The organism is Streptomyces sp. NPDC051018, from assembly GCF_044456085.1.
In the GTDB taxonomy this organism is placed as follows: Bacteria; Actinomycetota; Actinomycetes; order Streptomycetales; family Streptomycetaceae; genus Streptomyces.
In genome coordinates this window covers 1-114318 of the sequence record NZ_JBITFN010000002.1, presented here as the reverse complement: position 1 = coordinate 114318, position 114318 = coordinate 1, and the positions used below count along the sequence as shown (strand labels likewise).

Sequence of the window (114318 nt, the reverse complement as noted above, 5' to 3'; positions counted from 1 at the left end):
TGGCGGCGGTGACGGCGACGACGTCGGGCCGCTCGGCGCCGATGTCGGCGATCTCCTCCCCGAAGACGGCCGTCCATGAGGGGCCGCCCGCCGGGATCAGGGGTGCACAGGTCAGCGGGTCCATCACCCCGACGGTGTGGAAGCGGTCGGCCTCGTCCTCAAGGGCGGGCTGATAGCCGCGGCCCTTCTCGGTGAGGCAGTGGACCACGACCGGGCCGTGGAACCGCTTGGCCCGGCGCAGCGCGGATTCGACGGCGGCGGTGTCATGGCCGTCGATCGGGCCGACGTACTTGAGGCCGAGGTCCTCGAACATGCCCTGGGGCGCGAAGGCGTCCTTGAAGCCCTTCTTGGCGCCGTGGAGGGTTTCGTACAGCGGCTTTCCGACGACCGGGGTACGGCCCAGGACCTCCTTGCCCCAGGCGAGGAACTGCTCGTAGCCGTCGGTGGTACGGAGGGTGGCGAGGTGGTTGGCGAGACCGCCGATGGTCGGGGCGTAGGAGCGCTCGTTGTCGTTGACGACGATCACCAGCGGGCGGTCCTTGGCGGCGGCGATGTTGTTCAGCGCCTCCCAGGCCATACCGCCGGTGAGCGCGCCGTCGCCGATGACCGCGACGACGTGGTCGTCCTTCCTCAGGACCTCGTTCGCCTTGGCGATCCCGTCGGCCCAGCCGAGGACGGTCGAGGCGTGGGAGTTCTCGATGATGTCGTGCTCGGACTCCTCACGGGACGGGTAGCCGGAGAGCCCGCCCTTGCCCCGCAGTTTGGAGAAGTCCTGGCGGCCGGTGAGCAGCTTGTGCACATAGCTCTGGTGGCCCGTGTCCCACAGGATCTTGTCCCTCGGGGACTCGAAGACCCGGTGGAGGGCGATGGTCAGCTCGACCACGCCCAGATTGGGGCCCAGATGCCCACCTGTTCTGGCCACCGCGTGGATCAGGAACTCTCTGATCTCCCCGGCGAGTTCACCGAGTTCGGGGCCGGTCAGCGCCTTGAGGTCGCGCGGGCCCCGGATGGTCTCCAGAATCGTCACGTTCGGTCCCCCTTCGCTTGCCCTGCGGTTCAGCTCACGGTGACGGCGGGCTGTCCCGGCGTCACCCCGTCCTTCTCCATCTGTTCGGCGATGCCCGCGACCTCGCCGGAGAGGGTCCCCGGCTCCGGCACCGTACTGATCACCCCTTCACCGGGATCCGTCGCCCACGCCCGCCGGCCCGACCCCGATGCGCCGCGATGTGCGGCGCATCGGGGTCGGCCGGGGCCGGGCTCCGGGGATCCCCGGGGAGCTCCGTCGCCCGGGCCCGCCGGCCGGCATCACATCACCCGCGGTTTCCCGTGACGGTCTCCCGTGCCGCCCTGATGGACTCCTTGAGGGAGCCCATGGTGGCGAGGACGGCAGTGGGCTCGTAGCCGCAGTGCGCCATGCAGTTGGCGCAGCGCGGATCCTTGCCCCGGCCGTACTTGTCCCAGTCCGTCTCCTCGATGAGCTGGCGGTAGGTCGGGACGTAACCGTCGCTCATCAGATAGCAGGGGCGCTGCCAGCCGAAGAGCGAGTAGTTGGGGATCGCCCAGGCCGTGCAGGGGAAGTCCGCCTTGCCCTCCAGGAAGTCCAGGAAGAGCGGCGAGTGGTTGAGCCGCCAGCGCCGCCGGTTGCCGCCCGCGAAGGACTTCTTGAACAGCTCGCGGGTCTGCTCCACACCGAGGAAGTGCTCCTGGTCGGGCGCCTTCTCATAGGCGTACGCGGGCGAGATCATCATCTCGTCCACCTTCAGGTCGTCATTGAGGTAGTTCAGTACCTCGATGACGGTCTGCGGGGTGTCCGTGTTGAAGAAGGTCGAGTTGGTGGTGACCCGGAAGCCGCGGCGCTGGGCCTCCTTGATCGCCGCGACGGCCTCGTCGAACACCCCCTCCTTGGCGACCGATTCGTCGTGCCGCTCCCTGAGGCCGTCGATGTGGACGGCGAAGGCGAAGTACGGAGACGGGGTGAATTTCTCGATCTTCTTTCGGAGCAGCATGGCATTGGTGCAGAGGAAGACGTACTTCTTCCTGGCCACCAACTGGCGCACGATCTCATCGATCTGAGGGTGCATCAGCGGCTCTCCGCCGGCGATGGAGACCATCGGCGCGCCGGACTCCAGTACGGCGCCCACCGCCTGCGCCACCGGCATACGCTGCTTCAGCACCCCGGCCGGGTGCTGGATCTTGCCACAGCCCTCGCACTTGAGATTGCAGGCGAAGAGCGGTTCCAGCTCGACGATGAGCGGGAACTTCTCACGCTTGCGGAGCTTCTGTTCAAAGAGGTAGGTCCCGACCCGGATGGTCTGACGGAGCGGCATGGCCATCTAGCTCACCTCCTGGGGAGCAGCAAAGAACGGTGCCATTCATGAAAAGCGGGTAGTACGGCACGAAGAACACGGAAGGCCGATATTCCACCGCGCACTGTGCCGATACGGACGAGTTCATGCTCAGGAGCGTCCACGACCACTCGGACGGCCGCAACCGGGCGGGGCCCGGTCTCCAGCGCGGCGCGGAGCGTGGCGGCCGACTCCATGTCGACCGCGACGGCTCCGGTGGCCCGCAGCCGCGCCCGCTCGGGGCCGCGGACCACATGGTCCGAGCCGATGAGCGGGCCGGTGTGCACCGTACGGCCGGGCACGGCCCGGGCGACGGCTTCGATCAGCGCCCGGGTACCCGGGCAGACCGTGGCGGAGCCGTCCACCCGGGTCTCGCCCGCGACCACCAGATCCCCGGGGTGCATTCCGGGGGCGAGTCCGGCGCAGAAACCCGACGCGACGACCGCCGCGTCCCGCAGCGGGCTTGTGCCCAGGGCACCTCGCACGGCTCGTTCCGCGTTCCGCGGGCCCATGCCGGTGCGGAGCACGGTCACCGGACCCCGCGCGCCGCTGTGGTCACCGCCGCGCAGGGCGAGTCTCTCGATGCCGAGCGCACAGGCGATCAGCAGCGGCGCACGGGGGCCCGGCGGCCCCGGGGATGCCTCCATCAGCCCCCCTTGCCGCGGCGGGCGACGGTGGGTTCTCCGTACACATAGCGGCCGAGCGCGGTGAGGGGGAAGACCTGCCGGTAGAGGTGGTAGTTGATGGAGAAGTCCCAGGGGAAGCCCGTGCCGGTGAACTGCGGCTCGTCCCAGGACCCGTCGGCGCACTGGGTCTCGGCCAGCCAGGCGACACCCCGCTCCACCGACTTGCTCTCCCGCTCCCCCGCCGCGAGCAGCGCGAGAAGTGCCCAGGCGGTCTGGGAGGCGGTGGAGGCGCCCTGGCCGATCCACTCGTCCTGGCTGTACGAGCGCAGGTCCTCGCCCCAGCCCCCGTCCGGGTTCTGTACGGTCTCCAGCCAGCGGACCGCACGGCGGATCGCGGGGTGGGAGGCGGGCACACCGGCGGCGGTGAGCGCCGGGAGCACCGAACCCGTTCCGTACAGATAGTTCACGCCCCAGCGGCCGAACCAGGCGCCGTTGGGCTCCTGTTCGGCGAGGAGCCACTCGATACCGCGCCGGGCGGACGGGTGGTGGGCCCGTCCCTCGTGGGCGAGCATCTCCACCACATGGGCGGTGACGTCCGCCGAGGGCGGGTCGACGACCTTGCCGAAGTCGCAGAACGGCAGCCGGTTGGGGAACGGGCTGGTGTTGTCGGCGTCGAACGCTCCCCAGGCGCCGTTGCGGGACTGCATGCCGAGCGTCCAGCGCCCGCCGCGCGCCACGGCGGCGTCCACCCGGGCCGGGTCGGGATGGCGCACCCTGCGCAGTGCGAGGATCACCTCGGCGGTGTCGTCGATGTCGGGGTAGTTGTCGTTGTGGAACTCGAACGCCCAGCCGCCGGGTGCGAGACCGGGCCTGCGTACGGCCCAGTCGCCCGGCCGGACGATCTCCTCGCCGAGCATCCAGTCCGCGGCCCTGACCAGCGCCGGGTGATCCGCGGGGACGCCCGCGTCGGCAAGCGCGACCGTGGCGAGGCAGGTGTCCCAGACGGGCGACTGACAGGCCTCGATCATCCGGACGGGGGCGCCGCCGGGACCGTCCTCGCTCCAGATGGCGAAGCGGTCCAGCGACTCCAGCCCGGCCCGCATGACCGGGTGGCCGAGGTCGTAGCCCAGCAGATGCAGGGCGATGATCGAGTAGACGGCGGGCGGCTGGATGCCTCCCCAGCAGCCGTCGCTCTCCTGGCGCTCGACGATCCACCGGGCGGCGGCGTTCATCGCGACCTTGCGCACCCGCCGGGGCGCGACGCGGTGGTAGAGGCGCAGCGCTTTGTCCGCCCGCTGGAAGAAGCCGTCCCAGCTCATCGCGGGAGCCATCGCCCTCGGCGGGTTGGGCACCCGGGGGTCGGTGTGCAGTTCGTCGAGGGCGAAGGGCGCGGGCCGTACCGGCCGCTTCGCGGAGACCACGGTGAGCGGCACGATGGTCTGGCGGGCCCAGCAGCCGAAGTCGTAGATGTTGAGCGGGAACCACCTGGGCAGGAAGATCAGCTCGGGCGGCACCTCGGGGAGGTCCTCCCACTTCCACCAGCCGAACAGCGCGAGCCAGATCCGGGTGAAGACCCGGCTCGCCGCCATGCCGCCCTGCTCCCGGATCCACGCGGAGGCACGGGCCATATGGGGCTCGTCGGGGCGGTCGCCGGCCAGTCGGAGCGCGACATACGCCTCGATGGTGGTGGAGATCTCGCCGGGGCCGCCGTAGAAGGTGGCCCAGGTGCCGTCGTCACGCTGCCGCCCACGGATGAAGCGGGCCGCCGCGTCGGTGGTGCGGGTGTCGCGGATACCGAGGAACTCACGGAGCAGCAGGTCCTCGGCGTCCATGGTCACATTGGTTTCCAGGTCGCCCTTCCACCAGCCCTGGGCGTCTTGTTTGCCGAGCAGATACTCGACGGATCGTTCGGCGGCCCGCCGTGCGATCTCGGGCGGATCGCTCGCGGAACTGCTTCTGACGGGGGTTGGGATCGATGTGGTCTCACTGGCCGAGGCGGCGCGGGCCCGGACGGGCCCGCTGCTTCCGTCGGTCGTCGCTGTCATGGCTTCCCCTTCGGTGCAGTAAGGCGTGCTCTGCTGTGCTGGGGTCTCCGTCGGCTGGTGAAACGGTTATCCGGTCACCGGCCGGCGACTGCGATGGGTATGTCGGTGGACGCGATAGCGATCATCTCTCTCGTGGGGATCGGTTGGCGGGGGTGGGACGTCATCGCTTCCGTACGACGACGAAGTCGGCGAGCGCGACCAGTTGCGCCCGGACCAGGGCCGGCATGTCGATGCCGTTCAGGGCCTCGATGGCGACGGTGTGCTGGCGGCGGGCCTCCTGGGAGGTCCACTCGCGCCCGCCCGCCCGCTCGATGAGGGCCGCCCTGGTGGCGAACTCCTCCTCGGAGAAGCTGTCGAAGTCGTTGCTCTTGGCATCGGCCGCGAGCAGCTCCCCGAGACGCTCTGAGGCCGGTCCCCCCGCGGCGAGCGCGGCGACGACCGGAAGGGACTTCTTGCGCTGGCGCAGATCGCTCCAGGTCTGCTTGCCGGTGGCGACCGGGTCGCCCCAGATGCCGAGCAGATCGTCCACGGCCTGGAAGGCGAGGCCGAGGTGGTAGCCGTACTTCTCCAGCGTGTCGGCCGTGCGGTCGTCCGCCCCGCCGAGGACGGCGCCGATGGAGACGGCGCAGGCGAGCAGCGCGCCCGTCTTGTTGCCCTCCATCTCCAGGCACTCCTCGACGGTGACCCGCTCACGGTGCTCGTAGGAGATGTCCTGGGCCTGGCCGTCGATCAGCTTGCGGGTGGCGGTGGTCAGCCGGCGGGTGGCGCGGCCCGCCTCGACGGTGCCGAGCTCCAGCAGGACCTCGTTGGCCAGCGCGAACAGCGCGTCACCGACGAGGATGGCCTGGGCGGGCCCGTGCACCTTCCATACGGTGTCGCGGTGGCGGCGCTGCTCGTCGCCGTCCATCAGGTCGTCGTGCAGCAGCGAGAAGTTGTGCACCAGCTCCACGGCGACGGCGCCGGGGACACCCGCCTCGGGCGCGGCTCCGGCGGCCTCGGCGGACAGCAGCGCGAGCGCGGGCCGTACGGCCTTTCCGCCGTCGCCCGCGGCCGGCCGGCCCTCGGCGTCGATCCAGCCGAAGTGGTAGGCGGCGACGGTGTCCATGGGAGGGGCGAGGCGGTCGACGGCGGCACGCAGCACCGGTGCCGACATGGCCCGCGCGCGCTCCAGCAGCGCGGTGACGTCCACGCTCCCCGCGTTGTCGTCCGGCGGGCTCGCCGAAGGCACAGTCGGCACGGTCTCTCCCCTGGTTTCGGTTGCTCCGGTTACTCCGGTACGTGGGCTCACGCCGCCTCCTTGAGAGGGTGTTCATGGGGACGGCCGAGGGCTTGGAGCGCGGCGGCCGCGGCGGTGAACCCGCTGCGTACCGCACCCTCCATGGTCGCGGGCCAGCCGGTGGCGGTCCACGCGCCCGCAAGGTACAGGCCCGGCGCGCGGGTGCGGGCCCCGGGGCGGAGCCTGCCGACGCCGGGAGCGGGCGCGAAGGTGGCCGTCCGCTCCCTGGTGACGAAGAAGTCGCGCACCCGCGCCTGCCGGGCGGGTGGCAACAGCCGTTCCAGCTCGGGCAGATACCGCTTGCGCAGCTCGGCCACCGGCGCGTCGATCTCCTGCTGGGCGGCGGACTGGGAGACGGCCAGATACTGGCCCTCGCCGAGCCCGGACGCCTCGGTGCGGTCGAAGACCCACTGGACGGGAGTGCCGAGCGCGGCGAAGAACGGCCGGCGCAGCACCTTGCGGTCGTAGAGGACATGGACGTTGAGGATCGGCGCGGTGCCGATCTCCAGGAGCCGGTCGGGCGCGTCCAGCGCTCCGTCGGGCAGCAGGGCACGGGTCTCGCGCTGTGCGGTGGCGAGGACGACGGTGTCCGCCTCCAGCGGCGCGCCGCCGGTCTCGACGCGCCAGCGCCCGTGGTCCGCGCGGACGATCCCGCGGACCCGCGTGGAGATCTCGGTGCGGACCCCCGCGGCGTCCAGGGCCTTGCGGGCGAGGGTGTCGTGGAGTTCGCCGAGCGGGACCCGGGCCCAGCCGATGTCGGCGGCCCCGGGCTCGGAGAGCAGCCCGGTCTTGAAGACCATGGCGGCCAGGGCCATGGAGACGTCGGGCGCGCCGGCGTTCAGGGTCGCCACGCCGACGAGGTCCCACAGGGCCTCGATGGTGCGCGGCGACTGCCCCTGACGGCGGAGCCAGGTCGCGAAGTCGATGCCGTCGAGCGCGGGGTCGGCGGGGTCGAGCCTGCCGAGCGCCAGGGCGGCCCGGGAGACGGACGCCCGCTCGGCGAGCGAGAGATGCGGATAGCCGGCGAGGGAGGCCGCGAGGTGGAGCGGTACGGGCAGCGCGGTGCGGCGGAGCCGTCCGAGCCGGGGCCGGCCGGGGCGCCCGATGTCGAGCACGGGCACGTCCAACCGTTCCTGCACGGGGGCGAGAGCGGCACCGCCGACCCGCTCCAGGAACCAGCGGTAGGCGGTGCAGCAGCGCAGATAGACGTGCTGTCCGTTGTCGACGGTGAGGTCGCCGCGCTGGAAGGAGAAGGCGAGGCCGCCCAGTCGCGGGCGGCCTTCGACGAGGGTGACGCCGACCCCCGCGTCGGCGAGCTGGAGCGCGGTGGTGACTCCGGCGAGGCCGCCGCCGACCACCACCGCGTGCCGGGACCGCATGTCGTCGTCCGTCATGCGACCTCCCCTCGGGCCGTCGGGTTCTGGGACGCCGTGTCGGTGGATACGGTTGCGTCCCGGTCAATTGTGTACGGATACGGCATCGGGTGACACCTGGAGATCCGGGTCATCAGCCACGCCCCCGGGGGGACTGCCGGGTGATGTGCCGGGCGTCGAGGCCGGAGAGGCCGCGCACGGCGACGTACGCCTTCTCCCGGCCGGGCAGCGAGACCCGGCCGCGCAGCACCGCCTCGGGGTCGCGTTCGATGCGGTCGAGGAGCCGGCGGTAGATCCCGGCCATGGCCGCGACACAGGCACCGCTGCGGCGGTCGAGCATGGGCAGCAGCCGGTAGCCCTCGGCGAAGAGCGCGCGGGCGCGGCGCACTTCGAAGTGGACGAGCCCGGTGAAGTCGGAGCCCGACGGCGGGGTCGCGGAGTGGAAGCCCGCGGAGCAGCCGAACTTGGCGAGGTCGTCGGCGGGCAGATAGGTCCGCCCGTTGGCGGCGTCCTCGCGAACGTCCCTGAGGATGTTGGTGAGTTGCAGGGCGAGTCCGAGGGTGTCGGCGTACTCGGCGGCGCGCTCGGTGCCGCGCGCGCCGTCCTGGGTGCCGAACACGCCGAGCGAGAGCCGCCCGATCGCACCCGCGACACACCGGCAGTACACCTTGAGGTCGTCCCAGGTCTCGTATGTCTCGCCGTGTACGTCCATCAGGACGCCGTCGATGAGTTCGTCGAGTCCCTCGATCGGGATCGGGAAGCGCCGGGACGCGTCCGCCAGGGCGACGGCCACGGGATCGGTGTCGTCCTCGGCGACGGCGTTCCCGCGTACGCGCTCCAGCAGTTCGCGGGTGGCCTCCAGCCTCTCGCGCTTGGCGTCCGCCGCCAGCGGGCCGTCGCCGATGTCGTCGACGCGCCGCGAGAACGCGTACAGCGCCGACATGGCGTGCCGTTTGTCGGTCGGCAGCAGTCTGATGCCGTAGGCGAAGTTACGTGCCTGCCGGCCGGTGACGGCCTCGCAGTAGCTGTAAGCGGCCTGCACCGGGGCCGATACGGTGGGGGGTCCCTCCATCGTCCGGCTCACCCCTCTCTACGCGCTCTTCGCAAGACGGCCGCCACTTCACGCAGCAGCGTCGCCTTGGCGGGTTTGGGCGGTCCGGGCAGTACGTCGTGTCCGGCGGCGGTGATCGCGGCGAGGGCGGCGTACCCGCCACCCGTGAAACCGGCGAGCAGCAGCCGCAGCCTGCCGTGGACGCTGCCCACGAGAGGCAGCCCCTCGTCCAGCAGCCGGCGGGCCCGGTCGGCCTCGAAGGCGATCAGGGCACGCACCGAGGCACCCCCGGAGGGTGCCCGGAGATCGTCCTCGGTGACATGGAACCGCCGCATGTCCTCGGCGGGCAGATAGATCCGGTCGCGGGTGAGATCCTCGGTCACGTCCTGGAGGTGCTCGATGATCTGCAGGGCGGTGCACACGGCGTCGGAGCGGCGCAGCCGCTCGGGGGTGGCGGTCCCCGTGACCTGGAGCACCAGCTGCCCCACGGGGTTGGCGGACAGTTCGCAGTAGGCCGCAAGTTCCCCGTAGGTCTCGTACCGCCGCACCAGCTGGTCCTGGCGGTTCGCCCCGATCAGGGCGGTGAACGGCCCGGGGGTGAGCGAACGCCGGCGCACGACCGGGACGAGGGCGCGCAGCAGCGGATGGCGCGGCGGCTCCTGCGCGGGGCCGAAGACGCGCCCCAGATCGGTTTCGAAGGCGTCGAGCAGGGCGAGGCGGTCGTCCGCGTCGGCGGGGTCGGCACCGAGCCACCGGGCGTCCGCGCCGCCGGGCGCGAGATCCCCGTCGCCGATGTCGTCGACGAGCCGGGCGTAGCCGTACAGGGCCATGAGGTCGTCGCGCCATGCCCGGGGCAGGAAGAACGGGGCCACGGGGAAGTTCTCGTGCGCGGCCTTGTCGAGGGTGACGCGCGCGGGGTCCGCCGGGGAGGCCGTGCGCTGTTGTCGGGTGCCGGTCATACGGGGCTGCCTGGTGCGGGGACGGCGAAAGCCTCGCGGAGCTGGAGATTTTCGATCATTGCCGTCACATCTCCCGTTCTACACTGCCGATCCAATCCATCCTATTTCGGACACGCCGCCGGTATTCCCGACTGATCGGTGACCGCCCCGCGGACAGGGTGCCGAGGGGGTATCGCCCCAGTTGCCGTGATTCAGCATCCGTACAGCTTACGTTGTACAACGCCCACTGATACGCAGGGGTGTTCCGGTCATTACAAGAACATCGCATCAGAGGTCAACCTTCCCTCGGGGCCTCGGACTTGACGGGACGCCGACGCTCCGGACGAGCGTGCCGGTAGCGGCCCGGGGGCGTCGCCGTCGACTGGCAAGACGCAGGAAGACCCCCGTCCGGATGTCACGGCGGGGGTCTTGATCGGGGCCGGACCCGCTCGGGCCGTGTCGTCCCCCTGCGGTCACGGGGTGCCGGTCCCGTTCTACTTGCGGGTCTCCGCCTCGTACGCCTTCAGGACGTCGGCCGTGGGGCCGTCCATCATCAGGACGCCCTTCTCCAGCCACAGGACACGGTCGCAGGTGTCCCGGATCGAGCCGAGGCTGTGACTGACCAGGAAGACCGTGCCCGCGTGCTTGCGCAGCTCGCGGATCCGCTGCTCGGAACGGATCTGGAACTTGCGGTCCCCCGTCGCCAGCGCCTCGTCGATCATCAGCACGTCGTGATCCTTGGCCGCCGCGATGGCGAATCTCAGACGCGCGCCCATGCCCGAGGAGTAGGTCCGCATGGGCAGGGTGATGAAGTCGCCCTTCTCGTTGATGCCGGAGAAGTCGACGATCCCCTGGTAGCGGTCGCGGATCTCCTCGCGTGACATGCCCATCGCGAGGCCGCCGAGGACCACATTGCGCTCACCGGTCAGATCGCCCATCAGCGCGGCGTTCACACCGAGCAGCGAGGGCTGGCCGTCCGTGTAGACCTTGCCCTTCTCCGTGGGCAGCAGCCCCGCTATGGCCCGCAGCAGGGTCGACTTGCCGGAGCCGTTGGTCCCGATCAGGCCGATCGCCTCGCCGCGGTGGGCGGTGAAGCTGACACCCCGCACCGCGTGCACGGTACGGACACCGCGCTGCTCGCCCCCCTTGCGCCGCTTGACGATCCGGCTGAGGGCCGCGGTGGCGCTGCCCTTGCCGCCGGCCGCGCCGCGGACCCGGTAGACGATGTGGACATCGTCGGCGATGACGGTGGGAACCCGTCCGGGGTCGGTGTCCTCAGCCACGGCCGTAGCGCTCCTCGGCCTTCCAGAAGTACACGAAGCCGAAGACGCCGAACAGAATCGCCCAGCCCAGCGCGAAGGCCCAGATGTGCGGGGGCAGGTTCTCGGAGCCGTACCCGTCGATCAGGGCGAAGCGGACGAGGTCCATATAGACCGCGGCCGGGTTCCACTGGAGGATGTCGGCGATCCAGCCGGGCTTGTCCTTGAGCATCACCGGGATGGAGAACATCACACCGGACGCGTACATCCACGTCCGCATGATGAACGGCATCAGCTGGGCGAGGTCCGGGGTCTTGCTGCCGAGGCGGGCCATGATCAGCGCGAGACCGGTGTTGAACCCGAACTGGAGGACGAGCGCGGGCACGATCAGCAGCCACGACAGCTGCGGATAGCTGCCGAAGCCGATGGCGATCAGCACCAGGACGATCATGGAGAACAGCAGCTGCTGGAGCTGCTGGAGCGCCAGCGAGATGGGCAGGGACGCCCGGGGGAAGTGCAGCGCGCGCACCAGACCGAGATTGCCCGAGATCGACCGGACCCCGGCCATCACCGAGCTCTGGGTGAAGGTGAAGACGAAGACGCCGGTCACGAGGAAGGGGATGAAGACCTCCTTGCTCATGCCCCTTCCGGAGTTCAGGATCAGCCCGAAGATGAAGTAGTACACGGCCGCGTTGAGCAGGGGCGTGACCACCTGCCACAGCTGGCCGAGCTTCGCCTGGCTGTACTGGGCCGTCAGCTTGGCCTGCGAGAACGCGAGGATGAAGTGGCGCCGGCCCCACAGTTGCCTGACGTACTGCACCAGCCCCGGGCGGGCACCGCTGACCGCCAGACCGTACTTGGCGGCGAGCTGCGCCGGGGACAGTGAGTCGTCGGCGGACGGCCGTGCGGTCGTCGTGACCGCACCGTCTTGGGTTGTGTCACTCACAAGTGGAAACTTTCGTCTTCGAGATGCGCGGCAGAGGGGGCGCGGCCGCGGGCGCCGCCGGATTCCCGGTCGCGCCCGAAGCTCTCAGGGCCCAAGCTTGTCAGATCACGGGAGGACGGCCCAGTCGGGTGAGCCGCCACACGGTACGCCACTTCATGGGCCGGCGCGGACCACAGGGTTTGCGCCAGCCCTCGGTGAATCCGCCCAGCCATGCCCTCAGGGCCGGGGCCGACGGCCGCCGGGCGAGGGTCAGCAGCACCCAGACGCCGAGATACAGCGGGACCAGGGGCGCGGGCAGATTCCGCCGGGCCAGCCAGACCCGGTTGCGGGCCACCATCCGGTGGTAGACCGCGTGCCGGGAGGGAGGCGTCCTCGGGTGGAACAGCACCATGTCGGAGCGGTAGTCGATCATCCACCCCGCGTCCAGCGCCCGCCAGGCGAGATCGGTCTCCTCATGGGCGTAGAAGAACTCGCCGGGCAGCGCTCCGACCTCGGCGAGCAGCCGGGTGCGGACGGCGTTGGCGCCCCCGAGGAAGGTCGTGACCCGTGAGGAGCGCATCGGGTCGGAGGCCCGCAGCCTCGGCACATGGCGGCGCTGGGTGAGCCCGGTCTCGGGGTCGGCGATCCGGAAGCTGATGATCCCGAGCCGGGGATCGGCGGTGAGGGCCTCGCGCACCAGTTCGGCCGTGTCGGAGTTGGGCAGCAGCCCGTCGTCGTCGAGGAACAGCAGCGCGTCGACCTCGGAGCCGCCGGGGCCGAACGCCTCGATGCCGACATTGCGCCCGCCGGGAATGCCGAGGTTCTCCGGCAGCTCCACGGTGCGCACGTCCGGGAAGTCCCCGACTCCGGTGACGGGCGCGCCGTTGCCGACCACGACGACCTCGATCGGATCGCCCTTCTGCCGGGCGACCGACTCCAGCAGCGCGCGCAGATCGCCGGGGCGGTCGCCCATCGTCAGGACGACCGCGCCGAGCTTGAGACCGGCCGTCATCTGAGCCTGCTGGAGGCGAGGATGGACACGAGGTGCAGCAGCGTCTGGACGACGGCGATACCGGCGAGGATCGCGATCCCGAGGCGGGTGAAGAACAGATCGCCCCGGACCGTGTCGAGGACGGCCGCCACCAGGATGAACAGACTGGCCTCGATACCGCCGACGAGCCGGTGGAACTTGAGGGCGGCGGCGGCGCGGCGGGCGAGCGCCAGACCGGAGGACCGGGGCACGGACGCCTCGTCCTTGACAGCGGGCAGCCCGCTGCGCTGGCGTGCCACATCGACCAGATCGGTCTCGGCCTTGATCAGGATCGCGCCGAGCGCGGCGACCGTGCCGAGGAACGCCCACAGCCACTCGGCCCGTCCGCCGCCGAAGACATCGGCCCCGCGGACGCCGAAGCCGACCAGCAGGGCCGCCTCGCACAGATAGTGGCCGATCCGGTCGAGATAGACACCGGTGATCGACGTCTGCTTGCGCCAGCGGGCGACCTCGCCGTCCACACAGTCGAGCAGCAGATAGATCTGGAACAGCACCACGGTGACGATCGCTCCGGTCAGCCCGGGGATCAGCAGGGTGGCGCCGCCGATCACACCCACCACGACCATGAGATAGGTCAGCTGGTTGGGCGTGATCCTGGTGTTCACCAGATACGGATCGATGTGCAGCGAGATCTCCCGCATGTACAGACGTCCGGCCCAGTGCTCGCCGCTTCTCCGGTCCTTCACTCCCTCCGGGTGAACGACCGGGCGGAGTTCAGCTACGGATGGTCTTGGCATAGTCGGCGTACGCGTCCCTGATCTGATCGGTGGTGAGGTCAAGGTGCTCGAGGATGGTGAAGCGGCCCGGTCTGGTCTGCGGCGCGTACTGGACCGCCCGGACGAACTCATCGGCGCCGAACCCGATTTCCTCGGGCAGCACCGGGAGTCCGTGCCTGCGCAGTACCTCGGCGAAGAGACCCGACTGCTCATGCGCTCCGCGCAGATACATGGCGAAGGCCGCGCCGAGGCCGACCTGTTCGCCGTGGCTCGCGGCGCGCTGCGGATACAGCAGGTCGAAGGCGTGGCTGATCTCGTGACAGGCCCCGGACGAGGGCCGGGTGTCCCCGCTGATCGACATGGCGATACCGGTGAGGACGAGGGCCTCGGCGAGAACCGTGAGGAACTCGTCGTCGCCGATGCCCGCCGGGTGGCGCAGTACGGACTCGCCCGCCGTACGGGCCATGGCGGCGGCCAGTCCGTCGACCGGTTCGCCGTTGACGCCGTGGGAGAGTTCCCAGTCCGCGATCGCGGAGAGATTGGAGATCGTGTCGCCGATGCCGGAGCGGATGAAGCGGGGCGGGGCGTCCCTGATCACGTCGAGATCGATGACCATGGCGATCGGGGTGGGCAGGCCGTAGGAGCCGCGGCCGTTGTCGTTGTCGAGCGTCGCCACCGGCGAACAGATGCCGTCGTGCGCGAGGTTGGTGGCCACGGAGACCATCGGCAGGCCCACCCGGGCCGCCGCGTACTTCGCCACATCGAGGATCTTGCCGCCGCCGAGGCCCACGACGGCGTCGTAGCGCTTGCCCTTGATGGAGTCGGCCAGCTCCACGGCGGCGTCGATGGTGCCGCCGTTGACCTCGTACCAGTCGGCGCCGGGCAGGGCCGGGTCGAGCCGGTCGCGCAGCGCGCGGCCGGAGCCGCCGCTGATGGCGACGGCGAGCTTGCCGGAGGTGGAGATGCGCTGGTCGGCGAGGATGGCCGCCAGATCGTTCAGCGCTCCCGGCCTGATGTCGACGACGACGGGCGACGGAATGAGCCGGGTCAGTACTGGCACGCGATCTCACGGCCCTTCGCGAGGTCGTCGTGGTTGTCGATCTCCACCCACTTCACATCCCCGATGGGGGCCACGTCGATGGTGAAGCCGCGGTTCACCAGTTCCTGGTAGCCGTCCTCGTAGTAGAGGTCGGGGTCGCGCTCGAACGTGGTCCTGAGCGCGTCGGCGAGGTCGGCGGCGGCCTCGGGCTCGATCAGGGTGACGCCGATGTACTCACCGGTCGCGGTCGCCGGGTCCATCAGCTTGGTGATCCGGCGCACTCCCCCGCCGTCCTCGGCGACGACCTTCATCTCCTCGTCGGCGAGGCGCTTGACCGTGTCGAGGGCGAGGATGATCTTCCGTCCGCCGCCGCGGGCGTCCAGCAGGGTGCGCTCAACGGAGACGGGGTGGACGGTGTCGCCGTTGGCGAGGATGACGCCCTCGCGCAGGACGTCACGGGCGCACCACAGGGAGTAGGCGTTGTTCCACTCCTCGGCCTTGTCGTTCTCGACGAGGGTGAGTCTGACGCCGTACGCGGACTCCAGCGCCGCCTGCCGTTCGCGGACGGCCTCCTTGCGGTAGCCGACGACGATCGCGGCCTCGGTGAGACCGATCTCGGCGAAGTTGGCGAGGGTGAGGTCGAGAACCGTCTTGGCGGAACCGTCCTGCTCGGGGCCGACGGGCACGAGGGCCTTCGGAAGCGTGTCGGTGTAGGGGCGAAGACGCCGTCCGGCACCGGCTGCCAGTACGAGGCCGATCATGCGGGTTCTCCTTCGTCATGTACGGCGGGTGCTGCGGAGGACACCCAGAAGCGGATGCTCTCCACCAGCACCACGAGTGCGACGGCGAGGGCGAGTGCCGTCAGCGCGATGGTGAAGTCCTCGGCGGTGACCAGGGCGGCCAGCAGCGCGACGGCCAGGATCCGGCCCTCGTGCCCGCCGATGGCACGCACCAGGGCGCGCGGCGGCGCGCCCGTGCCGCCGCGAATGCGGTACACCGTGTCGTAGTGATGGTAGGCGACGGCCGCCACCAGGCCGAAGGCCGCGGGCAGGGCCCCCGCCGTATCAGCGCGGACGGCGAACGCCAGGACGGCACCGTACTCGGCGGCCCGGAACACCGGGGGGACCAGCCAGTCGAGCGGGCCCCCCAGCGGGCGGGCGACGGCCAGACCGGAGGTGATCACATAGAGGACGGCCGCGGCGACGGGCGCGTACGAGCCGTGCTCGGCGAGCGCGGCGGTGGTGACCAGGGCCGCGCCCCCGAGGAGGGCGATCACCGGCGGGGCCATCGCGGGCAGGGCACGCACCAGCCGCCGTCCCGCGCGGGCGACGGCCTCGGCGAGGGGGCCGGAGTCGGCGAGATCCGCCAGCGCGCGGGTGGCGCGCTCGGTCCTGCTCGCCTTGCGCGTCAGGGAGCGCAGCAGCCGGCCGGCGGTGGTGTAGCAGGCGGCGAACGAGCAGCCGGCCAGCAGGGCGTAGAAGACGATCCGGGGGGTGGTGACGGCGGTCAGCACGGCGATCATGGCCCACCGCTCGCCGATCGGGAGCACGATCATCCGGCGGACCCACACGGTCCAGCCGACGCTGTCGAGCCGGTCGGAGAGGGCGGCGGTGGGGCTGGTGTTGGACACCGCGTCGTGGTTGGCCTCGTTGAAGGAGAAGTCCACGACATGACGGCAGGTCTGGAGGACCATCGCCGCGAGGGCGAGCGCCCACACATCGTCCCCGCCGCGGGCGGCGCCGAGGGCGAGCCCCGCGTAGTAGGCGTACTCCTTGGCGCGGTCGAACGTGGCGTCGAGCCAGGCGCCCATCGTGGAGTACTGGAGGGAGTAGCGGGCGAGCTGGCCGTCGGTGCAGTCCAGCACGAAGGAGAGGAGGAGCAGCGCTCCGGCGGCGATGAATCCGCCGCGGGTGCCGGTGGCGGCGGCCGCCGCCGCGATCAGCGCGGTGACCAGGGACGCGGTGGTGACCTGGTTGGGGGTGAGCCCCCGGCGCGCGCACCAGCGGGCGAGATAGCGCGAGTAGGGGCTGATGCAGAACGTGGTGAAGAAGCCGTCCCGGGCCTTGACCGCGGAGCGCAGCCGTACGGCCTCGTCGTCCACGGCGGCGACGGCCTGGCGGGCCTCGTTGCGCCCCTGGGGGTCCTCGGGCACGGTGGCGACGAGGGATCCCAGCTCGGGGCGGTGTACGGCGGTGCCGTCGGCGACGAGCGCCTCGGCGAGCCGGTCCGGGAGGGGCGCCTGAAGGGTGCCGGAGCGCGGGGAGGTCTCCAGGGCGCCGTCGCCCCCGGCGCGGGACACGGGGGCGGAGAGCGGGTTTTCGGCCAGAGAGCCCGTGAGGGCGCGCGTGAGTGCTCCGCGTGCCCCGGGCTGCGCCGTCAGCGCGCCGGGGATCGCGGCGGCCGGGAAGCGCGGGTCCGTGAGGCCCAGACGCAGCGAGTGGACATGCCCGACGAAACGGGTGTCGACCACGGCGACGCGATCGGTGGCCGGGACGGAGGCGAGCAGCGCGGCGGTCTCCTCCGTACCCGGAGAAACCCGTACGTCGAAGCCCAGCGACCGCAGATCGCCCTCGAGCGACGAACCGGGCACGGGCGGACCGGTGAGGATGGCGGTCGACAGACGAACTCACTCCTTGGAACCGAGGGTGCGGATGCGCGGCGGCTCGGCCCGGTGCACGGGCGGCGGCTCGTCGGCAGAGGCTATCGGATGTGTTCAGGCGGTCGCTCACCGGCAGTTCACGGCCCGCTCGACACGGCGGGACGCCCGGGAGGCCCCCGCCCGGAGATCATCATCGTCGATCGGACGCCCGGCCCACAAACCGCGCCCGGAGCCGGGAGCCGGGCCGCCACCGGGGGCACCCGGACCCGTACACGGAGGTCGCCGGGTACAGGACGGATAAAAGAGATATAGGGGAACGGCGTAGGGCGGGGACCACGGCGGGGCGGACCCGGGACGACGGGCGGGCCGGGGACGACGGGCGGGGCGGACCCGGGACCGTGGCGGGCCGGCCTGCGGGAGAACCCGCGGTGATGCGCTCGCGAGCCGGCCGGACGCGGCGGCCCGGGCTCCGGACAGCTGTGGCCGGGAAGGTTCGCCCGTGACCCCCGGCACTCGGTGCGGTCCGGCACAAGGCGGAGACCCGCAGTCCGCACTCGCCGTACCCGCGCGGTCCGGCAACCCGGCGAGGGGACGCCTCCCGGGCCCCGCCGGACCCGGCGGAACCGCGCGGGGTGCCGGCGAGCCCTGAACGCTTCCGGCCACAGCGCCAAGGGCTGTCCCGTGGTCGTCGCGCGCGCCCGGAGATCACGGGACAGCCCTTAGGCTGGCGGCCATGACTTGGCTGATCACAGGTGGAGCGGGATACATCGGCGCGCACGTGGCGCGGGCCATGACGGAGGCGGGGGAGCGGGTCGTCGTCCTCGACGACCTGTCGTCGGGGGTTGTCGAGAGGCTGCCCGGGGAAGTTCCGCTTGTACGGGGGGCGGTCCTGGACCGCGATGTGGTGGATCACACCATCGCCGAGCACGGCATCACAGGTGTTGTTCATCTCGCGGCGAAGAAGCAGGTCGGGCAGTCGGTCGAGCAGCCGCTGCACTACTACAGGGAGAATGTGCACGGGCTGACCGTGCTGCTGGAATCGGTGGTGAAGGCCGGGGTGCCCCGGTTCCTCTTCTCCTCGTCGGCGGCGGTCTACGGGGTTCCCGACCTCCCCGTGATCCCGGAGTCGGCCCCCTGTGTGCCGATCAACCCGTACGGCGAGACCAAGCTCGCCGGGGAGTGGCTGGTACGGGCGACGGGCCGGGCCCACTCCCTGTCGACGGCCTGTCTGCGCTACTTCAATGTGGCGGGTGCGGCCCGTCCCGATCTGGCGGACACCGGGGTGTTCAACATCATCCCGATGTTCTTCGACCGGATCACCCGGGACGAGTCCCCGCGGATCTTCGGCGACGACTATCCGACGCCGGACGGTACGTGCGTCCGCGACTACATCCATGTCGCGGATCTCGCCGACGCGCATCTCACGGTGGCCCGCCGGCTGGCCGAGCGGGACGGCGCGGGCGATCTCACGCTGAACATCGGCAGGGGGGTCGGGGTCTCGGTGCGCGAGCTGGCCGATCTGGTGGGTGAGGTCACCGGGTACGGCGGGGAGCCGGTGGTCGAGCCGCGCCGGCCCGGCGACGCGGCGCAGGCCGTCGCCTCGGTCGATCTGATCGGCGAGGAGCTGGGCTGGACGGCGTCGCGCGGAGTGCGGGAGATGGTCGAGTCCGCGTGGGAGGGCTGGTGCCTGCGGCACCCGGAGGCACCAGGACGCTGAGGGCGCGGGCCCGTCACACGAACAGCCCCGAAGGCCGTGCCGGACACCGTCCGGTACGGCCTTCCGTATCGGCCTTCTTAGCCCGCCCGGGCGGCCCTCAACCGTCTGACCTGCGGATCATTTCCGCAGGTCAGACGATATGACAACGGTGTTCAGTGCCGTGTTGCCACATACCCCCCACCCGTAGTTCACTGAGGTCTCGGGAGATCGATTCCGACCACCGGGAGGCAGTCGCCATGGGGGCTGGGCACGACCACGGGCACGCGCACGGGCATTCCCACGGCGGACCGCCGCCGACGGGCACGGCCGCCGCGGCGTACAAGGGGCGGCTGCGCGTCGCGCTGTCGATCACCCTGGGCGTGATGGTCCTGGAGATCGTCGGTGGCATCGTCACCGGTTCGCTCGCCCTGGTCGCCGACGCGGCCCATATGGCGACGGACGGCATCGGCCTCGCGATGGCGCTGCTCGCCATCCACTTCGCCAACCGGCCGCCGAGCACCAATCGCACCTTCGGGCTGGCCCGGGCCGAGATACTCGCCGCGCTCGCCAACTGTCTCCTGCTGCTCGGTGTCGGCGGCTATGTGCTCTTCGAGGCGGTGGAGCGGTTCATCACACCCACCGAGACCAGGGGCGGGCTGACGATCGTCTTCGCCCTGGTCGGCCTGGTCGCCAATGTGATCTCCCTGTCGCTGCTGATGCGCGGCCAGAAGGAGAGCCTGAATGTGCGCGGCGCCTATCTGGAGGTGCTGAACGACGCGCTCGGCTCGGTCGCCGTCCTGATCTCCGCCATCATCATCCTCACCACCGGCTGGCAGGCCGCCGACCCGATCGCGTCCCTGGTGATCGGGCTGATGATCGTCCCCCGGACCGTGAAGCTGCTGCGGGAGACCCTGAACGTCCTGCTGGAGGCGGCCCCCAAGGGTGTGGACATGGACGAGGTACGGGCGCACCTCGTCGCCCTGCCGGGGGTGGAGGAGGTCCATGATCTGCACGCCTGGACAATCACGTCCGGTATGCCGGTGCTCTCCGCGCACATCGTGGTGACCCAGGACGTACTGGACTCCGTCGGCCACGAGAAGATGCTGCACGACCTCCAGGGGTGCCTCGGCGACCACTTCGACGTCGAGCACTGCACCTTCCAGCTGGAACCGGCGGGCCACGCGGAGCACGAGGCGAGACTCTGCCACTGAAGCCGTCCCGGGGTCCCGGGAACGGGCTCCCGGAGACGGGACGGGCCACCGTCACGAAGCAGCCGGGTCACCGGTTCGGCCCCCTCCGGCGAGGGTTCCCCGCGAGGATCGCGGGGCACGATCCGGTAGCCGGGGGCCTTCGGGCGACTGCGGCGGATGACCCTCCCGCCCCCGCGCCGGGGCCTCGGCCCCGGACATGCCCGGGCTGCCGAAGTGCGGACAAGCCGCTTTTGTACGGCAGACTTGAGCAGGCCCCACAGGGCCGAGCACCGATGCGAAGGATGGTTATGCCGACCTCACCAGCAACCGCCCCGAACACCGCTTCGAACGGCGCACCACCAGCGATTCTGCTCGAACTGGTCGACGAAGACGGCAACACCATCGGCACCGCGGAGAAGCTCTCCGCCCACCAGGCGCCGGGCCGGCTGCACCGGGCGTTCTCAGTGTTCCTCTTCGACGAGCGGGGACGGCTGCTGATCCAGCGCCGGGCGCTCGGGAAGTACCACTCCCCCGGTGTCTGGTCGAACACCTGCTGCGGGCACCCGTACCCCGGTGAGTCCCCCTTCGCGGCGGCCGCCCGCCGTACGCACGAGGAGCTGCGGATCTCGCCCTCGCTGCTCGCCGAGGCGGGCACGGTCCGCTACAACCACCCGGACCCGGACTCGGGCCTGGTGGAGCAGGAGTACAACCATCTGTTCGTCGGCATGGTGGGGGGCGCCCCGCGGCCGGACCCGGAGGAGGTCGGCGAGACGGCATTCGTCACCCCGGGCGAGCTGGCCGAGCGCCACGCCTCCGCGCCCTTCTCGGCGTGGTTCATGACGGTGCTGGACGCGGCGCGGCCGGCGGTCAGGGAGCTGACGGGTCCGGCCGGCGGCTGGTGACCGGCTGCGGCGGCGGCATCGGGCCCGGCAGGGTGACGGTGTCGCCGCCGTGACCGGGGGTGTGCCCCGGCGGTGCCAGCGGCATCTCGGCCCAGACGACCTTGCCGCCGCTCGCGGTGTGCTCGACATCGCACATCCCGCCGGCCTCCCGCGTGATCTCCCGGACGAGCAGCAGGCCCCGGCCGCCGGTCTGCCGCCAGTCGGTCTCCAGCGCCTTCGGCCGGTAGGGGTGGTTGTCCTCGACGGACACCCGGACCCGCCCGGCCGCGATCGCGACCTCGACGGCGACCTCGGGCGAGAGCAGGGCCGCGTGCTTCACCGCGTTGGTGACCAGCTCGGAGACGATCAGCAGCAGCCCCTGCAGAACCTCGTCTCTCCTTGGCACCCCCTGGCGGCACAGCAGGTCCCGTACGGCGTGCCGGGCTCTGGGGACGGAGGCGTCGACCGAGGGGGCGGTGAACCGCCACACCCCTTCGTACGCAGACGGCCGGGCCGGGATGCTCCCGCGGCTCTCCATGGTCCGTACCCACCCTCGGATCGACTGCCACTGACCTTCGGGTGACAAGTGTCGGCAGCGAGCGGGCGAGGACCCCGATCCTGAACAGAAGTCAGCGTCAATCGACCCCTTTTGACCGCGTTCGCGCGACCCGGGCGGCCGGACGACTGTCCCTGATCCCTTCCGGGATCCGTTCCTGGCGCCGTCCGGAGCCCCGGACCGTCCCCGTGTGCGTCCGTCCCGGCCGCCGCACCCCCGTCCTGATCACCGCACCGGCGCCCGGTCCACGGCGGCCCTGATCACATCACCCGCGCCCCGGTCACCGGGTCCGGCCGGGGTCACCGGGTCCGTACGGCTCGTCCGGGCCCGTGTACGTCTCCGGTTCGGCGACCATTTTCACGATCCGTCGTCCGCCGACGCCGATGGCGAGCAGCCCGAGGCCGTCGAAGAGCAGCATCAGCGAGAAGAACAGGCCGAGGACATAGCGGCTGCTCTCCGGCCAGTTGCCGAGGACCAGGATGCCCAGCACCACCCCGAGCACTCCCTGGAGCAGGGTCCAGCCGAACTGCGGGCCCTTCACCACCAGGGACCCCACCAGCCGGAACAGTCCTCCGGTCAGGAAGAGCAGGGCGGCGAAGAGCGTCAGCGCCTCGGCCGAGCCCTGCGGGTGGCGGATGACGACCACACCCGCGGCGATGTTCAGCGCGGCGACCACCACGGCCAGCCAGAAGTACTCGCTGCCGCGCGACTCGATCGCGTGCACCAGGCCGACCACTCCGCCGATCAGGAGCAGCCAGCCGAAGAGCAGCATCGAGGTGAGGGTCGCGACGCCGGTGTAGATCAGACCCACGATTCCCGCGACGACAAGGATCGAGCCCAGCACCGCCAGCAGGCCGAAGCTGCGTTTGAGACCCTTCCCGGGCTCCTCGGTCGTACCGGCCATGGCCGCCACCTCCTCGTACCCCTACTCGATCGTAGGTCGCACCGCTGCGGATAGCATCCGGCGCATGGACTCAGCCCGTCATGAGCCCCGGCCGGAGCCGGAGCCGCAGGTGACGCACACCGTCGCGGACGGCGTCGCCACCGTCGTCATCAGCAACCCCGCCAAACGCAACGCCATGACGGCCGGGATGTGGCGGGCGGTCCCCCGGCTGCTGGAGCGGCTCGCCGGGGATCCGGAAGTCCGCGCGCTGGTGCTGACCGGAGCCGGGCCCACCTTCTGCGCCGGGGCCGACATCTCCTCGCTGCGGGAGCCGTCGGCCGGGCCGGACGATTCCCCGCAGGCCCTCGCCGTACGGGCCGAGGAGGCTCTCGCGGCCTTCCCCAAGCCGACACTCGCGGCCGTACGGGGCCACTGCGTCGGCGGTGGCTGGCAGCTCGCCGGTGCCTGCGATCTGCGGTTCACGGAGACGGACGCGCTGTTCGGGGTGACCCCGGCCAAGCTGGGAATCGTCTATCCGGCCTCCTCCACCAGACGGCTGGTCTCGCTGGTGGGCCCGTCGGCCGCCAAGTATCTGCTGTTCTCCGGCGAGTTGATCGAGGCGGACCGGGCGCTGCGCACCGGTCTGGTCGACGAGGCGCTGCCCGCGGGTGAACTCGGCAAGCGGGTCGCGGAGTTCACCCGGATCCTCGGCTCGCGCTCGCAGCTCACCCAGGCGGCGGCGAAGGAGTTCGCGGCGGGCCGCACCGACCGGGACGCGTACTGGAGCGAGCGGGCGGCGGAGCAGGCGCGGCCGGGCGGCGACACCGCGGAGGGTGTGGCGGCGTTCCTGGAACGGCGCACGGCGCGGTTCACCTGGAGTGTCTGACGGATCCGGGGGCGCTGGCGCCCGTGCGGGCTACGGGCCCGGTGCCACGGGGGCGCCGCCCAGGGCCCCGGCGGGCGCCGGGTGCGTACCGGCCCCGGCCAAATCTGCTGCATACACCAACCAGTCAGTAGCCTGACCGGCATGACCACGGAGATCTCCCTAGCGCGCCGGGGCCGCCGCTGCCATCACGTTCTCAATCCGCTGCACTCGACGGTCTACTTCTCCTCCGAACTGGCCGACGAGACCGCCGCCCTCGGCATCCACGGCTGGGAGGCCGCGTACTTCGCGACCAGGGCGGCGCCGATGGGTGCGGTCGGGCCCGGCCGGGTCGCGTCGGCGTTCTACCACTTCAACCGGGAGCTGATCGCCTCGCATCTGCCCGCCGTATGGTCCCTCGCCTCCCCGGAGACCGTCCTCGACGCGCGGCTGCGGGCCGCCGACCGCACACTGCGGCGGCTGCTCGGCCCGGAGCTGATCGCCTCCGGCGAACTCGCGGAGGCGGCCCGGCTCGCGCTGCGGGCGGCGGAGGGCTGCACCGGGCGGGCCCGCCCGCTGTGCGCCGCGTACGCGGACCTCCCCGTCCCCGACGAGCCGCACCTCGCGTACTGGCATGCCGCGGGCCTGCTGCGGGAGCACCGGGGCGACGGCCATCTCGCGGCGCTCCTCGCGCTCGACCTCGACCCGCTGGAGGCGCTCGTCAGCCACACCGCGACCGGCCACGGCATGGCACGGCGCTGGGTCCTCGCCACCCGCGGCTGGCAGCCCACCGACTGGGAGGCGGCGCAGGAGCGGCTGCGGAAGCGGGGGTTCCTTGACGACGGGGGCGCACTGACGAGCGAGGGCGTCCGGCTCCGGTCGGAGCTGGAGGACCTCACGGACCGGATCGACCGGGGGCCGTACGAGGCCCTGGGCGCGGAGGGGGTGGACAGGCTCACGCGGTTGGGGAAGGTGATGCTGGCGCCGGCCGTGGCCGCGGGCGCGTTTCCCCCCGAGGTGATGGGCGGGTCGTAAGGTCCCCCGGGGGCGGGGGCGGGGGCGAGGCGGGTTCGGGTTGGCGCGGGGTCGGGGCGAGGCGGGTGGGGGACGGTGCGGGATCGCTCGGTGACCTCTCACGTCCGGGGTTCGCGGTTGGTCCCGGGGCCGAGGTGCGCCGGACGTGCCTCTGCCCGGCGCGCGTTCCCGCACCCGGGCCGCGCCCTCCCGTCAGTCGAGGTAGAGAGCCAGCCCGCACAGGCCGTGGCGCGCTCGGGCCGCCCGGTGCCAGACACGCAGGGGGCCGTCGATGACGGATTCCTCGTCCGGGCGGTAGTCCAGCCAGTCCTGCGCGTCCACGGCGGCGCGTTCCCCCCGGCCGAAGGTCAGCGCGCGTTCCACATGGGGCAGGGATTCGCGGACCTCGCGCGAGGTGAGCAGGAAATTGCCGCACCAGCCCGGCAGCTGGACCGCGCGTTCGGGGCCGATGGCGTGGAAGAGCGAGCCGACCGGGAACGTCCTGCGCCGGCTGGAGAAGAACATCACCGAGGGATCGGGCTGGCGCTTCCACACATCGCCCTCCGCCTGGAAGCCGTCGGCGCCGCCGTCGCACAGACCGGTGATGCGTTCACCGATCGCGGTGAGCAACTGGAAGGAGCGCAGCGCCTCGGCCTCCCGGCTGTCGCGGTCGGCCCCGAAGGCGGTGTACCAGGTCCGGTAGTCGGGCAACGGCCCCCTCCGCCACAGGTCCCAGCGCCGCCGGGCGACCGGATCGGTGCGCTCCGCCTCGATGACGGGCAGCAGACGCGGCGCCAACTCCGCGATGACGGTGTCCTCGTGGACGCTGATCGCCCAAGCGGCCGTGAATCCCATGGAGGGACGTTACGCGACATCGTCCAGGTTCAGCTCCACCGGGGGTGATCGATCACTGGCGGACCGAAACGCCGTGTGCCCGGCCCTTCGTCGCCCCTCCCGTGGAACCGCCCCCACCGGGCATGACCGGCCCGCACGACCGGCCCCGGCCGTACGCACGTCCAGACGGCCGGATCCGGCGTCCGTCGCAGGCGGTGCCCGGTTTGGCAGAATGCAGGCGCAAGCACAGCCAGTACGAGAAGGCGAGTCGGAAAACCGTGACGATGTCCATCGAAGGCAGGATCGCCGAGGAGCTCGGCGTACGGGAGCGGCAGGTCAAGGCGGCTGTGGAGCTGCTGGATGGCGGGTCGACCGTGCCGTTCATCGCGCGGTATCGCAAAGAGGCGACCGAGATGCTCGACGACGCCCAGCTGCGCACGCTGGAGGAGCGGCTGAGGTATCTGCGGGAGCTGGAGGAGCGGCGTACCGCGATCCTGGAATCCGTACGGGAACAGGGGAAGCTGGACGACGCGCTGGAGGCGCAGATCCGGGGCGCCGAGACCAAGGCACGTCTGGAGGACATCTATCTGCCCTTCAAGCCCAAGCGGCGGACGAAGGCACAGATCGCGCGCGAGGCAGGGCTCGAACCGCTGGCCGAGGGGCTGCTCGCCGACCCCTCCCGGGAGCCGCTGGCCGCGGCCGCGGCCTTCGCCGACGCGGACAAGGGGGTGGCGGACGCCGCCGCCGCGCTGGAGGGCGCCCGGGCCATTCTCACCGAGCGGTTCTCCGAGGACGCGGATCTGATCGGTGAGCTGCGGGAGCGGATGTGGACACGCGGCCGGCTCGCCTCGAAGGTGCGGGAGGGCAAGGACAACGCGTCGGAGGGGCCGGGCGCGAAGTTCGCGGACTACTTCGACTTCGCCGAGCCGTTCACCGGGCTCCCCTCGCACCGGGTGCTCGCCCTGCTCCGCGGGGAGAAGGAGGAGGTGCTCGACCTCACCCTGGAGCCGGAGGAGCCGGGGGACGAGCCCGGCCCCTCCTCGTACGAGAACATGGTCGCCCGGCGCTTCGGGGTGGCCGATCGCGGCCGGCCCGCCGACAAGTGGCTCGCGGACACGGTCCGCTGGGCGTGGCGGACCAGGATCCTCGTCCACCTCGGGATCGATCTGCGGCTGCGGCTGCGTACGGCCGCCGAGGACGAGGCCGTACGGGTCTTCGCGGCGAACCTGCGGGATCTGCTGCTGGCCGCGCCCGCGGGGACACGCGCCACGCTGGGGCTGGACCCCGGGTTCCGTACGGGGGTGAAGGTGGCCGTCGTCGACGCGACCGGCAAGGTCGTCGCCACGGACACGATCCATCCGCATGTGCCGGCGAACAGGTGGGACGAGTCGCTGGCCCGCCTCGCCCGGCTCGCGAAGGAGCACTCCGTCGATCTCGTCGCGATCGGCAACGGCACGGCCTCCCGGGAGACCGACAAGCTCGCCGGTGAGCTGATCACCAGGCACCCGGAGCTGAAGCTCACCAAGGTCATGGTCTCGGAGGCGGGCGCGTCCGTGTACTCCGCGTCCGCGTTCGCCTCGCAGGAGCTGCCGGGACTCGATGTGTCCCTGCGCGGTGCCGTCTCCATCGCGCGCAGGCTCCAGGACCCGCTGGCCGAGCTGGTGAAGATCGACCCCAAGTCGATCGGCGTCGGCCAGTACCAGCACGACCTGTCCGAGGTGAAGCTGTCCCGCTCGCTGGACGCGGTCGTCGAGGACTGTGTGAACGGCGTCGGCGTCGATGTGAACACCGCCTCCACTCCGCTGCTCTCGCGGGTCTCCGGCATCGGCGCGGGCCTCGCCGAGAACATCGTGGCCCACCGGGACGCCAACGGCCCCTTCCGCTCCCGCAGGGCGCTCAAGGATGTGGCGCGGCTCGGCCCCAAGGCGTACGAGCAGTGCGCGGGCTTTCTGCGGATCCGGGACGGCGACGATCCGCTGGACGCGTCCAGTGTGCATCCGGAGGCGTATCCGGTGGTCCGGCGGATGGTCGCCTCCGCGGGCGGCGAGGTCGCCTCGCTGATCGGCAACACCGGTGCGCTGCGGTCGCTGCGGCCGGACGCCTTCGTCGACGAGACGTTCGGGCTGCCGACGGTGACGGACATTCTGCGGGAACTGGAGAAGCCGGGGCGGGACCCGAGGCCCGCGTTCAGGACGGCCACGTTCAAGGAGGGCGTCGAGAAGATCGGCGACCTGGCCTCCGGGATGGTCCTCGAAGGGGTCGTCACCAATGTCGCGGCGTTCGGGGCCTTTGTGGACATCGGCGTCCACCAGGACGGGCTGGTCCATGTGTCCGCCATGTCGAGGACGTTCGTGAAGGATCCGCGCGATGTGGTGAAGCCTGGCGATGTCGTGAAGGTCAAGGTCCTGGACATCGACGTCCCGCGCAAGCGGATCTCCCTGACGCTGCGTCTGGACGACGAGGCCGCGCCCAGGTCCCAGGGCGGCGGCGTGCGGCGCGAACGCGGTGAGCGCCCGGAGCGCGGTGAGCGCGGCGGGCAGGGCCGGCGTGGTGAGCAGGGCGGTCGCGGTGAGCGCGGCGGACGTCCGCAGCAGCGGCGCGGGCAGGGCGGCGGCGGTGGGCGCGGAGGCGACCGCCAGGGGCCGCCGCCCGCGAACAGCGCGATGGCGGACGCGTTGAGGAGGGCGGGACTGGCGGGGCCGCGGGATCGCGGCTGAGCCCTGGGCCCGTGCGGGACGGGCTCCGCGGTCGCCCGGCCGCGGGGTCCGTCCCGGAGGGCGTCGTGCTCCGGCGCGGTTGGGGGCGACGCGCCACCAAGGTGTCCGCGCACCGGGACCACGTCCGTCCTCAAACGCCGGACGGGCTGGGAAGGCCGCACCCAGGCCCGTCCTCAAACGCCGGGCGGGCTGGATCTGCCGGAACCGGCAGGAGACACCGACAACAAGAACCAGCCCCGCCGGCGATTGAGGCGCAGGGGATCGGGGGCAGCGCCCCCGATAAGCAACCCGCACCCCGGAACCAGGGCCGTCCTCAAACGCCGGACGGGCTGGGAAGGCCGCACCCAGGGCCGTCCTCGAACGTTGGGCGGGCTGGAAACCCAAGTCTCCGCGGGCCCGCCCGGGAGCACGTCGGGTCGTCAGTGTTGCTGGAGGGTGCCCGCGGTGAGGTGGAGGCGGCGGGTCGTGTGGACCGCTTCGAGCATGCGGCGATCGTGCGTGACGAGGAGCAGGGTGCCCTTGTAGCCGGCGAGTGCCGACTCCAGTTGTTCGATCGCGGCCAGATCGAGATGGTTGGTCGGCTCGTCCAGTACGAGGAGGTTGACGCCCCGGCCCTGGAGCAGCGCGAGCGCCGCGCGGGTGCGTTCGCCCGGGGAGAGGGTGGTCGCCGGGCGCAGCACATGGTCCGCCTTGAGGCCGAACTTGGCCAGCAGGGTGCGTACGTCCGCCGGTTCCGTGTCGGGGACGGCCGCGCAGAACGCGTCCAGCAGGCTCTCCGTACCGTGGAACAGGCCGCGTGCCTGGTCGACCTCGCCGACCACCACGCCGGACCCGAGTGACGCGTGGCCCGCGTCGAGCGGGAGGCGGCCGAGGAGGGCGGCGAGCAGGGTGGATTTACCGGAACCGTTGGCGCCGGTGATGGCGACCCGGTCGGCCCAGTCGATCCGGAGCGAGGCCGGTCCGAGGCGGAAGTCACCGCGCCGGACCTCGGCTTCGCGGAGTGTCGCCACGACCGAGCCGGAACGCGGGGCGGCGGCGATCTCCATCCGCAGCTCCCACTCCTTGCGCGGCTCCTCGACGGCGTCGAGGCGCTCGATCATGCGCTGGGTCTGGCGGGCCTTGGCGGCCTGCTTCTCGCTGGCCTCGCTGCGGAACTTGCGGCCGAGCTTGTCGTTGTCGCCCGCCTTGCGCCGGGCGTTTCTGACGCCCTTGTCCATCCAGGCCCGCTGCATCTGCGCCCGGCCCTCCAGGGCCGCCTTCTTGTCGGCGTACTCGTCGAACTCCTCGCGGGCGTGCCGGCGGGCGGTCTCCCGCTCCTCCAGATAGGCGGTGTAGCCGCCGCCGTAGAGGGTGACCTGCCGCTGGGCGAGATCGAGTTCCAGGATCCTGGTGACCGTACGGGTCAGGAACTCCCTGTCGTGGCTGACCACGACGGTGCCCGCGCGCAGCCCGTGGACGAAGGTCTCCAGGCGCTCCAGACCGTCCAGGTCGAGATCGTTGGTGGGCTCGTCGAGCAGGAAGACGTCGTAGCGCGAGAGCAGGAGGGAGGCGAGGCCCGCGCGGGCGGCCTGGCCGCCGGAGAGCGCGGTCATGGGGAGGTCGAGGCCGATGGTCAGACCGAGGGTGCGGGCGGTCTCCTCCGCGCGTTCGTCGAGATCGGCGCCGCCGAGGGCGAGCCAGCGCTCCAGGCTGGTGGCGTACGCGTCGTCGGCGCCCGGGGCCCCGTCGACCAGCGCCTGGGTCGAGGAGTCCATGGCCGTCTGGGCGGCGGCGACACCGGTACGGCGGGCGAGGAACTCCCGTACGGTCTCACCGGGCCGCCGCTCCGGCTCCTGCGGGAGGTGGCCGACGGTGGCGGCGGGCGGCGAGAGCCTCAGCTCGCCCTCCTCGGGCCGGTCGAGTCCGGCGAGCATCCTCAGCAGGGTCGACTTGCCGGCCCCGTTGACTCCGACGAGGCCGATCACATCGCCGGGAGCGACGACGAGATCGAGGCCGGAGAAGAGCGAGCGGTCGCCGTGCCCGGCGGCGAGGTCCTTGGCCACAAGAGTCGCAGTCATCAGACGGCCGATTCTAACGGGACGCGATCGCGGGGCCGGGCGCGGTCCGGCCGGCCGGACGGCGGGGGACGGCGGGGTGCCTCAGCCGGGCACGGCGGCTTCCCGGACGGCGGTGACCAGCCGTTCCAGCTCGGCGCGGTAGGCGCGTCCATGAAAACGGAAGGGTCCGACTCCGGGGTAGCCGTACTCCGTGAGGTCCGCGCTCCCGGACGTCTGCCAGGCAAGATCGCGCCAGACGATGTCGTCACCGTCGCGTTCGACGACGGCGGTCACCGCGCCGCAGTCCAGGGAGACGCACTCGGAGCAGGCGTAGAGCACACACCGGCCGGCGGGCAGCGGTGTCGGTTCCTCCAGCAGCAGGGTGCGCACCGCCGCCGTGAGGATCACCGGGGGTACGTCGGAGGCCAGAGGGGACACCGCGTCCACGCCGCTGAGCCGGAACAGCAGGGGCTGTCCGTCGACGATGAAGTCCAGGAGGTCCAGCCGGGGCCGGCGGGCGGTCCCGTTTGCTCCCCCGGGCCTCGGCGCCGGAGCCAGCCCGAAGCTCGTGTACTCGACAGACATATGCCGAGTATCCCCGCCCGTACAAGGCCGGACGCACCCCGCCGGACGGGCGGCCGTCCCCGTACGGACGTCCGGGTGATCGGGCTCGTGGCCCGGGTCATCGGGCCGGGAGGTGCCGTGGAACCGTGGGAGAGCGGGCCACGGCCGCGCCGGGGCGCACGGCCGGACCACTCCGGCGGTTGCCGCCGCGCTCCCCTCTGCGGAGCGGAAGAAGCTGGTCGGGGCGGTCTCCGGAGTGCCCCCGGGGTGTACGGGGACCTCACCGGGCGGTCTGGAGGGAACGGAACTCCGGGCGGTCCCGGGGTGCCGGCGGGCCGCCGGGCGCTTCGCCGGGGCACTGGGCGGCCGGGACCGGCGGACCGGGCACCCCGGGGCAGGGCGGACCGCCGTCCGGACACATGGAGGGGGTGTGGACACGGGTCCCCCTGATTGACGGACCTGGTCGTCGGGAGCAGCGGCGACCGTGTCGGTGAAGGCCGGGGCGGAGACCGCGAGCGCCGCGCGGTGCCCTCCCGTGCCGCCGCCGGAAGGCGTGGACGGACACCCGGACGCCGGCCGAAGTCCCTCACCACCGTCGGACGGCCACCGGAAACCACCGGATCCGGCCACCGGCAGCCGCACCCCGCCCGGCCGGAACCCGTGTCTCACCGGCTCTCCCCCGTGCCCGGGCCGATCCGGATCTCGAAGTCGCCGTCGTACTTCTCGTGGCCCGCGATGACGGCCGACTCCACGACCTCCGCGCCCAGTTCACCCCGGACGATCAGCGGGTCGTGGCGCAGGTCGCGCAGCAGGGCGACGCACATACCGAGCATGACGACGACGAACGGCGCCGCCACCAGGATCGTCAGATTCTGCAGCCCGGCGAGCGCGTCGCCCTCGCCGTTGCCGACGAGGAGCATGATCGCGGCGACCGCACCGGTCACCGCGCCCCAGAAGACGACGACCAGACGGCTCGGGTGGAAGGCGCCGTGCTGGGAGAGAGTGCCCATGACCACGGAGGCGGCGTCGGCGCCGGAGACGAAGAAGATGCCGACGAGGATCATCACGAGCACGCTCGTCACCGAGGCGATCGGATACTGCTGGAGAACGGCGAAGAGCTGTCCCTCCGGGGTCACCTCCTGGCTGAGCCGCTCGTGTTCCTGGAGCTTCATGGCCGTACCGCCGAAGACGGAGAACCAGACGAGGCTGACGGCGGACGGCACCAGGATGACCCCGCCGACGAACTGACGGATCGTCCGGCCACGGCTGATCCTGGCGATGAACATCCCGACGAACGGTGTCCAGGAGATCCACCAGGCCCAGTAGAAGACGGTCCAGCTGCCGAGCCATTCGGCGACGCCCCGGCCGCCCGTGGCCTCGGTGCGCCCGGCGAGCTGGGGCAGGTTCTGGAAGTACGCGGCGATCGAGGTGGGCAGCAGATCGAGGATGATGACGGTGGGACCGGCCACGAGGACAAAGAAGGCCAGCAGCAGCGCCAGGACCATATTGATGTTGGACAGCCACTGGATGCCCTTCTCGACCCCGGAGGCGGCCGAGAGGACGAAGGCCGCGGTGAGGACCGCGATGATGGTCACGAGCAGTCCGGTGCCGACGGTGTCCAGCCAGCCGAGTTCGGTGAATCCGCTGCCGATCTGGAGCGCGCCGAGGCCGAGGGAGGCGGCCGAGCCGAAGAGGGTGGCGAAGATCGCCAGGATGCCGATGAACCGGCCGGAGCCGCCCTGGCACCGCCGTCTGCCGATCAGGGGTTCGAAGACGGCGCTGATGGTCCCCCGGCGCCCGCGGCGGAAGGTGCTGTACGCGATGGCGAGCCCGACGACGGCGTAGATGCCCCAGGGGTGGAGCGTCCAGTGGAAGAGGGTGGTGGCCATCGCGGTTTCCATGGCCTCCGCCGAGGTGGCGGGACGGGTGCCGGGCGGGGGTGAGACATAGTGCGCGAGGGGTTCGCTCACCCCGTAGAACATCAGGCCGATGCCCATTCCGGCGCTGAACATCATGGCGACCCAGGAGACCGTACGGAACTCGGGCGTCCCGCCCTCGTCGCCGAGCGGGATCCTGCCGTAGCGGCTGACGGCGAGCCAGAGGGCGAAGACCACGAAGCCGGAGGCGGCGAGGACGAAGGCCCAGCCGCCGTTGTGGATCAGCCCGTGCAGCAGGGAGCTGGAGATGCTTTCGAGCGCGTCGGTGGCGAGGGCGCCCCAGATGACGAAGCAGACGGTGAGCACGGCGGTGACGCCGAAGACGACGCGGTCCGTCGTGGGATGCCCGTGCTCCGGGTCCGGACCGGGGAGGTCGGCCGTCTCGGGCCGCCCTCCCCGGTCGTCCGGCTGCTGTCCGTGCGACACGAGTGGCACCTCTCGGGGGTGGCGCGGGTTCGCTGGTGACTTTTGCTCCCGCTATCCCCTACCACAGGTGGCCCGCGCCACCGGGTTCAACAGGCGGTGACGGGCTCCGCCGGGGTCAGGTGATAACTCGCCCGCGCGTCCAGCAGTAGAGGGATCAGTTCCCGTTGTGACTGGCGCAGCGGAACGAACGCACCGTCACCCGCCCGTTTCCACCGCACCCCGTGCAGCGCCAGTTCATCGTTCACGTCCGTGAATTGCGCCGGGCTGAGGCGGTAGCCGCAGGGTGGGTCGGCGAGGGTCTGCCCCTCCGTCGCGGGATCGTTGTCCGCGCCCCCGAGATAGACCGGGCCGCGGTCCTGGAACCCGGCGAGCCGTGCCGCGTCCGTCGCCGCGCCGATCCGGGCGCGCCGCTCGTCCGCGAAGGAGAGCAGCCCGTCCAGCGCGGCGAGCTGGCTGTCCGCCCTGCGCCGGTTGTTCAGGGCCTCGTCGGCCTTCTCCTCGGCCGTCAGGGCGTCCACCCGGCTCTCGATGAGGAGCCCCACGGCGTTCTTGACACCCGAGGCGTTGCGCAGGATGCGCTCCTGGCCGTCGCCCGCGACCTGCCGGATCGGCCCGCCGGTGACGGGGTCGGTCCAGATGCCGTACGTACCGGTGCTGTAGCCCTCGTCGCCCGCGGCCGGCCGGACGTACCGTTCCGAGAGCGTCCGGGACTCACGGTGGACCCGGTGATCGGTGTTGAGATTGCGCGGCCACAGATCGAACAGGTCCTTGTCGTAGTACGGCGGTGTGGCGCTGTACTCGTGCAGGTCGTAGACGATGTCGGGGCGTTCGTCCCGGATGACGGCGGCCATCGCCCGGCCCTCGGCGGTCCGCAGGGCGATGTGGTCGCGGTTGATGTCCACCCCGTCGGCGTTGCCGCGGGTGTCGGCGGCCCGTCCGTCGGGGTTGGCGGTGGGGACGACGAGGATCCGCGTACGGGACAGCAGCCGGCGCGTCCGCTGATCCTCGGTGTATCCGAGATCGCGGATCGTGGACAGACAGGCTTCCCTGCCGGAAGGCTCGTCGCCGTGCTGGGAGCAGATCAGCAGCACGGTGGTGTCGGCGTGCCGGCTGCCGACGCTGACGAGTTGGAGCGGCCGGCCCTGTCCGGTCGTGCCGATCCGGCCGACCGAGACCCGGTCGCTGCCCCGGTCGACGGCGGCGAGGAAGGACTGCTCCTCCGCCTGGCCGGTCCAGCGCGCCCCGCCGTCGCGTTCGAAGGCGGTACGCGGAACACCGTGGGTGGCCTCGGCGGGGACGGTGATCAGCGGTACGGCGAGCGCGGCCGCCGCGGCGCTGACCGCGAGTGTGCGAAGACGTGTCCTCATCGGCTGTCGCCTCCCGGGACGGGTCGGATCTCCCGGGGCTCGGCGACCCCGTCGAGGGGGCGGGACGCGTCGCGGCCGGGCGGTACGGGGGCGCCCGCGGTGGCGCGTACGAAGGCGGGGGCGCCGCCGACGACGGGCAGCCTCGCGGAGGTACGGGCGAGGTCGAGCCGGAGCGTCGGGGTGCTCGCGGGCGGGTCGATGAGGTACCGGTCGGTGCCCGCGACGATCAGGGCGAGCCGGTGTCCGGCCGGGACGACATGGTCGCTCGCGTGCAGATCGAGGGTGATGGTGTGCGGCTTGCCGGGGGTCAGCGGGCGGCCGGTGGCGGCGGAGGCGTGGTTGCCGAGGTCGGCCCAGCCCCGGCTGAAGATCGTGTAGTCGACGGCCTTCGTCCGTGCCCGTGTCTCCTTGAAGCAGGAGCTGTCGCCTGCGGTGCCGGGCCCCCAGCAGGTCCGTTCGGGCAGGGTGGTGATCCCTTCGCCGGAGGCCGCGTAGTCGCGGATGGTGTCCGGGCCGAGATCGACGAGGACGGCCGACAGATGGGCGCTGGTGGTGGTCGGGGTCGCGGTGATCCTGACCGTGGAGGAACCGGAGAGCCGCAGATCGCGGTTGAGGGGCGCGGTGAGGAACCCGGCCTTCTCGGGGGTCGTCCGGTCGATCGCCGCGGCCCAGTCGGTCTCGTCCCGCTCGCGGTCGTCGGTGAAGGTCTCGGCCGTACCGGGGCGCGCGGGGGTCAGTGAGAGGGTGCCGACTCCGGGCGCGGTGCCCTGGCCCGGCCGCAGAACGGTGGCGTCCGTGGAACGCGGCGGCCACACACGGTCGGTGGACCAGCGGTCGGGGGCGCGCTCGATATCGGCCATGGGCTCGCGTTCGATGCCGTTGTCGTATCCGAGCAGATAGTGGTCGAACCACCGGTGCAGGGTCTTCACCCACTCGGCGCGCCGGAAGTCGAAGGGGTCCACATGGCCCGCCTGGGAGAGCCACACCTTGCGCTCCACGCCCTCGGCGGCCAGCGCGTCCCACCACTGGCCGAAGTGCTTGCTGCGGACGTTGAGGTCCTGCATCCCGTGGACGGCGAAGACACTGGCCCTGACCTTGCCGGCGTCGGGCACATGGTCGCGCTCGCTCCACAGCGCGGTGAGATCGCCGGTGCGCGGGGCGCCGTCGATCAGCCGCTGCTGGACGGCCTGGCAGCGGGCGCGGGCTCCGGGGCTCTCGACGTAGTCGGAGAGCCACTCGGGCCCGGAGTCGTAGAGGGGCGCGCCCTTGGCGAAGTAGTAGTCGTACCAGGAGGAGATCGCGCCGATCGGGACGATGGTCTCCAGTCCCTCGACTCCGGTGGCGGCCACGCCGTTGGCGATGGTCCCGTCGTAGCTCTTGCCGATCATTCCGGTGCGGCCGTCCGTCCAGTGCGCCCGGGCGCGTTCGGTGCCGGTGCGGGTGGTGTAGCCGCGGCCGCGGCCGTTCAGCCAGTCGACGACGGCCTTCGCGGACTGGACGTCCGAGCGGCCCCCGACGTCGACGCAGCCGTCGGAGCGGTTGGTCCCGGCGAGGTCGACGGCGACGAAGCCGTAGCCGCGCGGTACGAAGTAGTTGTCGTAGTACAGCGGGAACTGGACGGGGTCGCCGTTCGCGTCGTACGTCTTGCGCTGGCTCTCGTTGCCGCGTCCGCAGCAGGCGTAGTAGGGACTCGCGTCCATGATCACCGGGATCTTGCGGCCCGACCTGTCGGGCTCCCGGGGGCGGATGATGTCGACGGCGACACGGTCGGTCCTCCCGTCGCCGTCGCCGTCGAGCCGGGTGTCCACCCACACGGATTCCCGGATCGCGTTCTGGTACGAGTGGACGGGTCTGCTCTCCCGCGCAGGGGCGTTGTGGGCGCCCGCCGGGGACAGGGGCATGGTCATCAGGGCGGCCGCTGCCGCCACCACGAGCGATCTGTACGTCAAGCGGGTTACCCGCGCACCTATCGGCATGGGCGGGAAGGTACTCCCGTCAACTCCCTTGCAACAGAGGGCGATCGAGGCACCAGTGGGGCGCGTGGGGTCCGGGAAGCCATGGCGGGCGCGGGTCCCGGCCCGGTACGCCCCGGCCGGGCGCGGTGGTGCGCGGGGGCGGTCGGCGGGCCGCCGCGCCGCAGATGGGCGGGGGTTCGGCGGGCGGGACCGTCCCCGCCGTCCGGGCCAGGAGGGCCCTCGCGGGGGTGCGCCCCGGGCCGCGCGGCACACCGGCGGCGGGGGAGGCGGGAATCACGTCCCGCCGGGCGCCCGGCCGACGGCCACGATCACCCCGGGGGGCCGGGCGCCACGGCTGTCGGATGCGTGGCCGACGGCCTTCCGGGGGGGGCGGGCGGCACCTCCGTACGCGCCAGGGTCCCGGTGGGTCAGCCGTCGGCCCGGCGGACTTCCTGCTGGACGGGGAGGGGCTCACCGACGATCCGTTCGGCGATCTCACGGGCCCAGTGATCGACGTCCGAGCGCAGCTCCGCCTCGGCCACGACGCGTTCGGCCTCGATGGCCGCGGCGCCCTCGGCCAGAATCCGCTCGCGCTCGCGGATGCCCTCGGCGCGGGCCGCGAGGATCAGCTCCATGCCCTCCTCGTGGGCCCGCTGGCGGGCGCGGGCCGCGTCATGACGGGCTTCGGCGAGGATCGCCTCCCGCTGGGCGCGGACCTGCTCGGCTTCGGTACGGACCTCCTCGGCCTGTTCCGTCACCCCCCAGGTCAGCCTCTCGCGCTCCGCGAGGACGCGGGCCGCGCGGGGCATCAGCCGGCCGGCGAGCACCAGATAGACGATCCCGAAGGACACCGTTCCGACCACGAGGCCCCATCCGGTCGGATTGAGCGGTCCGACGTCGAAGGGGATGATTCCGTCGTTCATGGCATAGACCTGCCTGTCTCTATGTCCTGAAACTTCTGATGTCTTCGGTCCGTGGGCGGGAAGTATCCATCCGCGTCGGTGCAGTTGCGGGGATGGTACCGCCGGGGGATGAGATGGGGCACCAGGCGTCTACCGGTTGGTAACCGCGGCGCCCCGAGGGATAGGGGGGCCGCTCCGCCGCCGTCCGGCACGGGCTCCCGCACCCGGGCGAGCCACAGGTCCCGCGCGTCGGGGCCGTAACCCCCCGGGCGTTCCGGCGGAGCGCCCGGGGTGGGGCGCACGGGCGGGGCCCGTGAGGTCCGGGCCGGGTGGGAGTGCCGTGCGGTCCGGGCGGGATGGGCCGACGGGTGGTCAGGGAGCTGAGCGCGACCGCGACGGAGCTGGACACGGGTGCGCCCCGCCCCGCACGGGCCCCTCGGCGTCTCCCGCCCGGCGGGCGCTTCCCGCGTACGGGGCCGGGCCCCCGCCGAGTAACGGCGGGGGCAGGAGGAGGTGGTCAGCCGTCCGGCGGACCGTACCGTCGCGGGTCCCACGGTTTCGCCCGGGGCGGCGGGATGGCAGGGAGCCGGTCCGCCGAGGCCACGCGGGCGGATCGGCCCGCCCCACCGCCGGAGGACAGCGCGGCCGGAGCGACGGTTTCACCTTCCCGGCCGTACCGCCGCGTCCGGACGGCGCACCACCCGTACGGCGGCGGCCGATCGGCCGACCGGGCTCGCGGTCGGGGGTGTCACGGTCCCGCGCACGAGGCACCGGGGCCGGGCCGGCGGACAAGGCCGATCTGCGCCGTATCGCGGGCGAGGCGGGCGAGGAGGCGGGCAGCCGGTGAACCGCGAACGCGATGGCGCCCGGTGTGCGCTGCGGTGCGTACGTACCCGGGACGCACGGTGGGTGCGGACGGGAGCGGTCGTACGACATGAGCCCGGCCGATGGCCATGGCCCCGGCCCCGGACCCCCGTGACCGCGGCCGGGCCGGGCACACCCGGGGGTGTCGCGGCCGGCGCCTCGGCGCACTCGGGGAGCCGGTTCTGACGGCGTGTGAGGACCCCGTGCACCAGGAAGCGGCAGCGCCTTTCGGGTGTATCGGGGCGCCCTTGTGTGAGTGACAGGGGCATGCCACATTGAGCACCGGACCGGACCCGTCCGGTCCACACTGCTTCTCGCAATCCCCCACCTTCCCCCACGGGTCGTCTGCGAAGGAGAAGCCCCCATGAGTCGCACGCTCCGCGCGCGCATCTTCCTGTCCGTCCTGCTCACCCTGCCCGCCGTCGGGCTCGGCTCCGGCACCGCCGGTGCCGCCGAGCCGGACCCGTCCCCCAGCGGCGGCGCCGGTGTCATGGCGTCCCCCGGCCAGTACGCGCTCGACTCCCGGCTGGAGCGGACGCTCGGCGATCACGGCGCCGGGTCCTATCTCGACTCCGCGACCGGTGAGCTGGTCGTCGCCGTCACCGATGCGGCGGCGGCGGAAACGGTACGCGCCTCCGGCGCCCGCGCCGAACTCGTCGGGCGCAGCACCGCGCAGCTCCAAGCCGTGATGGACGTCCTGGAGGCCCGGGCGAAGATCCCCGGCACCTCGTGGGGCATCGACCCGGCGGCGAACCAGGTAGCCGTGGAGGCCGACGAGTCCGTCTCCACGCCCTCCATGGCCCGGCTCCGCGCGGTCGCCGCGAGCCTCGGCGAGGCCGTCCGGCTGCGGCGCGTGCCCGGGACCTTCACCAAGGAGGTGGCGGGCGGCGACGCCGTCCACGGCGGCGGATTCCGCTGCTCGGCGGCCTTCAACGTCTCCCGGGGCGCGGAACTCTTCTTTCTGACGGCCGGCCACTGCACCGAGTCGGCGGTCAGCTGGTCGGCGGTCGCGGGAGGCCCGGAGATCGGTACGCGCGAGGGCTCCAGCTTCCCCACGGACGACTACGGGCTCGTGCGGTACACGGGCACACCCGAGGCGCCCGGCACGGTCAATCTCCACGACGGCGGTGCCCAGGACATCACCTCCGCCGCGGACGCGATCGTAGGACAGGCGCTGCGGAAGAGCGGCTCGACGACCCGGGTGACCAGCGGCACGGTCACCGCCGTCGATGTGACCGTCAACTACAGCGACGGACCGGTGTACGGCATGGTCCGTACGACCGCGTGCTCCTCGGGCGGCGACAGCGGCGGGGCGCACTTCTCCGGCTCGACGGCGCTGGGTATCCACTCGGGCAGCTCCGGCTGCTCCGGGACGAACGGCTCGGCGATCCACCAGCCCGTCCGGGAGGTGCTGGGGGTGTACGGAGTGGAGGTGTACTGACCCGGGCGCACGGACCGGCCGCCGGATCCCGGGCGGGTGCTGAAAGGGGCCCGCCGGGACGGAATCCCTCGGCTGCGGGCCGCCCGCCGACAGGCCCCCTCCGCGACAGGCCCCGCCCGCGAGGACGACAGCCCCTCCGCCTCTTTCTCAGCAGTGGTGAGACAGCAATACTGTTGCACCGCGATCAGGAGAGCGAGGCGCAGGGATGGGGACCGGGACCGAGGAGCCGCGGCTGACGGTGGACGAGCTGGCGGCGCGGGCCGGGGTGACCGTACGGACGATCAGGTTCTACGGCACGCGGGGGCTGCTGCCCCCGCCGGTGATCGGACCGCGCCGGGTCGGGCACTACGGCCCGGACCATCTCTCCCGGCTCGCGCTGATCGAGGAGTTGCAGCACCAGGGCATGACGCTGTCCGCGATCGAGCGCTATCTGGAGCAGCTGCCGGACGATCTGAGCGCCCACGATCTCGCGATACACCGGGCCCTGGTCGCCTCCTGGGCACCGGACTCCGCCGAGACGGCGACCCGGGCGGAGCTGGAGCGGCGGGTGGGGCGCTCGCTGGACGAGGACGACATCGACCGGCTCGGCGCGATGGGCGCGGTACGGCGGGCCGGGGCCCCGGACACGTACTGGATCGACCCGGGGCTGCTGCGGCTCGGGGCGCAACTGCTGGACGTTCCGATCACCTGCGACACGATCCTCGCCGCCCGGACCGTACTGATGGAGCACACCCGCTCGGCGGCCCACGAACTCACCCGGCTGTTCCGGGACGAGGTGTGGGGCCCGTACCGGGAACGGGAGTCCGACCCCCGGCGGATCGAGGCGATGAGGTCCCTGTCCGCCCATATGCAGCCGCTGGTGGTGCAGGCGCTGGTCACCGCGTTCCAGCGGTCGCTGAAGGAGGAGCTGCGGGCCGCGTTCGGCACCGAGGACGCCAAGTACGCCGAGAACACTCAGAACACTCGGGACGCCGAGGACGCCGAGGACGCCGAGGACGGCGGTGGTACCGGACACGACCCGCACGGGGCGCCCTGATCGGAGCGCCCTGATCAGATCGTTCCGATCAGGACGCGGTAATCAGGACGCGGTGATCAGGACGCGGTGTCCGCGTCGGTGAAGGTCTCGCCGCGCCCGGCCTTCGCCACCAGCAGCGCGGGCGGCTCGAACCGCTGCCCGTAACGGGCGGCCAGCTCGCGCGCCCGGGCCGTGAACCCGGGCAGACCGCCCTCGTAACCGTTGATGTACTGGAGGACTCCCCCGGTCCAGGCGGGGAAACCGATGCCCATGAGCGAGCCGACGTTGGCGTCGGCGACCGACGTCAGCACGTTCTCCTCCAGACAGCGCACGGCGTCGAGCGCCTCGGAGAACAGCATCCGCTCCTTCATGTCCTCGAAGGGGACCCCGGCGTCCGGGCGGGTGAAGTGCTCGCGCAGGCCCGGCCACAGTCCGGTCCGCCCGCCCCGGTCGTCGTAGTCGTAGAAGCCCGCTCCACCGCCGCGGCCGGTGCGCCCGAACTCGTCGACCATCCGGTCGACGACCGCGTCCGCAGGATGCCCGGCCCAGGTGCCGCCGGACTCCTCGGTCGCGCGCCTGCTCTCCTCGCGGATTCTGCGCGGGAGGGTGAGGGTCAGCTCGTCCATCAGGGAGAGCACCTTGGCCGGGTATCCGGCCTGGGCCGCCGCCTGTTCGACCGACGCGGGGTCGACCCCCTCGCCGACCATCGCCACGCCCTCGTTGATGAACTGCCCGATGACACGCGAGGTGAAGAAGCCCCGGGAGTCGTTGACCAGGATCGGCGTCTTGCCGATCTGCCGGACCAGGTCGAACGCCCGGGCCAGCGCCGCCTCGCCGGTGTGCTCACCCTTGATGATCTCGACGAGCGGCATCCTGTCGACGGGAGAGAAGAAGTGCAGACCGATGAAGTCCCCGGGGCGTGCCACACCCCCGGCGAGGGCGGTGATCGGCAGGGTCGAGGTGTTGGTGCAGAGCAGCGCGTCCGGTTCGACGAGATCCTGGATCTCCTCGAAGACCTTGTGCTTGAGCCCGGGGTCCTCGAAGACGGCCTCGATGACGGCGTCACAGCCGGCGACGTCGGCGGGGTCCGCGGTCGCGGTGATCCGGGCGAGCAGGGCGTCACGCTCGGCCCGGGTCGTACGGCCCCGGTCCAGCGCCTTGGCGAGCAGGGCCTCGGAGTACGAGCTGCCCCGTGCGGCGGCTTCCTCGGACACGTCCTTGAGGACGACCTCGATCCCGGCGCGGGCGCAGGAGTACGCGATGCCGGCGCCCATCATTCCCGCGCCGAGGACGGCGACCCTGCGGACGGGACGGGGCTCGACGCCCCGGGGGCGGGCGGCCCCGGAGTTGACCGTCCGGAGGTCGAAGAAGAACGCCTGCATCATGTTCTTGGCGATCTGTCCGGTGACCAGCTCGGTGAAGTACCGCGCCTCGATGGTCTCCGCGGTCCCGAAGTCGACCTGGGAGCCCTCGACGGCCGCCGCGAGGATATTGCGCGGGGCGGGGCAGGGCGCCCCGGCGGTCTGCTTCCTCAGATTCGCGGGGAAGGCGGGGAGACCGGCGGCGAACCGCGGGTCCGCGGGGGTGCCCCCCGGGATCCGGTAGCCCTTGACGTCCCAGGGCTGGTGGGACTCGGGGCGGGAGTCGATGAAGGCGCGTGCCCTGGCGAGCATCTCCTCGGGTGTGACGGCCACTTCGTGGACCAGCCCGTTCTCCAGGGCCCGGCGCGGGGAATAGCGGTTGCCCTGGAGGAGGACCTTCAGCAGCGCGTCGGAGATGCCGAGGAGGCGTACGGTACGGGTGACTCCGCCGCCCGCGGGCAGCAGGCCGAGGGTGACCTCGGGCAGCCCGATCCGGGAGCCGGGGGCGTCGAGGGCAATGCGGTGGTGGCAGGCGAGCGCGATCTCGTAACCCCCGCCGAGCGCCGACCCGTTGAGGGCCGCGACGACCGGCCTGCCGAGGGTCTCGATCCTGCGGAGGGCGTGCTTGACGGCCATGGAGGCGTCGTACGCCCGCTGGGCCTCCTCCGGGCCGATCCGCATCATCTCCCTGAGATCGCCGCCCGCGAAGAAGGTCTTCTTGGCGGAGGTGACGATGAAGCCCCGGACAGAGTCCTTCTCGGCCTCGGCACGATCGGCGACGGCGGTGAGGGCGTCGCGGAACGCCTGGTTCATGGTGTTGGCGGACCGGTCCGGATCGTCGAGTACGAGGGTGACGACACCGGTCTCGTCCCGCTCCCAGCGGATGGCGGTTCCGTTCCCGCGCGTGTCCTGCGTGTCCCGCGTGTCCCGCGTATTCTGCGTGCTCGGCGTCGGCGTATCCGGCGTGCTCTGGGTGCTCTGGGTGCTCTGGGTCATGGTGGTCGGGTTCTCCGGGGTGGTGGTGGGGGCGGAGGCGGGCCGGGTCATACGCGTTCGATCACCGTCGCGATCCCCATCCCGCCGCCGACGCAGAGCGTGGCCAGGCCGTACCGCTTGTCCCGGCGTTCCAGTTCGTCGACGAGGGTGCCGAGGATCATCGCCCCGGTGGCGCCCAGAGGGTGTCCCATGGCGATCGCCCCGCCGTTGACGTTGATCCTCTCCAGCGGGAGGTCCATCTCCCGCGCGAACCGCAGGACCACACCCGCGAACGCCTCGTTGATCTCGACGAGGTCGATGTCGTCGATCGTCAGTCCGGCCCGGCCGAGCGCCTTGCGGGTGGCGGGCGCGGGCCCGGTCAGCATGATGGTCGGCTCGGAGCCGGAGACCGCCGCCGCGACGATCCGGGCGCGCGGCACGAGCCCGTACCGCTCGCCGACCGCCTTCGAGCCGACGGCCACAAGCGCCGCGCCGTCGACGATTCCGGAGGAGTTGCCCGCGTGGTGGACATGGTCGATCTTCTCGACCCAGTGGTACTTCTGGAGCGCCACGGCGTCGAAACCGCCGACGTCGCCGATGCCCGCGAAGGACGGTTTGAGCGCGGCGAGGCCGTCCGCGGTGGTGCCGGGGCGCATGTGCTCGTCGTGGTCGAGGACGAGAAGGCCGCCGCGGTCGCGGACCGGAACGACGGAGCGGGCGAAACGGCCGTCCTTCCAGGCCGCGGCCGCGCGTTCCTGGGAGAGGGCCGCGTACTCGTCGACATCGCGGCGGGAGAAGCCCTCGATGGTGGCGATGAGGTCGGCGCCGATGCCCTGGGGGACGAAACCGACGGAGAAGTTCGTCATCGGGTCGGCGAACCAGGCGCCGCCGTCCGAGGCCATCGGCACCCGGGACATCGACTCGACACCGCCGGCGAGTACCAGGTCCTCCCATCCCGACCGGACCTTCATCGCGGCCATGTTGACGGCTTCGAGCCCCGAGGCGCAGAAGCGGTTCTCCTGCACTCCGGCGACGGTGTCGGGCAGTCCGGCGGCGATCGCCGCGATACGGGCGATGTCGGAGCCCTGGTCGCCGACCGGACCCACGACACCGAGCACGATGTCGTCGACTGCGGCCGGGTCGAGGCCGGGGAAGCGGGCGCGGATCTCATGGATCAGCCCGACCACCAGATCGATCGGCTTGGTGCCGTGCAGGGCGCCGTTGGCCTTGCCGCGCCCGCGCGGGGTGCGGATCGCCTCGTACACATACGCTTCGGTGCTCAAGACAAGAGCCTCTCGGGGTGACGAAGGTGCGGGGGGTGTTGGGTCGGTGGGCCGCCGCCCGGCTCAGGGGCCGCTCCGGGGCCGGCGGGCCGGGTCGCCCTCCCCGGTGGCGCCCGGTCCGGACCCGCCGGCCGCGGCGGACCGACGCTCCGGGCCGGGCTCGGAGGACGGGCCCGTGGCGGAAGGCCGCTCCGGATCGGCCGCCACGTCCGGCGGTGCGAGTGCGGGTACCTCCCAGTCGCGCGCCACCCGGGCCGTGTCGGCGCCCGGCAGAGCCGGTCCCCTCGTCACGGCCGCGGGCGTGGCGGAGAACCGGGGCGCGGGAGCGGGCTGGGTGATCCCGCCGTGGCCGACGAAGGTGGAGCGTGCCGCGAGGTGCGGATGGGCCGGGGCCTCGCCCAGGGAGAGTACGGGGGCCACACACGCGTCCGAGCCCTCGAACACGGCCGTCCACTCGGCGCGTGTCCGGGTCCTGAAACGGGCGGCGACGGCGTCCCGGAGTTCGTCCCAGCGGTCGAAGTCCTTGCGTGCGGGCGCCTCGTCCCCGAGGCCCAGCAGCCGGACGAACTCGTCGTAGAACTGCTGTTCCAGCGCGCCGACCGCCATGTACCGCCCGTCAGCGGTCTCGTAGCAGCCGTAGAAGGGACAGCCGCCGTCGAGAAGGTTGGTCCCGCGCTGGTCCCGCCAGCCCCCGGCGGCCATCATTCCGTGGATCATCGTGGTGAGATGGGCGGCGCCGTCGACGATGGCCGCGTCCACGACCTGGCCCTTCCCGCCGTCGGTGCGCGCGTGTTGGAGGGCCGCGAGGACGCCGACGACCAGATAGAGCGACCCGCCCGCGTAGTCCCCCACCAGATTGGCGGGGACCGTGGGGGGCTCCCCCGGTCCCCCGATCATGCCGAGGGCGCCGGTGACGGCGATGTACGCGATGTCGTGCCCGGCGCGCTCGGCGAGCGGACCGTCCTGGCCCCAGCCGGTCATCCGCCCGTACACCAGCCGCGGATTGCGGGCGAGGCAGTCGTCCGGCCCCACCCCGAGCCGTTCGGCGACACCCGGCCGATAGCCCTCGATCAGGATGTCGGCCCGCTCCACGAGGTCGAGGACCCGGGCGGATCCCCCGTCGGCCTTGAGGTCGATCAGCACCGAGTGTTTGCCACGGTTCGTCAGGTCGTACGCGGGGTCGATCGCGAGCCCCGAACCTCCGGGCCTGTCGACGCGTACGACGTCCGCGCCGAGGTCGGCCAGCAGCATGGCGGCGAACGGCCCGGGCCCGATGCCCGCCAGTTCGACCACGCGCACGCCGCTGAGCGGGCCGTTCCCCGCCCCGGCAGTCGTCCTCGCAGTCGTCCTCGCGGTCGCCTTCGCCGTCGAGTTCGCCGTCATCGAGCCCCCAGCCGTGATGTGACACAAGTGATGTAACACCAATGATGGTAAGAACACGTTTCACCGCTTACAAGCGGTTTCCCCCGAGCGGGCCCGCGGATTCACCGGAAGACCGGAGTCCACCCCGGAGGCCTTCGCCCGTGCGCGGGGACGGCCTCAGCCACCACGACAGCTCGGGCGCACCGCCGGAGGAGCCATTGAACAGGCAGGACGGGACCGCTCGCACCGAGCGCCCGTACGACATCGTGCTCTACGGGGCGACCGGATTCGTCGGGGAACTGACGGCCCGGTACCTCGCCGCGCACGCGCCCGGCGACTGCCGCTGGGCGCTCGCGGGCCGTAGCCGCGCCCGGCTGGAGCGGCTGCGCGAACGGCTCGCCGCCGACCATCCGCGCCGGGCGGATCTGCCGCTGATCGAAGCGGGCGCGGACGACCACGGCTCGCTGCGGCAACTGGCGGAGTCCACCCGGGTGGTGGCCACCGCCGTCGGCCCCTGTCTCTGGTACGGCGAGCCGCTGGTCGCCGCGTGCGCGGGGCCGGGACCGACTACATCGATCTGTCCGGCGAGCCCGAGTTCGTGGACCGGATGCTCGTACGCCATGACACCCGGGCCCGTGAGACCGGCGCGCGGCTGGTCCACGCCTGCGGCTTCGAGTCCGTACCGCACGACCTGGGCGCGTACTTCACGGTCCAGTAGCTGCCCCGGGACGTGCCGCTGCGCGTGGACGGTTTCGTCCGGTCCGACGCGGTCTTCTCCGGCGGCACGTTCGCCTCGGTGCTCACCACGCTGGGCCGGGGCCGGCAGTTGCTGCGGGCCGCCCACGAGCGGCGGCTGCACGAGCCCCGTCCGGCGGGGCGGCGGGCGAGGGCGCCGATCGGCGGGCCCCGGTTCAGCAGGGAGACGGACGCCTGGGCGCTGCCCCTGCCGCTGATCGACGGGAAGATCGTCGCCCGGTCGGCGCGGGCCCTGCCCCGCTACGGCCCCGACTTCCGCTACCGGCACTATGTGTCGGTCCGCACGTTGCCGCTGGCCGTGGGCTCGGTGGCGGCGGCGGGCGCGCTGGCCGGGCCGGCCCAGCTGCCGCCCGCACGGCGCCTGCTCTCGGACCGGGTCCGGCCGGGTGAGGGCCCCGACGAGGAACGCCGGGCGAGAAGCTGGTTCTCGGTGCGGTTCGTGGGCGAGGGCGGCGGCCGGACGGTGTTCTCCGAGGTGTCGGGCGGCGACCCGGGCTACGACGAGTCGGCGAAGATCTTCGCCGAGTCGGCGCTGTGCCTGGTGTACGACGACCTGCCGGACACCTCCGGGCAGCTCACACCGGCCGCCGCGATGGGGGACGCGCTGCTGGAGCGCCTGCGGGGGGCGGGTATCCGGTTCCGGGTCGCCGGTACACGGTAGGCCGGGTCCTCGGCCATCCCGCCCCGACGGGCCGGCGCTCCCCCTCGGTCCGGCGGCCCGGGAGCAACCCGCCCGGGAGCCTCGCGGCGACGGAAGCCCCCGAACCACGTTGCCGGGATCCCCGGTACCCCCGTACGAGAGCGCCCCGGCGGCCGGACGCCGGGCCCGTCCTCCGGGCGGGCAGGGCTCCGGTAGCGGCACCGGCCCGGCCGTATCGTCACCGTCCCATCCGCCCCACGGGCTTCACCCCTCGGGCGGACGGCGCCACGCAGACGGCCCCGCGGGGCTGGTTCAGCCGGTCAGTACGGTGATGATCATCCATCCCACCCAGCAGAACCCCGCGACCGCGGCGGCGATCAGCACTCCCGTCACGGCCCTCTCCACGGGGTGGACGGAACCGTTCCGGGGGTGGCCGGACGCGGCGCGCGCCCCGTTCACCGGTGCGGGATCCGGTGCCGGTGTCCGGGGTGGGGCCGGGGCCTGCGCCCAGGCCACGGCCCGCCCCTGATCCTGCGTCTGTGCCCCTGCCTCCGCCCGTGCGTTCAACTGGGTGTGCGTCCGCGCCCGTGCTGTGGTCCGTGTCTGCGATGCCATGCGCGGAAGCCTGCCGATCACGGGACCCGGCCGGTATCCGGCAGCGTACTCAGCTGCCCGGATGAGTAGATGAGTACGGCGGCACCCGGCCGGCCGCGTCCGCGAGCGCCTGGCGGCACAGCCGGTCCGCCAGACGTGTGGTCTCGGGCAGGCGGTAGCGGGGGGTCAGGCGCAGTGTGTGGGCGCAGGCGTTGTCGAGGGTGACCCGGTGGCCGACCGACACATACACCGGTTTCACGCCCCTCTGCGTACGCAGGGCACGGCCCACCTCGTCCTCCCTCTCCTCCCCCTCGCCGATGTCGCCCTCCCCGGGCAGGAGCGCGGCAGCGTCGCCCCGGTCCGGGCCGAGGGGGCCATGGGTGAAGACGAAGGGGTTCTTGGCGACTCCGACGGCCGGCAGCCCGGTGAGTACGCCGAGATGGCTCGCGAGCCCGAACCGGCGCGGGTGCGCCCGGCCGTAGCCGTCACAGACGATCAGGCCGGGGTCCGAGCTGAGGGATTCGAGGGCGGCGAGCACGGCCGGCAGCTCCCGGAAGGCCAGCAGTCCGGGGACATAGGGGAAGGCGACCCGGCCGACGGCGGTGGACCGCTCCATGACCGCGAGGGTCTCCGGGTCCAGGACCACGGCGGCCGCGGCGACCAGATCGCGGGCGTCGTCGTACGCCACGTCCACACCGGTCACCGGGCCGGCTCCTGGCGGCGGGCCCGGCTCGTCCAGGACGACACGGGTACGCAACGCGTCCTGTACGGCGCGGGCCGCTTTCTCGTCCGCGGGCCAGCCCGCGGGCACGTCGATGATCCTCATGGTGCCGCCCAGCGTAGGCCGTTCCCTCACCGGAGCGCGGCCCGCGGGCCTCGCGGCCGGCTCTCCCGTAAGCGTGGGGTGGCCGCGGCGGCGCATGTGCGGGCCGGGCCGCATCGGCCGGGGGACTCCCGGGGTACGGGGCCCTCAAGGCGGATCGGCCCGTCCGGCGGATGGGCTGTGGTAGGCATGACGGGTGATCGGCCGACTCCCTCTCGACCAGCAACTTGAGACACTTCGTGTGGTGCTGTCCCGTAACGACATGCTGATGGAGGTGTTGGCGCGGACGGCGACATTGAATCTGCCCGGGTGGTATGTGACGGCCGGCTGCCTGTTCCAGACCGTGTGGAACGTCCTCACGGACAGCCCGCCGGCCAACGGCATCAAGGACTACGACGTCTTCTACTTCGACGCCGGCGATCTGTCCTGGGAAGCCGAGGACGCGGTGATCCAAGCCGGGCGGGAGGTCTTCGCCGGCCTGCCCGTAGAGGTCGAGATCCGCAACGAGGCACGGGTTCACCTCTGGTACGAGGACAAGTTCGGGGTGGCCTGTCCGCCGTACGACTCCACCGAGGCGGCCATCGACAGTTTCGCCGCCACGACGTGCTGCCTCGGGGTACGGGTGGAGGCGGACGGCCGATGGCGTGTGTACGCGCCGCACGGCCTGTCGGATGTGTTCAATCTCGTCGTCCGGCCGAACCCGGTACTCGCCCCGCAGTCGGTCTATGAGACCAAGGCGGCGCGGTGGCGGGAGCAATGGCCCGAGCTGACCGTGCTGGAATGGCCTTCCCCGGGAGCCGGGTCGAGCCACGCCGGATACACGAGCACCTCGAACTCACGCGCCGGCTGACGTCTGCGGCATGGGCGGCCCGGTCCTGGACCGGGGCTCTGCTGCCACTCGACGGCGACTCCGATGTGGACCCCGAGCCGGCGAACCAGGACCCCGGGGGATATGCAACGACCGTCGGACCGGTCACGGCGGTGGATCGAATCTCCGTGGCCCCGGCCTCGGCCATCGGCCACCATAGGCGGCGTTGTCCAGACAGAGGTGGTGGTCAGGAGTGGCGATTTCACGGGCGACACGGAAGTTGCTCGAAAGGTACGACGGCGATCCGGCCGCGGTGAGCTGGCGGTGGGAGTCGACGGCCGTGGACGTGGTCCTGCGGCACGGGTCCCGATCCGATGCGGAGGCGCTTCTCCCGGTGTTCCTCGACGATCCGGGAGCGCGCGGGAGCCTGGTTCCGGTCTTCGCCCGGCATGGGGACATCGGTGTGGCCGAACGCCTGCTGGACGCGAGCGTCGAGGCGGGCAGACTGCGCGACGGTGTGCCGACCGGGGTGCTGCGCGCCGTCGGATACCTGGGGTACGAGCCGGCCGAGCGGGTGCTGTGGGAGCACGTCGAGGGCGACGAGTCGAGGGACGCGTGCCTGGGGTTGCTGCACCTGTCGTGCCGAGGTCTGAGGAGCGAGATCGCGGAGGCTCTGGAACTGCACGCCGGCTCCAACTGGTTCCCCGAGTTCCTGCCGGTCCTCGCCTCGAAGACGGGTGATCCCTCGTGGCTGGGAAGGCTCGTCGAATGGGGTGAGGGCGGTGCGTCCACGGACTGCAACGGCGGGCTGATCCTGGGCATCGCCGTACACGGTGACGCCGGACGCGCCGCGTTCACCCGGCTGTTGTGGAATCCCCACTGGGAGGCATACGGCGGTGGGACGGGGTCGGACTACTGGGCGTACGCGGGCGCACGGGTGCTGGGTCTCGGTATGCCGGAGCTGTACGCCGAACTGGTCGCGCGGCTGGATTCCGACACGGACTCCGACGGCAAACGGCACTGTGTCAGGACTTTCACCGCCCTGCTGAGTCATTGGGTGGACCGCCGGTGGACCGGTCTGCGGATGGCGCCCGATCCGGATGAGAGCAGTGACGCGCTGTGCGCTCTTCTGTTCGAGTGGTCCTCGCCGCATGAGGACGACTCGTTGACCGGCCTGGCCGGCCGGGTGCTCGACCACGACGACAGGCTTGTCACCAGGTTGTACCACCTGGAGGCGACCCTGTGGAACGAGGCGAGGCACGAGCTGGAGCTTCGGGTGGTGGCCTCTCGGTGACGGGTGAGTTCCTGCCGGCTCCGCGGCTCGGATCCCCGGCGGGCCGAGGCCGACCGGTGCGGTACGAGCGGGTCGCAGGCTCCCTTCACGTTTCCGGCGCATGAGGGGGAGCTGGGTGCCTTCTGCCTCTTCGGGGCGGCCTTCCGCTCGGCCGCGGGCCCGGCGGGTCGGCGATCACGCCGTCAGCGGGCCTCCAGACGGGCCACCCGGCCCTTCTCGCCCGAGGCCCAGCAGCCCCCGCGGGGCGCGCAGTCGACGGTGTCGTAGGAGCCGGTGTCCACGGTCCGCCAGGTGCGGCCGCCGTCCAGCGTCAGATCGGTGCCGGTCGGTCCGACCGCGAGCGCGGCGGCGGAGCCGTACGGCAGCCAGGCCGCGCCCGAGCGGTAGGCGGGCGGCGGGACCGTGGACTGACGCCAGGCCCGTCCCCCGTCGGAGGTGACCGCGCCGGCACGCGGGGACGGCAGGCCGGTGCGGTAGTCACCGCCCACGGCGATTCCGTGCCGCCGGTCGCGGAACGCGAGCGCGAAGACTCCGCGGGCCGGATCGCCGGCCGGGACGGTCGAGGCGGCTGCGGTCCAGTTCAGCCCCCGGTCCCGGGAGTGCAGCACCCGTGCGGTGGCTCCGCCCCCGGTCGCGAGCCAGACGTCGCGGGGTCCCGAGGACACCAGACACTGCCCGCTTGCGGCGAAGCCCGCCTCGCCGGGCAGGGCCGCCGGCATCCCGGCGCTCGGCAGCACCCTCCAGGTGCGGCCCGCGTCGGCGGTCGACAGGATGCGGAACTTCCCGTCCACCGGGTCGCTCAGGGCGAGTCCGTTTCTGCCGTCGAAGAAGGTGACGCAGTCGTAGAAGGCCCTGGGGTCGGTGTTGCGGAACGACTCCGTCCAGGTGGTTCCGCCGTCCGTGGTGCGCAGGATCCGGGACGCCTCGCCCTCCCCGATGGCCAGCACCACGGCGCGCCGGCCGTCGAACGCCTCGATGTCCCGGAACTCCAGTCCGGCCGCGCCCGGGGGCGAGACATCGCGCCAGCCGCGTCCGCCGTTCCCGGTGCGCAGGACCGTGCCCTTGGCGCCCGCCACCCATGCGGTGCTGCGACTGACGGCGGCGAGGCCCCTGAACCGTACGTCCGTGCCGGTGGCCGTGAGGCTCCAGCCCAGCCGGCCGGCCGCGCCCCGGGGTTCGGCCCGGATCCCCGCTTCCGGCGCCCCGCTGGCCCGTGCCGGTGCGGTGAGGGCGGCGGCCATCGCCAGGACAGCGAGTCCCACCGACACCATTCGTCGCGTCTTCCCCTGGGGCATCATGGCGCTGGAAGCTAGCCCACCCGCAACAGCCCGTCCAGGGTGCGATTCCGGGCGTCCGCCGCCCGGCGGAGAACACCCCCGCGCCGGTTGCCCGCTCACGGCCGGGAGGCCCGGACGACGGATCGATCCGCCCACGAGGATCACGGCGACCGGATGCGACCGGACGGCGACCGGATCCGGACGGTCGCTCAGGGACGAACGGGCCTCACGCTCCGTACGGCCGACCGTGCCCGGGAGGCGCCGGAGGACGGAATCCGGGCGGCGCGAGGAAGCAGAGCCACCGCCCGTATCACCCCGTACCACATCTATTCGGGCGTCCGCGCGGGTCGGTGACACAAGTCACGCACCCCTCCGATGCACGAAATCGCCGATTCAGTGGTCTTTACCGGTGTCAGGGATGCGTCCGGGGGCCGCGCACAGAGGAGTACCAGCTTGACCACCATCATCGAACAGGCGGTACAGGCCAGGCTGATCGCTCCGGCACCCCGGACGGACTCGGTACCGGTGACGCTGCGTTACGACAGCGGCGATCCCTTCGCCGTACGGATCGCATTCCCTCCCCCGGCGACGCTGGAGGGCACGGAGGTCTCCTGGGTCTTCTCCCGAGAGCTGCTGGCGGCGGGCGTCGAGCGGCCGGCGGGGGTCGGGGACGTACGGATCAGGCCATACGGCCTCGACCGTACGGCACTGGAGTTCCACGCCCCTCAGGGCGTGGCGATGGTGCATGTCCGCACCGACGACCTGCGGCGTTTTCTGCGGCGCGCGCAGAGCGCGGTCCCCGTGGGGCTGGAGCATCTGCATCTGAACATCGACCACAATCTCGACGAGCTGCTGCGGGACGCCGCCTGAGGGCCCTTCCGGACCACGGCGGTTCACCCCCACCGGTCGCTTTTCAACAGGGCGTTTACCGGGCGCGGTCGTCAGGTCGGCAGGTCGGCAGGTGATCGAACCCGGTTCCCGCCCTCGGCACGGCGCCGGCCGGAGGGGCGCAGGCGTCCGTCACAACGTCGACGGCCCCCGAGACCCCCCGGGAAGAAAAAACCAGAAAATATCTTGACAGTATCCAGCGAGTCGTCTAGGTTCACTCGCGGTTCTGTTGCCGTCGATTGGAGAAGGACGTTGCTCGTCTGAGGTCCTGAGACACCGTGCGTCACCGCCGTTCCGGCGCGGGCGCAATGCGTGCGACCTCGGCATTCGAGCCGTTCTTCCCGGCCGGGACCGTCTTCTCCCGGCTCCTGTCGTGCGTTTCCCGGTGTCTCCACCCGTTGCCCTGCTCGTCACCACGCAACCGGGAGGCCCCGTATGTCTACTGCTTCCACCCATGTCACCTGCACCGCGCTCACCTTCTCCTGGCCCGACGGCACCACGGTCTTCGACGACTTCCAGCTGGCGGTCGGCCCCGGCAGGACCGGGCTGATCGGCCTCAACGGCTCGGGCAAGTCGACGCTGCTGAAGCTGATCTCCGGAGAGCTGGCCCCGTCCGGCGGCACCGTCCGCACGACGGGCGAGGTCGGCTTTCTGCCGCAGAACCTCGTGCTCGACACCGCGCTGCGCGTGGACGAGGTCCTCGGCATCGCCGGCACCCGCGCCGCGCTGCACGCCATCGAGGCGGGCGATCCGAGCGAGGAGAACTTCACGGCCGTCGGCGACGACTGGGACGTCGAGGAGCGGGCACGCGCCACGCTCGACCAGCTGGGTCTCGCCCATATCGGCCTCGACCGCACCATCGGCGAGGTCTCGGGCGGCGAGGGCGTGCTGCTGCGGCTGGCGGCCCTGCTGCTGGCCCGGCCGGATGTCCTGCTGCTGGACGAGCCGACGAACAATCTGGACCTGTACGCACGCAAGAGGCTGTACGACGCGGTCGCGTCCTGGTCCGGAGTGATGATCGTGGTCAGCCACGACCGTGAACTGCTCGATCTGGTCGACCAGATCGCCGATCTGCGCGACGGGACGGTCGCCTGGTACGGCGGCAACCACTCCGCGTACGAGGAGGCGCTCGCGGTCGAGCAGGAGGCGGCCGAGCGGATGGTCCGGGTCGCGGAGGCCGATGTCCAGCGCCAGAAGCGTGAACTGGCGGACGCACAGGTCAAACTGGCCCGCCGCAAGCGCTACGGCCAGAAGATGTACGACACCAAGAGGGAGCCGAAGATCGTCATGGGTGAGCGCAAACGCTCGGCCCAGGAGTCCGCGGGCAAGCACCGCATCATGCACACGGAGCGGCTCAACGAGGCCAGGGAGCGGCTCGACGCGGCGGTGGAGGCGGTCCGGGACGACGACGAGATCCGGATCGAGCTGCCGTACACCACGGTCCATCCGGGCCGTGGCGTACTGCGGCTGCGGGAACTGACGCTCCCCCATGGAGCCCGGGTGGAGGGCGAGTTCGAGATCCGCGGGCCGGAGCGGATCGCCCTCGTCGGCCGTAACGGCTCGGGCAAGACGACCCTGCTGCGGACGATCGCCGGCGAGCTGGCCCCGGTCGCGGGCGAGGCGGAGACCCTGGTGCCGCTGCGCTTTCTGCCCCAGCGGCTCGATGTGCTCGACGACACGCTGAGTGTGGCGGCGAATGTGGCCGAGGTCGCGCCCGCCGCCACCAACAACCGGATCAGGGCGCAGCTCGCGCGCTTCCTGTTCCGGGGTGCGCGGGCGGACCAGATCGCCGGCACCCTGTCGGGCGGGGAGCGGTTCCGGGCGGCGCTGGCGTCCCTGCTGCTGGCCGAGCCGGCGCCTCAGCTGCTGATGCTCGACGAGCCGACGAACAATCTCGACATGGCGAGCGTACGGAAGCTGACGGCCGCGCTCGACGCCTACGAGGGCGCGCTGATCGTGGCGAGCCACGATGTGCCGTTCCTGGAGTCGATCGGCGTCACCCGGTGGCTGCTGATGGACGGCGGACTGCGGGACACCGACGCTGAGGCCGTCCGCGAGGGCAGGCTCGGGGAGAAGGAGGTGCGGGAGATGTGAACCGATCACGGGCGGCGGCCGGGGTCCCCCGCTGACCAGCGGTCCCCGCGGCCCGAAATCACGACAGAAGGTGTCGTGATTTCGGGCTAGCGTCGCCCGCATGCCAGAGAACATCGTCATCACCGGCGCGCGGGAGAACAATCTCCGGGACGTCTCGCTCGCCATCCCCAAGAACCGGATCACCGTGTTCACCGGTGTGTCCGGTTCGGGGAAGTCGTCCGTCGTCTTCGACACCATCGCCGTCGAGTCGCAGCGTCAGCTCAATGAGACCTTCACCTGGTTCATCCGGAACCGGCTGCCGAAGTACGAGCGCCCCCACGTCGACGAGATCGACGATCTCTCGGTGGCGATCGTCGTCGACCAGAAGCCCGTCGGCGGCAATGTGCGCTCCACCGTCGGAACGATGACCGATATCTACTCGGTGATCCGGGTGCTGTTCTCGCGCCACGGCACGCCGAGCGCGGGTGCGGCCACCGCGTACTCCTTCAACGATCCGGCCGGTATGTGCACGGTGTGCGACGGCATCGGGAAGACGGTGCGGCTCGACATCGACCGGGCCGTCGACTGGTCCCGGTCGCTGAACGAAGGGGCCCTGCTGCTCCCGGGGCTCGCGGTGGGCGGCTGGGAGTGGACGCTGTACGCCGCGTCGGGCCGCTTCGACCCCGACAAGCCGCTCGGCGAGTTCACCCCGGCCGAGCGCGAACTCCTCCTCCACGGAGGCGACTTCACGGTCCGGCTGGAGTTGAAGACGGGCTCCTTCGACACACGGTTCGAAGGGATCGTCACCCGGTTCACCCGGCTCTTCCTCAAGCGCGACACCGCGAATCTCTCGGAGAAGCGCCGCGAGGCCGCCGAGAGCTTCACCGTGCACCAGGCGTGTGAGGCATGCGGCGGCGCCCGGCTGAACGAGGCGGCGCTCGCGTCCCGTATCGACGGGCTGTCCATCGCCGACTACACACGGATGGAGATCACCGACCTGGTGGAGGTGCTCCGCCGGATCGACGACCCGGTGGCCGGACCGATCGCCGCCGCCGCGCGGGACGGCTGGAGCGGCTGGCCGGCATCGGGCTCGGCTATCTCTCCCTGGACCGCGAGACCACGCCCCTGTCGGGCGGTGAGGGGCAGCGGCTGAAGATGGTGCGCCATCTGGGCAGTTCGCTGACCGGGCTCACCTTCGTCTTCGACGAGCCGAGCACCGGGCTGCATCCGCGCGATGTGGGCCGGCTGAACGATCTGCTGACGCGGCTGCGCGACCGGGGCAACACGGTGCTGGTGGTGGAACACGACCCGGATGTGATGGCGATCGCGGACCACATCGTCGACATGGGCCCCGAGGCCGGTACGGACGGCGGGCATGTGGTCTATCAGGGCCCGTTGGACGGGCTGCGTGACGCGGACACGCTCACCGGGCGGTGTCTGCGCCGCCGCACCCCGATGAAGCCGTCCTTCCGCTCCCCCACCGCATGGCTGCGGATCACCGGTGCGGCGCTGCACAACCTCAAGGGGATCGATGTGCGCTTCCCGGTCGGAGTGCTCACGGCGGTGACCGGAGTCGCGGGTTCCGGCAAGTCCACTCTGGTCTCGGAGGTGTTCACCGGGGCCTACCCGGACGCGATCGTGATCGACCAGGGCGCGATCACCGCCTCCTCGCGGTCCACCCCGGCCTCGTACCTCGGCGTGATGGACACGATCCGCAAGGTCTTCGCGAAGGAGAACGGCGTCAGGCCCGGACTGTTCAGCTTCAACTCGGCGGGCGCGTGCCAGGAGTGCTCGGGGCGCGGGGTCATCCACACCGACCTCGCCTTTATGGACCCGGTGACAACGACCTGCCATGTGTGCGAGGGGCGGCGCTTCCACGACGACGTACTGAAGCACCGGGTCGCGGGGCGGTCCATCGTCGACGTCCTGGACATGACGGCGGCCCGGGCCATGGACTTCTTCGAAGACCCGCCGCTGCTGCGCACGCTCCGTACGCTCAACGACGTCGGGCTGACGTATCTGACGCTCGGCCAGCCGCTGAGTTCCCTGTCGGGCGGGGAGCGGCAGCGGCTCAAGCTCGCCACCCGGTTGCACCGAACGGGCAGTGTGTACGTACTCGACGAGCCGACCACCGGATTGCACATGGCGGATGTGGACACGCTGGCCGGGCTGCTGGACCGGCTGGTGGACGCGGGGAACTCGGTGATCTGCGTCGAGCACAACATGGATGTGGTCAAGCGCGCGGACTGGGTGATCGATCTGGGCCCCGACGGCGGCAAACACGGCGGTGAGCTGGTCTTCGAGGGCACTCCGGAGCAGCTTCTCGGCCATCCCGGGTCGTTCACGGCGGAATATCTGCGCAGGGAGCTGGGCCGGGGCCCAGCCGGCGGGCGGGGGCGGCAGGCGTGATCCGCCGCCCGGTGGAGGAGCGCCGACGGCGCTCAGGACCGGCCGGGGCGGTTTAGGGGCGGGCTCGGGGCGGATTCGGGGCGGGTGTGGGGCGGATTCGGGGCGGGTGGCCCGAGGGGCACGGAGGCCATGAGAACCCGGGCCCGTCTGTCACAGAACTCTCATCGGTCACGCACCGGGGATTCCCTGGTCCAGCGGGGCGGTCCATGATGGGCGCACCCACACCAGACCCGACATTCCTGGAGAAGTTTCCGTGCCCAGCAGGAAAGCTCTGATCCGCCGCCCCAGCCCGCGTCTGCCGGAGGGGCTCGTCACACATGCCGAGCGCACTTCCGTCGACGCCGAGCTGGCACTCGTCCAGTGGGAGCTGTACACCGAGACCCTGCGCGAGCACGGCTGGGAGACCGTCGAGACGGAGCCCGCGGACGACTGCCCGGACGGGGTGTTCGTCGAGGACACCGTGGTGATGTTCCGCAATGTCGCCCTGATCACCCGGCCGGGCGCGGAGTCCCGCAGGGCGGAGACGATGACCGTCGAGGAGACGCTGGGCCGGCTCGGCTGCTCGGTGAACTGGGTGTGGCAGCCGGGCACCCTCGACGGCGGGGATGTGCTCAGGATCGGCGACACGTTGTACGTCGGCCGGGGCGGGCGCACGAACGCGGCCGGCGTACAGCAGTTGCGGGCGGTCTTCGAACCGCTGGGCGCCCGGGTCGTGGCCGTGCCCGTGAGCAAGGTGCTCCATCTCAAATCCGCCGTCACGGCCCTCCCGGACGGGACCGTCATCGGATACGAGCCGCTGCTCGACACGCCGTCCCTCTTCCCGGGTCTGCTGCCGGTACCGGAGGCGTCCGGCGCCCATGTCGTGCTGCTGGGCGGCGGACGGCTGCTGATGGCGTCGAGCGCGCCCAAGACGGCCGAGCTGTTCACGGATCTCGGCTATGAGCCGGTCCCGGTGGACATCAGCGAGTTCGAGAAGCTCGAAGGCTGCGTGACCTGCCTCTCCGTACGGCTCCGAGAGCTGCACTCATAGCGCCTCCCACCTGCGATTATCACACAATGTAGCCGGACCTCTTCCGGCCGGGCTTGGCCGAAGGCTTACCGCGCCCTTAACCTACGGTCTCGTAACCTACGAATCCGTAGGTAACTCTCCCGTCCCCAGGAGCATCCGTGACCATCACCTCTCCCCACCTCGGCAGTTCTTCGGAGGCGTGGACCGACGCCCGGCTGCTCTACGCTCTCGAAGAAGTGGTGGAGAAGGAGCTCAACCGTCATCTCAAGGTCGCCAAGGACTGGATGCCGCACGAGTACGTCCCCTTCAGCGACGGCCGGAACTACCCCGGCATCTTCGAGGACGGCGAGGCATGGGAGCCGGAGCAGTCCAAGGTCACCGACATAGGCCGTATCGCTCTCGTCGTGAACCTGCTCACCGAGGACAACCTCCCCAGCTACCACCACGAGATCGCCAGCCTCTTCGGCCGTGACGGCGCCTGGGGCACCTGGGTGCACCGCTGGACCGCGGAGGAGGGCCGGCACGGCATCGTGATGCGCGACTATCTGCTGACCTCGCGCGCGGTCGACCCGGACAAGCTGGAGCAGTTCCGGATGGCCCATATGGCGGAGGGCTTCGAGTCCGACAACCGGCACTCGATGCTGCACTCGGTGGCGTACGTGGCCTTCCAGGAGCTGGCCACCCGGGTCTCGCACCGCAACACCGGCCATCAGTCGGGCGACCCCGTCTGCGACCGGATGCTCGCGCGCATCGCGACCGACGAGAACCTGCACATGGTCTTCTACCGCAATCTGCTGAGCGCGGCCTTCGAGCTGGCGCCCGATCTGACTATGCAGTCCGTGCGCGATGTCGTCGTCGGCTTCCGGATGCCGGGCCACGGCATGCCCGGCTTCGAGCGGGCCGCCGCGCAGATGGCGATCGGTGAGATCTACAACCTGCGCATCCACCACGACGATGTGCTCTCGCCCGTACTGCGCTTCCTCAAGGTGCTGGAGATCGACGGTCTGGGCCCGGAGGGCCTCAAGGCGCAGGAGGAGCTGGGCCTGTACCTGGGCGGACTGAACGCCGAGGCGCTCAAGTTCGACGAGAAGCTCGCCGCCCGCAAGGCCCGGATGGCGGCCCGGGCGGCGGGCTGAGACCCGTCCGAGGGGCCCGGGGGTCCGCCGCCGGCTCAGCTCTTCCGGGCTTCGATGAGGAAGCGCTGCGAGTACGACACGAAGGGGCCGTGGCGCTCCATGAAGTCATGGAGCTCCGCCAGCCGCCCGAGATAGGCGCCGACGGTGAAACCCGGGACGATCCAGATCACCTTGCGGAGGAAGTGGACCACCGCCGCGATGTCGGAGAACTCCATTCGCAGGGCTTCCTGGCGTACGTCGACCACCTCCAGGCCCGACGCCTCCGCGCTGACCGTGGCCGCGACCGGACCGGTGCCGGCGGTCGTGGCGAGCGGTCCCGCGGACGGGTGCACCGAGGTCGGCTGCGGCCCCATCATGAACTCGGTCAGCTCGCGCACCGACCCGGAGCCCACCTGCTGGGAAAGGTACGTACCCCCCGGGCGCAGGACCCGGCGGACCTCGTCCCAGCGGGTCACCAGCGGGTGCCGGCTGACGACCAGGTCGAAGTGGTCCGACGGGAAGGGCAGGTCGGCCCTCTCGTCGACCTCGGCGACGCTCGCGCCGAACCTGTCCAGATTCCGCCGGGCGATCTCCACATTCGGCGGCCACGCCTCCGTCACCGCCAGGACCGGCGGGGCGACCGGGACCGAGGCCAGTACCTCGCCACCGCCGGTCTGGATGTCCAGCGCCGCCCCGGCCTTCGCCATCCGTTCCGCGAGCAGCCGCGCGTAGGCCCACGACGGCCGCTGTTCGGTCGCACGACCGGCGAACCAGGAGAAGTCCCAGCCTTCCGTGGGAACGGCCGCACCCTCGGCGAGGAGGTCCTCGAATCTGCCCATACCTCCGACCATGGCAGACGTACCGGATGCCCGCACCGGGTTTTTCCGACGGGCTGAGACGCCGGCCGGGCTCGGATGCCGGCCGCGCACGACGGGGGCCCAGGCGTCGGTCGGGCTCGGACATGAGTCGGACCCGGACGTCAGTGTCCCGGATCGCACCACCCGTGCGGGGTACGGCAGTTGTCCGATCCGCCCGGTGTTCTGCCAGGGTGGTCCGCCATGGATCGCGATCTCCGGGTGGACACCGATCAGCTGGGCCGCTTCTCCCGCGCCCTGGACCGCTCCCTGACCTCCCTCAGCGAGGCGAGACACGCGCTCGCGCACATCCGCGCCGACCAATTGGGAACCAAGGATCTGGACACGGCCTGCGACGGCTTCCAGCAGCGGTGGAAGTACGGCGCTGACCAGCTCCGGGAGTCGATCGCCTCGGTACGGGACGGGGTGACGCTCAGCCACAAGGGCTACCTCCAGGTCGACACCGCGATCGAGGCTGCGTTCCGGGCGGTGGCCCCGCGTGGCTGACTATCCGTACCTCGGGTGGAACCCCGCTCCCGGCAGCCCCGGCGCCATCGCCGCGCTCCGGACCCGGCTCACCACGTCCGCGACCGCGCTCTCCACGGCGTACCGGCTGATCGACAACCTCCTCGGCGAGAGCGCCTACTGGCACGGCGAGGCGGCCGACGCCTTCCGCTCGGCGCTCGACGGGGATCTGCCCCGCTACCTCCGCAACGCCCATCGCTCGGTTTCCAAGGCGGCCTCCCGGCTGGGCCGCTGGCACGACGACCTGGTCGGCTACCAGTCCACCGCCGCGCGCTACGAGTCCCAGGCCCGCGAGGACCATACGACCCTCACCCGGGCCCGGTCCCGCGAGTCCCGCCTCCGGGCCGCGCCCGACACCCCCGAGCCGGAACTGCGGGCCGCGGCGGCCGCGGTGACGAACGCGCGTGACGCCCTGGAGTCGGTCCGCAGACTCGCCCGCGAACTGGAGGAAACCCACCGCACCGAGGCGTCCCGCATCGCCAAGTCCCTCAACGAGGCGACGGCCCGCTTGGCCCCGAGAGAGCCGGGGGTGCTGGACAAGGTCCTCGAATGGATCGACGAGGACCTCGGTGATCTGCTGTCGGACGTGTCTGCGGTCGCAGGATTCCTGGCCCTGGTGATCGGCCCCTTCTGCGGGCCGGTCGGTCTGGCGCTGTTGTTCGTGGCCACAGGCGCCAGTATGGGGGCGCTTGCCCTCCATATGTCCGATCCGAAGATCCACAGATCCCTCAAGGACGGCTTTACCAAGGGCCAGCTCGACAGCGACTTCTGGGGCAGCGCAGTCACGCTGACAGGTGACGCGCTCGGCTCCGTGCCAGGCGTGGCGGCAATTGCGCAGGGAACCAGGACGGCTTCGGCAGCCGTTCACGCGACGGACGCTCTCACCAACCCTGGGACACTCGCCGCCGTGCAGGCCGGATCATCGGGCTTCAGAAGCGGGGCGGTCACCGCGATGGACGAGATGCGTCAGGTGGAGAACCCGCTGACCCACTGGGCTCTGCACCGAACTCCCGATCTCGTGCAGAAGTCGGTGAAGTACGGGCTGCCGGGATCCGGCGCGGTCACAGCTGGCACTCACTACGGCCCGTGGAGCGACAACGAGTCCGTCTCAGAAGGAGCGACCGCGGTCGACGGAACCCGAGCGGTTGTCGACGACGGACCCGGTTCCGCTGCCAAGGCAGCCCACGTCTGGGCGTCGGTCACCCAGTGAACACGAATGTGAGGCGCGTTCCATGACCACATCTGCCCCACCCTTGTGGTTCCGGCTGCCGCCCGGGTACCACTCGCTCGACAGGGTCGACCTCTCCGAGTTCGAGCAGTCGGTCGCGGCTGTTCTGATGCCGGTGATGGAAGCAGGCGAACTGCTCGGCAAGGCCCTCCACGATGCCCACAGCCTGGTGAATCTGTTCGCAGCCATACGGGAGAGCGAGAACGTCCATACCTCCCTCGGCGTCCACCCTGAAAGGAACAACGGCAGCTGTGTGTCGTTCTTCTCTCTGTCGGTGACCGAGATCGCTTCGAGGACAGCCGCGCTCGCCGTTGCCCAGTGTGCACTGGCCCAGGCCAACTCCACGCGCTGGAGCACCAACTCGGGTCGGCTGCTCAAACTGCCGGGTGGTGTGCCGGCTGCACTCATGGCGGGGACTCTCCGGCCGCCCGATCCGGACTGTCTGGAGAGAAGAGGCTTCACAGCACCGCGCTGCGAGGTCTTCCAAGCACGACTGACCGTGCCCTGCCCGACCGGTGTGCACGTCGCCGTGGCCGACCTCACCAGCGCGGCCACCTGGCATGCTGAGGCGTACTCATCCATCCTCGAAGGCATCGCCCGGACCATTACCTTTATCGATCCGGCCGAGCCGAGCAGGCCGCGCGCGCAACGGCCCTCTCGCATCCGGGAGCTGTTTTCGTGACCTGGGCACAGGCTTCGCCACCCCCACACGAACAGGCACTGCATCACCCGCCCACTGCACAGGGACTCCGATGCCTCGTAGTCAAACGAAGGCTCTGGCTGGTCGCGGTGATACTCGTGGGCGCGGTATCCATCTTCCTCACCACGACACTGTCCGGTTCGCAGATGGCCGGGATCATGGTGATCAACGCAGTCTGCTACCCGCCATGCCTCTTGGTTGCGAGCCTTGCACTTCACCGGACCAAGCGGCTGGCCAGGGTACTCAAGACCTATCCGTGGCGTGCATACCCCTGTGCCTACCCTCGTCGCTCGTTGGAGAGCCCCAAGTCCATCGAGATCAGATTCACGCAGCAGTACGCGCCCGCGCTGCGTATCACCTGGTACTCCGGCGACCTCGCGAGGAAACGGAACCCCGCCCCCCAAACCATCTGGTTCGCCGGTGACCCTCGGTACGGTGGTGTCGTGTCGCCCGTCGGCGGGCACTTCCCCGTCCGAGTGGTGCCCGAGGCTCCGGCGCAGACCGTGCCCGGGTGCGGGACGCATGAAGCCGACGCGCTCGCCGAGCAAGCCGGGCTCCTGAGGGACGGAAGAGTACATACGACGTGAAGCCGGTACCCGTCACCCCCGGCTCCGCTTCAACCGGTGCCGTTCCTGTTCCGAGAGGCCGCCCCAGACCCCGAACTTCTCGTCGTTCGCCAGCGCGTACTCCAGGCACGCCACCCGCCCCTCGCACACCCTGCACAGCCGCTTGGCCTCCTGGGTGGAGGAGCCGGGGGCCGGGAAGAAGAAGGCCGGGCCCGTCTGTGCGCACAGTGCCGACTCCTGCCAGGAGAGCTCGTCGCCGGTGGTGTTGATCAGCATGCTCCAGAGATTTCCGGAGGCCGATAAACACCGGCTCAATGAAGCATCAACATCCCCGCAGGGCCAGGGGCCGGCCGCCGGGCGGGCGGTCAGGTGGCCGGGGCGGCTTCCGTCATCAGGGCGAACGCGGCACCCGCGGGGTCCGCGAGTTTGGCGAAGCGGCCGACGCCCTCCATGTCGACCGGCGGCATCCGGACCTTGCCGCCCAGGTCGGCGGCCCTCGCGGCGGTGGCGTCGCAGTCGGTGACCGCGAAGTAGGGGAGCCAGTGCGGGGCGTCCTCCAGGGGGTCCGTCGACAGCGGCACGATGCCGGCGAACATGGCGTCGGCGCCCGCGCCCAGGGGGTGGATCATCGTGTACTCGCCGGAGCCGTCCGGGAAGGGCATCGAGGTGCTCTCCCAGCCGAAGACGCCGGAGTAGAAGCCGAGGGCCGCGTCCGGGTCCTCGGTGTACAGCTCCAGCCAGCACACGGAGTTGGGGACGTTGGCGGCGTCCAGGCCCTTGAGCGCGCCGGGCTGCCATACGGAGAAGGAGACGCCGGAGGGGTCGGCGAAGACGGCCATACGGCCCATGTCGAAGACATCCATCGGTTCGGCGAGCACGGTGCCGCCGCGGCTGCGGACGGCCTCCGCGGTGGCGTCCGCGTCGGGTGACTGGAAGTAGGTGTTCCAGGCGGGCGGTCCCTGCTCCGGGGGGACGGCCATACCGCCCGCCACGGTCCCGCCGTCGAGCCGGAACATTCCGTAGCCCCCGGCCTCGGTACCGGCCGGCTGGAAGATCCAGCCGAAGACGCCCCCGTAAAAGGTCTCGGCGGCGCCGATGTCGGGGGTGCCCAGATCGATCCAGCTCGGGGAGCCGTTGACATAGCGGGTGGTGAGCATGGTGCGCTCCTTGGGTGGGAGTCCCGTGGGCCGTCCTTCGGTCCCGAGTCTGCTACCGATCACCCGCACCCGCACCTTCCCGTGGTGAAGGGCCCCGGACGGGCCCGGCGCGGGCGGTCACCGTGTGACCGGGAGCTCCACCCGCGCCGGGAGCCGGCGGCCCCCGGTCTAATGCCCCTCGTGCCCGGCCGTCTTCGGCTTCGCGCCCGCGTCCGTGGCGCCGGTGCCCGTCTGCGGTTTCGGCCGGGCGTCCGCCGTCTTGTGGTGCGGCTCGTACCCCGGGATCGTGCCGTCCGCCTTCGCCACCAGGAACAGCCCGGCCATCCCCATGTCGGAGTGGCTCTGGACATGGCAGTGGTACATCCACGCCCCCGGGCCCACGCCCTCGCCCGCGATGACCTGGAAGCCGAAGGAGTCCGCAGGGCCGGTGATCTTGTTGTCGATCACACGGCTGACGTCGTTCGGGCCGGAGAGCAGACCGGTCCGGTTGTCGGCCCAGCGGTGACCGTGCATATGGAACGTGTGGTAGAACTCACCGTGCGTGATCATGATGATCTCGACCCGGTCGCCGACCGTGGCCCGGAAGTCGGGGCTCGCATTACCGGGCTTGTTGTTGATCATCATGTCGTTGAAGACGATGGTGAACTGCTTGTCCGGGAGGATGTCGCCCTTCCGCCGGACGACCAGCGGACCGTAGAGGCCCTTGCGGATGCCTCCGGTGCCGTGGTCCGTGCCCACCACATGGTCGTGATAGTGCCAGTAGCCCGCGCTGCCGGCCCGCCAGGTGCCGTCCGCCCGTCGGCCGGGGGCGTGGGTGCGCCAGGTGTACGTACGGGTACCGCCGGGCTCGACATGGCTTCTGCTCAGCTTGGTGCCGTCGTTGTTGATGTCGTAGTTCACACCGTGGACATGGAGGCTGACGGGCACGTCCATGGTGTTCTCGAACTCGATGTGGAGGGTGTCGCCCTCGATCATCTCGATGGGCGGGCCGGGTATGGAGGCCTTGCCCTTCTCCAGGCCGTAGCCCATCTGACCGTCGGCCAGTTTCTCGGCGTAGAGCTTCATATGGCGCACCTGGCCGCCCGCGGGGGCGGTCTTCGGCGGGGTGACCGCGAGGGGCACACCGGCCGCGGCGGGCCCCGAGGAGAGGGACAACGATGTCACGCCGGTGGCCGCGACCGCGCCCCCTGCCAGCAGCCGTCGGTTGAAGCTCCGTCTGTCCATGCCGAACTCTCCACTCTCTTCCGGAGATTGACGGGGCGGATGTGACCCCGGGGACGGCCATACGGTAGCCCGAGGAGACTGGTTTTTCCACACTCAGGACAAAGTTCGTTCTTTTGTGGTCATACCTATTGGCGAACCGCGAAAAGAGGTCTAGCTTCCATTGCTGTTGTTGTGACCACAGAGGGGTGGGTGACCACATGCAGCGCGCACCACATCACAGGTCCAGATCTCGAAGAAGGGGTCTGGCCGCGACACTTGGGGTCGGCGCACTGACCGTGTCCCTGCTCGGCGGGGCGAATACCGCCTCGGCCGGGGTGCCGCCACCGGAGCCGAAGGCGACAACGTTGTCCCTTCCCTCCCCGCCGGGCGGCAAGAACGTCAAGGTCCTCGTCTTCCACGGCTCGGCCACCGCCGAGTCCCCGCTCGTGAACGCCGGTATCCAGGCCGTCGAGACCATCGGACTCACCGGCCCGGTGAGCGGCCGTTTCGCCACCGAAGCCACGGACGACGCCTCGGTGTTCACCGATGCCGGACGGCTCGGCAAGTACAACGCGGTCGTCTTCCTGACCGGCGGCGGCGATGTGCTGGACCCGGAGCAGGAGGCCGGGCTCGAACAGTACATGGAGGCGGGCGGCGGCTTCGTCGGCGTCCATGACGCGGCCAGGACGGAGCCGTACTCCGACTGGTTCACCGGGCTGATCGGGGCGCGCCCCACCGGCGCGCCGAGTACGGTGCAGCGTGCGGTGATCGAGGTCGGCGACCGCCAGCATCCGGCCACCAAGTCGCTGCCGCTCCAGTGGAAGCGCCCCGACAAGTGGTTCAACTGGGCGGTGAACCCCTCGGGCAGCGTGCACACGGTGGCACGGCTGAAGGAGACCTCGTACAAGCCGGTGTCCGGCGCCAACGGATGGGACAAGCCCATCTCCTGGTGCCGTGACTACGACGGCGGACGCTCCTTCTACACCGGTATGGGCGGTACGGTCGACAGCTTCTCGGAGACCGACTTCCGCGACCATCTGCGGGGCGCGCTCGCCTGGACGAGCCGTATCTCGCGCGCCGACTGCAAGGCGACGATCAACGCCAACTACACGGCCGAGCGGGTCACCCAGCCCAATCAGCCGGGCCAGAACGACCAGATCGGCGAGCCGCACGGTCTGGTCACGGCCCCCGACGGCCGGGTGTTCTACATCGGCCGCGGCGGCGCCGACAACACCAAGCCCGTGATCACCGACTGGAACAACCCGGACGTCGGCAAGGGCAACGGCGAGATCCACGTCTTCGACCCGAAGACGAAGAAGGTCTCGCTCGCCGGGGCGCTGAGCGTGTTCGGCAACAAGGGCGGCGGCGACGAGCTGACCAAGAACGAGGAGGGCCTGCTCGGCATCGAGCTGGACCCCGCGTTCGCGTCCAACGGCTGGGTCTATCTGCACTACACACCGCACTCCCAGATCAACCGGGAGACGCGGGTCGGTGACCGCCGGGTCTCCCGCTTCACCTTCAACTTCACCACCAACAAGCTCAATCTCGCGAGCGAGAAGGTGCTGCTGAAGTGGCCGGTGCAGATCCACAGCTGCTGCCACTCGGGCGGCGGGATGTCGTGGGACTCCAAGGGGAACCTCTACATCGCGACCGGTGACAACAACTCGTCCGGCTTCAGCGGCGGCTACTCGGGCAACAACCCGCAGCCCAACTACAAGGGCCTCTCGTTCGCCGACGCGCGCCGCACCTCCGGCAACACCAACAACCTCAACGGCAAGATCCTGCGGATCAAGCCCACGAAGAGCGGCTCCTACACGATCCCCGAGGGCAACCTCTTCACGGGTGAGGAGCCCGACGAGGGCGGCGGCAAGACCAGGGGCGAGATCTATGTGATGGGCGTCCGCAACCCGGCGCGCATCTTCGTCGACAAGAAGACCGACACGCTGTACGCGGGCTGGGTCGGCCCGGACGCCGGTACGCCCTCCACCACCTGGGGTCCGGCCAAGTACGACACCTTCGCCGCGATCACCAAGGCCGGCAACCACGGCTGGCCGTTCTGCATGGGCAACAACCAGCCCTACCGGGACCGCGGGCTCGCCGACCCGAGCAAGCCGCTCGGCTGGTACAACTGCGCGGCTCCCAAGAACGAGTCGCCGAACAACGACGGTCTGGTGAATCTGCCGCCCGTCACCCCCAACACCATCTGGTACTCGCCCCAGGGCGGCGGCCCCGACTTCCCGCGCGACGCGAGCGGGCTGCCCAGCTACAAGCTGGAGGAGCAGAAGCTGCTGATGCCGTGGCTCAAGGGCGGCGGCCAGGCGACGATGAACGGTCCGGTGTACCGCTTCGACGCGGCGACCGCCTCCACCGTCAAGTGGCCCTCCTACTGGGACGGCAAGTGGTTCGTCGGTGACTTCTACGACGGAGACCAGCCGCGCCACGCGGTGCTGACCGATCCGAAGACGGTCGGCAAGGGCGGGATCCCGGTGCACGCCGAGTCCCTGAAGAAGATCATCCCGGTCGGCAACAACGGCATCCGCAACCTGATGGACTGGAAGTTCGCTCCCGACGGCTCGCTCTACGTCCTCGACTACGGGCGCGGGTTCTTCACCTCGGACTCCCGGTCGGCGCTGTGGCACATCACCTACAAGGGCGGCGAGGCAACGCCGTCCGCCGACCAGCTGGCACGGAAGGCGGCGCAGTGAGACTCGTCGGACACAGAAAGCTCGGACACAGAAAGCGCGGAGCGGCGGGCCTGTGGACGGCTCTGCTGGCCTCCCTGGCCATGGTCGTCGGACTGATGTCCGTGGCGGCGTACGGGCAGAGCGGCTCGGACAACGGCACCCGCAAGGGCGCCGCCGGGGCCGAGGCGAATGCCGGATCGGTGGCGAAGGCGCGTACCGCATCGGCCGTCCCGGCCAGCCGGACCCCGGTCGCGGCCGCCGAGCAGACGCTGACCTGGACCGCCGGGGACGCGTTCGACCGCTATCTCTCCTTCCCCACCACGGCGAAGGAGGGCAGGACGACGATCGTCTTCGAGAACAGCCGGGCGACCGGCAACACCACCGGAATGCCGCACACGCTGACCTTCGACGTGTCGGACCCGGAGTACAACAACGACGTACCGCTGAACATCCTCGCCAACCCCGGTGACGACAAGGGCGGCAAGCACTCCGTCGAGGTCACCCTGGCCCCGGGCCGGTACCGCTTCTACTGCACCATCCCCGGTCACGGGCAGATGCAGGGCATCCTGACCGTCACCGAGAACGGCGGCGAGGACACCACCGCGCCCGCCACGGACGCGAAGATCGAGGGCGACAAGAACGCCGACGGCGCGTACATCGGTCTGGCGACCGTGACGGTCTCCGCGACGGACGAGGGTTCCGGTGTGGAGAAGACGGAGTACGCGGTCGGGACCGACGGTCCCTGGCAGGCGTACACCGCGCCGGTCGTGGTCAACCAGGTCGGGTCGCACACGATCCGCTACCGGGCCACCGACAAGGCGGGCAACACCTCGGCGGAGAAGACGGCCGAGTTCCGGGTCGTGTCCCCGCCCACCGAGGACAAGACGCCGCCGGAGACCTCGGCGACCGTCAGCGGTGAGCGCAACGGCCAGGGCGAGTACCTGGACACGGCCACGGTGACCGTGACCGCGTCCGACACCGGCTCGGGCGTCAACTCCATCGAGTACGCCATCGGCGCGAGCGGCTCCTGGCAGCCGTACACCGCTCCCGTGATGGTCCATCAGCTCGGCACCCACAAGGTGCGCTACCGGGCCACCGACAAGGCGGGCAACGCGGCTGCGGAGAAGTCCGTGGACTTCACCGTGGTCAAGGCGCCCTCGCCCGACACGACCCCGCCGGTGACCGGGGCCGATGTCGCCGGTCAGCGGAACTCCGACGGCGCCTACATCACCAGTGCCAAGGTGACGGTGAACGCGACCGACGCCGACGGCTCCGGGGTCGAGACCGTGGAGTACTCGCTCGACGGCGGTCCCTACCTCGCGTACACGGCTCCCGTGATCGTCGACCGGGTGGGCTTCCACACAGTGCTGCACCGGGCGACGGACAAGGCGGGCAACACCTCGCTGGCGCAGAAGGTGACCTTCACGGTCGCCGAGGGCGGCGGGGTTCCGGCGCCGAGCTGCCCCGAGTGGGACGAGCGGCTCACCGTGATCGTCGGTACCGTCGACACGGGTGTGCCCAACCGGATGACCCGCAGCCGCTGCACCGTCAACGAGCTGATCGAGGACGAGAAGTCCTGGTCGTCGCACGCGCTGTTCCTCAAGCACGTGGACTCGGTCCTCGACCGGCTGCTCGCGGACGGCGTGATCGATCTGCGCGAGCACCGGAAGATCTACGCCGCCGGCAAGCAGTCCGGCATCGGCAAGCCCGGCCAGAACACCGGCTACCGCGACATCTTCGACGGCACCCGGTCGTCGTTCGACAAGTGGCAGCACGTGGGCGGCGGCTCGTTCGGCCTCAACGAGGACGGGACGATGACCAGCGGCACCACCAAGGGCGGGCTCGGCATGCTCTGGTTCCCGAAGCAGTACGGGGACTTCTCGCTGAAGCTCCAGTGGCGGGACGACGCGCCCGGCACCGGCAACGCCAACAGCGGTGTCTTCGTCCGCTTCCCGTATGTCCACGACAACCCGGAGGAGCCGCGTCCGGAGTGGGTCGCCATCAAGTACGGCCATGAGGTCCAGGTCCTGGACCGGCCCGACGGCGACATGTACAAGACCGGTTCGATCTACGGCTTCGACCGGGTCGGGCTCGCGGGCGCCGGGGTGACCCCCAAGGGCACCTGGAACGACTACGAGATCCGGGTGATCGGCCAGACGTACTCGGTCTACCGCAACGGTGTGCTGATCAACCAGTTCGAGAACACGGCCGGCCAGACGTTCACCCCGCCGCGCGGCGACGACGTCGGCACGGACGGCCGGCGGTACGCGCTGGGCTACATCGGGCTCCAGGTCCACGGCACCACGGATGTGGTCTCGTACCGCAACATCCGGGTCCAGGAGCTGTGATCCGGACGGGCGTGGCGCGCTGCTGAAACCCGTGAGGTCCGGGAACGGTGATCCGGGCCCGGACTGAGGGGCCCGTGAGGGTACGGCGGTCCTCTCCCCCACAAGGGGAGGGGGCCGCTCCGCGCTGTCCGCGCTGCTACGGGCGCTCCGGCGTGGTTGGGGCGGGGGCCCGGTCGTGCCTCGAAGCCTCGTCTGTGCCCGGGGGCCGGCGTGCTTCGCAGGGCGCCCCGGCCCCGGAGCAGCCGACGGGCACCGCCCGGACGCACCGGCGGACGCGCCCTGAATCCAGGACCGCCCCGAGGTTCCAGCGGGCACCGCCCGGAAGCCGGGACCGCCCCGAGGTCCCGTATGGCGCACCCGGAACGGTCCCGCGGGCGCTACTCGGCCGCCGGAGCCTTCTTGGCGCGGCTGGGCTGGACCCTCTTCGGCTCCCCCGGCATCTTCGGGTACTCCGGCGGATACGGCAGATCGCCGAGCCCGTGCTCCGCCTCGTCCCGGCGGGCCACCTCCAGCAGCGGCTCCAGGCTGAACCGGTGATCGTCCATGTCCGCGTGCACATCGCCCACCTCGGCGTACCGCGCGGGCATGCTCCTGATGTCGAAGTCCTCCGGGCGCGCCTCGTCGATCTCCTCCCAGCGCAGGGGCGCGGAGACCGGCGCGTTAGGCCGGGGCCGTACGGAGTAGGCGGAGGCGATCGTACGGTCACGGGCCGTCTGGTTGTAGTCCACGAAGATCCGCTCGCCGCGCTCCTCCTTCCACCACTTGATGGTGACCCGGTCGGGCATCCGGGCCTCCAGCAGCCTGCCGCAGGCAATAGCGGCCCTTCTGACCTGCACAAACGTCCATTGCGGCTCGATCGGGACAAAGACATGGAGGCCGCGCCCGCCGGAGGTCTTGGGCCAGCCCCGCAGTCCCACCCCGTCGAGGACATCCCGCAGCTCATGGGCGGCACGCACGGCGTCCTCGTAGTCGGTACCCGGCTGGGGATCCAGATCGATACGGAGTTCGTCCGGGTGGTCGGTGTCGTCTCGGCGCACGGGCCAGGGGTGGAAGGTGACGGCCCCCAGATTGGCGGCCCAGATGATCGCGGCGGGCTCGGTCGGGCACATCTCGTCGGCGGACCGTCCGCTGGGGAAGGTGATGTGGGCCGTCGGGATCCAGTCCGGGAGGTACTTCGGGGCGCGCTTCTGAAAAAACGATTCGCCGGTCACCCCTTCGGGGTAGCGCTCCAGCGTCGTGGGACGGTCGCGCAGCGCGCGGGTGATCCCGTCGCCGACGGCGAGGTAGTAGCGGACCATGTCCAGCTTGGTGTAGCCGGGCTCGGGAAAATAGATCTTGTCCGGGCTGGAGACGCGTACCGTGCGCTCCCCCACTTCCAGTTCCACCGCTCGGGCCATGTGGGTCAGCGTAAATCGTGCCGACATTCCTCGCATGCCGGACAATCCCTCTATGGATCTCCCGGTGATGCCCCCCGTGAAACCGATGCTCGCCAAGTCCGTGAAGAACATCCCGCCCGGTATGCAGTACGAGGCCAAGTGGGACGGCTTCCGGGCGATCGTCCACCGGGACGGCGACGAGGTGGTGATCGGCTCCCGTACCGGCAAGCCCCTCACCCGGTACTTTCCCGAGCTGGCCGCCGAACTGGCCGCCAGCCTCCCCGAGCGCTGTGTCGTCGACGGAGAGATCGTCATCGTCCACGAGGGACGGCTGGACTTCGACCGGCTGACCGAGCGCATCCACCCGGCCGACTCCCGGGTGCGGATGCTCGCCGAGCAGACCCCGGCGAGCTTCGTCGCCTTCGATCTGCTGGCGCTCGGCGACCGGGCGCTGCTGGACACCCCGCTCACCGAGCGGCGGGAGCTGCTCACCGAGGCGATGCGCGGCGCCCGGCCACCCGTCCATCTCGCCCCCGCCACCACCGATCAGGAGGTGGCGCGGACCTGGTTCCGGCAGTACGAGGGCGCCGGGCTGGACGGGGTCGTCGCCAAGCCGCTCACGCTGCCCTACCGGCCGGACGCCCGGCTGATGTACAAGATCAAGCACGAGCGTACGGCGGACGTCGTCGTGGCCGGATACCGCTTCCACAAGAGCGGGCCCGTGGTGGGTTCGCTGCTGCTGGGCCTGTACGACGACTCGGGCGTCCTCCAGCACATCGGTGTGTGCGCCGCCTTCTCCATGAAGCGGCGTGCGGAACTGGTCGGGGAGCTGGAGCCGCTGCGGCCCGAGTCGGCCGCCGATCACCCCTGGGCAGCGTGGGCGGACGAGAGCGCCCACGAGACCTCCCGGCTGCCGGGCGCGGTGAGCCGCTGGACGGGCAAGAAGGACCTGTCGTGGGTGGCGCTGCGGCCCGAGCGGGTCGTCGAGGTCGCCTACGACCATATGGAGGGCACCCGGTTCCGGCACACCGCGCAGTTCCGCCGGTGGCGGCCGGACCGCGACCCCGCCGACTGCACCTATGCCCAGCTGGAGGAGCCGGTGAGCTACGACCTCTCCCAGGTGCTGTCCGATCCCGGACACTGATGCTCGCCTCCGCGATCCGCGCGGGTCGGCTCCTGGGCGGGCTTCCGGCCTCCCGCCGGCCGCCCTGCGGCCGGGTTCCGGGCGGAGTTCCCCCCGGACGGGCCGTCCGCGGGGGCACCGGGACCGGCACGGGCGGTACGGGGAGGCGGCGGGTCCCGACAGCGGGGGTGATGCGGGAAGGCGGCGGGTCGTACGGGGAGGCGGTGACCGGTCCCCGGCCAACCCCCGGACCGCACCGGCGATTTGGCGGACGATCACCACGGCGGCCGGTGCCGGGTAGCGCCGGCCACACCTCCGGGTGATCGATTCGGGTGCATGGTCCACCTTGTCGTAAGGTGTGTCGCCGGTGCTGCCGGTGGCCGAGAGCCGGGCGGGCCGGACAGTGCGCACCTCCCGTACGGCCCCGTGATCCCGGTCACCTCGACCGGGGCACGGCCTGCGGGGCCGCCGCGCTGTTCCGCCGCCCCCGGGTCCTCGCGCCCACCCCGGCCGGCCTCCGCTCGCGGTGCGCGGGCGGGGAGCCGACGGGGCCGACGGCCCGGTTCATGGCGTGCGGGCCGGTGTGTCCGCGCGTGATGGGAAGCAGAGGGCGGCCACGACGGTTGCCGCACCGAGACATCCCCGCCGACGAACGCGGAAACCGCTCCGCTGGTATGGAGGGGTGGGCACCACCGGGACCCGCCGGCGCCCGAGCGAGCAGAAGACAAGGACAGGACACCGTGACCGCCTCCCCCCTCATCCCCGTGCCGATCCCCGACCGTGTGGCCGCGCTGATCGGATCCTGTATGCCGGTCCACGTCCTCCAGGCCGAGATCGAGGCGGACGGAGCCGTACGCGAGGTGAACCGCTTCCGGGGTCCGCTGTGCCCCGAGGACCGGGCCGACCGGGAGCATGCGCTGTCGGTGCTGGCACGGGCCAACAAGGTGCTCGCGGCCTACAACCCGGGGCTGATGATCCTGCCGAACCGCGCGTACTGAGCGCGCGGGATCCGGCTCCCGCAGGCGCCCGGCTCACTCGATGAAGGTGCCTTCCACATAGACCCACCGGCCGTTCAGCCGCTCGAAGGTGCTGCGCTCGTGCAGCTCGCCGCGTTTGCCGTGGTGCCGGTAGCGCGCGCGGAAGGTCACGGTGCCCTTCGCGTGGAACGGGCTGCCGTCCATGGACTCGATGATCTCCAGGCCCGACCAGTGCATGGCCGGATCCAGCTCCAGCCGCGCCGGCCTGGTGGCCGGGTGCCAGGTCCGCAGGAGATACGCGGTGTCCCCGGCGACGAACGCGCTGTAGCGCGAGCGCATCAGCAGCTCGGCGGTGGGAGCGGCGGCCTCACCCGAGTGGAACCGGCCGCAGCACTCACCGTAGGCGGCGGGCAGACCGCACGGGCAGGGCGATGCGGCGGTGAGCGCGGGAGCCGAGGTGCGCCAGGGGCGTCGGGTGTGTCGGGCCATGCCCCCATTTTCGGCGAACCGCGTCCGGGGATCGAATGCGGCCCCCGGTCCGGCCGGTCGGCCCCGCGTCGTACCGGGCGGGTGGCCCCGCCGGTCCGGGCGCGACGGGTGTTCTACGGGAGCGGATCGCGGCGCTTGCGGTGGGGCTCCAGCAGTTCCAGGGCCTCCTCCCACCGGAAGCGGGCGAGCCGGCCGTGTTCGTCCGGGTCGTGGGACTCGTATGCGCCGAACAGCACGCCCATCCCCCGCAGGCGCCGCACACTCTCGCGGTAGGCGGGATGCGCGGCCATCGCCGCGTTCGCGCACGGGAGTACGGCCGTCGGGACACCGTTGCCGTGGGCCTCGCACAGGATGCCGAGGGCGAGGGTGTCCGCGATCCCGGCCGCCCACTTGTTGACGGTGTTGAAGGTCGCCGGGGCGACCGCGATGGCGTCCGGCGGCGTAAGCGGGCGCGGCTCGTCCGGTCTGCGCCAGGCCGAGCGGATCGGGTGGCCCGTATGGGCCTCGACGGCCGGCACGTCGAGGAAGCCGAGGCCCTGCGGGGTGGCGACGACCGCGGTGTCCCAGCCCCGTCGGCGGGCCGCCGTGATGAGATCGCCGACCCCGGCGGCGACGGAGGCGGCGCAGACGACGATGTACAGGAAGGGGCGCGGCTCCGGCTCATCCATCCGTGGCTCCGGCGACCGCCGTGAAGCGGACCGCGTCGGCCGTGCGGACGAACTCCGGGTCCGAGCCCAGCGCGTGCTCGGCGACCCGGGACACGACGGACGCCGGGATGTCGTCCAGGCCGTAGGTGCCGTGGGCGTCCCGGGGCAGCACGACCTCGATGTCCCGGTCCAGCGCGCCGCGCGCCGTCGCGCTCACGCACATCTCCGAGAGCACGCCGGCGATCACCACCCGCCGTACGCCCCGCTCCTCCAGCAGCTCACCGAGCCGTGTCCCCTCGAAGCCGTCGTCGCCGTCCTTGCGGACGACGAACTCCCGGGACGACTCCCGTACGGGGAAGTACAGTTCCCATCCCGGCTTCCCGGGCTCGTCCACCGCGCCCGGCTCGCCGTCGTTCCGCAGATGGATCACCAGGGCCTCCGCCGTCCGCGCCCGGTCGAGCAGGGCCGCCAGCCGCTCGATGAGCCGGTCCGCGTCCGGTACGGCGTCGGGACCGGTCACAAAGGCGTTCTGTGCGTCCACGACGATCAGCGCGGGCGCGGCGGCTGTCGCCGTCTCGCGCGGAGGTACGGAGAACCAGATCCCCTCCCGTACGTATCCGCCCTCGGACGCGTCAGCGGTCCCTGAGCCCGGCACCGCCGCCGAACCGGACACGGGCCCGGATTCCGGCCCCGGCCCCGTCCGCGCCACGGCGCCGGAACCGGCTGCGGTCACGGACTCGGACGCCGGCCCGGAATGCTCGGACGGCTCGGACGCCGGCCCGGAATGCTCGGACGGCTCGGACGCCGGCTCGGAATGGTCGGACGGCTCGGGCATGGGTACCACCTCGTGGTTCGACGGTCTGCTCACGGCAGGGCTGGTTCTCATCAGGTGAGGGGCCGGGACGGGGTCGAGACCGCCACATAGGCCAGGCCGTCGAACTCGTCTCCCGGTACGGTCGGGGCGAAGTTCATCCGGTAGACCCAGCGCGGCACATGAGCGCCGAAGGTCCTCATCACATGACTCCCGCCCACCCATCGGCGCACCGGCTCCGGCCCGTGCGCCGCCGCGCGGAGATTCACCAGGTGATCACCGGGGCGGGCCTTGGCGAGCTGGGCCTCGACGGACGAGGGGACGGGCGGGCCGATACGGTTCCCGGTCACGGTCCGCGCGCTGGGCCGCGCCCGGGGAACGGGCAGGACCCGGCCCGCGCGGAAGACCCCCTGGCCGAAGAGCAGACCGAGGGCGTAGTACGCGTCGCCATGCCGATCGCTCAGATGCCGCCCGGTCGCCGGGACCCCGGCTCCGTAACGCCCCCTCGTGATATGACCGTTGTGCGCCCAGAACGCCACCCGGGCCCGGGGGTCGCTCTCGACGAGTTCCGTGACGGCCTCGGCCATATAGCGGTCGCGGGCGGCGAAGACGGTCCGGTCCGGATCGCTGTGCTGCCGGGGGCGGGTGACCAGATCGGCGGCCCGTACGAGGATCCGGGCGTGCCGGACCGCCTCGGCGGCCTCACGTTCCCGGGGCCCCTCGGCGGCCTCCGGGAGCGCGCCGGCTTGGTGCCGGGGCTCGTCCGTGTCCCGCCGGGGCGTGTCCGTCCGCTGCCGGGGGTCCGTGTGCGCTCCGCCCAAGGAGTCGAGCAGTTCCCCGGCGTCGGCCGTCAGGCGTTCCCGCAGCTGGGGAAGTGATCCCGGCTGAGCCTCGGCGAGCGTCCCCAGCCGGTCGCGCAGCCACGCGGCCCTCTCCGGCGCGGTCCGCCGCAGATAGGCGTCGAGGGCCGTGATCGAGTCGCCGCACCGCTGGGGGTCGACGCCCGCGAAACGTACCTTCCCCGCTTCCGGCCGCCCCCGGTTGTAGGCCCGCATCCACTCGATCATCGCGAGCACCTCGTGCGTACGCCAGGTCCAGAAGCCCAGCCCTTCCAGCGCGCTGGCCGCGTCCCCGGTGCCATGGCGGACATAGGCGTCCACGGCCGGTCCCGCCGAGGCGCTGGCCTCCATCGCGAGGGTGGTGAAGCCCAGTTCGGTGACCAGGAACTCCAGCAGACGGTGCTTGAGTCGGAAGAACTCCCCCGTGCCGTGGGTGGACTCCCCGAGTCCCACGATCCGGACGCCGCCGAGGACGTCCTTGAACGGCTGGAGGTCGTCCGTGGGCGCGCCCGCGGACAGAGTGGTCAGCGGCAGCGCGTTCCGCGCCAGCCAGTCCGTGACGTCGGTCGTCATCACTCCCCCGTGTCCCCCGCACCCCCGATTCCCTGGGGCCGAGCCTACCCGGAGCACACCGCCAGGCAGCTGCGGACGAACGCGTCGACGGCCGCGTCCGTCTCCTCCGTACGGGCCCAGGCGACACCCACCCGGCTGGGGCTGACCCCGGTCACCGGCCGGTAGACGACGTCCGGGCGCTGGTAGAAGCGGGCGGTGGCCTCGGGGGTGAGGCTGATGCCCTGCCCCTGGGCGATCGCGTTCAGCCACTCGTCGGGGTTGTGGGCGACCGCGCCGATCCGGACCGGGTGGCCCTCGCGCTCCTCGGTGGCGAGCCAGTAGTCGCGCCAGCCCTCCGCGTCGGCGGGGACGGCCACGAACGGCTCGTCGTACAGCTCGTGGAACGGAACCTCGTCACGGCCCGCGAGCCGGTGCCCGGCGGGCAGGGCCACCCAGCGGGGCTCGGTCAGCAGTACTTCGAGACGCAGCCGGCCGGAACCGGGGACGGGAAGCCTCAGCAGCGCCACGTCGACTTCGCCGCCGGCCAGACCCGCGGTGGGATCGGACCATTCGGCCCCCCGCAGCTGCACCCGCCAGCCGGGCCGCCGCCGGGCGAAGTCGGCGAGGATCGGCTGGGTGAACTCGTTGGCGGCACTGGCGACGAAGCCGACTCTCAGGACCCGGGCGGCGCGGGCCTCCGCACCCCGTGTGGCCCGCAATGCGGTCTCCCAGGCGGTCAACACCGCGCCGGTGTGCTCCACCAGCGCCTCCCCGGCCCCGGTGAGGCTCATTCCGGCCCGTGAGCGAACGAAGAGTTCCGCGCCCAGCTGGGTCTCCAGCTGCCGGATCTGCTTGGTGAGCGCGGGCTGCGAGACGTAGAGCCGTTCGGCGGCGCGCGTCAGATTGCCCTCCTCGGCGACCGCGGCGAAGTACCGCAGCAGACGGGTGTCGATATCCATGCCGCCAGGTTATGGAAGCAGGTATTGGACGGTCCAGCCGGCCCGGCCGCAGTCTTGAATCACCGCCGGGACAGCCCGGGAGACAGCGAACAAGGAGCCCTACGATGACCGTTCAGTCCCTCTCCACCACCGCCGCCACCACTGCCACCGCCACCACCACCGGTTCCACTGCCACTGCCACCACCACCGGTTCCACTGCCACTGCCACCGCCACCGATTCCACTGCCTCCGCCGATTCCTTGAGTTCTTCCCACACATCCGCCGCGACCGTGGAGAGCACGGCCACCGGCACCGTGACCGGAACCGCCCCGGCCACGCGGGCCGGATCCAAGACGGAGGCCGTCGAGCGGTTCTTCGCCGCCTACGCCGCCCAGGACCTCGACGGGATGAGGGAGGTCCTCGCCCCCGGTATCGAATGGACGATTCCCGGACACCACCCGCTGTCGGGCACCAAGCACGGTCTCGGCGAGGTGCTGAGCTTCTTCTCCCAGCTCGGCAGGGCCGGTTTCCAGGCCGATCCGCTCTTCCTCGACAGCAACGACGAGTACGTGGTCGACATCCACCGCGGCTGGACGACGGCCGGCGTGGGCAGGGTCGACACAATGTGGGCCCTGGTGTGGCACTTCGACGCCGACGGAAAGATCGACCGGGTGTTCAACCTCAGTGGCGACCAGCACCAGATGGACACCTACGTCTGGGCGAACTTCCCGCTGGCCCCGCTCCCCGAGCGCCTCGCCGTGTGACCACCGGCCCGACCACGGACGATTCCGGGGGCTGACACTTCCCGGGCTCCCCCGACTCCCCCGACTCCCCGATGAAGACCACCCGCCCCGCAGCGACAGCTTGCGCAGGGACCACAGCAGAGGAAGAGCACACCATGAGGACTCTTGTGATCGGATCGACCGGAATCATCGGCAGCGCCGTCGCGGCGGCGCTGGAGGACGGAGGCCATGAGGTCGTCCGGGCCTCACGCAGCGACGGTATCCGGGTCGACATGGAGAAGCCCGGCACCATCGACACGCTGTTCGCCACGGTCGGTGAGGTGGACGCGGTCATCGCGGTCGCCGCGAGCGGCCGGCTGGCCCCGCTGCTGACCGCCACGGACGAGGAACTGTTCCAGGGGATCGAGGGCAAGCTGCTCGGTCAGGTGCGGCTGGTACGCAAGGCCGTCGGGTATGTACGGGACGGCGGCTCCATCATCCTCACCAGCGGAAACTTCACGGAGCCCACACCGGGTGCATCGTTCGGTGTGCTGACCAATGCCGGTCTCGACGCCTTCGTACGCAACGCCGCGATCGAGCTGCCCCGGGGAGTGCGCCTGAACGCGGTCAGTCCCGGCTGGGTCAGGGAGACGCTGGTCAAGCTCGGTATGGACGGTGACGGGGGCACACCCGCGAGCGTCGTGGCCCGCGCGTATGTCGAGCTGGCGACGGGGAACGCCACCGGGCGGACGGTCTTCCCCACGGCCCTCGTGTGACACAGGGTGGCGGGCTCCTGAGGCTCCTCGGGTCGGGGGGTTGCGGGGCACCCCCGAGTGGGGCACCCCCGAGTGCCGACGGCCCGGGGGTCCGGAAACGACAACGGCGTGCGGGTGGCTTGGGCCCGCACGCCGTGTTTTCTGTTGGGTCCCGTATCGGGAGGTCGAGCGGCCGGTGGGTAACGGACCGACGGACGGACTGGGGGCTGAGGCATCGATGGAAATCACAACCAAGAGCAGGTCGAAGCAGCCGGGGCGACCGGATCGAGGGGACCGGCGAACGGCTCGGGCGCTCAGGTGAGCAGGAAGTCCGCCTTACCCGACTTGGCGCCCTGGATGAACGCGGCGATCTCCCCCGGGGTGTAGATCAGAGCGGGCCCGTCCGGATCGGCCGACTGGCGCACGGCCACCCGGCCGTCGGCGAGCTTCATGGTCTCGAAGCAGTTGCCGCCGTTTCCACCGCTCCACGGCTTGTGCCAGCCCACATCGCCCAGCTCGGTGGCCGGCATGCCGTTGTATATGTGGTCCATTCACAGCTCCTTGCGGAGATCTTTGAGGATCTCCTTCGTGCGTTGTGCAGTCGCGGCCTGAGCCGCCATGCGGTCCAGGACCTCCAGATGCGAGGCGACCTCGGGACGTGCGTCGAGGTAGACGGCGCCGCTGAGGTACTCGCTGTAGACCATGTCCGGGAGCTCGGGGACTGCGAACCGGAACAGCACGAACGGTCCATAGGTACCGGGGTGATGTCCGGACGCGAACTCCGCGATCTGCAAGGTGACATGGGGCAGCTGGGCGCCTTCGAGCAGCCGGTCGATCTGGGCTCGCATGACGCCTGGACCGCCGACGGGTCTGCGGAAGACCGTCTCGTCCATGATCACCCACAGCTTGGGTGCGTCGGGTTTTTCGAGAAGGGACTGCCGCCGCATCCGCAGCGCCACATGGCGCTCTATGTCCTCGGGATCGGTCTGCCCGACGGCACCGCTGAGCATGATCGCCCGCGCGTACTCCTCCGTCTGCAGCAGACCGGGCACGAAGTGCGGCTCGTAGGCACGGATGAGGCTCGCCGCACCTTCCAGGCTGACATACATGCTGAACCAGCCCGGCAGGACGTCGTGGAACCGCTGCCACCAGCCCGGCTTGTTCGCCTCTTCCGCAAGCTCGATGAAGCCGCGGGCCTCCTCCTCACTGATTCCGTACGCCTCCAGCAGGAGCTGGACGTAAGGAATCTTCAGCGCGACCTCGGCGGTCTCCATCCGGCGAATGGTGCCCGCGGCCACGCGAAGAACCTTGGCGGCTTCCTCGCGCTTGAGCCCGGCACGCTCCCGCAGATCCTGCAAGCGCTTGCCGAGGACGACCTGCCCCACGGTGGGGGCGGACCGCGGTTCACTCACTTCGAGACCTCCCCACGTGCTGATGCGAGCAGTGTGCCACGCACTCAGTGTCGCTGAATATGCCCACTCTGAAAATTTCACAGTGGGCCTTGCCAAGTTGTCCATTCCAGCGCGACAGTGGTCGAGTGAACCACGACACGCGCCACGCCCCACTCTTGGATCCGTGCTCGGAGGCCGACCACCACCGGTACGGCTTCGAGCTGCCGGCGCGCGTCGAATATGTGTCCCGGGCACGCAAACTCACCCGTGACCGTCTGCGATGCTGGGGAATCGGAGGAGATGTCCACGACACGGCGCTACTGGTCATGTCCGAGCTGGTCACCAACGCGGTCGTGCACAGTGGCAGCCACCAGGTCGTCTGCGAGCTGCTCAACGGCGTCGAACATCTGCGAATAAGCGTGCGGGACCAGGGCTGCGCGCCCACGGGCCCGCATGTATGCCACTCCGTGGCCGCGGAGGAACGAGGACGCGGGCTGCTGCTGGTGGAAGCCGTCTCCAGCTCCTGGGGAGCGCATGCCACCCAGCACGGCACCGGCCGGATCGTCTGGGCGGAGCTCCGGCACACGGCGATTCCGTACGGGGTGGACTTTCCCCGGGGAATCGAGGGACCGTGCTGAAGCATCTGGCGACGCGCCTGAGAGGTGGTCGCCACAGCGGCAGAAGCGGACTCGTCCACCTCGACCTGCCCTCCACGATCGTGCCCACCCTGGGCTGCGACGCGGTGGGCGTACCCGCGCGGTACGGCTTCCGGCTGCTGGGCCGGCTGCCGCGCAACGGCTGTGTCTTCGCCGACACCGACTGGTGGTGGTGGATCGTGCCGTCCGGATCCGACCAGGACCTGATGTGGCCACTGCCGTCCCACTACGCCGAAGGAGCGTATGTACCCGCCGTGAACCCCCGGCTGATCCGCTGGCCGGACGACGACAGCCCCTACACACCACCCATCCCTCTCTATCTGAACGCGTGCCAGCTGACCGGGACCGCTCCCCTGTGGACGGTCGGGGTCGGCGGACATGCGTAAGTCCGGCGAATGAAGACGGTGGATCTCGCTCCCGACCACCCCGGCAGGGGCCCGGCGGATAGGCTTCCGTGCATGTCGGAAGCCAATTCGAGCCCGGAACGGCAGGGGCTCACACCACGCCAGGCACGCCATGTCCGGATAGCTCTCTCCGCGGTGATCATGATCGCGGTGGGGCTGACACTCGTCCTTCGGCTCGGCAGTACTCACTCGGTCCTCACCATGGGCTTCTACGGCATCGCGCTGATCTTCTCGGGCAGCGCGCTGGTGCTCAGCAAGCAGGGGCGTACAAGAGTGGCGACCGTGGTCCTCGGCGCCGGCGTCGCTCTGGCGGTCGCCGCGGAGTGGGCCGTGGCAGCGCTGCGCTGAGCGGCGGCGCGACGGAGGCCGGGGAGAGCCGGGCGGCACCAGGGGGAAGCAGGGGGGCACAGAGCACACGGGGGAAATGGGGATGGGGGAAAGGTCCAGGTCCCCGCTCGGGGAAGGCGGGGACCTGGACCGCGCAGAGACGGCGCGGAAGGGCGCCCGGCGGAGGGCATCGCGGTGCCCCGGCCGGGCGCTCTCGTCCGTCCGCGACCGGAGCGACCGTCGGTGCCCACGGGCCGCGTACGGTGCCCGCGATCGCGGCCCCGGGCCGTACGCCCGGGGGGATGCCATTCCGTCCGCGGACGGTGCCCGGGAGCTGGGTGTGGTCACCGCCGGGCGGTGGAGCCTGTTGTGACATCCCGTCATCGTCGTGGCATGCGCGGCGATATGACAAGGGCGACGCGGAACCGTGGCCGGGTCCGCCACTGCCCCGAAGTCGTCGTACGGGCGCGGGATTCGGTACTGAAGCCGCGGCGGACTGCCCGAGGGCGCTGAATGGAACGTTCACTACAGTGAGCACACACCCTCCGGCGCGCGGTCCTGCCCCATGTCCTGCGGGTCGGCCGGACCGCGGCGATGTCCGCCTCCGCGACATCGCGGTACCGGCCCGGCTCCCGACCGGCCCGGAGCACCTGGCCGTGTCCGGGCGCCCGTCCGGCGGCGGACGGGCCGGAAGCGGCCGGAGGGCCGACCATAGACTCCCGGTATGGCAGAGGCACGATCAACCGGGCCGGCACCTCGGCAGCCGGCCGAGTTCCGGAATATGTACGACTGGCTGGAGGAGGTGAGGCTGCGCCCCGGGATGTGGGTCCGCCGCAGCTCACTACAGCATCTGAGTTCGATGCTGATCGGGTACCGGGTCGCCCTGGAGGCATGCGGAAGCACGGAGAAGTCCGACTTCGAACACTTCGGCGCCTTCTCCGAGTGGCTGTGGCCGAGGCTGGACATGAAGTACGGCAGTGCGCTCGGATGGGCCGTCGAGATCGAACGGGCCGCCGAGACGGCCGGAAGGCCCCCCATGGAGATGTTCTTCGAACTGCTCGACGAGTTCCGCGCACAGCACGACCGGTGACGGGGGTCTTCCGTCCGGTTCGGGCCGGGTGAGGGAGCGGGGTCGGGCACTCATTCCGCGGGGCACTCCCGGGCTCCGCCGACGCACCGCGCGCCCGCTGCCCGGTGTCCGCCGGCGCGGTGCACACGCCCGGGCATCCGGGCCAGCCGTCGAGCCCGCCGGCCTTCCACCGGATCAGCCGCTGGAGACCGCCCGCAGATGGGACTTCCCCCGGCGGGCGTCCGGGGTCATTCCCCCGCGCTCCCGCAGCACCAGAGTCATCCGGGTGTACCCCCGGTCCTGGAGCGTCGCCGGCGTCTCGTCGACGATCCGGCACTCGGAGTGCCCCCACCGGGGATCCGGGTGGTGCAGCGGCCGTACGGCCCCGTCGTGGTGGACGGCCGCCGCCCCGGTGGCCCGCATCCAGTGCGGCAGTCCGCACCGGTAGGCGGCGTCCATGATCGGATCGTCCGCGATGTCCTGACGAATGGCCTGAAGCACACCATCGTCCCCGTAGCACTCCAGTGCCGATTCCAGCTGTGCGAGCAGCGGCAGACACCAGCTCGTCTCCCGGTCGCCGAGCACCGCTCCCGCGTCGGGGTGGAAGAGCACGAACCGCAGGAAGTTCTGGTCCGGCATGGCGGTCGGATGGTGCCCCACGCCCCCGAACAGCGCCTGGAAGGCCGGGTTGACGTGCGTCACGTCCCAGCGGCGGTCGAAGAGCACGGACGGCAGCGGTACGGCGTCCATCATCGAGGCGTAGTCGTGCAGATAGGCCAGGGTCCCGGGGTCACGGGGAGGCACCGGATCCGGTGACCCGGGTGACGGCTCGGCGGGCACGACCTGCGTGGGCAGCGGCAGATACCGGCGCGCGGGCCCCACGGGAAAGGCCGGTCCGGACGGGCGCGCCGGCCCCAGCGACCCGGCCCCGGGCTGCTGGACTTCGGTCGAGTACGGCAACTCCCGGTCCACGGCCAGCCTGAACAGCCAGCCGCCCTGTTGATCGCTCATCTCCAACGCCTTGACCAGCGCGAACAGCTTGTCCTCGGTCCACTCATGGGCGGGAGTACGCTCCCAGCTCCCATAGGCCCGGGTGCTGATCTCCAGCCGGGCGGCCACATCGGCCACACTCAGCCCGAGCTCCTCCCGGCGGTCCCGGACCATGTCGGTGAACCGCCTCGACCGGAGTGTGCCGCGGCCCGTACCCGCGTGCCCCCGGCGCCCGTGGACACCAGGACGGTCGGTACCGGTCTCCTGTGTCATCGAGAACGCCACCCTTCTCGAAGTCCCGCTGCGGCGGCGCCTTTTGATCTTCACCCCGCCCGGTGATCCTGCTCCCGATCGAGAGGCGGTGTCAACTATCGTGGCATTCCACGCCGCAGAGCGCTCAGAACGGGCCACAGCTGTGGCAAGACCTGGTTGCACGGCCCCGGAACAGTTAATCTCCGGGCAGCCAATTGTGTGCGGAGAGCCCTCTCGCGTGATCTAGGAGACCTACTGGTGACAGACGGCTTCTCGGTTCCGGGCGCGGCGGCCGCAGGGTCCCTGGCGGCGTCGATCGCCCGTGTCACCGAAATCGCGGGCAGACTCGGACTGAGCCCCGGCGAGGTCTTCGACGCCCATCAGCTCTCGGAGGCGTCGGGTGTGCCCGCCGATGTGGTCGTCGCTCTGCTCGACGGCCGCCCGGCCGGTGAACCCGACCTCCAGGCACGCTTCCTCCAGCGCTTCGGCCTGCTGCGGCGGACCCGCCTCAAGCCCAACGGCCGCAGGTACACCCAGCAGGAGATCGCGGACGGCGCCGGGATGTCCCGCCAGCAGGCGGGCGCCCTCATCCACGGGGACCGCCGCCCCACCATGGAGCACTGCGACGCGATCCAGCGCTTCTTCCGGGTGCACGCGGGCTTTCTCACCGCCGCCGACCCGGACGCGCTCAGCACCGCGCTCCAGCAGACCGAGCAGCGGCTCCTCCAGGACTACGCGGGCGAGGGCGATCCGCTGGAGCGGCTGCTCCAGGACCACGGCGTACGGGGCATCGCCTGGCGCGCCGCCCAGTTGCCGACCGACAAACACCGGGACAAGGTCACCGAATGGCTCGACCTCCTCCTGGAGACTGTCAAACCGGCTCCCAAACCGGCAGAATCAGCCAACCCGGCGGAATCGGACGGACCGAAGCAGACGGAAACATGACTTCAGAACCGACCTGATTCCACGACAGGATTCCGGGACAGGCCGGTGCCGTGCACGGGTGGCCTCTGACGGGGAGAGGAGAACGGTGAGCATTGGCAAAGAGATGCGCCGGCTCTGCGGCGAGCTGGTAGCCGGGATCGACCTGCCCGCGCCGGCGGAGCCCGCCGATCTCTACACGGCCCTGTGCGGCGCCATGAGCAGGCGCCGGGGCAGGCCCGTCCGCTACCGCACGGCCACCTTCCCCCCCGGTACGGCGAGCGGGCTCTGGCTCGACATGACCGACCAGGACCTCATCGTCATCGAGGAACGCACCGCGCCCGACCATCAGCTGGTGATCCTCGGGCACGAGCTGTGGCACATGAAGGCCGGGCACTGCACCCATCACGTCGAGGGCGCGGCGGTCGCGGCCCGGCTGCTCTCCGACGAGGCCGACCTCCAGGACACCGTCCTCAGGGTCGCCGCGCGGACCCGCTTCGACCAGACCGAGGAGAACGAGGCGGAGAGCTTCGGTCTGCTCCTCGGCAGCAAGTGCCGCTCCTGGCTCGCCGGTTCGGCCGGGCGCGGCCCGCGGCGGCACGACGGGCTCGCCGGACGCATCGAGGCGTCCCTGGGATACCGCGGGCCTCAGGGCTGATACGTGGAGCCACCCGCACGTGTGAGGCTGACCGGTCCCGTGGGCAGGGACCCGCTGGAGCCCAAGGCCGGCCGGGACACCGTGCGCCGTCACAATCTGAGCCTGGTGCTGCGGGCCGTCCGGGACGCGGGCGAGATCACCCGCGCCGGGGTCTCGGCCCGGGTGGGGCTGACCCGCGCGGCGATATCCTCGCTGGTCGAGCAGTTGCTGGAGAACGGCTTCCTCTCCGAGTCGGGCAAGACCTTCAGCGGTCAGGCGGGACGCCCGGGAACCGTGCTCAAGGTCGCCCGTACCGGGGTCGCCGGCATCGGGATCGAGATCAACGTCGACTATGTGTCGGTGTGCGTGGTGGATCTCGCGGGCACCGACCGGGTCCGTCTGGTCGAGCACCTGGACAACCGGGGCGCCTCCCCCGCGCGGGTGCTGGCGAGGGCCGCGCGGATCGCCTCACGGGCCCTGGCGTCCGCCGTGGAGCAGGACCTGCGCCCGGTGGGCTCCGCGCTCGCCCTGCCCGGCCTGGTGACCGCCGGAACCGTACGGTCCGCGCCCAACCTCGGCTGGGTCCGGGTCCCGGCGGAGGAACTCTTCGCAGAAGCCCTCGCCGGTATGCGGCCCCGGCTGCCCGTGCTGCCGGTCCGCTCGGAGAACGAGGCGAATCTGGCGGCGCTGGCGGAACTGTGGTTCGGCGGCCTCGGAGACGTACGCACCTTTCTGTATCTCACCGGTGAGATCGGGGTCGGCGGCGCGCTGGTGCTGGGCGGGGAACTGCTGCGCGGGGCGCACGGTTTCGCCGGGGAGATCGGCCATGTCGTCGTGGCGCCCGACGGACCGGAGTGCCGGTGCGGTTCACGGGGCTGTCTGGAGCAGTACGCGGGGCAGTCCGCGCTGCTGCGGGCGGCGGGCCTGGACGAGTCGGACGGTTCGACGGCGGTGGCCGAGCTGGTGCACCGGGCCCGGGCCTCCGACGACCGGGCGCTGTCGGCGCTGGCGCGGGCGGGGCTGATGCTGGGGCGGGTCCTGTCCGGCGCGGTCAATCTCTTCGACCCGGACGCGGTGGTGCTCGGCGGGATCTACCGTCCGCTGGTGCCCTGGCTGGCCCCTCCGGCGGCGAGGGAGCTCTCGGCGCGGGTGGTCTCGGGGCTGTGGCAGCCGACGGCGGCGCGGCTGCGGGCGTCCTCGCCGGCGACGGACGCGGCGAGGGGGGCGGCGGCGCTGGTCGTCCAGGACGTACTGACGGACCCCCTCGCGTTCAGCACCCGCGCGGCGGGCTGAGCCCCGCACGCCCGGTCCGCCACGGCTCGGCGCGCGCCGGGCCCTCCGTGACCCGGCATCGGCTGGACCACTCCGGGGGCGGCGTGTGCGCCGGGCGTTTCCAGGGGTCGCGGCGTACGCCGGGTGTTTCCAGGGGCTCTGTGTGGGTCGGCAGGTGAGCCGAGGGCGGCCACCGACGGCCGGGGGAACGTGCCGGGCACCCGGCAACCGGGGTGGCCGGAGGCCCGCACACCGGACGGCGGGCCGGAGAACGAGCACCCCCGCCCGGGCGAGGGCAGGGGTGCTCGGGTGGAGCGGCGGAGGCCCGGACGGGCCGGGGTCAAGCAGGCCCGGACGGACCCGGGGCCCGGGCGGGCCGGGCTCGGGCGCGGCCCAGGGGCAGGGCCCGGGCGGGTCAGGCCGTGGCGAGCAGATGGTCGAGGGCCAGTTGGTCCAGGGCCTCGAACGCCATACCGCGCTCCGCCGCACCCTCCACGTCGAAGTCCTCGAACGCCGAGCGGTCCGCCAGCAGCCCCGCGACCCCGTCCGCCGCCGTCGGCCGGGCCAGCTCGTCCAGGCGCGCCGCCCGCAGGGCCTCCTGGACCCTCGGATCCGCGCGGAACGCGGCCGCGCGCTCCCGCAGGATCAGATAGTTCCGCATACAGCCGGCCGCCGACGCCCACACACCGTCCGCGCCCTCCGTCCTCGGGGGCTTGAAGTCGAAGTGCCTGGGCCCCTCGTAGCCCGCCGACTCCAGCAGGTCGACCAGCCAGAACGCGGAGCGCAGATCGCCCGCGCCGAAGCGGAGGTCCTGGTCGTACTTGATGCCGTTCTGGCCGTTGAGGTCGATGTGGAACAGCTTGCCCGCCCACAGCGCCTGGGCGATCGAGTGGGTGAAGTTCAGCCCGGCCATCTGCTCGTGGCCGACCTCCGGGTTGACCCCGAACAGCTCGGGCCGTTCGAGGCGCTCGATGAAGGCGAGGGCGTGGCCGACCGTCGGCAGCAGGATGTCGCCGCGCGGCTCGTTGGGCTTGGGCTCGATGGCGAAACGGAGGTCGTAGCCCTGCTCGGTGACGTACTCCCCGAGCAGGTCGAACGCCTCCTTCATCCGGTCGAGTGCCGGCCGTACGTCCTTCGCCGCGCCGGACTCGGCGCCTTCCCGTCCGCCCCAGGCGACATAGGTGTGCGCGCCGAGTGCGGCCGCGAGATCGATGTTGCGGATGGTCTTGCGGAGCGCGTACCGCCGTACGTCCCGGTCGTTCGCGGTGAAGCCGCCGTCCTTGAAGACGGGGTGGGTGAAGAGATTGGTGGTGGCCATGGGCACGACGAGCCCGGTCGCGTCCAGCGCCTGCCGGAAGCGCTTGACGTGGCTGTCGCGCTCGGCCTCGGACGCGCCGAAGGGGATCAGATCGTCGTCGTGGAAGGTCACCCCGTACGCGCCCAGTCCGGCGAGCCGCCGCACCGTCTCGGCCGGGTCCAGCGGCGGCCGGGTCGCGTCCCCGAAGGGGTCCCTGCCCTGCCAGCCGACCGTCCACAGACCGAAGCTGAACTTGTCGCCGGGGGTGGGGGTGAAGCGTTCCGTCATGGCTCTGACCACCTTCGATCCACTGTCTGACAGACTGTTTGTTTTCTTCGCTTACTAATCATGCACATCGCACGGGTGTTACAGAAGCCCCTCAACACCTGTTCCCCACCACCAGGTTGGCGTAATTTGTTTCACCTGTGGCCAAATATGGCCCCAAAGAGAGAAGCAGGGACGGAGAGGTGGAGGCAATGCCGACGCAGGCTGTCGTCATCGGCGTGGACAGCTCGACCCAGTCCGCCAAGGCGGCGTTCATCGAGGTGGCCACCGGCCGGGTCCTCGCCGTGGGCCGGGCCGCGCACGAGGTCAGCGGCGCGGGGGGCGCTCGGGAGAGCGACCCCGAGGCGTGGTGGGGCGCCCTGCGGGAGGCCGTCGCCTACGGACTCAAGGAGTCCGGTGTGCCGGCGTCGTCGGTGACGGGCATCGCCGTGGCCGGACAGCAGCACGGGCTGGTCGTCCTGGACGGCTCGGGGTCCCCGGTGCGTCCCGCGATGCTCTGGAACGACACCAGGTCCGCACCGCAGGCCGCCGCGCTCACCGGGGAACTCGGCGGTCCCGGGGCGTGGACGGGGCGCACCGGATCGGTGCCGGTGGCGTCCCTGACCGCCACCAAGTGGCGGTGGCTGCGCGAGCACGAACCCCGCGCGGCCGAGGCGGCGGCGGCCGTACGGCTGCCCCACGACTTTCTCACCGAGCGGCTCGCGGGGGTCGCCGTCACCGATCCCGGCGACGCGTCCGGCACCGGCTGGTACTCCACGAAGACCGGGGCGTACGACCCGGAGCTGCTGGACCTCATCGGGCTGGACGCCGGTCTGCTGCCCACGGTGGCCCCCACCGGGGGCACCCGGGCCGGCTCGCTGACGGCCGCCGCGGCGGACGCGCTCGGCCTGCCCGCGGGCATCGCCGTTGCCGCGGGCACGGGCGACAACATGGCAGCGGCGGTGGGGCTGGGGCTCGGGGGCGGGGGCCTGCTCGACCATCCGGTGCTCAGCCTCGGCACCTCGGGCACGGTGTTCGCGGCGACCCGCGCCCGGCCCGTGTCGCCCGCGCTCTCCGGCTTCGCGGCCGCTGACGGTACGTATCTGCCGCTGGCCTGCACCCTGAACTGCACGCTCGCCGTGGACAGGATCGCCGCGCTGCTGGGGCTGAGCCGGGACACGGCGGAGGCGGGCGGGGAGGTCGTCCTGCTGCCGTATCTCGACGGCGAGCGGACCCCCGACCTGCCGGAGGCGTCCGGTTCCCTCATCGGTCTGCGGCATACGACCAGCCGTCAGCAGATCCTCGGAGCGGCGTACGAGGGAGCCGTGGTGACGGTCCTGCGCGCGCTGGACGAGGTGCTGCGGGCGTGCGGCCTCGACCCCGCCGGCCCGGAGGTGTCCGCGCGTCCGCTGCGGCTGGTCGGGGGCGGGGCCCGGGGGCGCCACTGGGTGGAGACCGTCCGCCGGCTCTCGGGCCGGCCCCTGCTCATTCCCCCGACCGCCGAACCGGTCGCCGTCGGCGCCGCCGCGCTGGCCGCGGGCGCGTCGACCGGGAACGATCCGGTGGAGCTGGCACGGGCGTGGCAGTCGGCGGTGGGCGGCACGGTGGAGCTGCCGCCGGTGGAACGGGACACGGCGACCTGGTCCCGGGTCTCGGCGGCCATCGACCGCGCGGCCTCGGGCTGAGCCCCCGGGCCGTACCGGAGCCCGGGCTCGGGCTCCGGTGGGGGCTCCAGGCCCGCGCGCCCCGGGCTTCGGACCGGGTTACGGCGCCGGGTTACGGCGCCCGGCTACGGCGCCCGGTTACGCCCCCTGGGCGCGGGCTCGTCCGGGGTCCGGCACCGGGCCCGCCCCGGAGGCCGCCGGGCGAGCACCGGCCCCGGGACGGATGGCCTCCGCAGGGCGCGCCGCGGGTCGAACGGGCGGGGCCCCGGCGGTGCTCAGGACCGGCAGGGGGCGTCCCGGGGCGCCGGGACGCACGGGACGAATCGGACCGGACGCCGGGGCACGCGATCCGGTCCGTAAAATGTGTTCGTCCACCACCCACCACCCGCTCACCCGCCCGGGGTGAGGGGACGACCCACGCCTCGGGAGGCGAGCATGGGCACCCGTCGCACCTCATTGCCGGGAGTCGGGACGCAGTACGACTTCACCACCGAGGCAGGGCGTCATATCTCCGTCGTCGTGCACCACGACGGCCGGCGGTTCCTCGGCTTCTACGCGTCGGACGACCCCGACGCGTGCCAGCTCTCGGTCCCGCTGTCCTCGGCGGAGGCCACCGCGCTGGCCCATCTCATCGATCCCGCGCCGATCGACGCCGTACGGACGGACGGCATCGATCTGGTGACGGAGCACATCCAGATGGGGTCGAGGTCCCCGTACCTCGGGCGGCTGCTCGCCGAGACGCAGGCGCGGACGAGGACCGGCGCGTCCATCGTGGCCGTGCTGCGGCGTACGAGCGCGCATCCGTCGCCCGGGCCGGACTTCCGCTTCGCGCTCGGCGACACCCTGGTCGCCGTGGGCACCCGTGAGGGCGTGGACGCGCTCGCCGAGATCATCGCGGAAGGCTGATCGTGCACAACACCACCGCACTGCTGATCGAACTCGGGGCGATCATCCTGGGGCTCGGTCTGATAGGCCGGTGCGCCGGTTGGTTCGGCCTCTCCCCCATCCCCCTGTACCTCCTCGCGGGCCTGGCGTTCGGGCACGGCGGGCTGTTCTCGTTCAGCGCGAGCGAGGACTTCGTGGCCGTCGGCGCGGAGATCGGGGTCATCCTGCTGCTGCTTCTGCTGGGCCTTGAGTACAGCGCCTCCGAACTGGTCGGCAGCCTCAAGACGCAGTACCCGTCCGGCGCGGTCGACTTCGCGCTCAACGCGCTGCCGGGCGCGGCGGCGGCGCTCCTGCTGGGGTGGGGGCCGGTCGCGGCGGTCGCACTGGCCGGTGTGACCTGGATCTCCTCGTCCGGTGTCATCGCGAAGGTGCTGACGGACCTGGGACGGCTGGGCAACCGGGAGACCCCGGTGATCCTGGGCATCCTGGTCATGGAGGACCTGGCGATGGCGGTATATCTGCCGCTGCTCACCGCGCTGCTGGCCGGTGTGGGACTCGCCGGCGGCAGTGTCACCCTGCTGATCGCGCTGGGCGCGGTCGGCATCGTGCTGTATCTCGCGCTCCGGCACGGCCGGGTGATCAGCCGTGCGGTGTCCTCGGACAATCCGGAGATGCTGCTGCTGGTGGTGCTCGGGCTGACCCTGCTGGTGGCGGGTATCGCCCAGGAGCTCCAGGTCTCCGCCGCCGTGGGCGCCTTCCTGGTCGGTATCGCGCTGTCCGGGGAGGTCGCCGAGGGCGCCCGGCAGATCCTCACCCCGCTGCGGGATCTGTTCGCGGCGGTGTTCTTCGTCTTCTTCGGGCTGTCGACGGACCCCACGGCGATCCCGCCGGTCCTGCTGCCCGCGCTGGTGCTCGCGCTCGTCACGGCCGGCACCAAGATCCTCACCGGCTGGTACGCGGCCAAGCGCGCGGGCATCGGCGCCCCCGGCCGGCTGCGGGCGGGCGGTGCGCTGGTCGCCCGGGGAGAGTTCTCGATCGTCATCGCGGGGCTGGCCGTCAGCGCGGAGCCGCGGATCGGTCCGATCGCCACGGCGTACGTCCTGATCCTGGTGATCCTCGGCCCGCTGGCCGCCCGCTACACGGAACCCCTCGCCGCCCGGGTCCGTGCCACTCGGAAGGGCGCGCCCCCGGCGGAGTGCCGCGACGAGACGGTGCCGCCGCAGGTCGTGCTCGACAAGACACATACGGGGGACGAGACGGTGCCCGAAGGGGCCCGTACGACGGACGGAACGGTCCCGCCGTCGATCGTGACCGACGGGGCCCGTACGACGACCGACTGACCGGGATCCCCGCTCAGGGGACCCGTGGCCCCGGCATGACGCCTTCCGGCTGCGTCACGGCAACCGACAACTCCCCCGTGTTCCCGCGAGCCCCGTGCTCGTCACGGGGAAGCCCCGGGCCGTGTGCCCGGCGGCGGTGCCCCGGGGCCGACGGCGCCACCCTCGGCCCGGATCGGCCCCAGCCGCTCAGCTCGTACCCGCACGGGAACAGAGCCGGCATTCCGGCCGCGGCACGGAGCGGCCGACCGGGCCCGCTACCGCGGTGGGGTTTCCGGCCTGGACCGAAGGTCGGTGACGATCTGGTCGAACTGCTCTCCGTCGAGCCGGTAGTTCCTCATCACCGCGATGACCGCCAGCGTTGCCACGATGGGGACCACGGTGATCAGCAGGAGAACGCCGAACTCGGCACCGGTGGTCTGCGTGGTGTTGGCCACGAATCCGGCGATCGACAGGACCAGACCGGTGATGATTCCGCTGGCCGCCGAGCCGAGCTTCTCCACGCCGATAAATGCGGCGTAGACGATTCCCTCGGCCCGGTGGCCCGATTTCCACTCTCCGTACTCGACGGTGTCGGGGACCACACCCCAGATGATGGACCGGGTCATCCCGAAGCCCGCGCTGGCGAGGCTGCCCAGGATGAACACCCAGACGATCTGACGGTGGAGCAAGAACAGACCGGCAAGCCCGATGATGGTGACCACTTGCGCGGTGATGGTGGCCGAGCGCTTTCCCGTCCTGCGCACCAGGGAGGGAACGCCGACCATCGCGGCGAACATGACGAGAGTGCTGACCAGTTGGAAGAGCGGGAACATACCGTCGCGATCGAGGTTGTACTTGAAGAAGTAGACCATCGCGCTGAGATGGATCCCGGCCGCCAGGGTGGAGGCGAAGTTGTAGGTCAGCACCCGGTACAGCGGACGGTTGGCGGACAGCGTCCTCAGTTGGGCACGCAGCGAGGGCCCCGGGCCGGAAGCGGCGCCGTCCGGGGATCGCTCGCCGATTCCCTTGGTGCCGGCGAAGACGATGACGAGGGTGAGGACGGCGACCAGCGCGTAGGCGCCCATGACCACGGGGAATCCGACCTTCTCCGATCCGAATTGGCGGACGAAGAGCAGGGTGCCCGCGTTGACCGTGAGAATCGCCACGGTGCCGGCGAGTTCGCGGTAGCCGCTGATGGCGCTTCGCTGGTAGTAGTCGCCCGTCAGGGCGGGCAGCATGGACGCGTAGGCGATGTTGACGACGGCGTAGGCGATACTGAACAGGCTGTAGATGACGGTGGCGTACAGCAGTTTCATGCCGTCGCCCAGGCCCGGTGCGGTGAAGCAGAGGACGGCCAGGGCTCCCAGCGGGAGCGGGCCGAAGAGGAGATAGGGGCGGAACTTGCCCCACCGGCTGCGGGTGCGGTCGACGGCGACACCGATGGCCGGGTCGGTGATCAGGTCGACGATCCGCGCGATGAGCAGGACGCTGCCCGCGGCGGCGGCGGTGAGGCCGAAGACATCGGTGTAGAAGTAGAGGAGGTACACGGCGACGCTCTGGTAGAGCAGGTTCATCCCGACGTTGCCGGTGATGTACGACAGCCGCTGGTTACGCGGGACGGCCCGCGGTGGTGCCTGCGAGGGCGTGGCGGCGGCGCCTGTGTCCGCGACCTGCGGGCTCATGGAGTGTGCTCCGGAGCGGCAGCGAGGCCGGTGCCCGCGCGTCCGGTGTACTGCACCACGGCTTCCCACGGCCCGATTGTGGTGAGCCCATGCGGTATGTCCCGGATCTTCCGGCTCGACAGTACGGGTTCGCCGCTCAGTGACAGAGGCTGGGGCTCGTCGGAGAAGTTCGCGACGACGGTCAAGGGGCCGCTCGTGTAGGCCCACCGGGTGTCCGAGACCGTGAGCACACAGTACTCGGCCACGGATCCGGCGAAGGCCTCCCGGCGCAGCGCTATGAGGGACCGGATCAGCGTGAGAGGCGAAAGCCGGTCCTCGCGCTGGTCGGCGACGTTGATCCGGTCGTCGTCGGGCAGCGGCAGCCACGGAGTTCCCGTGCTGAAGCCCGCGTGGTCCGTGCGGTCCCAGCGCATGGGCGCCCGTGCGTTGTCCCGGGGCCACTGGCCGTTCTTGCCACCGGCGGTGAGCGGATCACGCTGCCGGTCCGGGGGAATGTCGCTGTCGATCATGCCGAGTTCGTCACCGTAGTAGAGAACGAACGTACCTGGCAGGGTGGCCAGTACGGTCTGGGCCATGCGTGCCTTCCGGCTGTCACCGCCGGCCCATCGGGTGGCGAGGCGGGGCAGATCGTGGTTGGACCCCGCCCAGACCGGACTGGCACCGGCGGGGAACAGGGACAGCGAGTCGGAGACGATACGGGCCAGGGCGGGCGCCTCGAACGGAGCGAAGATGAGGGGGAAGTTGAAGGCGAGCTGCAGTTCGTCGTTGTCCCCGTAGTAGGGGGCGAGTTCGTCGACCCGGGCCACCCATGTCTCGCCCAGCAGGAGAGGCGTCTCCGGCCGCTTCTCGGCACGCCGACGCCAGTTGCGATAGACCTCGTGGACCTCGGGCTGGTTGAAGTTGTGGAGGTGCTGGAGTCCGTACCGGCCCTGAACTTCAGTGCCGTAGATATAGGCTCCCTCGTGCCGTGGATTGTCGCGCAGTTGCGCGTCCTTGTAGAGGCCGTTGGCCACGTCGATCCGGAAACCGGAGATTCCCCTGTCGAACCAGAAATCCATGACGGCTTCGAATTCCGCATGAACTGCCGGGTTCCACCAATTCAGGTCCGGCTGTTCCGGGAGAAAGTTGTGGAAGAAGTACTCGCCGGATTTCTCGTCCCAGGTCCACGCGGGATCGCCGGTGTCGTCGACCCAGTTGTTGGGCAAAGAGCCGTCGGCCTTCGGCGGGGCCCAGACGTAGTAGTCGCGGTACGCGGACGTCACCGAGGAACGTGCTTCCACGAACCAGGGGTGGTCACTGCTCGTGTGGTTCGCGACGAGATCCAGCATGACGCGGATACCGCGGTCCCGGGCCTTTGAGATGAGCTTGTCCATGGCCTCAAGGGTTCCCAGTTCGGGGTGCACGCCCAGATAGTCACTGACGTCGTAACCCCAGTCGTGGTTCGGCGACGGCATGGTCGGGGACAGCCACAGGCCGTCGATCCCGAGCCATCGCAGATAGTCGAGCCGATCGGTCAGGCCCTGAATGTCACCGTAGCCGTCCCCGTCGCTGTCCTGGAAGGACCGGACGTAGGCGTGATAGAGCGTACCGCCATGCCACCAAGGAGATGTGTTCACGAAGGTCCCTGTCGTGTTCGGCGTCCTCGTGGACGCGCATCAGCAAACAACCCACGAAAACGAATAAGGATTCGTTTGGCTGGTAGCATGACCACGAGTGGTGAGACTGTCAAAGCTTCAAACGAACAGTATTCGTTAAACGGCCCCGATCTCCGGATACGCAAAGGGACGGGGATTGAGGATCCCCGATGGCACGTCCCAGCAAGGCCATACTCTCCCCGGAGATCATCGCTGCCGCGGCACTTGAGATGACCAGCGAGACGGGCGACTTCACCGTTCCGGAACTGGCGAAGCGGCTCAACGTCCGGCCCTCGTCGCTGTACAACCACGTCAGCGGGCGGGCCGGGATCATCGAACTCATCCGCCGACAACTTCACGAAGCGATGGCGGTCCGGGTCGACGTGAACGCCGACTGGCCCGACGTCATCCGACTCGTCGCCTCGGCCCACCGCGCTTCCATGGCCAAGCACCCCTGGCTGATCCCGCTGCTGGCGACGTCACCGGCGGATCTGGATACCTCGATCACCACCGTCGAGAACGTCGCGACGGTCCTGTCCAAGGCGGGCTTCACCGACAGGGACGTTCTGATGACGATCGCCATGATCGACATCATCACGATCGGCGGGAGCCTGGACCTTGTGTCCCCGCAGGACATCTATCCGGCTGAGGTCCTCGCGCAGACGACGACCCTGGCCCGTATCACCCGGAGTCTGCCCTCCGACGCGCCCCGGGCCGACGCCGTGTTCGAGTTCACCGTCGAACTCGTCATCGAGGCGCTCAAGGCCCGGCTGGACCCGTCCCGGCCGCCCGGGTGACGGCTGCACCGCTCGACGGCCCGTGGACGGGCGAGCGCAGTCGGGTTGAAGCCGTACGTTGTGAGGGCCGCATGTGAGCCTCGCGCTGTCGCTGATCAGGCTGCCCGGCGGATGACCTGCTCAGCTCAGCAGGAAGTGCCCCTGACCAGCAGGAAAGAGGATCGTCGAGAGATCCTCGTTCCCGCTGAAACCAGGGGCACTTCCAGGTGAGCAGCCCAGGGGGCGGCGCTGTCCCCGTGCGTGTCCGGACTCCGCGGAGCTATCGGCCCTTCGCCAGTTCCTTGAGCGCGATGTTGAGTTCGAGGACATTGACCCGGGGCTCACCGATGAAGCCCAGGATCCGGTCGCTGGTGTGGTCCTCGACCAGACCGCGGACCGCCTCGACGGGGAGCTTGTTCCTCTCGGCGACCCTGCGGACCTGGAGTTCCGCGTACTCGGGTGAGATGTCGGGGTCCAGGCCCGATCCCGAGGAGGTGACCGCGTCCGGGGGCACGTCCGAGGGCCGGGGTGTGTAGCCGGCCGCCTTGTTGTCCTCGACGACGGCCTTCTTCGCCGAGGTCACCCACTCGATCAGCTCCTTGTTGTTCCCGGCCCGGTTGGTCGCGCCGGAGAGGATCAGGGAGTACTGGGTGTTGACGCTGTTGCTGCCGAGGCCGTTGGACGGACGGGGCTGGAACCACCGCAGATCGGGCCGGGGTGCCTCGTCGGGGTCGTCGGGGTTCTTCTTCGGGAGCAGATAGGTCTGGCCGATGAGGGAGGAGCCCACCACCTTGCCGTCGGACGTGATCTCGGAGCCGTTGGCCTTGTCGTTGAAGAGGGCCTGGGCGACCCCGGTCACGGCGAGCGGGTAGATGACGCCGCAGACGATGGTCAGGACGAGAACGGCCCGCAGGCCCGCCGCGATAAGCCGTCCCGTGTTGCGTACGGAGGTGTTCATGGTCGTCACCCGATGCCAGGGATGGAGGAGATGATCAGGTCGAGGAGTTTGATGCCGATGAAGGGGGCGATCAGACCGCCCAAGCCGTAGATCCCGAGGTTGCGGCGGAGCATCCGGTCCGCGCTGGTGGGCCGGTAGCGCACACCCCGCAGGGCCAGCGGTACCAGGGCGACGATGATCAGCGCGTTGAAGACGACCGCGGAGAGGATCGCCGACTCGGGCGAGGACAGCCGCATGATGTTCAGCGTGTCCAGGCCCGGGTAGGCCGCCGCGAACATCGCCGGGATGATCGCGAAGTACTTGGCGACGTCGTTGGCGATGGAGAAGGTGGTCAGCGCGCCCCGGGTGATGAGGAGCTGCTTGCCGATCTCGACGATCTCGATCAGCTTGGTGGGGTTGGAGTCGAGGTCGACCATGTTCCCGGCCTCCTTGGCGGCCGAGGTACCGGTGTTCATGGCGACACCGACGTCGGCCTGGGCCAGCGCCGGGGCGTCGTTCGTCCCGTCGCCGGTCATCGCGACCAGCTTCCCGCCCGCCTGCTCCCGCTTGATGAGGGCCATCTTGTCCTCGGGGGTGGCCTCGGCGAGGAAGTCGTCGACTCCGGCCTCCTCGGCGATGGCCCGCGCGGTCAGCGGGTTGTCACCGGTGATCATGACGGTCTTGATGCCCATCCGGCGCAGTTCCTCGAACCGGTCCCGCATACCGTCCTTGACGACGTCCTTGAGGTGGACGACCCCGAGGACCCGGGCTCCCCCGTCGTCCTCGACCGCGACGAGCAGCGGAGTGCCGCCCGCCTGCGAGATCTCGTCGGTGACCCGGTCGCAGTCGTCCTGTACGGTGCCGCCCCGCTCCCTGACCCAGGCGGTGACGGAGGACGTCGCGCCCTTGCGGATGCTGCGGCCGTCGACGTCGACGCCGGACATCCGGGTCTGGGCCGTGAACGCGATCCACTCGGCCTGCTCCAGCTCGCCCCGGTGGCGTTCGCGCAGCCCGTACTTCTCCTTGGCGAGCACGACGACCGAGCGGCCCTCGGGGGTCTCGTCGGCGAGTGAGGAGAGCTGGGCGGCGTCGGCCAGTTCGGCCGCGGTGCAGCCGCCGACGGGGACGAACTCGGCCGCCTGGCGGTTACCGAGGGTGATCGTGCCGGTCTTGTCCAGCAGGAGGGTCGACACATCGCCCGCCGCCTCGACGGCCCGGCCGGACATGGCGAGCACATTGCGCTGGACGAGCCGGTCCATGCCCGCGATACCGATCGCCGACAGCAGGGCGCCGATGGTCGTCGGGATCAGACAGACCAGCAGGGCCGTCAGCACGATCAGCGAGGTCTCGTCGTCGGCGCCCGCGTAGATCGCGAACGGCTTGAGCGTGACCACGGCCAGCAGGAAGACGATCGTCAGCGAGGCGAGCAGGATGTTGAGCGCGATCTCGTTGGGCGTCTTCTGCCGCGCCGCGCCCTCCACGAGGGCGATCATCCGGTCGATGAAGGTCTCTCCGGGCTTGGTGGTGATCTTGACGACGATCCGGTCGGAGAGCACCTTCGTACCGCCGGTGACCGCGCTGCGGTCGCCGCCGGACTCCCTGATGACGGGCGCGGACTCTCCGGTGATGGCCGACTCGTCGACGGAGGCGACCCCCTCCACGACATCGCCGTCACCGGGGATGATGTCGCCGGCCTCGCAGACCACCTGATCGCCGATGCGCAGATCCGTTCCCGGGATCCGCTCCTCCTGTCGGCCGGTCAGCCGGCGTGCGACCGTGTCGGTCTTGGCCTTGCGCAGGGTGTCGGCCTGGGCCTTGCCCCGCCCCTCCGCCACGGCCTCCGCCAGATTGGCGAAGACCGTGGTCAGCCAGAGCCAGGCGGTGATCGCCCAGCCGAACCAGTCGCCCGGCTCGGTGGCCGCCAGCACGGTCGTGACGACCGATCCGATGAGCACGACGAACATCACGGGGGACTTGACCATCACCCGCGGGTCGAGCTTTCTCAGCGCGTCGGGGAAGGACTTCACCAGCTGTCTGGGATCGAACAGACCTCCGCCGATCCGCCCGTCCCCGGGCTTGTGACCCGTCGGCACGTCCGAGTGCGGCGCCCGGGTGGGAGTAATCGTGCTCATGACTCGAGCCCTTCGGCGAGCGGACCCAGCGCCAGCGCCGGGAAGTAGGTGAGTCCGGTGATGATGAGGATGGTGCCGACCAGCAGGCCCGTGAACAGCGGCTTCTCGGTCCGCAGGGTTCCGGCGGTGGCGGGGATCGGCTTCTGCTCGGCCAATGAGCCCGCGAGCGCGAGCACGAAGACCATCGGGAGGAAGCGGCCCAGCAGCATCGCCAGTCCGATCGTGGTGTTGTACCACTGGGTGTCGGCGTTCAGGCCGGCGAAGGCCGAGCCGTTGTTGTTGGCGCCCGAGGTGTAGGCGTACAGGACCTCGGAGAAGCCGTGCGCCCCCGATCCGCCCACCGCGTTCGCGGCGGTGTTGGTGATGGAGTCGGGCGGAGTGGGCAGGGCGATCGCCAGGGCGGTGAAGCACAGCACCAGCGCCGGGGTGACGAGGATGTAGCAGGCCGCCAGCTTGATCTCACGGGTGCCGATCTTCTTCCCGAGGTACTCGGGCGTACGGCCGACCATCAGGCCCGCGATGAAGACGGCGATGATCGCCATGATCAGCATTCCGTAGAGCCCGGAGCCCACACCACCGGGTGCGATCTCGCCCAGCTGCATGCCGAGCATCGCGATACCGCCGCCGTAGCCGGTGAAGGAGGAGAGGAAGCTGTTGACGGCTCCGGTGGAGGTGAGGGTGGTGGCCACGGCGAAGATCGACGAGCCGCCGACACCGAACCGGGTCTCCTTGCCCTCCGTCGCGCCGCCCGCGATGTCGAACGCCGGGCCGGGGTGGGCGAACTCGGTCCACATCATCAGCGTGGTGAAGGCGATCCAGATGAACACCATCGTGCCGAGGATCGCGTACCCCTGCTTCACACTGCCGACCATGCGGCCGAAGGTGCGGGTGATCGACAGCGGGATGACCAGGATCAGGAAGATCTCCAGCAGATTCGAGAGCCCGTTGGGGTTCTCGAAGGGGTGGGCGGAGTTGGCGTTGAAGTAGCCGCCGCCGTTGGTGCCCAGCTCCTTGATGGCTTCCTGGGAGGCGACCGCGCCGCCGTTCCACTCCTGGCTGCCGCCCATGAACTGGCCGACCGGGTGAATTCCCGCGAAGTTCTGGATGGCGCCGCAGGCGACGAGCAGGATCGCGCCGATGACGGCTATCGGGAGCAGGATGCGTACGGTTCCGCGGACCAGGTCGGCCCAGAAGTTGCCCAGCTGACCGGTACGGGAGCGGGCGAAGCCCCGGACGAGCGCGACGGCCACCGCGATCCCGACGGCCGCGGAGACGAAGTTCTGCACCGCGAGGCCGCCGGTCTGCACCACATGGCCCATGGCCTGCTCGCCGTAGTACGACTGCCAGTTGGTGTTGGAGACGAAGGACGCGGCCGTGTTGAACGCCTGGTCCGGGTCGATCGACTGGAAACCGAGGGAGCCGGGCAGCGAGCCCTGCACACGCTGGAGCAGATACAGGAACAGCACACCGGCCGCGGAGAACGCCAGCACACCGCGGAGATAGGCGGGCCAGCGCATGTCCGTGTTCGGGTTGGCGCCGATGGCCTTGTAGATCCACCGCTCCACCCGCAGATGTCTGTCGGAGGAGTAGACCCGGGCCATGTAGTCGCCCAGCGGGCGGTGGACCAGGGCGAGCGCCACCATCAGCGCCAGCAGCTGGAGCACACCGGCAAGTACGGGACTCATATCCGGTCTAGAACCTCTCCGGGTACAGAAGGGCGAGGACGAGGTAGCCCAGGAGGGCGACGGCCACGATCAGGCCGACGATGTTCTCGGCGGTCACAGCTTTGCCACCCCCTTGGCGATGAGTGCCACCAGCGCGAACACCGCGATCGTGGTGACGACGAAGGCCACGTCGGCCATCGTGAGCTCCTGTATGGGATCGGAACTGCTCGGTTTCGGACTGTTCGAGGAAACCCCGGTTTCGGCCGGATCGCCGCATTCGTTGACACGTCCCATACGGGCCGGTCGGCCCTCTTGACGCAACCTGTACGCCGCCTCCCCGGCGGAGTACGGGCTGCCGGTCCGCCGTGGCCGGGTGAGGATGATCCGAAGGACCGCAGTGGCCGGAAATCCCGCCTGCCGGGGCTGGGCAGTACTCGCGCGAAGGACGGCACGGGACACGAAGGACAGGACGGACAGGACAGGGCAGGTCGGGTCGGACAGGACGGCAAGGACAGGGCGGGTCGGGAGGGAGGAGCACGGCGGGACGGGAGGAAGGAACACGGCGGGACGGGCGGGGAAGGCACGGCGGGACGGGCGGGAAGAACAAGGAGTACGCCCATGAACGGCACACGGGTACGCCCATGAGCGGCGCCGGTGGCACGCCCATGAGCCGCGCGGGGGTCCGCCCGTGAGCCGCGCGCCCGCCTGGGGCGGCCCACCGCGGGGAGCCCGCCCATGAGCCGCGCGGGGACCGGCACCGCGCCCCGGCACGGGTCCTCCCTCGGGCGCGCGCGTGCCTGGCTGCTCCAGGGGCTGATCGAGCAGACGGCCCGCCATCCCGGGCCGCACGGCACCCCGCGCGAGGAGGAGAAGGGCAACCGCTGGTGGCGGGTCATGTGCCTCACCGGTGTGGACTACTTCTCCACCCTCGGCTACCAGCCCGGTATCGCGGCCCTGGCGGCCGGGCTGCTCTCCCCGCTGGCGACCCTGGTCCTCCTCGCGCTTACCCTGTTCGGCGCGCTGCCGGTCTACCGCAGGGTTGCCCGGGAGTCACCGCACGGCGAGGGCTCGATCGCCATGCTGGAGCGGCTGCTGCCCTGGTGGGCGGGGAAGCTGTTCGTCCTCGTGCTGCTGGGCTTCGCCGCGACCGACTTCATCATCACCATCACCCTCTCGGCGGCCGACGCCTCGGCGCACGTGGTGGAGAACCCGTACGCGCCCCCATGGCTCAACGGCACCAATCTGTGGATCACCCTGGTGCTCCTCGGGCTGCTCGGCGGGATCTTCCTCAAGGGCTTCCGGGAGGCGATCGGGGTCGCCGTCCCTCTCGTGGCCGTCTATCTGACCCTCAATCTGGTGGTGCTGGCGTCATCGGTGTGGCGCGTGGTGCGGGAGCCGGTGGTGATCGACGACTGGTGGACCGCGATGACCGGCGAGCACTCGTCGCCGTTCGTGATGATCGGGGTGGCGCTGCTGGTCTTCCCCAAGCTGGCTCTCGGCATGTCGGGCTTCGAGACCGGGGTGGCGGTGATGCCCCAGATCAAGGGCGATCCCACCGACACCTACGAGAACCCGGCGGGCCGGATCCGCGACACCCGCAAGCTGCTCACCACGGCCGCGCTGATCATGAGCTGCTATCTGCTGCTGTCCAGTCTGGCGACGACCCTGCTGATCCCCCAGGAGGACTTCAAGGCGGGCGGTCCGGCGAACGGCCGTGCGCTCGCCTATCTGGCCCACAAGAACCTGGGCGAGGTCTTCGGCACGGTCTACGACGTCTCCACCATCTGCATCCTGTGGTTCGCGGGTGCCTCCGCCCTCGCCGGGCTGCTCAATCTCGTCCCCCGGTTCCTGCCGCGGTACGGGATGGCCCCCGAGTGGACCCGGGCCGTGCGCCCGCTGGTCCTGGTGTTCGTGGCGATCGCCGTCGGCATCACCCTGTACTTCGACGCGAACGTCGACAAACAGAGCGGTGCCTACGCCACGGGTGTGCTGGTCCTGATGCTCTCGGCGTCCTTCGCCTCCGCGGTCGCCGTGCACCGCAAGGGCCGTCGCAGGGCGGCCCTGGGCTTCGGCACGATCACCGTCGTGTTCGCGTACACCCTGATCGCGAATGTGGTCGAACGGCCCGACGGCATCAAGATCGCCGCCCTGTTCATCGTGACGATCCTGGTGACCTCGTTCGCCTCCCGGGTCCACCGGGCCTTCGAACTGCGTGCGGCGGAGGTCGTCTTCGACGAGACCGCGGGCCGGTTCATCGACGAGGCGGCCGCGTCGGGTCCGCTGCGGATCATCGCGAGCGATCCGACCGAGCACCCCAGGGCCGAGTATCCCGCCAAGGAGTACAAGAAGCGGGAGGAGACGCACATCCCCGGCGGGCAGCCCGTCCTCTTCCTGGAGGTCTTCGTCAAGGACTCCTCCGACTTCACGACCGATCTGATCGTCCGCGGTGACGAGAAGTACGGCGTCCGGCGGCTGCGGGTGGACGGGACCACCGTGGCCAACACGATCGCCGCGGTGCTGGTACGGCTGCGCGACCGTACGGGCGAGATCCCGCACGCCTACTTCACCTGGACGGAGGGCCATCCCGTGGGCCAGCTGCTGCGTTTCCTGGTCTTCGGCGAGGGGGAGGTGGCCCCGGTGACCCGCGAGGTCCTGCGCCGGGCGGAGCCGGATCCGGCGCGCAGGCCGAGGGTGCACGTGGGGTGAGCACGTCCGTCTCCGCGGGACGGACGGGCTCTCCCGGCGGATCTTCCCCCGCGGCCGGCGGCACGGCCGGGCGCCGGAGAGCGGGGTGTCCGTCACCGTCCGGACCGTCCGTACGAGGTCTCCCCCGCCCCGGGCACGGGCAGCGGCCCCGGTCGCGCGCCGGCGGCTCCAACGCCTTGGCCGACTGGGCCGTGGCCGACCGCTCCCGATATGCCGGAGCAGCCGTTCACCAGCTCTGCCGATGCCCATGGCGAACAGCCCACGGCGAACAGGTCACCCCCGCGGCGACCACATCACGGCTCCCGCCGACAGCACGGGCCTTGCCGCGGTGGGCGTTCCGGGCGGCACGGGGGGGCGTCTGCCGGCGGGGCTCCGGGTCATCGTCGGGCCGGGGCGAGGATGCAGGGCCCGGGGCGCCGGAGCAACCCGCCCCGCACGGCCGCAGCAACCCCACCCGGACGGCCGGTGGGAACCGCGCCCGCCGGGCCCCGCGTCCTCGCCCGTGGACGACCACCGATGTGGAGCACGGACTGGCATGAAGCGGGCGGGGAGCGAGACGGCGACGGGCGCGCGAGCCGCCGAGGCTCTGCCGTCCGCGCCCGGCCACGGGCAGGCGGCAGGAGCGGACCGGGCCCCTGAGGAACGGGAGCGAGCGGCCGACGACCGGCCGACGGGCCGGAAGCGGCCGGGCCCGTACCGGACCGGCGTACTGGTGGCTCTCGCGCTGTCGGTCACCTGTCTGCTGGTCTTCCCTGCGGCCGTGCCCAACTCGACCGGCCGGCTGGGCAGTCTGCTGGAGACCTTTCTGCCCTGGCTCGGCCTGGCCGTGCCGGCGCTGGCGGTCCTGGTGGCGCTGTGGTGCCGTTCGGCGGCCGGTCTGGGTGCCGTCCTGGTCCCCGCGGTGGCCTGGGCCGTTCTGTTCGGCGGGACGCTGTTCGCGCGGGCCGAGGACTCCCCGTACGATCTGACGGCAGTTCAGCACAATGTCAGCGATGTGAACCCGGACCCGGCGGGCACGGCGGAGTCCCTGCTCGGGGCGGACGCCGAGCTGGTGGCCCTTGAGGAGCTGACCCCCTCCGCGCTGCCCGCCTACCGGCGGATCCTCGGGGCGCGCTATCCGCATCACGCGGTCGCGGGCACGGTCGGGCTGTGGTCGGTGTACCCGCTCACGGACGTCCGGCCGGTGGACATCAAGCCGGCGGGTGTTCCCGACGGCTGGATGCGCGGTCTGCGGGCGACGGCGGCTACGCCGTACGGCGAGGTGGCCGTGTATGTGGCCCATCTGCCCTCGGTCCGGCTGGGGGCGACGGGCTTCGGCGCCGCCCGGCGGGACGAGAGCGCGGTTCTCCTCGGCGCGGCGATCGCCGCGGAGCCCCTGGAGAAGGTGATCCTCCTCGGTGACCTCAACAGCACGGCGGACGACCGCGGGCTGGACCCGGTCGCCGATCAGCTCGACCACCCGGACTCGGGGTTCGCCTTCAGCTGGCCCGCGCGTATGCCGCTGGCGAGGATCGACCAGGTCATGGCCCGGTCGGCGACGGTGACGTACGTCCGGGCGCTGTCCGGGACGGGCAGCGACCATCTGCCGGTCGCCGCGCGCATCCGGTTCTGACCCGGCCGCTTCCGGCGGGCCGCCTCTCCCCCGCGCTCACCGAGGAGATGGCGGCCTGTCAGGTCACGCTCCCCGAAGGCGTGGACGTCGCCGGTTCCTGGGGGCTCGGCTGGTTCCGGGAGGACTGGAACGGCCGGACCGTGATCGGCCACGACGGGAGCGCCATCGGGCAGGGGGCCTGTCTGCGCCTCGTACCCGAACTCGGTCTGTCCGTCTGTCTGCTGACGAACGGCGGCCCGGTACGCGATCTGTACGCGGCGCTGTTCCGCGAGATCTTCCATGAGCTGGCCGGGATCGAGATGCCCCGGCCCCAGGAGCTCCCGGTGGACGCGCCCGCGCCCGACGGGGCCGCGGTCGCCGGGACGTACAGTACGGCCGCCATGAGCTGGAGGTCTTCGAGGCGGACGGCGGGCCGCGGATGCGGCTGATCCGTACGGCCGACCTCGGCGAGGGCGTCCCCGGGGCGGTCATGGAGCTGGTTCTCGTACCGGCCGGGGAGAACCGGTTCCTCGTAAGGCTGCCGGGTGAGCGCCGGTGGACCTCCGTGCTCTTCGACACCCTGCCCGACGGCACCCGCTACCTCCACTTCGGCGCCCGGGCGGCCCTGCGTACCGCCTGAGCTGCCACGGGCCGGGCGCGGACCGGCCGACATCGAGGAGGCCGGCCGGTCCCTGCCCCGGGGCCGGCCGGTACGTCCACCCCCGCTCGGCGGGCCTTCCCCCAATGTCCATGGGGCGCCCGTCGTCGTCGGCCCCCTCCGGCCGCCCGTGGAATCATCACCACCGTCGAACGGGGTTCTCCGGAGAGGGCGGTGGGCGGACATGACAGCCGGATGGGTGTGGGACGACACCCTGTTCTCGGGTGCGGCCGTCCACTACGAGCGCGGGAGGTTTCCCTACGCACCGGGGCTGGCGGACGAACTCGCCGGGGCACTGGGGCTCGACGGCACCGGGCGCCTCCTCGACGTGGGGTGCGGACCGGGCACCCTCACCCTGCGGCTGGCCCGTCTGTTCGGCGAGGTCGTCGGGGTGGATCCGGACAGCGGCATGATCGCCGAGGCCCGGCGCCTGGCGGAGGAGGCGGGAGCGACCGGGAAGGCGGCTTGGGTCGAGGCCCGGGCCGAGGAACTGCCCGCGGGCCTCGGCACCTTCACCGTGGCGACCTTCGGCCAGTCCTTCCACTGGATGGACCGCGACCTGGTCGCGACGACGGTGAAGGCCATGCTGCGGCCCGGCGGGGCGCTGGTGCACATCTCGAACCTGGAGACGGAGGCGCGTTCCGTCGAGGGCCTGGCGCACCCGGCGGTGCCCTACTGCGAGGTCGCCGAACTGGTCCGGCGGTATCTGGGTCCGGTACGGCGGGCCGGCCGGGGCGTCCTGCCGGACGGGACCCCGGGCAACGAGTCCGCGGTCTTCGCCCGCGCGGGTTTCCCGGGCCCGGAGCGCCGTGTCGTGCCCGGCGGGCAGGCGCTGGAACGCTCATCCGACGCCGTGGTCTCCTGGGTGTTCTCCCTGTCGTCCTCGGCACCCCACCTCTTCGGCCCCCGCCGGGACGACTTCGAGTCGGACCTTCGCCGACTGCTCGGGAACTCCTCCGCGTCGGGCCTGTTCTCCGAGCGCCTGCCCAGCACGGAGATCTTCATCTGGCGAACGGGCCCCGCCGGGCGGTGACCGGTTCCTCACCGGCGGGTCGGCGCCGGCCCTTCCCGACGCGCTGTCACACCGCCGCACCGGCCGGCCTGCCGCCCCCGGAGCAGCCACCGCTGGGAACGGGCCGGTCCCGCGGCCCCGCCCCCCGCCCGCCGGGGCGCCGTGCTCCGTCTCAGAGCCCCGCCGGACCGACGCGGGACTCGTCCTCGAACACGGTGCCCGCGGTCCTGTTCGTCATCCGCACCGCGACCTCGACTCCCGGCTTCAGCAGCCCCTCGTCGACCGGGGCCGTCCGGCACTCCAGCGTCATGGCGGCCGTCCCGGTCGTCAGGTCCATGCCCGGGGTGCCGGTGAACACCTGGGGAACTCCCCCGACCCGGATCTCCGTCACATCGGGCACGCCGCTCGCCGCGCAGACGACTTTCAACGCCCGCTTGCCGTCGTACTCCTCGATCCCGGCGGACACCAGCTGGGGGAAGGGGCTCAGCGGCCGGTACCCCCTGGCCTCGAACCAGCTCCATTCCTCGTCCCGTCGGACGACCCGGCCGTGGGTGTCCCGGGGCAGGGTGGCACGGCGCGGTTTCGCCGGGGCTCCGCCGAGTGCCTCGTACAGCGTCAGCCCCGCATATCCCCCGCCGGTCCAGCCCGCGAAGAGGACGACGTGGTCGCCGGGACGGTTGAGTACGTCCCCCGGGAGCAACCGCCGGTGGTCGATGTCCAGATACCGGCCGGGAAGCTCGCGTGTGGACAGTTTGCCGCGCAGCCGATGGCAGCGGGAGACGAATCCCGAGCAGTCGATCCCCGCGAGGTGGTACCTGGCCAGGTGCTCCTTCGCCCGTACTTTGCCGGGTTCTTCCTTCTCCCCGTCGGGCGAGCGGGTCCCGGCGACGCCGTAGAACGCGCTCGTCGTGGCGCCCGACGTCCGGTCCCAGCCGCCGGGGGCGATGGTGGAATCGGCGACCCTGGCGAGGAGTTGCCCGACCGTGTCCCAGCCCCCGTACACATAGGGCATCCGGTCGTATCGCTGCACGGTCTTCCCGTCGTCCGACAGCCGTCTGAAGCAGCTCTCGAAGACCGGTGGCTCCGGCGGGATCGTCGGTGTGCCGGGAAGCTCGGGGAAGGAGGTCCGGTCGGCCGCAGGGGACCAGTCGGGCACCTTCACGTACCGATCGGCTTCCTTGATCGTCCAGGCGCGCTCCACGGCGCGGTCGCCCCCCGCCACGGGAGTTCCCCGTCACCGCCGCACGGGGGGCCTGGGCCCGTGCGGGTCGTTCGCCAGCGTCATCGTGAACGCGCTGATCCCGGCCTCCGGGCCGTCCCGGCCCTCGGCCGGGACCCGGAGGTCGACCAGCAGGTCGACCGCCGAGCGGTCGTCGCTCCGGACCACGTCCAGGGGACGTCCGTACACCGTCACCTGGAGCTCCCGCACCGTGAAGTGGGGCACGGCGAAGGTGCGCAGCACTTCGTCCCCCGCGTACTCGGGTGCCATCCCGGACGTGCCCAGGTCGGCCGTTGCCTGGGCGCGCTGGACCGCGGCCGAGCAGGCCGACAGCAGATCGGCCAGGGAGACGACCCCGTCACCGGGGTTCTCGGCGGCGGAGGTCATGGCATCACCACGAACTTGGTGGCCGCCTCGCCCTGCGGCGTGAGCAGTGTGATGGTGCGCTCCCCCGGCTTCGTCTGAGAGGGAATGGAGACCTTGAGTTCGGCGGATGTGACGTCCTTCTGCCCCTCGGCCGGGTTCAGCGGAGAGTTCTGGAGCACCGCGGTCACTCCTTCGCCGCTGACGGTGGCTTTGGTCGCTCCCCGCAGACCGCTCCCGGTCAGCTCCACCACCAGTTCGGTCGTACCGGCGGTTCCGAGGATCGGCGAGACGCTGTCGATACGGGCCGTGGCGGCAGGGGTCAGGGTGCCGGTGGACAAGGGGACGACCTGGAGCTGGTCGTTCATCATGTCGAGGACCCGGGCGAGCCCCTCGGGGATGGAGTCCTGGACGGCGTGGACGGTGATGCTCAGGGTGGTGCGCTGGTCCGTGCTGCGGGTGTTCTTGTTCTTGTTGGAGTAGGAACCCTTGACGCTGGCCTTGACAGCCCAGTAGTTGACCTCCACTCCCGCCTCGATGCCCAGCTCCGAGGAGGACTCACTGGTCTCGATGTCCGCGATCGAGTACTCGAACTGGATCGTCAGGTCCTCGATCCGGATGTAGGGGATCGGAACGATCGACAGCAGGGGAACGCTGAGTTTGGAGGGCACCACACGGATGTTGCGGACCGGCTCGGGCACTCCGGGCAGCGATACGAGTTCCTCGATGGGCCGGTCGAACTTGAAGTCCACGTTGATGGCGCTCTTCTCGCCGGTCACGGGATGGACGTTCATCCCGACGCCGTTGATGAAGTTCACCGTCTCACGGGCGGCCATCACCTGCGCCTTGATGGCCGCGTTCATCGGTGCGCCGATGATGTGTTCCAGCGGAAGGGCGCTCAGGTTCGCCGGGACACTACTGGCCATGGTGTGCCTCCTCATCGGGTCCGGGTGCTACCGGGCGTCCGCCGATCTGCTCGTGGAGCAGTTCGCCGATGCGTGCGGCGCCCTCCGGCGGCTCCGCCACGAGCCTCATCCGCACCCTCATGCCGGCCGGGGTGTCCGGGCGCGAGGGCACCAGCACGGCGCGGGTCTCCGCCACGGACACCGGGCGTGGTCCCGCCACGACGCGCCCGAACGGCAGCGGTGCCTTCGCCACGCCTACGACGTCCAGGGCGAAGTCCACCTCGATGTCCTGGATCCGGGCCCCCACGGGGGGCAGCAGGGAAATCAGCGGGACGCTGATCTCGACCGGCCTGTTGACGTGGACGGTGGTCACGTTCCCGGTCTCGGGGTCCCGCCTGCGCTCCTCGACGACACGCTCCGAGACGAACCGGAGCATGCGGAGCTTCCCGTCCTCCAGACCGGTCTTCTGGAAGAAGGACAGCGCCTCCGCGGCACCCAGGACGGAGGCGCGGACGGCCGACTGGATCGGCAGGGCGAACAGATGCGACAACGGCTGAGGTTCCATCGAGCCTCCCGGCTGCACTGCTGCACACAGTCGGCAGACGGTCGGCCTGCCGGTCTCTCGGCAGTCGAAAGTAAGGTTTCAGCCACTCCGGCGGTAAGAACAAAATACGCCAAATGTTGATGAAACAGCTGTGAAGGGAACGTACGGAAGCGACATGCCGGGGGTGGTGCCCCCTCGCTCGTCAGCGTCGACCGGCCGCCCCGGCACGGCGGCAGCCCGGCACGCAGCGCCTCCGGGCCGGTCGGCGACGGCCGCGCGGTGGCGTAACCCGGAGGAGGACCTGCCCGGTGACTTCGAGGCGACCCGCGCCGTGCACTACACCGCGATCCGTCGGCCGCTGAACCCGAGGGCTTTCATCGCGGATCCGAAGAAGCGCGTGACTGCGGGCAGGACCGGCTCTCCGGCGCGCTCGGTGGACGGCTCGGCGGGCGGGGTGAAGGTCACCACCCCAAGGGCGAGCCGTGGATCACCGTACCGAACCTGGAGCCGCCGGCCGAGCCCACCGGCCCGGCGGCGCTGAAGGACGAGGCCGTACGCCGCTGGGGCGTCCTCGATCCGTTGGACGCACTGAAGAACTCCGACCCCCTCACCGGCTTCACCGAGGAGTTCTCCTCGGGGACTGACCGATCCGCGGCTCGGGCATCGTGCCAGGTGACCGGTCAGGACGGGGTGGAACTGCCATCGGCCGCCATGCGCTGACGCCGGTAGTGGCGAGCCGCCCGGGCGCGGTTTCCGCATGACGGCTTGCACCATTCCTGCCGCCCATGGCTTTTGACGAAGTAGCGCACGCAGCGGGGTGCGCTACAGGCGCGCAACTGCTCGCGCTGCGGGCCGCCCAGGAAGTCGATGGCGGCACGCGCCAGGGCCGCCACGAGGCGTACCTCCGGATCGTTCTCCGCCGACAGCAGACGGGTCGCGGGGGCACCTTCCGGCAGCCACTCCATCTGCGGGACGACCGGTTCACGGGCTGCAACCCTGTTGAGGTGGGCCAGCGCCTGATCGGCCGACATCAGCCGTCGGGCGTCCGCCGAACTGGGGGGAGCAGGACTTACCGCCCGGGCGAACAGCGCCCGGACTGCCCGCCGCAGCTCGATGATCTCGGACCTGAGGCCCTCGTCCGCGGTGAGCCCCCCAGCCGGAAGACGGCCGGCCAGCAGATCGGCCTGCGCCTGGATCCACCGTGTTGTTCCGTGTGCCGTGGCGAGGTCGTCGGTCACACCGCCGTCTCCGTCGTGGCGGATCGTGCTTGCCAGTTCCAGTGCCAGCCGGCGCTCCACAAGCGCCTCCTTCCCTTGCCCCTGCCCGGTCGTCAACCACTTGATCACATTCCCGCGTACACCCTAGAGTCTCTAACGGCAAAACGAGAATTTCCGTTAGACGTCGAGGCAGGGCGACGCGCCACGCCTCGCGGTGAACCGGCGGCCAGAGCCGCCGCCATGGGAGGGGACAGACAATGACAGTGCTGCTTGCCCAGATCAGCGACCTGCACCTGGACGGCACGGAGAGGGCCACCGCGCGCGCAAGCCGTGTCATGGACTACCTACGGGCCCTGCCTCACCCGGTCGATGCGGTCCTGGTCACCGGAGACATCGCCGATCACGGCGCGGAAGCCGAGTACGAGGAAGCGGCACGCATCCTCACGGCCCCTTTCCCGGTGCTCACCTGCCCCGGTAACCACGATGCGCGTCCGGCCTACCGCAAGGCCCTGCTCGGCGAGACACCCGATCACAGTCCCGTCAACCGGATCCACCACATCGCAGGGACCGCCATCCTGATGTGCGACTCCACCATCCCCGGCCGCGACGAGGGACGCCTCGACGCGCAGACACTCGACTGGATCGACACCCGACTCACCACGCTGCCGCGGGACACCCCGGCACTGATCGCCTTCCACCAGCCACCGGTCGAACTCCATCACCCGCTGCCCGACTCCGGCATGCTTGAACAGCCCGGACAACTGGCCGCGCTGCTGGACGCGCACCCGCACGTCGTTGCCGTCCTCACCGGACACGCCCATACCGCGGCCACCTCGACCTTTGCCGCCCGCCCGCTGATCGTCGGGCCGGCCGTCACCTGGACCCTGCGCATGCCCTGGGAAGGCGACCGCCCCGCGGACCGCGACCAGCCGCCCGGTCTCGCCTTCCACATCCTGGGCGACGACCGGCGCCTGACCACCCACTACCGCGTCGTGCTCTGATCCCGCCCGCTCGACCCGGAGAAAACGTGGTCCACCCCTACGCCGTTCTCGGGTTCCTGGCGGCACTCCTGCCTCTCGTTGCCACCCCCGGAGCCAGCCTGGCCCTTCTGATTCGACATGTCACCGACAAGGGTCGCCGCCAGGCGCTCCCTGTCGTCCTCGGCACGGTCACCGGCCTGTACATCCACGCCACCCTCGCCATGGCCGGCCTGTCCGCCCTGGTCATGCGCTCCGGCCAGGCCCTCACAGCCGTCAAGGTCATCGGCGCCGCCTACCTCATCGGCCTGGGTCTGTGGACATGGCATTCCACGGCGGGAACGGCACGCACGCCCACCCGTCGGCGTCTGCCAGTGCGGTCGGACTCCGTCTACACCCAAGCCCTGCTCGGCAACGTCCTCAACCCGAAGGCGGCTTCCGTCTACTTGACCCTGGTACCCCAGTTCATCGAAGCCGATCGCTCCTTCGACAGCCAGATTCTCACCCTGGCCAGCGCCCACGCGCTGCTGATGACACTCTGGCTCCTTGCCTGGACCGTCCTCATCCGGCGTGCCTCACCCACCTGGCAGAAACCCCGCTTCCAGCGCACGGCCGCCAAGATCACAGCAGTGGTGTTCGTCGCCCTCGGGATCCGAACCGTCGCCATGTAGGCGGCAGCCACCTCCCGGGTGTCGGCAGACGACCGTCTGCCGACACCCGGGGCACGATCCACTGGAGCCGCCCGGGCTGCGCCTGCCGGTGGACGGCGAGACGGTCCCTCTGCACCACTACGCGATCCCGACCAGGAACCGCCGCGCGGTCACCTGGTCCCGCATCCAACCGTCCGACATCCACGCCCGGCTCAGGGACGGGGCGTCGCTGGTCCTCGACGCTGTGGCGAAGATCCCGGTCCGACCTGGAAGCTCGCTCGGCCGCTGGTCAAGCAACTGCCGGAGTAACAGAAAGACCCCAGATCGACTGGGATCTGAACCGCCCCGGGTTCGGTAGAGATCTCAGGTTGTGGTGATGACCTGGGGTTTTGCGAGTTCGGTGTAGTAGTTGGTTTCGTATTCGACGGGCGGGATGTGGCCTATCTCTCCGTGGAGTCGACGGTGGTTGTACCAGTCGACCCACTCGGCGGTGGCCAACTCGACCTGGGAGAGCGTCTTCCATGGCTGCTGGGGTTTGATCAGCTCGGTTTTGAACAGGCCGATCGTGGACTCCATCAGGGCATTGTCGTACGCGTCACCGACTGATCCGATGCTCGCCGCGATGCCGGCGGTGTCCAGATGCTCGGCGAGGCGGAAGCTCGTGTATTGCTTGGACTCAACCGGTCGTTGCAACACCGGCTTGTTGGAGCAAGAGTAGCTGCTCGTTGAATGCCTCGGCCGGGGTCCTCCAACCAAGTG

At 71.0% G+C, this 114318-nt stretch carries 98 protein-coding genes and 5 pseudogenes (1 of these 103 only partly in view); 45 read left to right on the top strand and 58 right to left on the bottom strand.

All coding sequences use genetic code 11. The features are described from left to right. The 15 genes from dxs to ACIBCM_RS04280 form a co-directional block, all read right to left on the bottom strand. Window positions 1-1027, bottom strand: partial view of a 1-deoxy-D-xylulose-5-phosphate synthase gene (dxs, locus tag ACIBCM_RS04350; protein ID WP_399240051.1) — the 5' portion only. The gene continues 848 nt to the left of window position 1, outside the view; the window shows 1027 of its 1875 coding nt (coding positions 1-1027); it begins with the start codon at window positions 1025-1027; its stop codon lies off the left edge, out of view. 283 nt (window positions 1028-1310) lie between these two features. Beyond that, window positions 1311-2333, bottom strand: coding sequence for an adenosyl-hopene transferase HpnH (gene hpnH, locus ACIBCM_RS04345; protein ID WP_399240049.1), 1023 nt, complete (start codon window positions 2331-2333; stop codon window positions 1311-1313). A gap of 5 nt (window positions 2334-2338) precedes the next feature. Beyond that, window positions 2339-2992: a 1-hydroxy-2-methyl-2-butenyl 4-diphosphate reductase gene (locus ACIBCM_RS04340; protein WP_399240047.1), complete on the bottom strand. Its 654-nt coding sequence runs from the start codon at window positions 2990-2992 to the stop codon at window positions 2339-2341. After that, entirely contained in the window at window positions 2992-5016 is a 2025-nt protein-coding gene (gene shc / locus ACIBCM_RS04335; RefSeq protein ID WP_399240045.1) for a squalene--hopene cyclase, read from the bottom strand. Before shc ends, ACIBCM_RS04340 begins: the two co-directional genes overlap by 1 nt. A 160-nt stretch (window positions 5017-5176) precedes the next feature. Further along, window positions 5177-6253, bottom strand: coding sequence for a polyprenyl synthetase family protein (locus ACIBCM_RS04330; protein WP_399240043.1), 1077 nt, complete (start codon window positions 6251-6253; stop codon window positions 5177-5179). A 47-nt stretch (window positions 6254-6300) separates the two neighbouring features. Further along, complete coding sequence (hpnE, locus tag ACIBCM_RS04325; protein WP_399240041.1) at window positions 6301-7686, bottom strand: hydroxysqualene dehydroxylase HpnE; 1386 nt, start codon at window positions 7684-7686, stop codon at window positions 6301-6303. A 112-nt stretch (window positions 7687-7798) separates the two neighbouring features. Continuing rightward, window positions 7799-8737, bottom strand: coding sequence for a presqualene diphosphate synthase HpnD (hpnD, locus tag ACIBCM_RS04320; RefSeq protein WP_399240039.1), 939 nt, complete (start codon window positions 8735-8737; stop codon window positions 7799-7801). Window positions 8738-8745: 8 nt separating this feature from the next. Next, complete coding sequence (gene hpnC / locus ACIBCM_RS04315; RefSeq protein WP_399240037.1) at window positions 8746-9675, bottom strand: squalene synthase HpnC; 930 nt, start codon at window positions 9673-9675, stop codon at window positions 8746-8748. 473 nt (window positions 9676-10148) lie between these two features. Further along, complete coding sequence (locus ACIBCM_RS04310; RefSeq protein WP_399240035.1) at window positions 10149-10937, bottom strand: ABC transporter ATP-binding protein; 789 nt, start codon at window positions 10935-10937, stop codon at window positions 10149-10151. Continuing rightward, on the bottom strand, window positions 10930-11859 hold the full coding sequence (locus ACIBCM_RS04305) for an ABC transporter permease (protein ID WP_399240033.1): 930 nt from the start codon (window positions 11857-11859) through the stop codon (window positions 10930-10932). Before ACIBCM_RS04305 ends, ACIBCM_RS04310 begins: the two co-directional genes overlap by 8 nt. Window positions 11860-11959: 100 nt before the next feature. Continuing rightward, window positions 11960-12850, bottom strand: coding sequence for a glycosyltransferase family 2 protein (locus ACIBCM_RS04300; protein WP_399240031.1), 891 nt, complete (start codon window positions 12848-12850; stop codon window positions 11960-11962). Next, window positions 12847-13626 (bottom strand): CDP-alcohol phosphatidyltransferase family protein, encoded by a 780-nt coding sequence (locus tag ACIBCM_RS04295; RefSeq protein WP_399240029.1) that lies wholly within the window; start codon window positions 13624-13626, stop codon window positions 12847-12849. The genes ACIBCM_RS04300 and ACIBCM_RS04295 overlap by 4 nt, the downstream gene beginning before the upstream one ends. After that, a complete protein-coding gene (locus tag ACIBCM_RS04290) occupies window positions 13604-14665 on the bottom strand; it encodes an iron-containing alcohol dehydrogenase family protein (protein WP_399240027.1) in 1062 nt (353 codons plus the stop codon). The genes ACIBCM_RS04295 and ACIBCM_RS04290 overlap by 23 nt, the downstream gene beginning before the upstream one ends. Next, window positions 14653-15405 (bottom strand): sugar phosphate nucleotidyltransferase, encoded by a 753-nt coding sequence (locus tag ACIBCM_RS04285; RefSeq protein WP_399240025.1) that lies wholly within the window; start codon window positions 15403-15405, stop codon window positions 14653-14655. The genes ACIBCM_RS04290 and ACIBCM_RS04285 overlap by 13 nt, the downstream gene beginning before the upstream one ends. Then, a complete protein-coding gene (locus ACIBCM_RS04280) occupies window positions 15402-17264 on the bottom strand; it encodes a DUF5941 domain-containing protein (RefSeq protein ID WP_399240788.1) in 1863 nt (620 codons plus the stop codon). Before ACIBCM_RS04280 ends, ACIBCM_RS04285 begins: the two co-directional genes overlap by 4 nt. A gap of 712 nt (window positions 17265-17976) precedes the next feature. Between ACIBCM_RS04280 and galE the strand changes: the two genes are divergently transcribed. The 3 genes from galE to idi all read left to right on the top strand — a co-directional run bounded on the left by galE (window position 17977) and on the right by idi (window position 21031). Continuing rightward, the gene (galE, locus tag ACIBCM_RS04275; protein WP_399240023.1) at window positions 17977-18960 is read left to right on the top strand and encodes a UDP-glucose 4-epimerase GalE; all 984 of its coding nucleotides are present in this window, start codon (window positions 17977-17979) and stop codon (window positions 18958-18960) included. 236 nt (window positions 18961-19196) lie between these two features. Beyond that, window positions 19197-20150 (top strand): cation diffusion facilitator family transporter, encoded by a 954-nt coding sequence (locus ACIBCM_RS04270; RefSeq protein WP_399240021.1) that lies wholly within the window; start codon window positions 19197-19199, stop codon window positions 20148-20150. Window positions 20151-20437: 287 nt separating this feature from the next. Then, window positions 20438-21031, top strand: coding sequence for an isopentenyl-diphosphate Delta-isomerase (idi, locus tag ACIBCM_RS04265; protein ID WP_399240019.1), 594 nt, complete (start codon window positions 20438-20440; stop codon window positions 21029-21031). Here the strand turns inward: idi and ACIBCM_RS04260 are convergent. Both ACIBCM_RS04260 and ACIBCM_RS04255 read right to left on the bottom strand, forming a co-directional pair. After that, window positions 20997-21548: an ATP-binding protein gene (locus ACIBCM_RS04260; protein ID WP_399240017.1), complete on the bottom strand. Its 552-nt coding sequence runs from the start codon at window positions 21546-21548 to the stop codon at window positions 20997-20999. The two genes, idi and ACIBCM_RS04260, sit on opposite strands and share 35 nt — an antisense overlap. Before the next feature lie 298 nt (window positions 21549-21846). Further along, window positions 21847-22470 carry an HdeD family acid-resistance protein gene (locus tag ACIBCM_RS04255; protein WP_399240015.1) on the bottom strand — a complete coding sequence of 208 codons (624 nt, stop codon included), beginning with the start codon at window positions 22468-22470 and terminating at the stop codon, window positions 21847-21849. A gap of 64 nt (window positions 22471-22534) precedes the next feature. Between ACIBCM_RS04255 and ACIBCM_RS04250 the strand changes: the two genes are divergently transcribed. Further along, window positions 22535-23335: an enoyl-CoA hydratase/isomerase family protein gene (locus ACIBCM_RS04250; RefSeq protein WP_399240013.1), complete on the top strand. Its 801-nt coding sequence runs from the start codon at window positions 22535-22537 to the stop codon at window positions 23333-23335. 141 nt (window positions 23336-23476) lie between these two features. Next, window positions 23477-24346: a hypothetical protein gene (locus tag ACIBCM_RS04245; protein WP_399240011.1), complete on the top strand. Its 870-nt coding sequence runs from the start codon at window positions 23477-23479 to the stop codon at window positions 24344-24346. Between the two features lie 192 nt (window positions 24347-24538). Here ACIBCM_RS04245 and ACIBCM_RS04240 read toward each other — a convergent pair whose 3' ends face one another. Beyond that, window positions 24539-25180 (bottom strand): hypothetical protein, encoded by a 642-nt coding sequence (locus ACIBCM_RS04240; RefSeq protein ID WP_399240009.1) that lies wholly within the window; start codon window positions 25178-25180, stop codon window positions 24539-24541. A gap of 257 nt (window positions 25181-25437) precedes the next feature. Between ACIBCM_RS04240 and ACIBCM_RS04235 the strand changes: the two genes are divergently transcribed. Continuing rightward, on the top strand, window positions 25438-27876 hold the full coding sequence (locus ACIBCM_RS04235; RefSeq protein ID WP_399240787.1) for a Tex family protein: 2439 nt from the start codon (window positions 25438-25440) through the stop codon (window positions 27874-27876). Window positions 27877-28295: 419 nt separating this feature from the next. On the opposite strand, the gene ACIBCM_RS04230 is transcribed toward ACIBCM_RS04235, so the two are convergent. The 6 genes and pseudogenes from ACIBCM_RS04230 to ACIBCM_RS04205 all read right to left on the bottom strand — a co-directional run bounded on the left by ACIBCM_RS04230 (window position 28296) and on the right by ACIBCM_RS04205 (window position 37084). After that, window positions 28296-29933 carry an ABC-F family ATP-binding cassette domain-containing protein gene (locus ACIBCM_RS04230; protein ID WP_399240007.1) on the bottom strand — a complete coding sequence of 546 codons (1638 nt, stop codon included), beginning with the start codon at window positions 29931-29933 and terminating at the stop codon, window positions 28296-28298. A gap of 114 nt (window positions 29934-30047) precedes the next feature. Next, window positions 30048-30497: pseudogene (locus tag ACIBCM_RS04225) on the bottom strand (oxidoreductase); the annotation flags it as partial. A 644-nt stretch (window positions 30498-31141) separates the two neighbouring features. Beyond that, window positions 31142-32839, bottom strand: coding sequence for a BCCT family transporter (locus ACIBCM_RS04220; protein WP_399240005.1), 1698 nt, complete (start codon window positions 32837-32839; stop codon window positions 31142-31144). A gap of 86 nt (window positions 32840-32925) precedes the next feature. Beyond that, window positions 32926-34206 carry a M14 family metallocarboxypeptidase gene (locus ACIBCM_RS04215; protein ID WP_399240003.1) on the bottom strand — a complete coding sequence of 427 codons (1281 nt, stop codon included), beginning with the start codon at window positions 34204-34206 and terminating at the stop codon, window positions 32926-32928. Beyond that, window positions 34203-36182 carry a Xaa-Pro dipeptidyl-peptidase gene (locus ACIBCM_RS04210; protein ID WP_399240001.1) on the bottom strand — a complete coding sequence of 660 codons (1980 nt, stop codon included), beginning with the start codon at window positions 36180-36182 and terminating at the stop codon, window positions 34203-34205. The genes ACIBCM_RS04215 and ACIBCM_RS04210 overlap by 4 nt, the downstream gene beginning before the upstream one ends. Window positions 36183-36589: 407 nt before the next feature. Beyond that, entirely contained in the window at window positions 36590-37084 is a 495-nt protein-coding gene (locus ACIBCM_RS04205) for a hypothetical protein (RefSeq protein WP_399239999.1), read from the bottom strand. Window positions 37085-38291: 1207 nt separating this feature from the next. Here ACIBCM_RS04205 and ACIBCM_RS04200 point away from each other — a divergent pair. Together ACIBCM_RS04200 and ACIBCM_RS04195 are read left to right on the top strand one after the other, a co-directional pair. Next, window positions 38292-39368, top strand: coding sequence for a S1 family peptidase (locus tag ACIBCM_RS04200; protein WP_399239997.1), 1077 nt, complete (start codon window positions 38292-38294; stop codon window positions 39366-39368). A gap of 205 nt (window positions 39369-39573) precedes the next feature. Next, window positions 39574-40404, top strand: a complete 831-nt coding sequence (locus ACIBCM_RS04195; RefSeq protein WP_399239994.1) for a MerR family transcriptional regulator — start codon at window positions 39574-39576, stop codon at window positions 40402-40404. A 56-nt stretch (window positions 40405-40460) separates the two neighbouring features. On the opposite strand, the gene ACIBCM_RS04190 is transcribed toward ACIBCM_RS04195, so the two are convergent. The 3 genes from ACIBCM_RS04190 to ACIBCM_RS04180 all read right to left on the bottom strand — a co-directional run bounded on the left by ACIBCM_RS04190 (window position 40461) and on the right by ACIBCM_RS04180 (window position 45385). Next, on the bottom strand, window positions 40461-42791 hold the full coding sequence (locus tag ACIBCM_RS04190) for a 3-hydroxyacyl-CoA dehydrogenase NAD-binding domain-containing protein (RefSeq protein WP_399239992.1): 2331 nt from the start codon (window positions 42789-42791) through the stop codon (window positions 40461-40463). Further along, window positions 42788-44002, bottom strand: a complete 1215-nt coding sequence (locus ACIBCM_RS04185) for an acetyl-CoA C-acetyltransferase (protein ID WP_399239990.1) — start codon at window positions 44000-44002, stop codon at window positions 42788-42790. Before ACIBCM_RS04185 ends, ACIBCM_RS04190 begins: the two co-directional genes overlap by 4 nt. Before the next feature lie 63 nt (window positions 44003-44065). Beyond that, window positions 44066-45385, bottom strand: coding sequence for a CaiB/BaiF CoA transferase family protein (locus tag ACIBCM_RS04180; RefSeq protein ID WP_399239988.1), 1320 nt, complete (start codon window positions 45383-45385; stop codon window positions 44066-44068). A gap of 197 nt (window positions 45386-45582) precedes the next feature. On the opposite strand from ACIBCM_RS04180, the pseudogene ACIBCM_RS04175 reads away from it, so the two are divergent. After that, window positions 45583-46781, top strand: a pseudogene (locus ACIBCM_RS04175) (saccharopine dehydrogenase family protein). A gap of 291 nt (window positions 46782-47072) precedes the next feature. Here ACIBCM_RS04175 and ACIBCM_RS04170 read toward each other — a convergent pair. Together ACIBCM_RS04170 and ACIBCM_RS04165 are read right to left on the bottom strand one after the other, a co-directional pair. After that, window positions 47073-47375, bottom strand: a complete 303-nt coding sequence (locus tag ACIBCM_RS04170) for a hypothetical protein (RefSeq protein ID WP_399239986.1) — start codon at window positions 47373-47375, stop codon at window positions 47073-47075. Window positions 47376-47424: 49 nt separating this feature from the next. Beyond that, a complete protein-coding gene (locus tag ACIBCM_RS04165) occupies window positions 47425-48180 on the bottom strand; it encodes an endonuclease V (RefSeq protein ID WP_399239984.1) in 756 nt (251 codons plus the stop codon). 193 nt (window positions 48181-48373) lie between these two features. Here ACIBCM_RS04165 and ACIBCM_RS04160 point away from each other — a divergent pair, with 193 nt between their 5' ends. Continuing rightward, window positions 48374-49027, top strand: a complete 654-nt coding sequence (locus ACIBCM_RS04160) for a nucleotidyltransferase family protein (protein ID WP_399239982.1) — start codon at window positions 48374-48376, stop codon at window positions 49025-49027. A gap of 211 nt (window positions 49028-49238) precedes the next feature. Continuing rightward, window positions 49239-50279 (top strand): hypothetical protein, encoded by a 1041-nt coding sequence (locus ACIBCM_RS04155; protein ID WP_399239980.1) that lies wholly within the window; start codon window positions 49239-49241, stop codon window positions 50277-50279. 182 nt (window positions 50280-50461) lie between these two features. On the opposite strand, the gene ACIBCM_RS04150 is transcribed toward ACIBCM_RS04155, so the two are convergent. Next, window positions 50462-51550 (bottom strand): oxidoreductase, encoded by a 1089-nt coding sequence (locus ACIBCM_RS04150; RefSeq protein ID WP_399239977.1) that lies wholly within the window; start codon window positions 51548-51550, stop codon window positions 50462-50464. A 459-nt stretch (window positions 51551-52009) separates the two neighbouring features. On the opposite strand from ACIBCM_RS04150, the gene ACIBCM_RS04145 reads away from it, so the two are divergent. The 5 genes and pseudogenes from ACIBCM_RS04145 to ACIBCM_RS04125 all read left to right on the top strand — a co-directional run bounded on the left by ACIBCM_RS04145 (window position 52010) and on the right by ACIBCM_RS04125 (window position 59071). Next, window positions 52010-52426, top strand: a complete 417-nt coding sequence (locus tag ACIBCM_RS04145) for an SsgA family sporulation/cell division regulator (RefSeq protein ID WP_399239975.1) — start codon at window positions 52010-52012, stop codon at window positions 52424-52426. A gap of 453 nt (window positions 52427-52879) precedes the next feature. Beyond that, on the top strand, window positions 52880-54538 hold the full coding sequence (locus ACIBCM_RS04140) for an ABC-F family ATP-binding cassette domain-containing protein (protein ID WP_399239972.1): 1659 nt from the start codon (window positions 52880-52882) through the stop codon (window positions 54536-54538). 100 nt (window positions 54539-54638) lie between these two features. Further along, window positions 54639-56926: pseudogene (locus tag ACIBCM_RS04135) on the top strand (ATP-binding cassette domain-containing protein). A 253-nt stretch (window positions 56927-57179) separates the two neighbouring features. Beyond that, window positions 57180-57956, top strand: coding sequence for a dimethylargininase (ddaH, locus tag ACIBCM_RS04130; RefSeq protein WP_399239970.1), 777 nt, complete (start codon window positions 57180-57182; stop codon window positions 57954-57956). Window positions 57957-58093: 137 nt separating this feature from the next. Continuing rightward, window positions 58094-59071, top strand: coding sequence for an acyl-ACP desaturase (locus ACIBCM_RS04125; protein ID WP_399239968.1), 978 nt, complete (start codon window positions 58094-58096; stop codon window positions 59069-59071). A gap of 35 nt (window positions 59072-59106) precedes the next feature. Here ACIBCM_RS04125 and ACIBCM_RS04120 read toward each other — a convergent pair whose 3' ends face one another. Further along, window positions 59107-59889, bottom strand: a complete 783-nt coding sequence (locus ACIBCM_RS04120; RefSeq protein ID WP_399239966.1) for a methyltransferase domain-containing protein — start codon at window positions 59887-59889, stop codon at window positions 59107-59109. Between the two features lie 219 nt (window positions 59890-60108). On the opposite strand from ACIBCM_RS04120, the gene ACIBCM_RS04115 reads away from it, so the two are divergent. The 4 genes from ACIBCM_RS04115 to ACIBCM_RS04100 all read left to right on the top strand — a co-directional run bounded on the left by ACIBCM_RS04115 (window position 60109) and on the right by ACIBCM_RS04100 (window position 62944). Then, complete coding sequence (locus ACIBCM_RS04115; protein WP_399239963.1) at window positions 60109-60411, top strand: hypothetical protein; 303 nt, start codon at window positions 60109-60111, stop codon at window positions 60409-60411. Then, window positions 60404-61639: a hypothetical protein gene (locus ACIBCM_RS04110; protein ID WP_399239961.1), complete on the top strand. Its 1236-nt coding sequence runs from the start codon at window positions 60404-60406 to the stop codon at window positions 61637-61639. The genes ACIBCM_RS04115 and ACIBCM_RS04110 overlap by 8 nt, the downstream gene beginning before the upstream one ends. A gap of 22 nt (window positions 61640-61661) precedes the next feature. Continuing rightward, window positions 61662-62339, top strand: coding sequence for a hypothetical protein (locus tag ACIBCM_RS04105; RefSeq protein WP_399239958.1), 678 nt, complete (start codon window positions 61662-61664; stop codon window positions 62337-62339). 311 nt (window positions 62340-62650) lie between these two features. Continuing rightward, window positions 62651-62944 (top strand): hypothetical protein, encoded by a 294-nt coding sequence (locus tag ACIBCM_RS04100; protein ID WP_399239956.1) that lies wholly within the window; start codon window positions 62651-62653, stop codon window positions 62942-62944. A gap of 12 nt (window positions 62945-62956) precedes the next feature. Here ACIBCM_RS04100 and ACIBCM_RS04095 read toward each other — a convergent pair whose 3' ends face one another. From ACIBCM_RS04095 to ACIBCM_RS04085, 3 genes are all read right to left on the bottom strand, one after another. Further along, window positions 62957-63199, bottom strand: coding sequence for a WhiB family transcriptional regulator (locus tag ACIBCM_RS04095; RefSeq protein WP_399239954.1), 243 nt, complete (start codon window positions 63197-63199; stop codon window positions 62957-62959). A gap of 89 nt (window positions 63200-63288) precedes the next feature. Beyond that, entirely contained in the window at window positions 63289-64080 is a 792-nt protein-coding gene (locus ACIBCM_RS04090) for a VOC family protein (RefSeq protein ID WP_399239952.1), read from the bottom strand. A 168-nt stretch (window positions 64081-64248) separates the two neighbouring features. Continuing rightward, window positions 64249-65304, bottom strand: coding sequence for a multicopper oxidase domain-containing protein (locus ACIBCM_RS04085; protein WP_399239950.1), 1056 nt, complete (start codon window positions 65302-65304; stop codon window positions 64249-64251). Window positions 65305-65501: 197 nt separating this feature from the next. Here ACIBCM_RS04085 and ACIBCM_RS04080 point away from each other — a divergent pair, with 197 nt between their 5' ends. Both ACIBCM_RS04080 and ACIBCM_RS04075 read left to right on the top strand, forming a co-directional pair. Beyond that, window positions 65502-67988 carry a ThuA domain-containing protein gene (locus ACIBCM_RS04080; RefSeq protein WP_399239948.1) on the top strand — a complete coding sequence of 829 codons (2487 nt, stop codon included), beginning with the start codon at window positions 65502-65504 and terminating at the stop codon, window positions 67986-67988. Between the two features lie 80 nt (window positions 67989-68068). After that, window positions 68069-70315, top strand: coding sequence for an OmpL47-type beta-barrel domain-containing protein (locus tag ACIBCM_RS04075; RefSeq protein ID WP_399240786.1), 2247 nt, complete (start codon window positions 68069-68071; stop codon window positions 70313-70315). A gap of 377 nt (window positions 70316-70692) precedes the next feature. Here the strand turns inward: ACIBCM_RS04075 and ligD are convergent, their stop codons facing one another. After that, complete coding sequence (gene ligD, locus ACIBCM_RS04070) at window positions 70693-71712, bottom strand: non-homologous end-joining DNA ligase (protein ID WP_399239946.1); 1020 nt, start codon at window positions 71710-71712, stop codon at window positions 70693-70695. 52 nt (window positions 71713-71764) lie between these two features. On the opposite strand from ligD, the gene ACIBCM_RS04065 reads away from it, so the two are divergent. Together ACIBCM_RS04065 and ACIBCM_RS04060 are read left to right on the top strand one after the other, a co-directional pair. Next, window positions 71765-72835, top strand: a complete 1071-nt coding sequence (locus ACIBCM_RS04065) for an ATP-dependent DNA ligase (protein ID WP_399239944.1) — start codon at window positions 71765-71767, stop codon at window positions 72833-72835. A 719-nt stretch (window positions 72836-73554) separates the two neighbouring features. After that, window positions 73555-73812, top strand: coding sequence for a hypothetical protein (locus tag ACIBCM_RS04060; RefSeq protein ID WP_399239942.1), 258 nt, complete (start codon window positions 73555-73557; stop codon window positions 73810-73812). Between the two features lie 33 nt (window positions 73813-73845). Here the strand turns inward: ACIBCM_RS04060 and ACIBCM_RS04055 are convergent, their stop codons facing one another. The 5 genes from ACIBCM_RS04055 to ACIBCM_RS04035 all read right to left on the bottom strand — a co-directional run bounded on the left by ACIBCM_RS04055 (window position 73846) and on the right by ACIBCM_RS04035 (window position 78088). After that, window positions 73846-74280: a YchJ family protein gene (locus tag ACIBCM_RS04055; RefSeq protein ID WP_399239940.1), complete on the bottom strand. Its 435-nt coding sequence runs from the start codon at window positions 74278-74280 to the stop codon at window positions 73846-73848. Between the two features lie 113 nt (window positions 74281-74393). Then, window positions 74394-74948 carry a flavoprotein gene (locus tag ACIBCM_RS04050; RefSeq protein WP_399239938.1) on the bottom strand — a complete coding sequence of 185 codons (555 nt, stop codon included), beginning with the start codon at window positions 74946-74948 and terminating at the stop codon, window positions 74394-74396. Continuing rightward, on the bottom strand, window positions 74941-75600 hold the full coding sequence (locus tag ACIBCM_RS04045) for an isochorismatase family protein (protein ID WP_399239936.1): 660 nt from the start codon (window positions 75598-75600) through the stop codon (window positions 74941-74943). The genes ACIBCM_RS04050 and ACIBCM_RS04045 overlap by 8 nt, the downstream gene beginning before the upstream one ends. Window positions 75601-75812: 212 nt before the next feature. Further along, complete coding sequence (locus ACIBCM_RS04040; protein ID WP_399239934.1) at window positions 75813-77150, bottom strand: erythromycin esterase family protein; 1338 nt, start codon at window positions 77148-77150, stop codon at window positions 75813-75815. Between the two features lie 44 nt (window positions 77151-77194). Beyond that, window positions 77195-78088 (bottom strand): LysR family transcriptional regulator, encoded by an 894-nt coding sequence (locus ACIBCM_RS04035; protein ID WP_399239932.1) that lies wholly within the window; start codon window positions 78086-78088, stop codon window positions 77195-77197. Between the two features lie 104 nt (window positions 78089-78192). Between ACIBCM_RS04035 and ACIBCM_RS04030 the strand changes: the two genes are divergently transcribed. Further along, window positions 78193-78831, top strand: a complete 639-nt coding sequence (locus tag ACIBCM_RS04030) for a nuclear transport factor 2 family protein (protein WP_399239930.1) — start codon at window positions 78193-78195, stop codon at window positions 78829-78831. A gap of 134 nt (window positions 78832-78965) precedes the next feature. Then, a complete protein-coding gene (locus ACIBCM_RS04025; protein WP_399239928.1) occupies window positions 78966-79565 on the top strand; it encodes a short chain dehydrogenase in 600 nt (199 codons plus the stop codon). A gap of 293 nt (window positions 79566-79858) precedes the next feature. Here the strand turns inward: ACIBCM_RS04025 and ACIBCM_RS04020 are convergent, their stop codons facing one another. Then, complete coding sequence (locus ACIBCM_RS04020; RefSeq protein WP_389268830.1) at window positions 79859-80095, bottom strand: DUF397 domain-containing protein; 237 nt, start codon at window positions 80093-80095, stop codon at window positions 79859-79861. Further along, entirely contained in the window at window positions 80096-80956 is an 861-nt protein-coding gene (locus ACIBCM_RS04015) for a helix-turn-helix domain-containing protein (protein ID WP_399239926.1), read from the bottom strand. Window positions 80957-81081: 125 nt separating this feature from the next. On the opposite strand from ACIBCM_RS04015, the gene ACIBCM_RS04010 reads away from it, so the two are divergent. The 4 genes from ACIBCM_RS04010 (at window position 81082) to ACIBCM_RS03995 (ending at window position 83412) form a co-directional block, all read left to right on the top strand. Continuing rightward, on the top strand, window positions 81082-81573 hold the full coding sequence (locus tag ACIBCM_RS04010; protein WP_399239924.1) for an ATP-binding protein: 492 nt from the start codon (window positions 81082-81084) through the stop codon (window positions 81571-81573). After that, the gene (locus ACIBCM_RS04005) at window positions 81567-81977 is read left to right on the top strand and encodes a hypothetical protein (RefSeq protein ID WP_399239922.1); all 411 of its coding nucleotides are present in this window, start codon (window positions 81567-81569) and stop codon (window positions 81975-81977) included. Before ACIBCM_RS04010 ends, ACIBCM_RS04005 begins: the two co-directional genes overlap by 7 nt. Before the next feature lie 72 nt (window positions 81978-82049). Then, the gene (locus ACIBCM_RS04000) at window positions 82050-82343 is read left to right on the top strand and encodes a hypothetical protein (RefSeq protein WP_399239920.1); all 294 of its coding nucleotides are present in this window, start codon (window positions 82050-82052) and stop codon (window positions 82341-82343) included. Between the two features lie 703 nt (window positions 82344-83046). Then, the gene (locus ACIBCM_RS03995; protein ID WP_399239918.1) at window positions 83047-83412 is read left to right on the top strand and encodes a hypothetical protein; all 366 of its coding nucleotides are present in this window, start codon (window positions 83047-83049) and stop codon (window positions 83410-83412) included. Between the two features lie 174 nt (window positions 83413-83586). Here ACIBCM_RS03995 and ACIBCM_RS03990 read toward each other — a convergent pair whose 3' ends face one another. Then, window positions 83587-84654: a helix-turn-helix domain-containing protein gene (locus ACIBCM_RS03990; protein ID WP_399239916.1), complete on the bottom strand. Its 1068-nt coding sequence runs from the start codon at window positions 84652-84654 to the stop codon at window positions 83587-83589. Window positions 84655-84891: 237 nt separating this feature from the next. Here ACIBCM_RS03990 and ACIBCM_RS03985 point away from each other — a divergent pair, with 237 nt between their 5' ends. The 3 genes from ACIBCM_RS03985 (at window position 84892) to ACIBCM_RS03975 (ending at window position 87484) form a co-directional block, all read left to right on the top strand. Further along, window positions 84892-85578 (top strand): helix-turn-helix domain-containing protein, encoded by a 687-nt coding sequence (locus ACIBCM_RS03985; RefSeq protein ID WP_399239914.1) that lies wholly within the window; start codon window positions 84892-84894, stop codon window positions 85576-85578. Between the two features lie 103 nt (window positions 85579-85681). Then, window positions 85682-86212 (top strand): toxin-antitoxin system, toxin component, encoded by a 531-nt coding sequence (locus ACIBCM_RS03980; protein WP_399240785.1) that lies wholly within the window; start codon window positions 85682-85684, stop codon window positions 86210-86212. A gap of 21 nt (window positions 86213-86233) precedes the next feature. Beyond that, a complete protein-coding gene (locus ACIBCM_RS03975; protein WP_399239912.1) occupies window positions 86234-87484 on the top strand; it encodes an ROK family protein in 1251 nt (416 codons plus the stop codon). 394 nt (window positions 87485-87878) lie between these two features. On the opposite strand, the gene xylA is transcribed toward ACIBCM_RS03975, so the two are convergent. Continuing rightward, entirely contained in the window at window positions 87879-89048 is a 1170-nt protein-coding gene (gene xylA / locus ACIBCM_RS03970) for a xylose isomerase (RefSeq protein ID WP_399239910.1), read from the bottom strand. A 188-nt stretch (window positions 89049-89236) separates the two neighbouring features. Between xylA and xylB the strand changes: the two genes are divergently transcribed. The 3 genes from xylB to ACIBCM_RS03955 all read left to right on the top strand — a co-directional run bounded on the left by xylB (window position 89237) and on the right by ACIBCM_RS03955 (window position 92913). Next, a complete protein-coding gene (gene xylB, locus ACIBCM_RS03965) occupies window positions 89237-90709 on the top strand; it encodes a xylulokinase (RefSeq protein WP_399239908.1) in 1473 nt (490 codons plus the stop codon). Between the two features lie 414 nt (window positions 90710-91123). Then, the gene (locus tag ACIBCM_RS03960; RefSeq protein WP_399239906.1) at window positions 91124-91594 is read left to right on the top strand and encodes a cation:proton antiporter regulatory subunit; all 471 of its coding nucleotides are present in this window, start codon (window positions 91124-91126) and stop codon (window positions 91592-91594) included. Between the two features lie 2 nt (window positions 91595-91596). Then, window positions 91597-92913 carry a cation:proton antiporter gene (locus tag ACIBCM_RS03955; protein WP_399239904.1) on the top strand — a complete coding sequence of 439 codons (1317 nt, stop codon included), beginning with the start codon at window positions 91597-91599 and terminating at the stop codon, window positions 92911-92913. A gap of 254 nt (window positions 92914-93167) precedes the next feature. On the opposite strand, the gene ACIBCM_RS03950 is transcribed toward ACIBCM_RS03955, so the two are convergent. Both ACIBCM_RS03950 and ACIBCM_RS03945 read right to left on the bottom strand, forming a co-directional pair. Further along, the gene (locus ACIBCM_RS03950) at window positions 93168-94574 is read right to left on the bottom strand and encodes a glycoside-pentoside-hexuronide (GPH):cation symporter (protein ID WP_399239902.1); all 1407 of its coding nucleotides are present in this window, start codon (window positions 94572-94574) and stop codon (window positions 93168-93170) included. After that, window positions 94571-96190, bottom strand: a complete 1620-nt coding sequence (locus tag ACIBCM_RS03945) for an alpha-amylase family glycosyl hydrolase (protein ID WP_399239900.1) — start codon at window positions 96188-96190, stop codon at window positions 94571-94573. The genes ACIBCM_RS03950 and ACIBCM_RS03945 overlap by 4 nt, the downstream gene beginning before the upstream one ends. A 188-nt stretch (window positions 96191-96378) precedes the next feature. On the opposite strand from ACIBCM_RS03945, the gene ACIBCM_RS03940 reads away from it, so the two are divergent. Next, a complete protein-coding gene (locus ACIBCM_RS03940; RefSeq protein ID WP_399239898.1) occupies window positions 96379-97005 on the top strand; it encodes a TetR/AcrR family transcriptional regulator in 627 nt (208 codons plus the stop codon). 259 nt (window positions 97006-97264) lie between these two features. On the opposite strand, the gene ACIBCM_RS03935 is transcribed toward ACIBCM_RS03940, so the two are convergent. The 5 genes from ACIBCM_RS03935 to ACIBCM_RS03915 are packed head-to-tail and all read right to left on the bottom strand — an operon-like array spanning window position 97265 to window position 102011. Beyond that, window positions 97265-97942 (bottom strand): potassium-transporting ATPase subunit C, encoded by a 678-nt coding sequence (locus tag ACIBCM_RS03935; RefSeq protein ID WP_399239896.1) that lies wholly within the window; start codon window positions 97940-97942, stop codon window positions 97265-97267. Window positions 97943-97947: 5 nt separating this feature from the next. After that, window positions 97948-100053 carry a potassium-transporting ATPase subunit KdpB gene (gene kdpB, locus ACIBCM_RS03930; RefSeq protein WP_399239894.1) on the bottom strand — a complete coding sequence of 702 codons (2106 nt, stop codon included), beginning with the start codon at window positions 100051-100053 and terminating at the stop codon, window positions 97948-97950. Next, window positions 100050-101738 (bottom strand): potassium-transporting ATPase subunit KdpA, encoded by a 1689-nt coding sequence (kdpA, locus tag ACIBCM_RS03925; RefSeq protein ID WP_399239891.1) that lies wholly within the window; start codon window positions 101736-101738, stop codon window positions 100050-100052. Before kdpA ends, kdpB begins: the two co-directional genes overlap by 4 nt. A gap of 7 nt (window positions 101739-101745) precedes the next feature. After that, on the bottom strand, window positions 101746-101835 hold the full coding sequence (kdpF, locus tag ACIBCM_RS03920; protein WP_037701211.1) for a K(+)-transporting ATPase subunit F: 90 nt from the start codon (window positions 101833-101835) through the stop codon (window positions 101746-101748). After that, window positions 101832-102011, bottom strand: coding sequence for a hypothetical protein (locus ACIBCM_RS03915; RefSeq protein WP_399239889.1), 180 nt, complete (start codon window positions 102009-102011; stop codon window positions 101832-101834). The genes kdpF and ACIBCM_RS03915 overlap by 4 nt, the downstream gene beginning before the upstream one ends. Before the next feature lie 441 nt (window positions 102012-102452). On the opposite strand from ACIBCM_RS03915, the gene ACIBCM_RS03910 reads away from it, so the two are divergent. The 5 genes from ACIBCM_RS03910 to ACIBCM_RS03890 all read left to right on the top strand — a co-directional run bounded on the left by ACIBCM_RS03910 (window position 102453) and on the right by ACIBCM_RS03890 (window position 107705). Next, window positions 102453-104423 (top strand): amino acid transporter, encoded by a 1971-nt coding sequence (locus tag ACIBCM_RS03910; protein ID WP_399239886.1) that lies wholly within the window; start codon window positions 102453-102455, stop codon window positions 104421-104423. Between the two features lie 535 nt (window positions 104424-104958). Continuing rightward, window positions 104959-106035 carry an endonuclease/exonuclease/phosphatase family protein gene (locus ACIBCM_RS03905; RefSeq protein WP_399239884.1) on the top strand — a complete coding sequence of 359 codons (1077 nt, stop codon included), beginning with the start codon at window positions 104959-104961 and terminating at the stop codon, window positions 106033-106035. Window positions 106036-106082: 47 nt separating this feature from the next. Beyond that, window positions 106083-106463 (top strand): serine hydrolase, encoded by a 381-nt coding sequence (locus tag ACIBCM_RS03900; protein ID WP_399239882.1) that lies wholly within the window; start codon window positions 106083-106085, stop codon window positions 106461-106463. Then, window positions 106454-106654, top strand: a complete 201-nt coding sequence (locus ACIBCM_RS03895; protein ID WP_399239880.1) for a hypothetical protein — start codon at window positions 106454-106456, stop codon at window positions 106652-106654. The genes ACIBCM_RS03900 and ACIBCM_RS03895 overlap by 10 nt, the downstream gene beginning before the upstream one ends. Before the next feature lie 202 nt (window positions 106655-106856). After that, entirely contained in the window at window positions 106857-107705 is an 849-nt protein-coding gene (locus tag ACIBCM_RS03890; RefSeq protein ID WP_399239878.1) for a class I SAM-dependent methyltransferase, read from the top strand. Between the two features lie 151 nt (window positions 107706-107856). Here the strand turns inward: ACIBCM_RS03890 and ACIBCM_RS03885 are convergent, their stop codons facing one another. From ACIBCM_RS03885 to ACIBCM_RS03860, 6 genes are all read right to left on the bottom strand, one after another. Next, window positions 107857-108906, bottom strand: coding sequence for a hypothetical protein (locus ACIBCM_RS03885; protein WP_399239876.1), 1050 nt, complete (start codon window positions 108904-108906; stop codon window positions 107857-107859). 12 nt (window positions 108907-108918) lie between these two features. Beyond that, window positions 108919-109290, bottom strand: a complete 372-nt coding sequence (locus tag ACIBCM_RS03880; protein WP_399239874.1) for a hypothetical protein — start codon at window positions 109288-109290, stop codon at window positions 108919-108921. Then, window positions 109287-110192 carry a DUF2589 domain-containing protein gene (locus ACIBCM_RS03875; protein ID WP_399239872.1) on the bottom strand — a complete coding sequence of 302 codons (906 nt, stop codon included), beginning with the start codon at window positions 110190-110192 and terminating at the stop codon, window positions 109287-109289. Before ACIBCM_RS03875 ends, ACIBCM_RS03880 begins: the two co-directional genes overlap by 4 nt. Next, on the bottom strand, window positions 110182-110736 hold the full coding sequence (locus ACIBCM_RS03870) for a DUF2589 domain-containing protein (RefSeq protein WP_399239870.1): 555 nt from the start codon (window positions 110734-110736) through the stop codon (window positions 110182-110184). Before ACIBCM_RS03870 ends, ACIBCM_RS03875 begins: the two co-directional genes overlap by 11 nt. 315 nt (window positions 110737-111051) lie before the next feature. Then, window positions 111052-111180, bottom strand: a complete 129-nt coding sequence (locus tag ACIBCM_RS03865; protein ID WP_399239868.1) for a hypothetical protein — start codon at window positions 111178-111180, stop codon at window positions 111052-111054. Window positions 111181-111395: 215 nt separating this feature from the next. Further along, window positions 111396-112013, bottom strand: coding sequence for a CGNR zinc finger domain-containing protein (locus ACIBCM_RS03860; protein WP_399239866.1), 618 nt, complete (start codon window positions 112011-112013; stop codon window positions 111396-111398). Between the two features lie 176 nt (window positions 112014-112189). On the opposite strand from ACIBCM_RS03860, the gene ACIBCM_RS03855 reads away from it, so the two are divergent. The 3 genes and pseudogenes from ACIBCM_RS03855 to ACIBCM_RS03845 form a co-directional block, all read left to right on the top strand. Next, window positions 112190-112933, top strand: coding sequence for a metallophosphoesterase (locus ACIBCM_RS03855; protein ID WP_399239864.1), 744 nt, complete (start codon window positions 112190-112192; stop codon window positions 112931-112933). Between the two features lie 26 nt (window positions 112934-112959). After that, window positions 112960-113580: a LysE family translocator gene (locus ACIBCM_RS03850; protein WP_399239862.1), complete on the top strand. Its 621-nt coding sequence runs from the start codon at window positions 112960-112962 to the stop codon at window positions 113578-113580. A gap of 61 nt (window positions 113581-113641) precedes the next feature. Next, window positions 113642-113836: pseudogene (locus ACIBCM_RS03845) on the top strand (cupin); the annotation flags it as partial. 86 nt (window positions 113837-113922) lie between these two features. On the opposite strand, the pseudogene ACIBCM_RS03840 reads toward ACIBCM_RS03845, so the two are convergent. Beyond that, window positions 113923-114228: pseudogene (locus ACIBCM_RS03840) on the bottom strand (integrase core domain-containing protein); the annotation flags it as partial. Between the last annotated feature and the right edge of the window lie 90 nt (window positions 114229-114318).

Excerpts from the sequence above, each read along its gene's own strand:
- ACIBCM_RS04300 (WP_399240031.1), bottom strand. The coding sequence starts at position 12,850 with ATGACGGCCGGTCTCAAGCTCGGCGCGGTCGTCCTGACGATGGGCGAC.
- ACIBCM_RS04240 (WP_399240009.1), bottom strand. The coding sequence starts at position 25,180 with ATGGGATTCACGGCCGCTTGGGCGATCAGCGTCCACGAGGACACCGTC.
- ACIBCM_RS04250 (WP_399240013.1), top strand. The coding sequence starts at position 22,535 with ATGGACTCAGCCCGTCATGAGCCCCGGCCGGAGCCGGAGCCGCAGGTG.
- ACIBCM_RS04115 (WP_399239963.1), top strand. The coding sequence starts at position 60,109 with ATGGATCGCGATCTCCGGGTGGACACCGATCAGCTGGGCCGCTTCTCC.
- ACIBCM_RS04095 (WP_399239954.1), bottom strand. The coding sequence starts at position 63,199 with ATGCTGATCAACACCACCGGCGACGAGCTCTCCTGGCAGGAGTCGGCA.
- ACIBCM_RS04065 (WP_399239944.1), top strand. The coding sequence starts at position 71,765 with ATGGATCTCCCGGTGATGCCCCCCGTGAAACCGATGCTCGCCAAGTCC.
- ACIBCM_RS04030 (WP_399239930.1), top strand. The coding sequence starts at position 78,193 with ATGACCGTTCAGTCCCTCTCCACCACCGCCGCCACCACTGCCACCGCC.
- ACIBCM_RS03870 (WP_399239870.1), bottom strand. The coding sequence starts at position 110,736 with ATGGAACCTCAGCCGTTGTCGCATCTGTTCGCCCTGCCGATCCAGTCG.
- hpnC (WP_399240037.1), bottom strand. The coding sequence starts at position 9,675 with ATGACCGGCACCCGACAACAGCGCACGGCCTCCCCGGCGGACCCCGCG.
- ACIBCM_RS04035 (WP_399239932.1), bottom strand. The coding sequence starts at position 78,088 with ATGGATATCGACACCCGTCTGCTGCGGTACTTCGCCGCGGTCGCCGAG.
- ACIBCM_RS04165 (WP_399239984.1), bottom strand. The coding sequence starts at position 48,180 with ATGAGGATCATCGACGTGCCCGCGGGCTGGCCCGCGGACGAGAAAGCG.
- ACIBCM_RS04090 (WP_399239952.1), bottom strand. The coding sequence starts at position 64,080 with ATGCTCACCACCCGCTATGTCAACGGCTCCCCGAGCTGGATCGATCTG.
- xylA (WP_399239910.1), bottom strand. The coding sequence starts at position 89,048 with ATGACGGAACGCTTCACCCCCACCCCCGGCGACAAGTTCAGCTTCGGT.
- ligD (WP_399239946.1), bottom strand. The coding sequence starts at position 71,712 with ATGGCCCGAGCGGTGGAACTGGAAGTGGGGGAGCGCACGGTACGCGTC.
- ACIBCM_RS03960 (WP_399239906.1), top strand. The coding sequence starts at position 91,124 with ATGGGCACCCGTCGCACCTCATTGCCGGGAGTCGGGACGCAGTACGAC.
- idi (WP_399240019.1), top strand. The coding sequence starts at position 20,438 with ATGCCGACCTCACCAGCAACCGCCCCGAACACCGCTTCGAACGGCGCA.
- ACIBCM_RS04210 (WP_399240001.1), bottom strand. The coding sequence starts at position 36,182 with ATGCCGATAGGTGCGCGGGTAACCCGCTTGACGTACAGATCGCTCGTG.
- ACIBCM_RS03990 (WP_399239916.1), bottom strand. The coding sequence starts at position 84,654 with ATGACACAGGAGACCGGTACCGACCGTCCTGGTGTCCACGGGCGCCGG.
- xylB (WP_399239908.1), top strand. The coding sequence starts at position 89,237 with ATGCCGACGCAGGCTGTCGTCATCGGCGTGGACAGCTCGACCCAGTCC.
- ACIBCM_RS03995 (WP_399239918.1), top strand. The coding sequence starts at position 83,047 with ATGGCAGAGGCACGATCAACCGGGCCGGCACCTCGGCAGCCGGCCGAG.
- ACIBCM_RS03890 (WP_399239878.1), top strand. The coding sequence starts at position 106,857 with ATGACAGCCGGATGGGTGTGGGACGACACCCTGTTCTCGGGTGCGGCC.
- ACIBCM_RS04205 (WP_399239999.1), bottom strand. The coding sequence starts at position 37,084 with ATGAACGACGGAATCATCCCCTTCGACGTCGGACCGCTCAATCCGACC.
- ACIBCM_RS04150 (WP_399239977.1), bottom strand. The coding sequence starts at position 51,550 with ATGGTGTCGGTGGGACTCGCTGTCCTGGCGATGGCCGCCGCCCTCACC.
- ACIBCM_RS03880 (WP_399239874.1), bottom strand. The coding sequence starts at position 109,290 with ATGACCTCCGCCGCCGAGAACCCCGGTGACGGGGTCGTCTCCCTGGCC.
- ACIBCM_RS03950 (WP_399239902.1), bottom strand. The coding sequence starts at position 94,574 with ATGAGCCCGCAGGTCGCGGACACAGGCGCCGCCGCCACGCCCTCGCAG.
- ACIBCM_RS04120 (WP_399239966.1), bottom strand. The coding sequence starts at position 59,889 with ATGGGCAGATTCGAGGACCTCCTCGCCGAGGGTGCGGCCGTTCCCACG.
- ACIBCM_RS04080 (WP_399239948.1), top strand. The coding sequence starts at position 65,502 with ATGCAGCGCGCACCACATCACAGGTCCAGATCTCGAAGAAGGGGTCTG.
- ACIBCM_RS03935 (WP_399239896.1), bottom strand. The coding sequence starts at position 97,942 with ATGAACACCTCCGTACGCAACACGGGACGGCTTATCGCGGCGGGCCTG.
- ACIBCM_RS03910 (WP_399239886.1), top strand. The coding sequence starts at position 102,453 with ATGAGCCGCGCGGGGACCGGCACCGCGCCCCGGCACGGGTCCTCCCTC.
- galE (WP_399240023.1), top strand. The coding sequence starts at position 17,977 with ATGACTTGGCTGATCACAGGTGGAGCGGGATACATCGGCGCGCACGTG.
- ACIBCM_RS04285 (WP_399240025.1), bottom strand. The coding sequence starts at position 15,405 with ATGATCGGCCTCGTACTGGCAGCCGGTGCCGGACGGCGTCTTCGCCCC.
- ACIBCM_RS04040 (WP_399239934.1), bottom strand. The coding sequence starts at position 77,150 with ATGACGACCGACGTCACGGACTGGCTGGCGCGGAACGCGCTGCCGCTG.
- ACIBCM_RS04270 (WP_399240021.1), top strand. The coding sequence starts at position 19,197 with ATGGGGGCTGGGCACGACCACGGGCACGCGCACGGGCATTCCCACGGC.
- ACIBCM_RS04230 (WP_399240007.1), bottom strand. The coding sequence starts at position 29,933 with ATGACTGCGACTCTTGTGGCCAAGGACCTCGCCGCCGGGCACGGCGAC.
- ACIBCM_RS04180 (WP_399239988.1), bottom strand. The coding sequence starts at position 45,385 with ATGACGGCGAACTCGACGGCGAAGGCGACCGCGAGGACGACTGCGAGG.
- ACIBCM_RS04340 (WP_399240047.1), bottom strand. The coding sequence starts at position 2,992 with ATGGAGGCATCCCCGGGGCCGCCGGGCCCCCGTGCGCCGCTGCTGATC.
- ACIBCM_RS03980 (WP_399240785.1), top strand. The coding sequence starts at position 85,682 with ATGCGCCGGCTCTGCGGCGAGCTGGTAGCCGGGATCGACCTGCCCGCG.
- ACIBCM_RS03915 (WP_399239889.1), bottom strand. The coding sequence starts at position 102,011 with ATGGGACGTGTCAACGAATGCGGCGATCCGGCCGAAACCGGGGTTTCC.
- ACIBCM_RS04190 (WP_399239992.1), bottom strand. The coding sequence starts at position 42,791 with ATGACCCGGCCCGCCTCCGCCCCCACCACCACCCCGGAGAACCCGACC.
- ACIBCM_RS04020 (WP_389268830.1), bottom strand. The coding sequence starts at position 80,095 with ATGGACCACATATACAACGGCATGCCGGCCACCGAGCTGGGCGATGTG.
- ACIBCM_RS04000 (WP_399239920.1), top strand. The coding sequence starts at position 82,050 with ATGTCGGAAGCCAATTCGAGCCCGGAACGGCAGGGGCTCACACCACGC.
- kdpA (WP_399239891.1), bottom strand. The coding sequence starts at position 101,738 with ATGAGTCCCGTACTTGCCGGTGTGCTCCAGCTGCTGGCGCTGATGGTG.
- ACIBCM_RS04075 (WP_399240786.1), top strand. The coding sequence starts at position 68,069 with ATGGTCGTCGGACTGATGTCCGTGGCGGCGTACGGGCAGAGCGGCTCG.
- ACIBCM_RS04170 (WP_399239986.1), bottom strand. The coding sequence starts at position 47,375 with ATGGCATCGCAGACACGGACCACAGCACGGGCGCGGACGCACACCCAG.
- ACIBCM_RS04195 (WP_399239994.1), top strand. The coding sequence starts at position 39,574 with ATGGGGACCGGGACCGAGGAGCCGCGGCTGACGGTGGACGAGCTGGCG.
- ACIBCM_RS03905 (WP_399239884.1), top strand. The coding sequence starts at position 104,959 with ATGAAGCGGGCGGGGAGCGAGACGGCGACGGGCGCGCGAGCCGCCGAG.
- ACIBCM_RS04025 (WP_399239928.1), top strand. The coding sequence starts at position 78,966 with ATGAGGACTCTTGTGATCGGATCGACCGGAATCATCGGCAGCGCCGTC.
- ACIBCM_RS04260 (WP_399240017.1), bottom strand. The coding sequence starts at position 21,548 with ATGGAGAGCCGCGGGAGCATCCCGGCCCGGCCGTCTGCGTACGAAGGG.
- ACIBCM_RS03875 (WP_399239872.1), bottom strand. The coding sequence starts at position 110,192 with ATGGCCAGTAGTGTCCCGGCGAACCTGAGCGCCCTTCCGCTGGAACAC.
- shc (WP_399240045.1), bottom strand. The coding sequence starts at position 5,016 with ATGACAGCGACGACCGACGGAAGCAGCGGGCCCGTCCGGGCCCGCGCC.
- hpnH (WP_399240049.1), bottom strand. The coding sequence starts at position 2,333 with ATGGCCATGCCGCTCCGTCAGACCATCCGGGTCGGGACCTACCTCTTT.
- ACIBCM_RS03895 (WP_399239880.1), top strand. The coding sequence starts at position 106,454 with ATGCGGCTGATCCGTACGGCCGACCTCGGCGAGGGCGTCCCCGGGGCG.
- ACIBCM_RS03940 (WP_399239898.1), top strand. The coding sequence starts at position 96,379 with ATGGCACGTCCCAGCAAGGCCATACTCTCCCCGGAGATCATCGCTGCC.
- ACIBCM_RS03900 (WP_399239882.1), top strand. The coding sequence starts at position 106,083 with ATGGCGGCCTGTCAGGTCACGCTCCCCGAAGGCGTGGACGTCGCCGGT.
- kdpB (WP_399239894.1), bottom strand. The coding sequence starts at position 100,053 with ATGAGCACGATTACTCCCACCCGGGCGCCGCACTCGGACGTGCCGACG.
- ACIBCM_RS04105 (WP_399239958.1), top strand. The coding sequence starts at position 61,662 with ATGACCACATCTGCCCCACCCTTGTGGTTCCGGCTGCCGCCCGGGTAC.
- ACIBCM_RS04255 (WP_399240015.1), bottom strand. The coding sequence starts at position 22,470 with ATGGCCGGTACGACCGAGGAGCCCGGGAAGGGTCTCAAACGCAGCTTC.
- ACIBCM_RS04215 (WP_399240003.1), bottom strand. The coding sequence starts at position 34,206 with ATGAGGACACGTCTTCGCACACTCGCGGTCAGCGCCGCGGCGGCCGCG.
- ACIBCM_RS04085 (WP_399239950.1), bottom strand. The coding sequence starts at position 65,304 with ATGGACAGACGGAGCTTCAACCGACGGCTGCTGGCAGGGGGCGCGGTC.
- ACIBCM_RS04050 (WP_399239938.1), bottom strand. The coding sequence starts at position 74,948 with ATGGATGAGCCGGAGCCGCGCCCCTTCCTGTACATCGTCGTCTGCGCC.
- hpnE (WP_399240041.1), bottom strand. The coding sequence starts at position 7,686 with ATGACGGACGACGACATGCGGTCCCGGCACGCGGTGGTGGTCGGCGGC.
- ACIBCM_RS03855 (WP_399239864.1), top strand. The coding sequence starts at position 112,190 with ATGACAGTGCTGCTTGCCCAGATCAGCGACCTGCACCTGGACGGCACG.
- ACIBCM_RS04295 (WP_399240029.1), bottom strand. The coding sequence starts at position 13,626 with ATGCCAAGACCATCCGTAGCTGAACTCCGCCCGGTCGTTCACCCGGAG.
- hpnD (WP_399240039.1), bottom strand. The coding sequence starts at position 8,737 with ATGGAGGGACCCCCCACCGTATCGGCCCCGGTGCAGGCCGCTTACAGC.
- ACIBCM_RS04055 (WP_399239940.1), bottom strand. The coding sequence starts at position 74,280 with ATGGCCCGACACACCCGACGCCCCTGGCGCACCTCGGCTCCCGCGCTC.
- ACIBCM_RS04245 (WP_399240011.1), top strand. The coding sequence starts at position 23,477 with ATGACCACGGAGATCTCCCTAGCGCGCCGGGGCCGCCGCTGCCATCAC.
- ACIBCM_RS04140 (WP_399239972.1), top strand. The coding sequence starts at position 52,880 with ATGTCTACTGCTTCCACCCATGTCACCTGCACCGCGCTCACCTTCTCC.
- ACIBCM_RS04200 (WP_399239997.1), top strand. The coding sequence starts at position 38,292 with ATGAGTCGCACGCTCCGCGCGCGCATCTTCCTGTCCGTCCTGCTCACC.